Source organism: Clostridium sp. (assembly GCF_032576335.1).
Classification (GTDB): domain Bacteria; phylum Bacillota; class Clostridia; order Oscillospirales; family Acutalibacteraceae; genus Faecalispora.
The window spans coordinates 173,015-288,357 of the sequence record NZ_JAWFXC010000002.1 but is presented as its reverse complement, the minus strand read 5'-3'; the positions used below and the strand labels follow the sequence as shown (position 1 = coordinate 288,357).

Sequence of the window (115,343 nt, the reverse complement as noted above, 5' to 3'; positions counted from 1 at the left end):
TCGATAGAATCAGCGCAGGTAAAATGAAGATAAAATACGTTCGATCATAGAAAAAATAATCCATCGTATCCCTCCGTCAACAACCCATTTTTGCTTCTGGCTGTGCTGGGTGACCACGCAGAAAATCGGTGCCGCCCATGCGTTTACCGCCTTCGTATTGAACTGTAACAAGCTTTAACACGGTATTTTGGCCGCAGCAAACATGAAAGTCCTTCCCTGGAAGCACTTGTCCCGGCTCACCAGCCTCATTTTCACATACCTGTGTTTCATAAATTTTAATCCGTTTTCCCTGATACACTGAGGAAGCAACCGGCCAAGGAGATAGACCGCGTACAAGATTGTGAATCTCTCTTGCTGGGCGGTTCCAGTCAATATCAGATATATCGCGGCTCAACATAGAAGCGTAACAAGTACCCTCTTCCCCTTGCGGCCTACACTTTAATGTACCTGCCTGAAGCTCGCGAAGCGTTTGTATCAATACCTTTGAGCCTAGCACCTGTAAACGGTCAAACAATTCTCCTGATGTTTCATTTTCAAGAATCTTTGTTTCTTCCATCAGTAGTATGTCGCCGGTATCCAACCCTACATCCATCTGCATGGTAGCGACTCCGGTTTTTTCATCCCCGTTTATCACTGCCCACTGTATTGGAGCTGCGCCACGGTACTTTGGCAAAAGAGAAGCATGAACGTTAATGCACCCATGTGGTGCAATTTGCAATATTTCTTTTGGCAGTAATTTGCCGTATGCAACTACAATAATAACCTCAGGCTGAAGAGAAGCCACCAGCTCAGCGGCCTCTGGTGTACGAAGCGTTGTAGGCTGATATACGGGAATATCGTATTTGAGCGCAAGCTCTTTTACCGGTGGCGGTGCAAGCGTGTAGCCTCTGCCCCTTGGTTTATCCGGCTGCGTAAATACGGCGCAAACTTCATGGCCTTCATCAAGCAAAGCCTGCAAACAGGGAACAGCAAAATCTGGTGTTCCCATAAAAACAATCCGCATGGATTCTTCCTCCTGTTTGGGTTATTCCATGTCATCCTCAGAAAGGATGCGACTGGCGCGCTGCTTAAATACAATACCATTTAGATGATCTGTTTCATGGCAAAAGGTTCTTGCCAAGAACTCCGTTCCCTCTATTTCAAAAAAGTTTCCTTTTCTGTCCTGTGCGCGAACTTTTACGTGATTGGGGCGCTTCACCATACCATATTGACCCGGGAACGATAAGCATCCCTCTGCGCCATCCTGTTCGCCATCGCTTTCAAGGATTTCGGGATTAACCAGCTCAATGATGCTGTCATCCTCAATATTCACTACAATGATAGCACGGCGCAGAATCCCCACCTGATTGGCAGCCAGACCGGCTCCATTGGCTGCAAGCACAGTTTCTGTCATATCATCTAAAAGTATTGCCAGCTTCTCATCAAATTTTTCAACCGGACGGCAAGTTTTATTCAAAATAGGGTCGCCGTCCTGCACAATATTACGAATTGCCATTGTACATTCCTCCATTACACGATGAATTAAAAGTAAACAAAGCCCGATATACCCCACCAAAGGCTTTGTTCTGTATATTTCTTTATAAGGCAGACATTGGATTTGTATCTACAAAAGCAGTAACCTGAGAAAAGCGTCGGTCAGCCGAAAATTGAATGATGAGGCGCGATAGCAACTCGCGTAATTTCTTGTCGTTTCTGCACTTAATAAGCAACTGATACCGATATTTGTTGCTAAGCTTGGTTACCAAAGCCGGGGACGGATCAAGCACGCGCATGGGGAGATTTGAATACTCTGCACCTGCTAGATTACGAAGTAAATTCATAAAATACAGGCTGGCATTACACACTTGTTCTTCCCGTAGCCCTACAAAACCGATTAATACAAAATCTGCAAAAGGTGGGTACAGCATTGCCCTACGAAACTGAATCTCTTCCTTATAGAAAGTGGCGTAATCCTGTTCCGCAGCAAGGCGAATCACCCGATTTTCAGGTGTAAACGTTTGAATAATCGCTCGACCGCAACGTTCCCCTCGGCCAGACCTGCCAACCACCTGCGTCAACAAATCAAATGAGCGTTCGGAGCTACGAAAATCATCTCCGTACAGAGATTGATCTGCAGAAAGAACACCAACCAACGTGACATTTGCAAAATCGAGCCCTTTGGCTACCATTTGCGTGCCAACAATCATATCGTAGTCTCCATTTTCAAAACAGCGAAGCTTTTTTTCATAAGAAAAGCGACCCATTGTGCTGTCAGTATCGAGCCGCAAAACGCGTGCCTGAGGGAATAACTGCGATAATTGTTCCTCTGCCCTTTGCGTTCCCGCCCCAGAAAAGCGAACCTCATCCTGCCCACAGGTTGGGCATTTGCGGGTTGCTGGAACAGAGTAACCGCAATAATGGCACATTAAGCGATGGTTTGCTGCGTGGTATGTTAAAGAAATACTGCAATTGGGGCAGCTTACCGCTGTGCCACACGATTTACAGGTCGCAAAAGTGTGGTAGCCACGCCGGTTTAACAGCAAAATGGATTGTTCCCCTTTTGCAAGATTCTCTGTTAGAGCTTCTTTTAACGCCCCGCTGAATACACTCGTATTGCCGGATAAAACCTCTTGGTTCATATCTGCAATGGTCACCTGCGGAAGCTGTGCTGCACCGTACCGACTAGGCAGCGGGTGCATGGAATACCTGCCTATCTGCGCAAAATAAGAAGTTTCTACACTTGGAGTGGCAGAGCAAAGCAGTAAAAGTGCTTTGTGGTGCGCACAGCGGAATTTAGCAACATCTCTTGCGTGATAGCGCGGTGTAGATTCCGATTTATAAGTCGACTCCTGCTCCTCATCCATGACAATGAGTCCCAAATTTTCAAAAGGTGCAAATACCGCCGAACGGGTACCTACAACAATTTTTGCCTGTCCGTTTTTCGCGCGCTTCCATTCGTCAAGTCGTTCTCCCAGTGAAAGTCCGCTGTGAAATACCGCAACCTGTTTGCCGTATCTTTGGTGAAACAAAGCAACCGTCTGTGGTGTTAGCGAGATTTCGGGCACCATTACAATAACGCACCGGCCGTCTGCAATTACATCTTCAATCAAGCGCATATACACTTGTGTTTTTCCGCTGCCAGTAACACCATATAACAATGAAGCCGCCGCACCGGAACGATACCGGCTCAAAAGTCCCTCGTACGCCTGTTGTTGTTCGTCGGAGAGTGAAATCTCCCACCCCTGTTCCGACTTCTGTGCTTTTTCGTACGGGTTGCGATATTGTTCCTCCTCATAATAGGAGGCGAACCCTTTTTTGACCAAGGCATCCGGTACAGACACCGTAACCCCTGCAAAATAGCACAGCTCTTTGACCGAAACACTCCCAATAGATTGCAAAATATCGAAAACCTCTTTCTGTTTTGGGGAAAGGGAATCCGAGATTTCTTTCTCACTGAGGCGAATCATTTTGCGTGTCGCATCGCCTACTCTGCGATTTGCAGCATTTTCTTTACGAATGATTCCTTTCGAACACAAACGCTCTAGAATTGATGTATTTGGGGAATCAACCAATTGTAAAAGTTCATCCTCAACAGCAGGCTTTTGGGAAAGCCGTTTTAAAAGCATATGCTCCGTTTCGGTTAACTCTAGCTCTGCTGCTTTTGATAAGGGTGCATTCAATACATATTGAGTCGAAATTCTAAAATTAATACCCGTGGGAAGAAGAAGTTTGACTGCATCAAAAAAACTGCAAAAATAGCGTTCCTTCAGCCAGCGAACCAAAAGAACCTGCTCTGCGGTAAGCAAGGGTGATTTGTCTAGCACCGCTGTAATAGGCTTTAGCAGCTCAGGCTGCTCACAGGGCTGCAAAGAAAGAACCATACCCTGCCTTCTGCGGTTGCCATTACCAAAAGGCACCATTACCCTGCAGCCTACTTCCGCCTGCATACCTGAGGGCAGAAGATAGGTAAACTCTTTGTCAAAGTGAAATGCCGTATTTTCAACAGCAACGCCTACCGCAGTATTTTGTTCCATCAAGCTAATTCACCTTCCGGAATCACTCCGCCGTAAAAGAATCTGAAGAAGCATCTTCTTTGGGAGCAATGATTTTATATTTGTGTTGTATAAAATCGCGCACAGCCAAATCAACTGGCTTTTCAATAAGAATGTCTCCGGCCTTTTCGGCTTCCTCCGCAATTTCGCGGGCACGTTTGGCAACGGCAACAACTATGGAGTATTGGCTCAAATTTGGTGTAGAAAAAGCTTCATTTGATGGTCTTAGCATAATTCATCATCCTTTCAATGTTAGCATCGGCACGGCTAAAGCGAAGCTTCTCTGCACATAAAATGGAACAGATTTGCTCTACTGCATGGTCAACCGTGTCATTTACAATTAAATAATCATAGTGGTTTGCTTCTAATATTTCACCGCAGGCAGATTCCATTCGTTTTTGAATCACTTCTTCGGAATCAGAAGCACGGTGTCTTAGGCGAGATTCCAAAACCTCCAGCGATGGCGGCAGCAGAAAAACACTCACGCAATCGGGGTTCTTCTCTTGAATTTGGGCGCCGCCCTGCACCTCAATTTCTAAAATAACGTCATACCCTTGTTTCTGCCATTCGCGTACTGGGCCTGCGGGTGTACCATAATAGTTGCCGCAGTACTCGGCATATTCCAGCATCTCCCCTTGCGCAATCATTTCTTGAAAGCGTTCGCGGGTTACAAAGTAATAGTCCTTCCCATCTACCTCACCGGGTCTTGGCGCTCGGGTGGTAGCAGAAACCGACAAACGTACGGAATCGTTTTGGCGGAGCAGCTCATGCAGCACCGTATCCTTTCCTACACCAGACGGTCCCGAAAATACCAGCATTAAGCCGTTAGTCATCCTCTTCCAGCTCCTCATCCGCAATATCTTCATCCCTGTCATTTAGCCGATTGGCTACTGTCTCGGGCTGAACTGCAGACAGAATCACATGATCGCTGTCTGTAACGATTACAGCACGGGTACGCCTGCCATAAGTAGCGTCAATTAAAGTACCGCGCTCCTTGGCGTCTTGTATAATGCGCTTAATCGGTGCGGATTCAGGGCTGACAATTGCCACCAGACGATTGGCGGACACCATATTGCCAAAACCAATATTTATTAGCCTCATGCCGTATTTCCTCCTAAGAATAACTATTCAATATTCTGAATCTGTTCTCGAATCTTTTCAATTTCAGCTTTCATGTTTACCACCATGTAGGCAATTTGAGAATCGGATGCCTTTGAACCGATAGTATTGGTTTCGCGGTTCATCTCCTGTACCAGAAAATCCAATTTTCTGCCGATTGCTTCAGAGGATTCCAGCATTGACTTTAACTGGTCAAAATGACTACGTAGGCGAACCGTTTCTTCCGCCACGGCAATTTTGTCAGCAAAAATAGCGGCCTCAGTTAGAATACGCTGTTCTTCAATGTTAGTATCGTGCAGAACATCCTGTAATCTGTTGAGCAGCTTTTGCTGGTACTCCTGCACAGTAATGGGAGAGCGTTCCTCCACCGCCTGTACCAAAGTTAAAATTGCCTGGGCACGAGCCTGAATATCTTCTCTTAGACGCGTTCCCTCTCGTTCTCTCATTTGAAGAAGTTGATCCAACGCCTGCTGTGCTATTTGAGAAACACATTCCCAAATTTGGTCTTCGTCTTCCGGCGTGCGGTGTACGGTAAAAATATCGCTGTACCGAGCCAGCCCCATCACAGAAATATCATCTCTCAAATCATATTTATCCCGAATTTCTTTGAGTGCATTCAAATATCCCGCAGCCATAGAATGGTTTACAAGAACCTGAGCGTCAGCATCCTCCAAAGTTTCAACCGAAACAAATACGTCTACTTTACCACGAGAAATTCTCTGCTGCAGCAAAGTTTTTAGCTTTTCATCCAGAAAAGAATAGCCTCTGGTTGTTTTTGAATTGAATTCAAAATACCTGTGATTGACTGATTTGATTTCAACTATGATATATCGCCCGTCCAGGGTTCCTTCTGCGCGGCCATACCCCGTCATACTTTTTATCATGGCGTATCATCCCAACGTTAGTAAGTTTAGAAAAGCATTCGCTTTTAAAGTATTATCACTTCATTTTACCAGTTTTAGTACACAATTGCAACCATCGTCATGATGCAGGATTCTACAAAAAGCAATTCAGTGAATCCCTTAAAAGGTTATAGTACGGAAGAACAGTCCCAGCGCCTTTATGGGCCCTGGGACTGTTATTTCATAACCTGTTATTTCATCAAACCGGGTGAACCTGCTTTTCTTCATTGGCAAGCTTGCTGTTAATGCCATATTTGGCATCACGGCGCTTTTTGAAGAAGTCTTCCGCTACCTTCGGGAATTGAGCGTAAGAGAGAACATCCTCTTCCTGCTCTGTCCACTGTGCGGCTTCTTTCCGGAGTGTTTCCAGCTCAGGAGAGAGAAGATCTGCAGGGCGGCAAGTGATTGGGGTTTCATCGCCAATAATCTTTTTCTGGAATGCAGGATCAATTTCTACCGGAGTTTTTCCGTACTTACCGGCAACCATATCCTTAAATTCCTTGGTGCACATTTTGTAGCGCTCGCCCGTGATTACATTGAACACAGCCTGAGTGCCAACAATCTGCGAAGTGGGTGTTACCAGAGGCGGATAACCGGAGTCCTGACGAACACGCGGTACCTCTTTGAGCACTTCTTCCAACTGGTCAGCCTTGCCAGCTTGCTTGAGCTGAGAGAGCAGGTTGGATAGCATTCCGCCGGGAACCTGGTAATGCAGAGCCTTTGTATTGGTAGCCAGCATAGAAGGATCGAGCAAACCGTTTGCGATATACTTATCGCGCAGTACCATGAAGTACTCACGGATTTCGTTAAGCAATACCAAATCCAAACCAGTGTCGTACTCCGTACCCTCAAACGCTGCAACAATGGATTCTGTTGGAGCATGAGAAGTTCCCAGCGCCAGCGGAGACATTGCGGTATCAATCAAATCGACACCTGCTTCTACACCCTTTATCATGCACATAGAGGCAAGACCGGAGGTGTAGTGCGTATGAAGCTGAATCGGCAGATCCACTGCAGATTTGAGTGCCTTTACAAGCTCTTCCGTGCGATAGGGAGTCAGTAACGCAGCCATATCTTTAATGCAGATTGAATCGGCACCTGCCTCCTGAATCCGTTTTGCGTAGTCGATATAATACTCATTGGTAAACACGGGGCCGGTTGTGTAAGAAATACCAACCTGAGCGTGTGCGCCCTCTTTTTTTGCTGCCTTAATGGCACGTTCCAAGTTGCGAAGGTCGTTAAGAGCGTCGAATATACGGATAACATCAATTCCGTTTGCTACACTGCGCTGCACAAAATAATCTACCACATCATCTGCATAATGGCGGTAACCAAGCATGTTTTGGCCGCGGAACAGCATTTGCAGCTTAGTTTTGGGGCAAAGACGGCGAATGGTACGCAGTCTGTCCCAAGGGTCTTCGTTCATAAAGCGCAGGCAAGAGTCAAACGTAGCTCCACCCCAGCACTCTAACGAGTGAAAGCCCACTTCATCCAGCTTTGGTAGTATCGGAATCATCTCATCGGTGGACATTCTGGTAGCAATCAAGGACTGATGCGCATCGCGCAAAACCGTTTCTGTAATTCCAATCTTTTTAACCATAATTCAGCCTCCCCTTACTGGAAGGATACAAGAGCTTCGCCGGGATTAACGACGTCACCCTTTGATACATGAATTCCTGCAACAACACCGTCTTCAGCAGCCATGATTTCATTTTCCATCTTCATCGCTTCCAAAATCATAAGAGGCTGACCTTTTTTAACAGAATCGCCAGCAGAAACAAGAATATTTAAAATAGTGCCGGGCATAGGAGCGCTAACTGTTTTCGCGCCTGCGGCCGGTTTTTCTGCCTTAGGAGCAGGAGCCGGGGCAGGAGCAGCAACAGGAGCCGGAGCTGCTACTACCGGAGCGGGAGCAGGTGCGGCAACAGGAGCCGGGGCAGCCACTACCGGAGCCGGAGCTGCTGCGCCAGTTTCTTCAACCTGAACATTATAAGCTACACCATTAACGGTGACTACAAGATTTCTCATTTTTAAATCTCCTTTTTATTCATGAATATAAAACGATTCTAAATTTACATTGGAATGTTGCTGTGCTTTTTCGGCAAGGTAGAAACACGCTTACCAGCCAGCATTTCCAAGTGAGAAACCAGTTTTTGTCTGGTTTCTTCCGGAAGAATAATATCTTCCACATAACCGTCAGCTGCGGCAGCAAACGGTGAAGCCTGAGTCGTTTTATAGTCTTCAATCAGTTCTTTGCGCTGCTCAATTGGATTCTCAGAACCAACAAGCTCATTGCCAGACTGGAACAAAGCCGCAGCAGCAGGAGAAATGGGAGATACTACGGCACTCGTCCATGCCATTGTAATATCTGCATTTGCGCCTCGACCGGCAGTAGCAATATAGAAAGCGCCTACTGCCTGGCCAGAAATAACTGTGATTTTAATTGTGGTAGCCTCAGAATACGCAGCGGAAAGCTTTGCAGCCTCACGCAGAGAAGCAAACTTGTCTGCATCCACAATCGTGATAAGGGGCAACGAAAACGCATCGCAGAAGCGCACAAAACGTGCAGCCTTTGAGCAGCAGTAAGAGCCAACGATTCCGCGATAAGAAATTACACCAACAGAGGCACCATTAATAAGAGCCAAGCCGGTAATTGCAGAAGTACCATACTCGGGGCTGAACTCCATAAAGCTATCGTCATCCACTACCGCAGTGATAATATCGGTAACTTTTGCGCCTTCCTGCAACTCAGAACCACTGCAAACACCGAGGGTATCTGCTTCGGGGGCAAGAGACAGGTTATTGGAGGGCAGGCGGCTAACCAGCTTGCGGGCGCGCTCAATTGCCTCTTCCTCTGTCTTTTCTACCCAGTGGGCTAGTCCTAGTTTAGCGGCGGCCTTTGCCGAGCCATCTTCATCTGCTGTTTCAACGGTAAAGGTAGCCTTTTCCGCCATAACTACAAAATCAGCACCTGCCGCAATGAGTGCGGAAGTTCCTACGCAGGGACCAACCACAACAGAAATTTGAGGAACCACGCCAGAAAGGTTGTTGCTTTTCAGCAAAATCTCACCATATGCTGCGAGCAGCTCTGCTCCTTCATTTAAATGTCCACCAACGGAATCATAGATTCCTACAACCGGTGTACCGGTTTTCAGCGCCAGATCATACAGTTTACGAATCTTGTATGCTTGCGCTTTGGACATTGCTCCTCCGTCCACTTCGCTGTCTTGAGCAAAAACATAGACGGGCATTCCGCTGACACAGCCAAAGCCTGTTACGACCTCCGCTGCATGGTCTGCAGATTTTGCATAAGCATCCAGTTCCTGAAAGGAGCCTTCGTCTACCAAGAGAGATATACGCTGATATACTTTCTTACTCCCAGCAGCATCGCGAGCGCTTTGTAGCAATTCTTTATTGCCGACAACACTCATGTTTTCGTTCCTCCATTCCTTTGCAATATACTAAATTTTTCACGTTACTGATCATACAGATGACTTTGAACTTCGCCCAAAATCGTTCTTCCCTCTCCGAAAAAGCGAAATTGAATTCACAATCCTGCAATCAATACTTGGTAATTATTATACTGTATTCCCAGGGGAATAACAAGACAAAACACACAAAAAATTCAATTACAATAAGGAAAAAACGGAATGTTCATAGGAAGAACCATTCCGTTTTTATTATTATTTATGAGAAGAATATCTTGGTTTATGCTTAACGGCGGGCTTTACCGAAGTTTTAGAATGCGCAAGCTCTATTTCTGGTGCTTTCTCTTCTTTTGCTGCCGCCAACAACCGTTTTACCTCATCTCCAGTCAGGTTTCTCCACTGTCCCGGCTGAAGCATTCCAAGCTTTACCGGGCCAATCGCAATGCGCTTGAGCCGGGCAACATCCAGCCCTAAGGCTTCACACATTTTGCGAATTTCGCGGTTACGGCCTTCATACAAAACAATTTCAAGAACAACACGGCCGGGCTCTTGCGATACAATGCGAACATTTGCGGGTGCTGTTTTCTGTCCGTCAATCACAATACCAATAGCAATCTGCGTTAACTGGTCTTCTGTTACACTCGGGCGAACCGTAACACGATATGTTTTTGGAACATGCTTTGACGGGTGCGTAATTGCGTTTGCAAATGCACCATCATTCGTCATAAGAAGCAAACCTTCCGACTCTCGGTCGAGTCGGCCTACCGGGTAAACGCGCTCCGGTATTTCACTTACCAGCTCTGCAACACATTTACGCTCCATCTCGTCACTCATTGTTGTAATAAACCCTCTGGGCTTATGGAGCATCACATATAAGTTTTTAGAACGCTTAACGACATTGCGCCCATGTACCGAGACTTTATCTTTGTGTACATCTACCTTATCGCCTATTTTCGCTACCATTCCATTTACACGCACAGCGCCAGCGGCAATCATTTCCTCCGCTTTTCTGCGAGAAGCAATGCCGCTGTCAGCGAGCATTTTTTGTAGTCTTACGTCTTTTGCCATAAATTACTTCCTTCTGAGTTTCCTATTTATTAGAAAATCGATTTGATTCTGTCCCATATTTTTTCCATCTTGGTTTTTTCCGGTTGGTGTATTTCTATCGCCTGCTCTGCTAAGAGCGGAGCTTCGGCTATCACTTTTCCATCCAGTAAATACTTTACGGAGCCGAGCATTTCCCCTTCACGTACTGGAGCATATACAAAGTGAGGCAGTTCAACCCGCTGCTCAATCCTATTTATATCATCTTCCATAACGGAAACATCCTCTACTAGACCGGCAGTGACTAAAACATTTTCTGCCTTACCACCCACAACCGGTATTGTATAACGCAAATCCGTTGTATTCGGTGTAAAGGGTTGCAGTTTTGAAAAGCCATAATCATAGAGCTTGATATGGTCATCCCAATCATTTGGAGCATTGAGTGTAACCGCCACAAGACGCACACTTCCGCGCTGCGCTGCACTGACCAAGCACCGACCAGCTTTTTTGGTAAAGCCAGTCTTTATTCCAATACTGTCTGGGTACAGGCTGAGCAACCGGTTATGGTTGCCATAGCGAATGGTTTGCTCTGGATTCACAAATTTAACTGTCATTTGTTTTTGCGATACAATACTGGCAAAACGACTGTTATTGAGCGCTTCCGCACCCAAAAGAGCCATATCGTACGCCGTAGAATAATGCAGCTCTGAATCCAGACCCGACGGCGTTACAAAATTGGTGTTCTTCATTCCAATTTCTTTCGCACGAGCATTCATAAGCTTTGCAAATTCGGCAGAGGTTCCCGCCATTGCAATTGCCGCTGTGTTCGCCGCATCATTGCCTGAGACCATCATCATGCCAACTGCAAGATCACTCAAATGAATTCGATTGCCGGGCATTAGACCCATTGAAGAGCCTTCCACACGAACCATTTCATCTGTAACGGTTACAACGGAATCTTTTACTTCTGATCGCTCCAAAGTCAGCAAAGCGGTCATGATTTTTGTAGTGCTGGCCATAGGCAGCCGAAGGGAATCCTGCTTTGCATACAATACCTTACCGCTGTCTGCATCAATGAGCACCGCTGCTTTGGCAGAAACCACAGGCATGCCAGTTTTTTGTTCTTGAGTTTCTGCAGATACTAAGGGGAAAACCGAAAGCATGAACACAGAGGCGGTCAGCACCGCAATTACCTTTTTTACCAATCATATCACCCACCTGCTAATCTATAAAGAAAGCCACCAGAAAGAACAAATAAATAAAACCTGTCTGTGGCAATCATATGCAGGTGAGCTACGGTTTAGTAGTTAGATTTGTGGATCGTCCAGTTTAGTTGACGAAGTGGACGACGCAGCCTTTTTCGCTTTTTTCTGGCCTATCATATCGTTCACTTTATCAAACACTTCAGGCACCATACCAATTACACGGTCTATAGAACCATGGTAAGGGTCAACCTGCATCATACGTACAACTCCGCCGCTGATTGTAAGGAAAGCAACCGGCTGAATGGTAATACCCGCAGCGGCACCGCCGCCGAACATATTCTTCTCCCCAACGGTTTTCACCGGAAGGTCGGAGCCGCCGGAGCCAAAGCCATACGAAATTTTAGAGACCGGAATAATGATGGTTCCATCCGGTGCGGTAATCGGGTCGCCAATAATCGAATTTACGTCTACCATTTGCTTAATTTTTTCTAATGTAGTATCCATCATACCTTGAATAGGATGTTCGCTCATTTTATTACACCGCTCTTTCTGTTGTCGTTCTTATTTTTTATAACTTTTCTGCCGCTTTACCGGCAATTTTATTCTGGTTATTTTCTTTCTTTTGGCGGAGAACCATTTTAACATATCGCAACAGTGCATACAACCCTGCGGCAACGATAAATACCAATCGAACGCTGCCATTCATGTGCATTTGTGCCGATAACTCTTCCTCATTAAAATTGGGAGTAATACGCACATCATAGTGCTTGCAGTGAAAAGCGGTAACCAAGGTTCCCGCAGCAGGGTAAACAAGCCCGCTTACCGTGCCGTAGAGCACCGCCGTCTCAGCAGCATCCTCCGCACCAAGTCTTACGTGAATTTTCAGCTCGTTTAAATAGAAGTGAGAAAAGATTCGCTTCGCCACACCAGTGGCAATGGAAGCCAGCTCAGAAAGAAAATGTAGGAAGCCCGCAAATCCTCGTTCCTTTATTATATCCCGCAGAGACTGCTTTTTCTCTGGTTCGTCTTTCTTTTTCTTATCTTTTTTCTTTTTGTCGGCCTCTTGTTCGGGTACTTCTTCTGTTGGAAAGAGATATTGAAAAAATAAATACTTTATTTCTCCTGAAAAACCGTTTTCCATTTCAAAAAGCAAACTGATTTTCACTCGAACCGCAAGTAAGAGCGCCAATACACCAAGAAGACCTAGTATTACCCAAACCCAAGCCATTGGCGCACCCCCTTTTTATGCTTTCATCGTATTTTCAGCGGCTTCTAAATCTTCTTCCGTTTCTTCCTCATTGTTTTGGGGCAAAGGAGGAAGATCACGTAAAGAAGAAAGATTCATACAACGCAAAAAGTTGGAAGTTGTACCATAGAGCAGCGGGCGCCCGGGCAAATCCAGTCTGCCGCGCTCTTCTACCAGCCCTTTTTCACACAGGTTCGAAATAACGCCGGAGCTATCCACTCCGCGTACTTGTTCCACAAACGCTTTGGTAACCGGCTGTTGGTAAGCAATTACCGCTAGCACCTCCATGGCAGCTTGTGAAAGAGGAGCATTTCGCCTTAAATCCAGTGTGCGCCGTACGGTTTCTCCATATTCATCCACACTGCACATTTGGTATTGATTTTCTAGTTGTATTATTTGAATGCCTTTTGCAGACTGATTAAATGTGTCCATTACACTCTTCATTAATTTTGCAGCCGTATTGCGGTCTAGTTCCAACGCTTCTGCTATTCGGTCCAGCGGTACAGCATCGCCGCTAGAAAACAGGATCGCCTCAATTGCTCCCTGTAATTTTTTTATTTCCATCGTTCCCCACCGCCAGTCAAGGTAATCGTCGTTCCGTTTTCTTCCTCCTTCACCTGAACACGGTGGTTTTTCACCAGCTCAAGTACCGCTAAAAAGGTTGCTACTAAATCAGTTTTCTGCCGACTTTCGCTAAGAAGGTCATAAAACGGCATGCTGCGTTTCTTCCACAAGTGGCGCAGCACAAAGATAATCCGTGAAGCAACGGATACCGGCTTACGTGTAACAATCCCCTCAAAGGATTTTGCCGGGGGTGGCAAAAAGCGCTTGCCCCTCCCCGCTGCACTAAGGTATGCTGCAACAAGCTCGTCCGGATTGTGAGAGCGGCTATACGCACGCTCCGGCGGCAAAGGTGCCGGCTCACGCACAAACGAATCGCGGGTAAAGAGCTCCGCTAATTGTAATGCGGTGCGCTTCCATTCCTGGTATTCCATTAATTGCCCGGCAAGTTCTCGCCGCAGCTCTTCTGCCTCTTCATTTTTTGGAAGAAGCGAAACGGTTTTTAAATAGACCAATCTCGCAGCCATCTCTAAAAACTCACTGGAGACTTCCATCTGCTCTTCCTGCATTTGCTCAATTTGCTCCATATACTGGCTGAGAAGCTCAGATATGGAAATATTGCAGATTTCAACCTTATTTTTAGAAATGAGCGCCAAAAGAAGGTCGAGAGGCCCATCAAATACGTCCAGATGATAGGACAGCTTTTCCATGTTTAAAAAAGACCAAGCAATTGGAACGGCAAAGCCGCCAACCACTGAATTGCCGATTGCACAACAGACTGCATGATACCCAGCGGCAAATCAAGCACGCCAAGAAACAAAAGCGCAAACAAAGCAATCATAATAAACTGCTGGTTCTGGTAATAGCGATACGTAGCACGGTCAGACATAAATGCTGTTACAATTCTGGAGCCATCCAGCGGAGGAAGCGGAATCAAATTAAATACCGCCAGCATGACATTAATGGCAATGTAATACTGAAAGAACACCGCAATACCAATCATAAGAGCTTGCGGTATGCTACCAATAAACAAATAGCAAATGTTCAGCAGAATAGCCCCCACCAAAGCGGCAAGAACATTGGAGACTGGCCCCGCCAAAGCGGTGATTGCCATGTCTCTTTTAGGATTTCTAAAATTGCGAGTATCTACCGGCACGGGCTTTGCCCAGCCAAAACCAAACAGCAGTATGGCAAGTGCACCGAGAGGGTCAATGCTTGCTAAGGGGTTAATCGTTAAACGCCCTTGGTAAGCCGCTGTATTGTCTCCAAGCTTTTTTGCCATCCACGCATGGGCATATTCGTGCATTGGTAGCACGCAAAAAATGATGACTAGAACCGCTAAAATCTGCATCACCAGGTTAATCATATTAATTGATTGGCCTCTGGAAATGGATTGAATTACTTGATAAAGCATTGTTACCGCCTTTCGCAGTATGGCAGCTAATTTCACTTTTGTTGTACATTCAGAAATCTGAGTACGAGGCTTTGGAATAAATAACTGAAAAAACGCTTCCAATTTAGAATGCAAAACATAAGCTACTGCCTATACGTAAAAGTGTATGATTTGTTAGCATTATAATACGTTTTCCAATAAAAGACAAGAGAATGTTCCCTTCTGTCATGTGCTGCAAACGCCTAAATAGCCCGTTTTTTGGTTGTTTTTTGCAATTCATGTGGAAATGAGTGAAAAAAAGCTTGCAATTCCCTTGTGGATTTGCTAGAATATTCTTCGTAGTTTAAAGCCCTTTAAAGGAGGTGCAGACACATGGCGAAGTGTGAGGTTTGTGGCAAGGATATTGCTTTCGGTATAAAAGTTTCTCATTCTCACAGACGTGCGAACAGAACTTGGAAGCCCAATGTAAAACGCGTAAAGGCAGTTGTTAACGGCAGTCCGAAGCGTATTTACGCCTGCACCCGTTGTTTACGTTCTAACAAAGTGACTCGTGCAGTTTGATAACGTAAAACCGGAGAAGTTTAGAGGAGCCTAAACCAGGTTCCTTTTTTCTTTTTTTATTACGAATGAATTCAAATTATAACACTCTTCTTTGCTGTATCGCAAGAAGAGTGTTTTCTTTCTATAATAATTAAATACTATATTATTCAATTATACAAAGATAAAAAAACACTCACCTTAATTATTAGGTTTTATTTTTAATAAAACCTAATAATTAATCAGAGTTACACCCGCATGTAAAAACCCACCGGCATAACCGGTGGGTTTTCTGATAACGAAATTATTCAGGAGGTAACGCTTTGCGAGAACGAAGGCTTACCTTCTTTTCTGAACCGTCTAAAATACGTTTTATATTCGCCCGGTGTTTTACAAATATAATACAACCAATAATAAAGGAAGAAATGGTTGCCACTACAACATAAGAAAGCGGCACCGTAGCACTGGAATGGTAATCGTAGAAATAAGTAAGAAAGAAGGTGGCGAAGGGATAAATTCCTGCACCGCACAACGAACCAAGAGAAACCATTTTAGAACAGATTACCGCAATAAAGAACGCTGCCCAAACAATTAAGGATACACGCCAGTCGATAATCATAATCATAGCAATGGAGGTCACTACACCCTTACCGCCACGAAAACCAAAGTACAGTGGGTAAATATGACCCAGAATACACACAATGCCCGCAATATATGCACCTGTTTGCTCTATCACCATTGGGTCAATCGCAGGAATCTGAAAAAAGTAGCTGAAAATAGCTCTGCCCGCAACAACAGCCAAAACACATTTTAGAAAATCACATAGAAAAGTCAATGCTGCTGCAAGTCTGCCCACAGAGCGGAGTACATTTGTTGCACCGGCATTCCCACTGCCCATTTGCCGAATATCGGTCTTTTGACCAAATAAGCGAGTAATTAAAATGGATGAGTTCACACTGCCTAGAAGATAAGCTACAAGTGCGGTTAAAAAAATTGCTAGAAAAATGTTTTGTAGATTCTCCAAAGAAAGCCCTCCCCCTTATTTGTCTCCGCGCTCCCGAACGATCATGCGAATCGGGGTGCCTTCGAGCCCAAAGGTTTCACGAATTCGATTCTCTAAATAGCGCTGATAAGAAAAATGGAATAAGTCAGCAGAATTAACAAAACAAATAAACGTCGGTGGCTTAACAGAAGCCTGGGTAATGTAATAAATCTTAAGGCGTTTACCCTTATCCGTTGGAGGCTGTACACGAGCCGTAGCTTGAGCCAAAATATCGTTCAGCACACCGGTGCTAATACGAAGGGCATTCATACTGGCAACGTGCTGAATCGTCTCAAAAAGTTTATCTACCCTTTGCCCTGTATGAGCTGAAATAAAAATAATTGGCGCATAGGACATAAAGGAAAAATCGTTTTCCAATTGCTTACGGTATTCTGCCATGGTATGGCCATCTTTTTCTACCGCATCCCACTTATTGACCGCAATCACACAGCCCTTGCCCGCTTCATGCGCACGGCCTGCTACCTTAGAATCCTGCTCGGTAAAGCCCACAGTAGCGTCAATCATAATAACGCACACATCGGAACGCTCAATTGCCATTTCGGCTCTTAAAATGCTGTAACGCTCAATGGAGTCCTCCACCTTATTCTGGCGGCGGATACCTGCAGTATCAATTAAAATGAAAGTTCCTGATTCATTTTCAATACGAGTATCAATCGCATCACGCGTGGTACCAGCAATATCGGATACGATACTGCGGTTTTCACCGGATACATAGTTAATTAGAGAAGATTTACCCACATTCGGTTTACCAATAACCGCAACACGGATAACCTCTTCCTCGTCCTCTTCCCCATTATCCTGCGGGAAGAATTCCACTACACGGTCGAGTAGATCACCCGTGCCATGGCCGTGAACGGACGAAACACCAACCGGCTCACCAAGCCCTAAATTATAGAATTCATAAAACTCTGGCGGGGGCTCACCAATTCTGTCGCATTTATTCACACACAGAATAACCGGTCTTCCGCTTTTTTGCAGCATGGCCGCTACCTCCATATCCGTTGCAACCACACCGGACTGAAGATCGGTAACCATTATAATAACATCCGCAGAATCAATCGCAAGCTGTGCCTGTGCACGCATTTGCGATAAGATAATATCCTTCGATTCAGGCTCGATACCGCCCGTATCAACTAGGCTAAATTTATGATTGATCCATTCGCAATCACCAAAGATACGGTCTCTGGTAACGCCGGGAGTATCCTCTACTATAGAAAGGCGCTGGCCAATCAGCTTATTAAATAATGTGGATTTTCCCACATTCGGCCGGCCAACAACCGCCACAATTGGTTTGATCAAATTGCACTTCCTCCTAATGCCGCACAGTGCGGCTCTTATCTGAATAATTCTAAAAACATTATTCTTTTAACACGTTTGATTATGGCATTTAATTGGCGATTCGTCAAGTAATTCTGCCATAAAAACGTGAAAACACTTCCCTTGTTTTGTGTCGTATTACACCCATTTAAAACAGTTTTACCACTGCACTTTTATGGTCATAGCTAGAAATTTTTATTATTACACTTTTATAAATACTACTATACTCAATAAATCATGCACAATACAGGGATTTTCGGCCAGAAAAAAACAGAGAAGGATCTCTCCTTCTCTGTTTTCCGCGAAAATGTAAAAGAAATCAAGCTTCTTTTTTCAAAACTTCTCTGCCGTTATAGGAACCGCAGCTACCGCATACTCTGTGAGACAGTTTGTACTCACCGCATTTGGGACATCTTGCTAGAGCGGGGGCGCTCAGCTTCCAAACATTGGAACGTCTCTTATTCTGTCTTGCGCTAGATAATTTTTTCTTTGGTACCGCCATTACCAGCACCTCCTTATATGTTTAAATTAATCTATCAGTTGTTTCAGAACCGCCAAACGAGGGTCTGTCTGCCGGGAAACACATTGGCACATCCCCTGATTCCAGTTTTGTCCACATTGCGGGCAAAGGCCCTTACAATCGGAAGAACACAAGAATCTGGTGGGCAGCTCCAACAAAATATCCTCCCTCAGCAGCGCATCCAAATCCAAACGATTATCTTCTGCCACAACATATACGTCGTTATCATCATTGGTTAGGGATGACACAATAATATGCGAGAAAGAAATATCATAATGGGTGCGGAACTCTGTTGTACAGCGGTCACAAGGAATTTCAAAATCAAAAACTACCCGGGCATCCAACTTAGCGGCGCCCGCATGACTTTGAACCGTTCCTGTCACCGCAACGGGGGAAGTAAACGGATGACACCCGTTTACAGTGGTAGAGGACAAAGACATTTCGTAAGAAAACGGTAGATTTTCACCGTCACTTAGCATGATCTTTTTCAGCTCAAGAATCATATCAATTACCTCGACACTACAATATGCTATTATATCGACTTGCTTCTCTTTTGTCAACAAGAAATCAGGATAAATCTGCTTTTTTTATCAAAATCAGCGGAGTTAACTCATCTGATTGTCCTGCGGGGTTGTCCTTAATCATTGCGATTAAATCTTCATCCGGCACCGTTGCCAACGTATCTGATTTACCAAAGATAACAACGCTTAAATCATTGGCATCCACCAGTAAGCAGTCTATCCCCAGCTCTTGCTGAATATCGTTACAAACTTTAACGGGTTCTTTGGGGTTCAGCAAGGCCAAATCGTGGTAGAGCTCAAAGGAAGACCCCATGTAGAAGCCATCAATTCCATCTATACCATGCCCTGCAATTTTATAGAACACACCGCGAACTCCAAACAGCTTTGTTACTGCGGAACAAAAAGATGCTAATAGAATGCGTGGCAAGCCCGCCAGGTTAATCGCAAGCTGAAGCTTATAAGGCTCGTCCATTGCAATGCCATGATTATTGGAAGAAGCAAAGCGGGATAATAACCGTGCCCAAAAGCCGATTTTTACATCTTTTTTTTCTACCACGTTGTTCTGGCACATCGAAATAATCTTTTCGCTCAAAGACAAAATATCTCCGGGCTGATATAAGGGCAGAACGTATTTTCTTACCAGCTCCACATAAGACTCGCCGCGCTGTACAAAGTGCGTTTGAATCGCGTAGCGCTGGTATTCCTGACCGTTTACCATAACAGAGTCACGCACGAAATAAGCAATTCCGTTTTCCTCACGTTTGGCTTCCGGCAGATTTCTAAACGACATAACAGATGATCTCCTCGCTGTCTTTTTGCACAAAAGCGCTGCCGGCAGCAAACACTGCCAGCAGCCCTACTTTTACAATACTGACATTTTAAAAAGTAACGGATTCGAACAGATTAAATTTCAGCAATTTCTGCATTAATGCCTTCGGGAAGCTCGTTCTGATTTAAAGATACGGAAAGAAGGATTTTGGTATTGGCCAGTTCAGACAATGCGTTTGCCTTCTCAACCAGAGAAGCCAGAGCCGCAGTATCGGAACCGATGATTTTCAATGTGGAATCAATATAAAGGTCGGTCACATCATAATTTCCTGCACAAATACCGCTAATGAAACCGTACAAGCCATCCATGCCCTGTACTCCATAAGCATCAATGTCAACTAATCTGGCTCTGTGGGAGATATCGTAAGTGAGCTTGAGCCCCTTTTCAATTACTACCACGTTACCGTCGGATTTTTTAACAGCGGCATTTGCCATTTCAATGAGTTTTTTTGTCTTTCCGGAACCTTTTTTACCAATGATGAGAGTGACCATATCAAAACTCCTCCTGCTATTTTTTAGTATTTCCGCAAAGAGCGGATTTCAATCCTGAAAGAAAAGATTCTTTCAATGTTTTAGACGAGCCTCCAACGTAGCCTGTTCAGCCTCATACCCTGGTTTGCCCAATAGAGCAAACATATTTTTCTTATAGCTTTCCACGCCAGGCTGGTCAAATGGATTAACCCCTAGCAGGTAACCTGAAATTGCACATGCTTTTTCAAAGAAATAAATGAGTGCGCCAAGTGATTTCTCTGAAAAATCTGGTACACGAAGCACAATGTTGGGAACACCGCCGTCAACATGAGCCAGAACCGTTCCTTCAAAGGCCTTTTCGTTCACATAAGACATTGTTTTCCCTTGAAGAAAATTCAGTCCATCAACATTTTCCGGGTCGTTGCCAAGTGTGATTTCTTGCTTTGCGTGCTCAAACAGTACCACCGTTTCTAAAAGAAGGCGGCGGCCGTCCTGCACGTATTGACCCATTGAATGCAAATCGGTTGAGAATATAACGGAAGCCGGGAACAAACCTTTTTGATCTTTTCCTTCGCTTTCGCCATAAAGCTGCTTCCACCATTCACACATCATTGCAAAGCACGGCTCGTAGCTTGCAAGTAATTCCACTGTTTTTCCCTTTCGGTAAAACAGGTTGCGAATGGCTGCGTATTGATAACATGAATTTTGTTTTAAATCAGGATTCAAATACTCGTCTCTTGCCTGTAAAGCACCCTGCATCAATTCCGTGAGGTTTGCCCCGCATACCGCGATTGGTAGTAAACCAACAGCGGTAAGCACCGAATACCGGCCACCTACATCGTCAGGCACTACAAAGGTTTCGTACCCTTCCTGATCAGCCAGCTTTTTCAGGGTTCCGCGAGAATGGTCTGTTGTACAGTAAATTCTTTCGCGGGCGCCTTCCTTGCCATACTTTTTCTCCAGCAATTCACGGAATACACGAAACGCGATTGCCGGTTCGGTAGTGGTGCCAGACTTCGAAATCATGTTGATAGAAACGTCTTTCCCTTCGCAAATGGAAAGAAGCTCTGTAAGGGCGCTAGAGCTGATGCTGTTGCCGGCAAAATAAATATCCGGCGTATCTTTTGAAATGGAATTATAGTACGGAGATTTTAAAAATTCGATCGCGGCACGAGCGCCTAAATAGGAACCGCCAATGCCAATTACAACAAAAACATCGGTATTGGAGCGGATTTTCGCTGCCGCTGACTGAATACGTAAAAATTCTTCCTTATCATACTCACTGGGTAAATCTAGCCAACCAAGAAAATCGTTGCCAAGGCCGCTTTTAGAATGAAGCTGCTCGTGCGCAAGCTTTACCTGGGGCTCAATCGCTTCCAGTTCGCCTGAATTCATAAAACCGGACAGATGCTGTGCGTCAAGCTTTACAGACATGAATGCTACCTCCTGTCATTTTCTGAATCCTTTTGTTTATTTTACAATATCTTGGCAGTATTTGCAAGGCGGCGGCCGCAAGAATTTACGAATAATTTACGTTATGAACCTGATTTAAAAGGAGATCATCCCCATACAAAGCTTGCAGAATACCGAAAAGAACGTCATCTTTTCAACTGCAGATTTTGCTCGTATATCGTTCTCCAAAAGAGTTTCATCTCCCAATTTATACGTAATTTTACCTATAACCTGACCGGGCTCCACGGGGGCCTCAAGAGAATCTGATAATAGAATTTGGCTTACTACCTCAGATTCTTTTCCTTTCGGAACCAGCAAAGCAGGGTTATCTGCTGTTTCGGGCTCCACAAAAGACTGCATGCCGTTTGTTACAGGTACCTTTTGTAATTCGGGCTTTTCTGGCTTTGCCATCGACCAGTTTGCGAACCCGTAATCCAGCAGCTTTGCCGCGGATGAGAAACGGTCGTCGGTGGAAGAACTGCCCAAAACAACTGCAATCAGGCTTACCTGACCTCTTGTTGCAGAAGCGCTAATACAGCTGCCGGCTTTCCCGGTTGTTCCTGTTTTCAGGCCCGTAATTCCTTTATAACTTTTAATCAGCTTATTGGTGTTTACAAGCTGCGTTTTACCGTCTCTCACATGGTCAATCCACGTGAGTGTATATTCTTTGATTTTTTCATGCTTCAGCAGTGCGGCAGACATAAGGGCAACATCATTTGCTGAGGTAAGGTGGCCTTCCTCATCTAAACCGTTGCAGTTTTTAAATGTCGTATCCTCCATTCCCAATGCTTTTGCTTTCTCATTCATCATGCGCAAGAAATCATCCTCGGTACCAGCTACATGCTCTGCCAAGGCTACGGCAGCATCATTTGCGCTCATGATGACGGTTGCTTTAATCATGTCGTTAACAGACATGGTTTCCCCTTGTTGCAGCCAAATATCGGACCCACCCATAGAGGCGGCATGCGCACTAGCTGATACCATATCGGTCAATTTGATCTTGCCGGAATCAATTGCCTCCATTACAAGCAGTAAGGTCATTACTTTTGTGATAGAAGCTGCCGGGCGTTTTTCGTGGGAGTTCTTTTCATACAACACCTTGCCGCTATTTGCTTCCACAAGAACTGCCGCAGGAGCCTTTACCTCTGCGTCTGAAATCGCCATTGCAGGAGCCGCGGCGGAAATCAGGACACAGGCAGACAAAAACACAGAGATCGTTTGTTTTTTCCAATTCACCTTTCCTACACCTCCAGCATAGAAAACCGGTATACTCCGGTTTTTTTAGAATAAAAGTTTCACCTGTTCTCTGCAATTCACCTTGGGCAGAGAAACAGAACTTGGTAATTCTTATGCCGTGTCCGTCAAATCTATCCATAAAGCAGTAAATAATCAAGAAAAGAGAAAGGATTCCGTTTTTTCGGAATCCTTTCTCTCTATTTTAAGAACCGCACCAAAAGCAATTCGTTATAACCGAACCGGTATTCCCTTTTTATTGAGGTACTCTTTTAGCTCCGGAATGGTAATTTCTCCAAAATGAAATAATGATGCTGCCAGAACGGCATCTGCTTTTCCATCGGAAAAGGCATCATAAAAATCCTTTAGGCTGCCTGCTCCTCCAGATGCAATTACCGGTACACCAACCTGGCTGGAAATAGAGGCGGTTAGCTCTAGGTCGTATCCATCCTTTGTTCCATCACAATCCATACTTGTTAAGAGGATTTCTCCTGCCCCCAGCGAAACTGCCTGTTTTGCCCATTCAACCGCATTTATCCCTGTATCAATGCGGCCTCCATTCAGGTAGACCGTCCAACCGCCGGAGTTGGATTTTTTCGCATCAATGGCACAAACAACACATTGACTGCCAAACTTTTGCGCAGCTTCACGAATTAACGAAGGGTTTCGTACCGCTGCAGAATTAACGGAAACCTTATCAGCACCAGCACGCAGCATATGCGTAAAATCTTCTACCGAGCGAATACCGCCTCCCACTGTAAATGGGATAAAAATTCGTTCTGCTACCCGCTGTACCAAATCTACCATAGCACCGCGTTCCTGAACAGTCGCCGTAATATCGAGAAAAACCAGTTCATCTGCACCTTGTTTGTCGTACAGCACCGCCGCTTCCACAGGGTCGCCTGCGTCTCGTAAATTAACAAAGTTTGTTCCTTTCACGACACGCCCGTTATTTACATCCAGACAAGGAATAATCCGCTTGGCGTACATTAATATCTCCCCCTCTTTTTCTGGCCGGCTTGAGCAATTTTTGCAAAGTTTTTCAGCATTAGCAAACCCGCTTGACCACTTTTTTCCGGGTGAAATTGAGTGGCAAAAATATTCTCGTATTGCACAGAAGCATCAATCGTTACGCCATATTGCGTATGCGATGATACAATTTCACGTTTGGGGGACTGAAGATAAAAGGAATGGACAAAATAGACGTAAGATTGCTCCGCAACATCGGTAAAAAGACCGTACGGTTGGTCTAACGACAAGGAGTTCCAACCCATATGTGGAATCTTAAGTCCATCACCATTTGGTATACGGCTGATTTTCCCAGGAAATACAGAAAGCCCCTTTACACCGGGTGATTCTTCGCTTTCCTCAAACAAAAGCTGCATTCCTAAGCAAATTCCTAAAAATGGGCGTCCGCTCGCAATAAAATCCAGTAAAGGTTGGCAAAGCTTTGCTTGCTCTAAAGAGGCGGCGGCATCTCCAAAGGAGCCCACACCGGGTAAAACAACCGCTTGCGACTGAATCAGCTTCGCGGCATTATGGGTCACCTCCACCTCTGCACCAATAAAACGAAACGCATTTACAACACTTTTTAAATTTCCTGCTCCGTAATCTAAAATACAGATCATAACCTTCATCCCTCTTTATTTTCCCAATTGTAAACATAAATTGATTAAAATAAATCAAGTTTACTCTTATCTATTTTATCATGTTTTTAGCGTAGTAGCAAACAAAAGTGCGTATTTTTTCAATGTGATGTCGCACAATAAAACAGGAGGTGTACCAGATGCTATTTCACAAAAAAGACAAAGATGAATTTGAAGGTCATAGTTCGCTAAATTCCGCTGCAAAAGTAACGGGCCCCGGGCCGGAACGGGATGACACCGATAAAATAACCATACCCATTACCTACCCGGATAAACGTTACCGCAAAACAAAAGCTGCGATGCCATCTGACCAAAACGTGGAAATCGCAAAAGAATGGGTCGATTTTAACACAAAATAAGAGGAAGTGGAGAGAACAAAATAACTGGTTCTCTCCACTTTTTATATCATTTGGTAATTAAAAAAATGATAATGATGTCGATTCTAATCTAAAAAATATCACACGATTTAAACAATGAAAAACAAAAATGACTACATAATTTTGCTTCGCATTCAATATATTCAATAAAGAGCCCCAACTTATTTTAAAAACCTATTTCAATTGAAGGGAAGCTGCATATGGATTATTTTTCCCTCGTGGGAATTGCCGTTGGTCTTTCAATGGATGCTCTGGCGGCCTCAGTAGCAAACGGAACTGCCGTAAAAAAGGTAACGCCTGCATTCGCATTAAAAGTAGGGTTAACCTTTGGTATCTTTCAGGCATTTATGCCCTGCCTTGGCTGGGCTTTGGGAACTGCAGGAGCGGGTTTACTAATACATATTGAGCACTGGCTTGCCCTTCTGCTGCTAACGTATTTGGGCTCACAGATGGTATGGGAATCTTGTTTTGGGGAACGAGCAGAGGAGGCAAGATTTCACACCGTTGGCAAACGTGCTCTGCTTCTTCAGGCGATTGCAACCAGTATAGATGCTTTGGCAACCGGAATTATTCTTCCCTCGTCTGTGGGTATACACAGCATACCGCAAATGGTGTTTTCTGTGTCTCTAATTGGAATCATCACTCTTGTTCTCTGCTTTGCAGGCGTATACCTTGGAAGAAGATTTGGCAGCTTACTCTCAGGCCGTGCAGAAATTGCTGGCGGAATTATCCTCATTTTGATTGGTGTAAAAATATTTGCAGAGCACTGGTTCTTCTCCATGGGCATGTGAATTATCGGCTGGTTAAAACAACCTTACTCCCGGTAACACTTTTTTGTATGGTGATTTTTTTATCGATTTTCTCTTTAAGCTCTGGTACGTGAGAGATTATACCGACCAGGCGATCGCCGGTAGTGAGTGCCGCAAGTGCCGTGATCGCCTGATCCAAGGATTCGGAATCAAGCGTACCAAAGCCCTCGTCGATAAACATGGTGTCGATTTGCACCCCTCCGGCGTAGCTCTGAATAACATCGGACAACCCTAACGCAAGAGACAGAGACGCTTTAAAGGATTCGCCGCCCGAGAGGGAACGTACAGAGCGAAGCTTACCGGTATAATAATCCATTACATCCAGCTCTAAACCCGATTGACTGCGGTTATCTTCGGGAATTTCTTTGCGTAAAAGTTCAAAGCGCCCATTGGTCATTCGGCTCATGCGTTGATTTGCCTGCGCAATCACCTTTTGAAAATAAGCGGCCTGCACATATTGCTCAAATGCCAGTTTTTGGCGTTCCGGTAGTTCTCCGTTTGCCGTTTTAGAAAGGGAGGAAAGCATTAAATAACGCTGCTCCAGTTTCACTTTCTCTTGAATAGAAGCCTGGATTTTATGAAGAGTTCTATCATTTGCAAAATAACGCTGCGATGTTTGCGATACAATTTCTTCGTAGATTGCTTTCTCCTGTTTTAAAGCTTCCTGCCGCAAAGATAGCTTTTCGGCGTCTACCGGTTCTTTTCCCTTTGTTTCTTCCATCAATCGCCGAATGGTCTCTTGATTAAACCGTTGGTTTTCCAAAAATGCTTGCACCTCTTTGCGCCAGTCTTCAATATGACTCTGGTTCGCAAGTGCTTCCCGGTATTCTTCTTCGCTAAACTGATTTTCGTTTAGGATGCTATAATACTCTTGTTCGGTTTGCCCGAGCTTCTTTTTTTGCTCAGAGAGTTGATTTATATTCTCTTTTATTACGGCTCGCACGTTTTCAATCTCATTCCGGCATTTTGTATACGCAGACTCACTATTTATTAGTCTCTGCTTGCTATCGTGCAATTGCTTCTCAACATCTGCTATCCTTTGTTGCAACTCTTCTTCTGTTTTACATGGCAGTTTTTGCAACAACATCGCTGTTTCGGCTTGCTTTGCACTCACCTGTGAAGAGAGGCGTGATTGTTCTTCCGTTTCTTTTTGCACCAGCTCTTCGTTTTCTTTTGCTCGTACTTGAACTTCTTCAAGTTGCTTACCCCAGTTCTCCCGGTTGGTGCAGAGTAATTTTAGCTCACTGTATTTCGTCTCAAGTGCCTTTTTTCTCTCCGTGTTCTCTTTCCCCAAAATGACAATCTTGTTCTTGAGCGCAGAAAGCTCTTCCGGCATTGCCACACCCGGCAGAACTTGCTGCCATTGTTGGTTTAGAGATTGACTAGCGGATTGAATGCGTACTTCTTTCCCATGGGCATTCGTGCTTGCTTCTCGCAAGCGCGCAGAAGCCTGTTCCTGCTGAGCCCGTATGTGTTGGAGCTCTTGCTCATTCGGCGCTCCTGAGACAATCTGAGCTTTTTGAGGATGCTCTTTTGAGCCGCAAACCGGACAAGGCATTCCAGATTGCAAACTTTCGGCTAATACACCTGCTTGTTGACGAAAATATAGCAGCTCCTTTTCTTCGCAAAAGCGATGTATCGACCGATACTCCTCTTCTTTTGCTACATACGCCTTTTGTGCCAGCTCTTTTTCTTCTTGCAAAGAGGCTAATCCTTTTGCCATTTCATGCAGCTGCAGCAAGCTGGTGCGTAAGGCTTCTGCCGCTTCTTTTTCCTTTTCGCACTTTACAATATCTACCGGTGCTTGAGCGGTTTGATTCAGCTGAGTTTGAAGCTCATTCTGCTTTTGGGTAAAAGCATCTCTTTGCTTTAAAGTTTTCTCTAAGGATATTCTACTTTGCTTGAGAGCACCTTCCAAACTATTTTGCTGCAGTACAAGCACTTTGTAGTGATGATAATCTGGCAATGCAGAGCGAAGCCCCGCAAGCTGTTCTGCTAGTTTTGTTCTCTGCGGCTCTGCCTCTTGCTCTTTTAGAAAGCTTTGCTCAAGAGAAACCAGTTGTTTTTCGAGAAGTAATCCGCGTTCCTTATAAACCTGAATTCCTTTCTCTAATTCAAGCACATTCTCCTTTGAAGAAAGATATATCTTTTCGATTGGTCTTACACGTTCTACTGCTGCACTTGCTCGTTTTGCCAGCGATTCTGTCTGCCGTACCAAGGGTTCCTGTATTGTTATATTTTCTCTGTTTTTTTGTGCTTGCTCCAGTTCACGAAACATTCGATTCAGCTGTTCCGCACGGGTCATTTCTGCAATGAGCAATGCTTCTGACTTAGATAAAACCTCCTGTTGAAGCTTTTGAGCAGAAAGCAAAGCTTCATCTTCCTTTTGCATTTTATTCCAATGGTTGAGCATCTCGTCGAGGCGATGAAGGTTTTTTTCGGCTTTCCACTCTTGCAGCAATGGGCTCTCCGCTTGATCTGTACTGTAAAGTAGATTACCTGTGTACTGTATTATAGCTTTACAGCAATCTTCCCAGACTAACCTAGCAGCCTTTTCTTGTTTCTTTAGTTCGAATTGCACTGCTTCTAACGGAGCGGTACCGAATACACGCCGAAAAATCTCCGCGCGTTCCCGATGGTCTGCCAAAAGGAGCTTTAAAAATTCACCTTGTGCAATCATGGCAATTTGTTTAAATTGTTTATAATCAATCCCAAGCAGTTCTACTATGGCGGCGGTTACCCGCACATTTCCCGTAATCACTTTATCATCCGGGAAAGTAAGCGAGGCATCCCCAGGTTCATCTGTAAAACCCTCCCTGCTCTTTTTGGGACGGCGATATTTTGGGTTTCTACGAACCAAGTATTCTTGCCCACGGTGCAAAAAAAGAAGCTCCACAAAAGTCTTTTCTTCCGGGTTGGCAAAATCACTGCGCAGGCTTTCTACCGGACGAACCGTACCGCTAGATTCTCCAAACAATGCAAACGAAATTGCGTCAAACAGTGTCGTTTTACCGGCACCCGTATCACCCGTGATTAAAAAGAGACCCATGGAACCAAACTTCTCAAAAGGAACTTCCACTCTACCTGCAAAGGGGCCAAATGCACTCACAATTAAATGCTTTGGTTTCATCGTGTTCCCTCCCCTATACTCTGGAACAGTGACCGCATAAATTCAGCCTGTACTTGCGTCATTTCTTTTTGATTCTGTATTTGAAAGAAATCTTCAAACAACTCAAATGTTGTTTTTTTTGAGAGATCCTCTCCCGAAGCGGCATTTTTTTGTCCTCTTTCACTGCTGGAGCGATTTTCAAACTCCAGCCGCATAATATTGGGGTAAAAGCGCCTTAATTTTCCAATGGGATCCATGAGTTCCTCTGTATTGGTTAGGGTAGCGTGAATGTAATCCTCCGCATTTGCAGAAGCGACTACCTGCGGGTCGGTAAGCTGTTCGATTGACCCACGAATCTCTCGCATATCGCGTAAGGGAACCAGTTGTATTTGGCGAATCTGCGTGTTTCCTTTCTCCAGCAGCTCTACAATCGTTACCGATTTTTTCTGGCGGCATTCGGAAAAGGAATATTTTAATGGAGAGCCTGCATATCGAATGGTATCGCGCATCATTTTTTGAGGGCCATGTAGGTGCCCAAGTGCAACATAATCAAAAGCGTGAAATACTCCTGCATCCACTGCATCTGATCCCCCTACATAGGCTGTTTCCGAATCTGATTGCTGGGGCAGTTCTCCCCTATTTGTAATAAACTGATGTGCTACCAGCACTCTTCGGCAAACCGCATCAGGGGAAATTGGCTCTAGCACCTTGCGAACGGCATCTTCTGTCCTTAAAAGCTCTTCTTCCGGGAAAAAAGAAGCAACTAACGCAGGCTTTATAAACGGCAGCAAGTAAAGCTCTACGGTTCCATATGTATCCTCCAGCAAAAATGGCTCAAGCGTACCATTATAGGACGAAGCAATAGTAATTCCCTGCTTGCAAAGAATGCGGCTGCCAAAGCTTAAACGCTCTGCAGAATCGTGATTGCCGCAAATCATATATACCGGTAAATTAAGAAAAGCCAACCCTGTTAAAAAATCATCCAATACCGAAACCGCATCTCCCGGTGGTATGGTTTTATCGTAAACGTCTCCTGCAATTAAAACCGCATCCGGTTTTTCTTCTTTTGCAATCGTTATAATCTGCTTTAATATGGCGCTCTGGTCTTCCAACATACTAAACTCGTTGACCCGCTTTCCAATGTGCAAATCCGCCAAATGCAGCAGTTTCATACAATCCTCCATTTCTGTAAAGAAAACCGGCGCCGGGGCTATATTCAGCCTGCCGCGCCGGTACTAACTCTCTTTTCCACTCATTAGCGGCCCTTTTTCAGGCTGACAATTTGGAGCACGGTAATTGTTACACTAACCAATGTAGAAACGATACCTAATACCAAGCTGGCGATAGTTAAGCTCTTCTGCATTTATTTCACCCCATTCATTTTTATATTTTTAACTATACAGTAAAAATCGAATGATACTTCCATTATTTATTTAGATAGTTCGCTTAGAGCATGTACATCTCTTATAAAAAAGCCCTACTGTTCTTTTGTACATTATACCATTTTCTAGTTCGATGGGAAAGCCTTGTAGGAAAAAATGAGTTTTGTTACATTGGCGAAACTACATACTACTGCATAATATATGGATACCAGCATCTGTACGGAGGTGGAAACATGGAAATTCGCACAAAGATATACGACTGCAAGAATCCCGAACAAAATCCAATACCCCGTTGGATGGGGTACTACGGAAAAACGGAGAAAGGCAGTCTGGAATTAGATCTTGTGCAGCAATTTAAGCAAAATCCAGAAAGCTTTTTCCCAGAGTTTATTCAGAAAAAGTGAGGGCGTTGCGCCTGGTAATACACCGGCGCACGCCGATTTTGCCGCCAGCTGAATCTGCGGCGTTAGAAATGCCCCGGCTTTGCGTGATGCAGGCCGGGGCAAGCTGTTTTTATTTTTTATTAAAGCTATCTTTCAGAGAGACTGAGCGATTGAATATGGGGTACTCCGGCGTACTGTCAAGATCCGGGCAGAAATAACCCTGGCGCATGAATTGGAAGGATGCCGGTGCCGAGGCTTTTGCCACATCCGGCTCTACCTTACAATCCTTAAGAATCTTAAGGGAATCGGGATTTAAAAGCTCTAAGAACTCACCGGATTCTGGGTCGGGTACGGTAAACAGATTATCGTAGACACGAACCTCAGCCGTAACCGCAGATTTTGCATCTACCCAATGAATGGTACCCTTTACCTTTCTCCCATCTGGCGTATTACCGCCACGGGTTGCAGGGTCGTACTCGGCGTACACTTCAATTACATTTCCGTCATCGTCCTTTTTACAGCCGGTGCAACGAACGATGTACGTTGTTTTTAGGCGCACTTCGTTCCCGGGAAATAACCGGAAGTAGCCCTTGGGTGGAGCTTCTGTAAAGTCATCGCGTTCAATATATACCTCACGTGAAAAATCAACTTTACGGGTTCCATCTTCCGGCCGATTTGGATTGTTTTCTACTTCAAATTCTTCTACCTGATTCTCCGGGTAGTTAGTAATAATCAGCTTAATGGGGTCTAGCACACACATTACGCGCTGCGCATTCAGGTTGAGGTCTTCTCTCAGGCAATGCTCTAAGAACGAATACTCTACCGTGCTGTTAACTTTCGAAACACCAAGGCGCTCAATAAAGTTTCGAATGGAAGCCGGTGTATAACCACGACGGCGCAGACCGCACAAGGTGGGCATACGGGGGTCATCCCAACCGGAAACAAACTCTTTTTCTACCAACAAACGCAAGCGGCGCTTGCTCATTACCGTATTATTAATGCCGAGGCGCGCGAACTCAATTTGACGTGGCTTTGAGGGCAAATCCACATTCTGAATGACCCAATCGTAAAGCGGACGGTGGTCTTCAAACTCAAGGGAACACAGTGAGTGCGTAATACCCTCCATCGCATCCTCAATGGGGTGCGCGTAATCGTACATAGGGTAAATACACCACTTGTCACCGGTTCTATGATGGTTCGTATGGCTAATACGATACAACACCGGATCTCTCATATTAAAGTTGCCGGATTCCAAGTCGATTTTGGCACGCAGGGTCATGGTTCCATCCGGGAATTCCCCTGCACGCATCCGATGGAATAAATCAAGGCTTTCTTCCACTGGGCGGTCACGAAATGGGCTGACGGCGGGGCTCTTTAAATCGCCGCGATTCTCTCTCATCTGTTCGGGAGTGAGCTGACAAACATAGGCTAATCCCTTTTCAATCAGCTTTTCTGCAAGCTGATACATGGTCTCAAAATAATCGGAGGCATAATAAAACCGATCTTCCCAATCGTAACCAAGCCACTGAATATCTTCCTTAATGGCATCTACATATTCCGTGTCTTCTTTACTGGGGTTGGTATCGTCCATACGCAGGTTACATATTCCGCCAAATTTTTCTGCGGTTCCAAAGTCAATGCAAATTGCTTTGGCATGGCCGATATGCAGGTAGCCGTTTGGCTCTGGTGGAAAACGAGTGTGTACACGCTCACCCTCAAAACGCCCGCCCGGCGCAATATCCTCTGCCACGAATTCGTGGATAAAATGTCCTGTAATTTCCTGATTCAAAGGTTCCTTGATTTCTTCGCTCATCATTATTTACCCATTACCCTTCACATTTTTTCAAACCAAGCTCCAGTCGGCGCAACGATTCTTCTTGACCCAATATGGCCAGAATCTCCATAGCACCACCCGGTGTAACGGTTTGTCCGGCTGCCGCAATGCGAACCGGCCAGAGCAGTGTTCCGTTCTTTACCTCAAGGCGCTCTGCCAGTTGCAAAAGAACGGCATGAAGGCTAGGTACAGACCACTCAGTTAACTCTTTGAGTACCTCAATAGCTTCTTTTAGCAAAGGAACACAATTCTCAAGAGTTGTTTTACTCTTTTTATTAACAAAGAAATCTGCAGGATACTCCGGCAGTTCTTTTAAGAAAGCAACCATTTCCGGTATTTGAGTCAGTTTTGTTACACGGGGCTGCAAAATGAGTGTAAGAACAGACCAATCAGCTTGTGTATCACCAAATCCCTCACGATAATAAGGCATTGCCAACTCGGTAAATTGTTCTGGTGTCATAGCACGCAGGTATTCCCCATTGAGCCAAGTAAGCTTATCATAATCAAAAATTGCGGGAGACTTGCTAATTCCCTCAATAGTGAAGCGCTCTGTTAGCCCTTGCATGTCCATTTTCTCTTCGTTGTCTTTCGGGCACCAGCCCAAAAGCGCAATGTAGTTAATGATTGCCTCGGGCAAGTAACCCTCCTTAAGCAAATCGGCAAAACCGGTTGAGCCGTGGCGCTTTGAAAGCTTCGAAGCGGTACCATCCGCATTTCTACCCTTAATCAATGGCAAATGCACATAAGTAGGAATCTGCCAGCCAAAGGCCTGATAAAGTAAATTGTATTTTGGGGTAGACGATAAATACTCGCTACCGCGTACTACATGGGTAATTTCCATGAGGTGATCGTCAATTACATTTGCAAAGTTATAGGTTGGAAAGCCATCAGACTTTAAAAGTACCTGGTCCTCAAGCTCTTTATTGTCAACCGAAATATCGCCGTATACAGCATCGTGGAATGTCGTAGAGCCTTCTGTCGGCATTTTCTGGCGAATGACATAAGGCGTACCAGAAGCAAGCAGACGGTCAATTTCTTCTTGCGGCAGGGTACGGCAATGGCGGTCGTACCCGCCAAACGAATTCTCTTCATGCAAAGAGGCAAGGCGCTCCTTTGTGCAGAAGCAAAAGTATGCCTTCCCCTCCTGTACAAGCTGTTCGGCAAATTTTTTATAGGTTCCCATGCGCTCGCTCTGGATATATGGCCCAAAATTGCCGCCGATGTCGGGACCTTCGTCGTGCTGTAAGCCAACTGTTTTCAGGGTGTCGTAAATCACCTCAACAGCGCCCTCAACTTGGCGCTCCTGATCTGTATCTTCAATTCTAAGGATGAAATCTCCACCCTCATGCTTTGCAATCAGGTATTCATACAACGCGGTACGCAAATTGCCCACGTGCATAAATCCGGTGGGACTAGGCGCAAATCTGGTTCTTATTTTTTTCTCTTGCATATCAACACCCCTTCAGGATTCAGTCATTTCTTGCTTTGTATCATTTCCCTGAAAAAGAATAACGGTTGAAGATTTCCCCCGCCGAGGGCGGGGGAAATCTTCGCGTTCCTCTTTCGAAAGTAAAGCCTCTTTTTGTTATTATATCAAAATTTGGGATTTATTCAATTATTTTCTTCTTTTAACGCCAAGTATTTCACGTATTCTTCAAGGCACATCCCGAGTTCTTTCATTTTCATAGCATTTTCTTTCCCTACATATCGGTAATGCCAAGGTTCAAACATAATTTTAGTATTGCTCTCTTCTTCTTTTGGATACCGAAGTATAAAACCGTATTCCGCAGCATGTTGCTGGAGCCATGCGTACCCTTTTTCATGTTCAAAATCGGCGCGAACTCCATTTAAGTCAATCGCTAAACCGGTATTATGCTCGCTATGGCCAGGCTTTGCAACTGCCGCGGCAGCTTTTTCTCGTGCTTCTTCTGAAGACATGCCTTTTTTCTCATTTTCTTTAATTTCTCGTTCAAGCAACTCCTTTTGAAGCTGAGGGGCTCGGTACGCGGAGGAAATCCAAAAGGTGATTCCTTCTTTGGAAGCTGCTTCACTCATTTGGCGGTAAGGCTCTACTAGCCGTTCGTCCATTTCCATATCATACGCCTTTAGCAACTTGGGCGCATACTGTTCGGGAAGTGCATATTCCCAATTCACCAAAATTAAATCGCTGTCTTTCTCCCACACTTTTGAAATTTTTTCAATAGTAATGGAAGACTCAGGGGCAGACTCAGGGGCAGGACTCTTCGATTGCTGTACATAGGATGATGAAGTATTGGTTGAGAACGTTTTTACCCAATGAATCATGGGTTCATTTTGTGCTAAAAATAAAAATAACATGGATGATATTAATATTAAAAGACAAAGCAACAGCAATTTAGCTGTGGATTTCATTTTATTACGTCTGCTCATTGTTTTGCTCCTTTTTCCATTCTTTCCCTTATGTTACCTAATTTTATTTAAAATATGATAAAGACCTAATTTATAGCTAACTAAATTATATGACATTGTCTGACACCATACTTACTTATACTACCACTCATATCGATTTGAAGCAATCTCAAAAATTACACTTCATAAATTGTTCTTTTTTTTACATACTAAAAGAAGCCTTTGAATGAAAGGAGGCGTACTAATGACAAATTCGAATAGCCGCCCTAATCCGTCTATCGGTTGCAGCGTGGAGCAGTGTCGTTTTCATTGCCAGGCTCAGGATTTCTGTTCTTTGGAAAAAATTCAGGTAGGTACTCATGAACAGAACCCTTCTATGGACCAGTGCACTGATTGCCAATCTTTCCAAGTAAAATAATCTTTTATCATCTGCAAAGTCAGGCGTTTTCACCACTGAGCTCTGCTCGGCGGTGAAAGCGTACATAAAAACCTTTGTTGCATAGGATATATTAAAATTCTTGGCCACAAAATTAAATTTGTGCCAAATTCTTCATTTCATCAATTTTTTGTATCCTACAGATAAACGGAGGTAGCGTTAATGCGTATTGTAGACTATAATAGAGCGGCTGCTGTAGAGTATGCCCGCAAATGGGCTTTTCAAAGAAACCCTGCTTATTATAATTTTGAGAACTTAGGTGGAGACTGCACCAATTTTGCCTCCCAATGCCTTTATGCAGGAAGCGGAGTAATGAATTATACTCCTACGTTTGGTTGGTATTACAGGAGCAGCAGCGATAGAAGTCCCTCTTGGGCGGGTGTGGTCTATCTGCATCAGTTTCTTATCAACAACAAGGGCCCCGGTCCATTTGCAACTGAAACAGATTCCTCAGAAATGATGCCCGGAGATATTATTCAATTTGGCGACCAAACCGGTAGATTTTATCATTCCCCGGTTGTGGTTGCAATAAAACCAGATGAAATATATGTAGCTGCACATACCTTTGACGCTTTCATGAGACCACTAAGCTCTTATATGTATGATCAAATACGTTATTTGCATATTGATGGTGTGCGAAAATACTAATATAAGTATATTTTTCTAAATTTTCCTCTCGTTCCCTGAAATTTCTATGAAAATCAGTGCAAAATATACGAGAGGTGAATAACATGGAGAAAAAATACCCAGATTTATATGCTTTAATGAACGATGACCCAAAGGCTAAAAAATACTTTGAATCTCTACCGGAGCACGTTCGTTCCGCTATTAGCCAGCGCCCCGGCGGCGTGAATTCGTTTGAGAGCCTTTGGAGCTATGCTGACAACTTAACGCAGGGGGATCGATAACAATGATTCTACCACAAGATACCCCTTGGAGTCAGCCATTTTTAGAGGAAGAAATCTGCGATGATCCTCTAAAACCTGTTTCGCAAACAACGGAAGAAGCTTCATATACTCCGTTTCCTTTTAAAGACGATTTTTATCGTCCCGACCAAACATGGTAATAAAAAACACTGTACCAAATTCGGTACAGTGTTTTTGCGTTTCAATGAATGATTGATACCCTTATTTAACTACACTGTTTCCAGCATCCTTAAGAACAACGTCGTGCGCACCACCCTCAACAATAGAGGTTGATGATACGAGTGTAATCTTTGCTTTTTTCTGAAGCTCAGAAATGGTTATCGAACCACAGTTACACATGGTGGAACGAATCTTATTTAAAGTCAGGTTTACGTTATCTTTAAGTGCTCCGGCATAAGGCACATACGAATCAACACCTTCTTCAAAAGAAAGTTTGCTTGCACCGCCCAAATCGTAACGCTGCCAGTTTCTAGCACGATTGGAGCCTTCGCCCCAATATTCTTTCATATAGCTGCCACCAATGGCGACCTTGCCTGTGGGGCTCTCATCAAAACGAGCAAAATAGCGACCCATCATTAAGAAATCGGCGCCCATAGCAAGTGCAAGCGTCATGTGGTAATCATAAACCAAACCGCCGTCAGAGCAAATTGGCACATAAACGCCTGTTCTCTCAAAATATTCGTCACGAGCCTTTGCTACATCGATAAGAGCAGTTGCTTGACCACGGCCAATCCCCTTCTGCTCACGGGTAATACAAATGGAACCTCCGCCAATACCAACCTTCACAAAGTCGGCTCCGCTTTCCACCAAATACATAAAGCCTTCTCTGTCTACTACGTTACCTGCGCCAACCTTTACGGTTTCGCCGTAGTTTTCACGAATCCAGCTTATGGTCTTTTTCTGCCATTCCGAAAATCCTTCGGAAGAATCGATGCAAAGCACATCGGCACCTGCTTCAACCAAAGCAGGAACACGCTCTGCAAAATCGCGGGTATTAATACCGGCACCCACCACATAGCGCTTGTGAGAATCCAATAACTCAAGCTTATTCTCTTTATGAGAAGCGTAGTCTTTACGGAATACCAAATAAACCAGCTGCTGGTTTTCATCCACAATCGGAAGAGCATTGAGCTTATGATCCCAAATAATATTGTTTGTTTCTTTGAGAGTAACACCCTTTTCCGCATATACCAGCTTTGAGAACGGAGTCATAAATTCCGAAACCTTCGTGTCCGTCTCCATACGGCTAACACGGTAGTCGCGGCTTGTTACAATTCCCAACAGCTTGCCGGTTGCTGTGCCGTCTTCAGTAACCGCAACGGTAGAGTGGCCGGTTCTCTCTTTCAAATCCAAAATATCCTGCAAGGTCTGGTCCGGCTTTATGTTGGAGTCACTTACCACAAATCCGGCTTTATAGCTTTTTACTCGTTGAATCATTGCGGCTTCTTCTTCAATGGACTGAGAGCCATAAATAAAAGAAATACCGCCCTCTTTCGCTAGGGCGATTGCCATTTTATCATCGGAAACAGACTGCATAATTGCCGATACCATCGGAATGTTCATCGAAAGTGCAGGCTCTTCATCTTTGTTAAATTTGACTACCGGTGTTTTCAGGCTGACATTTGCCGGAACACAATCGGCGGAGGAATACCCCGGAATCAGCAAATATTCGTTAAACGTGCGGGAAGGCTCCTCAAAATAATAAGCCATGGATAAATCGACTCCTTCTTCATTAAGACTTCTATTTGTTCATTTTATATAATTAGATAATATTATAGTCACATTTCACACCGATGTAAACAGGCTTGTCCTACAAATTCCCTAGCATCCTTGCAAAAAACATGGTTATTATGTCAATGAGCCGAAGAAGTTCCCTTTTCCCGCAAATAAGTAGATTCCAAATCTGCCAAATGCAGCTTTACAGCGATGGGGTATTTTTGATAGGCGTGGCTAATTGCAAAGTTACCGGAACGTGCCGTATCGTCAAACCCACCCATATGCCAGCGGATTGCAACGGCCTCAGAGGGTTTTAAACGCAAAAAGCGTTCAATTAAAAAGACTGATTTTTCGCCATGCCCATAAGGGAAGCTGTCTTCCACCATATAAAACGGCTTCTTTTCCCATGCACCGGTTTCTTCGTTCTTTACGTTTTTGGTAGAGGTTTTATAATACTGTGCCTTACAAACGTCGTGCAAAAGCCCACAGATGGCAAAGCTCTCTTCGCTATCTTTCCCCTCTTCAAAGTGTTTTTCACGCATTAATCGGTAAACATTCACACTGTGCTGTACCAGACCGCTCAGGCAAGCACAATGGAACCTTGTGCTTGCAGGCGCTGTAAAAAAATCAGTGGTTGAGAGCCAATCTAACAGCTCTCTGCTACCAGCACGGTTGATATGTGTTGTAAAAATCTCTTCAAACTCTTCTTTTGCGTTCATTTCTCCTACTCCTTTATATCCGCACTACAAAGCACACAATTAATTATTTCTATAATATCCCAAACCATTTTTCATTTTAGATAGGTATTTAAATTTAAAAATATGAATTTAGATTTTATTATATTTCGGGAGCTCAATTGCTTGTTAGAATATTATAACATAAAGCATATTGACAAGCAATTTCACTTTCACATTGTTTACAAAAGTCCCCCTCCGCCGATTAGCGGAGGGGGACTAACACTTTTATATATTGCAAATAGGTGGGCATTCGAGTTGATCAAATGGAATAGGAAAGGTTACAATCCCAGATACATAGGGAGCGATTTCGTATAACTGAAAATAATATGTTACGCTATTTTCAGTAACATAAAAACGGTTGGGATTAAAATAGCGAGTAATCAGCTTCTGGTAATTTTCAAAATAAATACCGGGGCATTTTCTCATATTTTCATCTGCTTGAAATAATATTTCTTGCAGGATGGCTCTCCGATAAACTGTTTTTGGAAGAAAGAAATCACATGCCTGCACAGCCCTGCAAGCGTTCAGCGACCATGTATCAGACCGACGCACGGTATTGCCATGCGCACCACCGGTGAACTCATATGCGTCTCGGTATAAGCTAACATAGCAGGAGTTGCAGGTAGTGACCTGGTACTTCATAACTGCATCATAAGGGTTAAAAGGATAATCCTTTTGATTGTTAGAATTATGTAATGCACAAGATGCCTGACGGTACAGTATGGTAGCGGCATCATGGAAAAAGCATTCCACCTGCCCCCATATACTGCGGTTTATCACGCTCTCCATTCTTCCACAATTGGGAAGTTCAAATTTCGGATATTCAATTTTTACCGTCAATACTTCCGTTCCACCGCTGCTGAAACTCTTTTCCAAGCAGCACATGGTATAGCAGCACGTTTCTGGCACGCCCATTTTCATCCCTCCCACTATTTAATGATATGCCGCCATTTGAACTTTAGAACAACATTAGAATAGAGGCAATTGTTATAAAAAGAGAAAAAAGAAAAACCCCTGTAAATTACAGAGGTTTCTCTTGAAATTATTAGTTGTTTTTATACACAGGTGCATTTTCTTGCTTGGCGTGCTCCATAAACCCGGTTGCTGCTGCCAAACGCTGGCGAACGCGAAGTATTCCGTTCGCACTTACAGCATTGATTCCCGTAGAAGAGAAAATCAAAAGGAAGAGCATCGCTGTCTGTCCCCAAAAAATAGTGACATCGGTAAAGCCGTGCACCATAATCGCACAGGAACAAGCAGCCAATAAAATATTCATATTACCACAAATTCTACTGCGGAAACGAATCAATACAATTTTAGCCTGGCTGTACAAATATCCGGTCATCACCACTGCACCGACTAGACCAAAATTCAATAATGTATCCAGATACAAGTTGTGAGCGTGATATGTTTTATAACCAAAATATTCTTCACAGGCCAAACGGTAAGCTGCCGCACCTTGGCCAAAGATGGGATGATGCGTAATTCCCTTAATGGAAGTCGTCCAAATATTTACACGCTGATCAAAGGTTTGGTCAATTACCTCTACACGAGGGAATAATTCCGGCAATAAAAGACCTACCGCCACCAAAACCAGACCACCAAGGCCGATTATCATAGCTACCTTGCGCTTCCCTTTCAGGAACAAGAACACAAGCACAGCAAGCCCAAGTGAAAAAATAGCGGACATACTGGCAGAAAGATAAAGCCCCAAAAGGTTGCTTGCAATTACGATCAAATAAAAACGGCGATTCTGTGCGTTGGTTATCATACGATACAAAGCAATTAAAACAACAAATTCAATTATCGTTGCATAGTAATTGGCATTTGTAAAAGTGGATATTGGGCGGAACGTAGGGTTTGTAGCGTACGTGGTTATTTTTTGGAAAACTGCCACTACCGCACAAGCCACACTGCTCAAACAGGCCGTATCCATCGCTTGGTCAAAAAGCTGCTTTGTCATAAAACTGCGAATATAAAAGCCACATACTAAAAGTGCTGCGGCAAAAAGTGAATAAGCAGTTCCAATATGGTTATTGTATACTTGCCCGACAAAGCCGGTAAACAGAAAGAATAAAACAATTCCTACCGAATACAAATCTCCAAAAGCCTCTGCTCGTCTTTCATAATTGATTACCGTCATAAATGCAATAATAGAAACGGCTGCCATACTAACATAAAATGGTAAAAATATAGAGATGGTTAAAAAAAGCACCAACATACCGTTTAAATCTTTGCCCGATCTTAAAGAAATAAAATCGAAAGCGTCTTGCTTAAAAATGGTATCAATCTCCTTTCCTTCTGCAGCAGATTTATGCCCTGCACAGAATCGTGAAATTACAACGCATTTTCTGTTCACCTTCACTAGTCATTCATTATACCACAAATAGATTTTGCAACAAGACGCATAATTGTTAAATGAGTTAATGCCTCGCCATTGTTTTTTGGGTATCTATACAAAAATTATGACCTCAATTTTAATTTTCATCTTATTTACCCATTCCTTTTTTCTCTTTAGGGTATACTGTTTAAAAAACATAAGGTAGATGAAGTGCAATGACTGAACCGCCACAATCTTATTTTGAACGCTTTCATCCCGACTATACAACCGGATTGACGCAGGAACAAATTGACCAACGGCGTCAGCAAGGTCTCTGTAATGGAGAATCGGACATAAAAACGAAGTCGGTAAAAGAAATTGTTTTACAAAACATTATAACACCGTTTAATATATTGAACGCTATTTTAGCTTCGTTGATTTTGCTGGTTGGCTCTTATAAAAATTTGCTTTTTATGGGAGTTATTCTCAGCAATTTAGTGATTGGCATTTTTCAGGAGATACGAGCCAAACGGACGATTGACCGCTTGGCGTTAATTGCTGAGCCAAAAGCAAAAGTAATAAGAAATGGCGAACAGCAAACCATTGAGATTCACGATGTTGTTCTCGATGATATTTTATATTTAGAAGCCGGTAATCAAATTTGCACAGATTGCATTGTGTGCAACGGTGAGTGTGAAGTAAACGAGTCTCTTTTAACCGGTGAGTCAGACCCAATTTGCAAAAAAACAGGCGACTCCTTGCTTTCCGGCAGTTTTATTGTGAGTGGAGCATGCCATGCACAAGTTGAACATGTTGGCAAAGACAATTATGCGGCAAAAATTTCGCAGGATGCCAAATACCTGAAAAAGCCCAACTCAGAAATTATGACCTGGATTAATCGTATCATTAAAGTAATTGGTATTGCGATTGTCCCAATTGGCCTTATCTTATTTTATAAGCAGCATTTCGTATTACAAGCATCTTTTACCCGTTCGATTGTAAGTACCGTTGCTGCTTTAGTTGGTATGATTCCCGAAGGCTTGGTGCTTTTAACGAGTGTAGTACTCGCTGTTAGTGTTATACGCCTCGCGTCTCACAAAACACTGGTTCAAGAACTCTATTGCATTGAAACTCTGGCGCGAGTGGATGTTTTGTGTTTGGATAAAACCGGTACCATTACCGAAGGAACTCTACAACTAGATGATCTGATTCTTCTCGGTGATACATCACAAGAGTCGGCGGAACTGGCTCTCAGTGCACTGGCAAGTACTCTTCCCGATACAAACCCTACGATGGATGCCGTACGTAAAAACTTCTGCTGTACTACTAACTGGAATTGCGAAGAGATGATTCCCTTTTCCTCTGCTAACAAATGGAGCGGAGCCTTTTTTGAAAAGGAAGGCTGTTATGTTTTAGGTGCCCCAGAAATTTTACTGTTGGACAAGTCTTCCGAAATTCGCCAAAAAGCGGATTCTTTCGCGGAAAGCGGACAGCGTGTACTTCTTCTTGTGAAAGCCGCGGGGCATTTTCAGGAGAAAGGGCTGCCAAGAGAATTACAGCCGGTGGGGCTATTGCTGTTTAGCGATAAAATAAGACCGGAAGCCCCACAAACCCTTCTCTATTTTGCAGAACAGGGTGTTGACCTGAAAGTAATTTCTGGCGATAACCCAATTACCGTTTCTAATATTGCGAAAAAAGCTGGCATGCAAAATGCAGATAACTATGTGGATGCAACCACTTTGCAAACGGAGGAAGCTCTTGCAGAAGCCGCAGAGCACTACTCTGTTTTTGGGCGTGTTACTCCCCAGCAAAAGCTGCAGCTTGTAAAAATACTCAAACAGAAAAACCACACCGTAGCGATGACAGGAGATGGCGTTAACGACGTTCTTGCTCTGAAAGAAGCCGATTGCAGTATCGCAATGGCTTCAGGAAGCGACGCAGCCAGAACGGTTTCACAACTAGTATTACTGGATTCAAATTTTGCCTCATTGCCAAAAGTAGTGCATGAAGGGCGGCGCTCTATCAATAATTTACAGCGCTCTGCTTGTTTGTTTTTGGTTAAAGCATTTTTCTCTGCAATCATTGCCGTATTCTTTATTTTTGCACCTTACGATTATCCCTTACAGCCAATTCAATTCTCGTTAATAAACTTGTTTGCAATTGGAATTCCGTCGTTTATTTTAGCTATGGAACCAAATAAAGATCGAATTCGCGGTAAATTTATCGTGAACATTCTAACCAAATCTCTCCCCGGAATGCTTGCGATGGCATTAACGATTATCATTCTAATGCCGGTCAGTAGTTATTTTGGTCTTTCCGGAGATGAGATTTCTACGGTAAGCGTTATTTTAATTGGATTTACGGGATTGGTAAACCTTTTAAGTATCTGTTTGCCTTTCAATACCTTAAGAAAAGTGCTGTTTTATACAATGTCTGGAGGATTCGTCGCCGCAATGCTGCTGTATCACGAATTCTTCTCTCTGGTTCGCCTCTCTCCATCTATGCTTCTCGTTACCGCTGTTATGATGATTTTTTCTGCTTGTGTAATTACAATTATTTACCGTACCGTGAAAAGAATTTATCGTGTTAGCAGCCCTCTCACATTTAAATAAAAGCAAAATAAGATTGCTTATAATTATTGTCGAATTTTGAAATAAAGTGTAAGATAATGCTTTTGTAGAAATAAGCGGGAATTCTCTTATATTATAATGATAACCTCCAATAAAAAATATTATATTGAAGGAGTGTTCCTGGATGTTTAGCACCAATGGCGGCAGTACTACGGAAAACGAAGAAAATTTATTTGAGCAGCCCCCTGTCGATGACCAATCCACTTCATTTGTGGAAAACGAAATCGAGCCACAGAAGCCTAAAAAGAAACTGAATCCAGCTATTATTGCAGTTATATCTGTACTTGTATTGGTAGTTGGTATTTTTGCCGTAGGCAAACTATTTTTTAACCGTGATTTTTCGCAGTTACTGGAAGGCAAAACCAAGTATGCACAAAAAATGGAACTGGCAACAGCAAAACAGAGCGCTAACTTTATTGTAACCAGTTTGGATAAGGGACACACTCTTTTGCAAACGTACACAAAACCGAAAACAATTGAATCCAATATGCAGCTCAATTTCAAATTCGAAGATGAGTTTATAAAGAATTCGGGTCTTTCAAAAGAAGATTCTGCAACAATGCAGCAATTGGTAAACTATATTAACAGCCTGAAGGTTGACTCAAAGATATTAATGAATGAAAAAGGGATGCAGTCAAGCTTTGTACTAAAAGATCCTTCGGCATTAAAGCTTTCCATCAACACATTGTCTTATGAAGATGGTAAAATGTACGTTCAATTTCCTGAGCTTTTAGATAAGTACTTAGATCCCGGTAATTCTACCGTCTCCCCTTATTCATTAGCAAAAACGAAATATGACTCTGCAAAACTGAGAGCAAGTCTAAATAAGCTTGCAAACATTTATGCAGGCGCACTCGCTAATGCAGAAGTAACCGCACAAAATGATGCAAGCGTTACGGTAGATGGCGAAACTGTGCAAGGGCAAAAGCTAACTGCGTCTTTAACCGAACAGCAAACTGCGGAATTGGTAAACGCACTTGCCAAAGCGGTAAAAGAAGACGATTACCTATTTACGATGATTTCAGATAACTATAATCTGTACTCCAACTTATTTGGCGATACAAAGTCGAAAACACTTACGAAAGAGCAGTTTGACTCTGAGATAGACAAAATGTTCTTTATTAAAGATCTAGACATAAACAAGCCTGCTTTCTCTGCAACCTCTTACATTGCTCAAAACGGAGCACTTTTGGCACATTCTTACACAATCAAAGAAACAGATGATACTACAAATCTCACTTACTTGATTGCTGAGAAAAAACAGGCGGTTGAGCTTATGGTAAATGAGAAGTCTGCCCTCCGTTTTTCAAACACAATGACAGAGAAAGATACTGGTAGATTACAGCTAAATGCGATAGCCGAGAAAGGTACCAAAACAGCCGGATTAAATGTAGATTACAGTGCTGCCAAAATCGTGCCCTACCTCGATTATGAAGTTCTTACTGGTAAATATACTATCACCTTGAATGATCCCGACAAAGAAATTGAGAATACATTTAAGGGTACGGATATTCCTGCATGGTTTAGGGATTTCCACAAGATGAGCTTAACAGTAGACACTGCACTCAATGGAGATGAATTACAAAGCGCAATCACATTTGCAGTACCAAAACTTATGACAGTAAGCGCTTCGGAGAAATCTAATGGAACTATGGGCGAAAACACAATTCCTGCCCAGCCGGAGGCAAGTAAGGTTGTTGACCTTACAAAGATCGAATCGAACGAAGCTGCAAATGAGCTTTCCATCAATACAATTAAGTACCTAGCTGAGACCATGAAAAAAGACCCAGAACTTACCGCTCTTTTAGCGAACTTCGGCATTACACAAGAGCAAATGGATACGTTAGCGGCATATTATGCAAAGAACTAATTTAGAATTTTGCTATTAATGTGAAAGTGAAGACGTAGTATAGCAGGGAGACACCAATTGGTGCCTCCCTGCTTTTATTGTTTGGTTTTTTTTATTGTTGATCCATATCTTTTTCTTCATATTAAAAAGAGATAACTCAACGTATGAATTGACTGCTTGCATAGCCAATCGTACCATTATAATTTACAACATACCAACCTTGCCACTCGCCCAACACTGTGATAACAGCACCATTTGGCGCCTGACCAATTACAGCTGCATCCAGACTGGGCTTTCTGCGAATATTCAAATTACCGCCTTGTGTAACCACTTTTGCGGAACGAGCCGGCTGGGGATTGTCGATAAACGGGATTCCAAAAATCTCTGTAAGCGATTTAACCAGATTCTTTGCGATGAGTGGCATGTTATTTACCAACCATTCCGCATCTTCCGGGTTATCGTGGTATGCCGTTTCAATCAGCACAGAGGGGGCATTTGTTTTCGTAATTTCGGCTAACGTGGTTGTGGGCATTATTCTTACCTTATCCGGTGTAGGGGAAATCTCTTTAAAATTTTCTGCAATGATTTCTGCCGCTCGTTTGCCAGCAGCACTGTATGGATAATAGTAAACATCGGTACCGCGCAGTTGTCCAGCAAGTTCTGGAGGTGCAGCATTGGAATGTAGAGCCAAATGCAAATCGTAATACCCCTCGTTTGATTCTCGAATTGCTTGACCAAGAGTCATTCCCACCGTATTTCGAGTAAAACGGATTCCGTTAGCTCTCAGGTAAGGCTCCATGTCATCTGCGAGAATATTCATATGGTATTGCTCGCTTCCGCCATTTACGTATTGATTATACGGCTGCAGGGATGGGCTAAGATAGATATTGGGCATATACAGCTTCCTCCTTTTGTTTTATGATATGCAGGAATAATCAAACCGGTAATTAAAAAAGAATTATTTTAGACACCCTGCAAAGAATTTATCACTTGATTTTCCGGGTCCTCGCAAGAATCTCCCTAATTGGTACAGCCTTTCGGGATCACGCGTAATATCATTAATGCGTTCCTCACAGCTTAATGAAGCACGGAACCCCATGTTACGTATTACTGGGATGGATTCTTTGCTAATGATGCCAAAGGGATACGTAAACGCTGTTGGGGTCCAGCCAGTTTTAGTTCGCATTAACTCCTGCATCTCGGTTAAGTCGTTGACCAACAGTTTTTCATAGGCGTCTGCACTTTCCTGCTTATTTTTTTGCGTCCCAAGTCGGCCGGTATCTTTTGTTCCGTGCAAGTGGTAGCTGTGGTTTTGTATTTCTACCATTCCGGAATCAATCATCTCCTTCATTTCTTTCCATGTAATATGCGAGTACAGTTCATTTTCTTCACCAGATTCACTGTACTTTTCCGAGAAAAAGCCTATCGGAGAGATCACGATTTTCATATTATATTTTAAGGACAAGGGATAGGCATACAAATAATTGTTATAGTACCCATCATCAAACGTCAGCATTACCGGTTTTTCCGGTAACGGCTTTCCCTCGTCAACATAATCAATCAGATCTTGTATTACAATTGCGTTGTAGCCGTTATCCTTTAAATACTTCATGTCACTTTCCAAAAGCTGCGGTGAAATCATATAGGTTCCCTGGTGCTTGCTATCTTTTATTACACCATGGTACATGATAATCGTTAGCGGTATTCCCTCAAATTTTTGCTTGCTGTTTATTGCTCCTACGGTTGCTCCGGTCACGCTAGTAATGAGCAGAATCATAACCATTGCAAGTGCAATCAAGCTTTTTTTGCTTCGCATGCTCACAGTAAAAAACATGAAAATTAGGCCCCTTTTCTTTGATTTACTCGATTTGCCAGGATATTTCTGTATTCGTTGTCTCATATTTTATAACAATTCAAGCCCATAATTAGAAATGCTTGCACTCGATTATTTTCTTGTATTTTTTTATGACCCATGATATACTAAAAATAACTATAATACTTCCTGAAAAACCCTATTAATACGATGTGAAGTATTAAAATTCGAACTATTAAGGGAAGTTTTTTGACGTAGTAGGCATTTAGCATTATTATAATAATTTGCTTTTATCTTGAGAGGGATATTTATGAAAGTATTCAGCTTTTCTTATATGAAAACAAGAGTTTGCTGCTCTTTACTTCTAGCAAGCACCTGTATATTAAGTTCTTGCGCTAGTGTTTCTTCTGCAGGATTCGCATCACAAAAGGCAGCATCTGCTGTAATGATATTTGCAAATGCTTTGCCTGCTCAAAATACAAATCACCAATCTACTGAAAGCTCAGCTATTGCTATAAAACAACTCTCTTATGAAACAACACCGCTGCAAACGTTGGCTTCATCTGCTTACTCTCAAAACGGAGTTGTTATCGATACAAGCGCAGCTGCAAATGGTTATGTGCAAATAAAATATACCGGAGCCGAAAAAAAGCTGAAGGTTCAGGTAAAAAAAGACAGCTCAACCTATAATTACGACCTGAATGGTAAAGGAATAACCGAAACATATTCTTTACAAATGGGGAATGGTCAATATTCGATTCGGGTTTTAGAAAATGTTTCTGGTAACTATTATAAAGAATTGTACAGTATACCGCTGGCAGTCACACTTTCCAGCGAAACTGCCCCTTTTTTATGCCCAAACCAATATGTAAGCTATAGTTCCTCCTCTTTGGCTGCTAAAAAAGCGGCTGAATTGAGTGCCGGTGCCAGTACCGATGTTGAGAAATTAAAGCTCATTTACAACTATATGATTAAAAATATTAAATATGATTTCGATAAAGCGGCAAAGGTAACCTCCGGTTATGTACCAAATGTGGATTCCATACTCACTACTCAAAAGGGAATTTGCTTTGATTACTCTTCCCTCATGGCGGCGATGCTCCGTTCACAGGGGGTTCCATCTAAAGTAGTCGTTGGCTCGGTGGATACGCTTGCCGTAACGCATGCCTGGAACGAGGTGTATCTAAAAGGTACGGGATGGATTACCATAAAAATTGAAGTTTCCAATACCGGGTGGAAGCTAATGGACCCCACCTTAGGTGCCTCGAATACAGTTGGTAAGGGATATACGACTGTTCGTATCTATTAAAAGACATCACGGAGGATTTATATGCAACTAAAACAAAGAACCGCATTTACGGCCGCTGAGTTGTCTTACATGTGCTCACAAATTTCTTGGATGTTAGAATCGGCAATTCCTTTGGAAGAAGGAATTGCCGTAATTTGTGAAAACACAGAAAATCCGGAGCAAAAACAGATGCTACAACATGTGTGTGATTTAATTGCACAGAATGGGTCTTTCAGCCAATCTGTGGATGAATCTGGTTATTTCCCGCCTTATATGATACATATGGTTGAAATAGGGAAAAAAACAGGGAAATTAGATGAAGTTATGGTCAGCCTGGCCATTTACTACGAACGTGAGGATCAATTACTGCACCAAGTAAAGGGTGCGCTCACTTACCCGCTTGTGCTAATCTTTATGATTGCTGTTATTCTAGGCGTGCTTACCAATAAAATTCTTCCTGTGTTTTTGCAGGTTTTGGATGGCCTAGGCGATGACTATTCGGCCGTTTCTTTTCATGCAGTAAACCTTGGTATTGCAGCCGGGCATTTTGCAGTGGTTACTATGCTGCTTATAGGGTTAATTATCTTATTCATCCTATTTCTATCTGGGACTCCAAAGGGGCGCGCTTACTCCCTTTCCATCGCGATTCGTCTCCCCTTCCTTACAAAAATTATAAATCTAGCAGATTCAGCTCAATTTGCATCGGCTTTATCCATTTTGCTGAGCAGCGGATACGATATATCGGAAGCACTGCACCTTATGCCAAATATACTGCAAAATCCACGTAACCTGGCAAATGCGCAGAAAGCTGCACTCGCAGTTGAGGGAGGAACCTCTTTAACCACAGCATTGCAGCAAACGGGCCTATTTACTGGAGTGCGTTTTAGCATGCTTCGAGTTGGCGAGAGCACAGGGAATCTTGAAAAAGTGCTCAACAAAATTGCGGATAAAACTAATGATGAGGTAATGGAGCTTATCAGCAGAAAAATTGCCTTTATTGAGCCGTTATTAGTTGGCTTGGTCTCTGTTATTATTGGAACTTTGCTGCTTTCCGTAATGCTCCCGCTTATTGGGATTATGAGCAGTATTGCTTAGAGAGGGTGTTCTTACCGTATGCGTCGTTTATTCTCGTTAGGCTTATTTGCGGCACTTCTCTTTATAATTATCATTGGCTTTACCCGTATTGAACAGGTAAACCACCGGAACTCGAGCAAGCTGCTTCTTCAAAAAATAGACCGTGCTATTGTAAACTGCTATGCAATTGAGGGCACATATCCTCCCAGCTTTGAATACTTGGAAAATAATTACGGCATTCATATAGATAATCAAAAATACTATGTGGATTATCAGATTTTTGCCGCCAATATAAAACCAGAGATTCGTTTAGTAGAGCGCAGGCATTCCGAGGAGGTTAAACCGTGAACTTGAGAACGCACCAATCTACACAAACGCCGTTTGCTTTACTTATTGCCTGTATTTTCACCGGAGTGTCACTATTTTTAGTGCTGCTGGGAGCAGATGCATACCGGAATAGTTTACAAGCGATAACTGTTAACCACCAAATCCGTGCTACACTCTCTTACACTGCAAACCAAATTCGCACTGCAGACCGTGCAGAAAATATTGAGGTAAACACAGTGGATGGTCAGCAGATACTTCGTATCCATTCACAGGAAGAATCCAAAACCGGCAACACTTATCTCTATTTTTACAAAGGATTTTTAATGGAGCTTTTTGCAAGCGATGAAGAACCATTTGTGCCGGAACAAGGTGAAAAAATTACAGAAGTCAAACAGTTCTCTATCAATAAAAACGGAAGATTGTATGCTATCTCTGCAACTGCATTAAATGGTAATCAAATATCCGTCTCTGTATGCCCGAGAGCCTCTTAAAAAACGAGGGGGAAACAAATGAAAAACACCACAAAGATTCACCCTTATTTTATTGAAATACTGTTTGTCATCTTATTTTTAGCGATTTCTTCCATTGCTGTTTTGCAAATTCACCTTGCAACAAAAACTATTTCAAATAAGAATATAGATACACAATATGCAATGGCCACCGCGCAAACGGCCGCGGAAACTTTATATTCTGTAAATACACCGGAAGACGCAAGCCACACTTTTGTGCAAGGCGGTGCTGTTGCGCAGGGAAATGTATTTCGAACCCAATACAATAAAGATTGGACACCTGTTTTATCAGGAGGAATTTACATCGCTGAAAAACGTCTTGAGTTTTCTCCCACTGAAACTGGAACAATGGCAACTTTAAGCATAACCATTCAGAAAGATAATAGTGAACTTTATACTTTGACAGCAAAGCGCTACTTTCCCACTCCTACTAATAACGGGAGGGTAAACGGATGAAACAAAAGAAGCTTCCGTTTTTTTCAGGAGCAGGTCTTACTTCCCTCTTTATGGTATTTGTTATTTTGTGCCTGACTGCTTTCGCGATACTTTCTTTTTCTGCTGTGAAATCGGACTGGAATCTAACCAACAAACACATACAAAGCATCCAAAGCTACTATTCCGCTGACGCAAAAGCGCAATATATACTCAGTGAGATTGATTCGAAAATTCTTCTTCTGCGAAAAGAAAATCCATCTATTACCGATGAAGAGCTGGCAAAAAAGCTGAACGGTTCTGTTATTGATGACATTACTCTAGCGATCGCCGAAGGCACTGCAGACAGCTATTTTACCTTTTCAGTGCCCGTCGGCTCCATTCAAGAAATACAGGTTACTTTGCTGCCCACAAAGGGAGAAAAGCGTTACGAAATTATAAAATATAAACTAGCTGCATCACAAGAATGGGATGGAAACGACCAGCCCCTAACAGTGTGGCAAGGCCCTCATACTTAACCGACCGGAAAGGAAGCACTCTCCTTATGGATATACTTGAAATGCTCCAAACAGCTGTATCAAAAGGTGCCTCAGATATTTTTATTATTTCGGGCTGCCCTGCCTCTTATAAAATACACGATATGATTCAGCCGATGAATGAAGAAAAACTGATGCCGGACACAGCTAGGCATATTATCTCTACCATCTTTGAACTTGCAGGGCAGAGAGATTTTCCAGCCTTTTTAAAAAAAGGGGACGATGACTTTTCTTTTTCGATTCCAAAACTGGGTCGTTTTCGCTGTAATGCGTATTTACAGCGAAATTCATGTGCGGCTGTACTCCGCATATTGGGGTTCGAGCTTCCTGAACCCAATGCACTCCATATCCCTCAAGCGGTAATGGATCTTGCCACTAAAGAGCGAGGGCTGGTTCTCATTACCGGCCCGGCAGGGAGCGGTAAAACCACTACCCTAGCGTGTCTGATTGAACAGATTAATCGAACACGTAACAGCCACATCATTACGATTGAAGACCCGATTGAGTTTCTACATCCTCATAATAAAAGCATTGTAAGTCAACGCGAAATTAAAAACGACACAAAAGGTTACTTACAAGCTCTACGTGCTGCACTACGCCAAGCACCAAACGTAATTCTAATTGGGGAAATGCGCGATTATGAAACCATTTCTACCGCAGTAACGGCAGCGGAGACCGGGCAGCTTATTTTATCTACCCTGCATACCTTGGGGGCTTCGAACGCCATAGACCGTATTATTGATGTATTTCCTGAAAACCAACAATACCAAATTCGTGTTCAGCTTTCTATGGTTTTACAGGCTATTGTTTCGCAGCAGCTTATCCCCTCTCTTGATGGAACTCTTGTACCTGCATTTGAAATTCTTCTTATTAATAATGCCATCCGCAATATGATTCGAGAAGCAAAAACACACCAAATCGATAATGCGATCAGTGCAAATGCTGCAATTGGAATGCTCTCAATGGATAATGATTTACTGCGCTTGTACCGTGGGGGAATCATCTCAAAAGATAGTGCATTAACCTATTGCAGCAATGTAGAATTAATGAGTAAAAAGCTTTCTACCTCAAATTGAATCAAAACGTAAAACAAAGAAAGAAGCCACCGAAGAGGGATAAACCCATCATCGGCGGCTTCTATTCTATTTCGAACCACCCACACAATATCGGTGGTTATTTGAGAAACGGTAAATCAAAGTTTATCTACCACATGGTATATCATAACATATTGCAAAATGCTGCCTGCCAAAACAAATAAATGCCACACTGCATGCAGGTAAGGAATCTTCTTTCCTTTTTGGTAGATAATCGCACCTACTGTGTAGGCAACGCCACCTGCAATCAGTAAAATCAAATCCTGTAAATCCAGTGCTTGAATGAGAGGGCCGAAGGCAAATACAACAATCCAACCCATTGCAATATAGCATACCATCGACACTTTACGGAAGCGCTCCATATCGATAATGTTCAAAAGGATTCCTGCAATTGCAGCTGCCCATACAATTGAAAAAAGAACAAAACCTGTTTGCCCTGCCAAAGCAAGCAGAGTGATTGGGGTATAGGAACCTGCAATTAAAACAAATATGGTGCAATGATCCAGCACCTGAAACACACGCTTCGCTTTACAAACGCCTAACGCATGGTACATAGTTGAAACAAAATACAACAGGAACAGCGTTACTGCATATATGGTTACAACCGCCTGCGGGAAAATCTCGTATGGCGCTGCCGCCTGCAAAGATAATAACGCTGCAATAGCTAAAATTGCCCCTAACCCATGCGTAACCGCATTTGCAATCTCTTCACCCACACTATACGTTGGCAACCCCAATTCATTTCGTCTGCCTTTGCGCCACTCATTTTTATCTTGTTTTTCTTTTTCTCTAGGAGCATATGAATTCATATGCAAAGCTCGTTCGGATTGTTCTGCCAATTCAAGGCACCTCCATTCTACATTATGTAGTTTTTAAAACTAGATGTTATAATTATATTATACCCATTGATAGCATTTGTCAATTCTTTCAAATTATTTTTTTATTATTATGATAAAAGTTTGAGCTGTTTATCTTAAAATATTCCATCTTTAGGATAAAAAAAGGGATAGATTAAAATGCTTAATCCTCCCTCTTGGTTTTATCCCTCAATGCTCCCAAAGGGAGTTTTGTTTTTTACGAATCAAATTTCGGCGCGCCGCCGTTTTCTCTTCACTGACAGTTAAAGCACCGTCGTCACTGATTTCCAGTACATCTCCCTCGTGAACATTCTTTGGCAGTTCCGATAAATCAATGGCAAAAAACTTCTTATCTTCCCCTTCGCAAATAGCGTACACGCCTTCAAAACGATCAATAATCAAATTTTTCATATAATCACCTTTCTGTTTGGTAGATAATCGTTGTTCCATCACTACAATAAAGCAACGTTCCGCTTACATCAGTACGCCCTACGGTAGCAGAATAACGATTGAGGCGATCCATTACCTCACGGTTTGGGAGCTCATATTGGCTGTCTGCAACAGATACTGCAGAATATTTTGGTTTTACCGCCGCTAAAAATGCCGCTGTGCTAGAGGTTTTACTGCCGTGGTGACCTACCTTTAGCACATCTGCATGCAAGTCTTTTTGTGTGGCCAAAATTGCAGACTCTTCCCCGGCTTCTGCATCACCCATCAGCAAAAATCGAGTTTGCCCATATGTGAGCATCAGAACAATTGAATTTTCATTTGTTGAATTTAATATAGACAGGGGTGCCAGAACCTCTATTCTTACATCGCCCAATGTTAGGGTATTGCCCCCGCGCAGATACTCTGGGGAAAGCCCTTTCCTTTTTAAAGACTGAATTGTATTGGTATACACAGAATCAGAGGGCAGCAGGTTTTCTGGCAATTGCGGCATAAAATAGTGGTCTACCTTATATTCCTCAATTACACCGCTTAGCCCACCAACATGGTCACTATCTGGGTGGGTGTTAATAATATAGTCGAGAGCGGTTACCCCTCTGCGGGCTAAGTAACGATTCACTGTTTCGGCCTGATCCGGTGTACCACCATCCACCAAAAGATATTTTCCCTTGCACTCGACTAAAATAGAATCCGCTTTTCCAACGTTGAGTACATGTAACGACATTGGGTAATCTTTCGCTATGGATGAAAAATCAGATAGACCAAACGAAGAATAGACTGCCTGCCACCAAGAGGAATACCCGGAGGGAAACAAAGCAGGCAAAAGACCCAACACAAGTAGCAATACTGCCAGCACAGTGAATACCGCCCTTTTATGGCGAAAGCTTTTCCCGGCGTACTCTTGTTCCATACCGAAAACGTCTCCTTTAAGCTGCGGTAGTGCTTAAGACTGTTCGCTGTTGTCTTGCTGCATGGTCATTTCAAGGTACTGTTGGCGTGATAGCAATACTTGGCGAGGTTTTGAGCCCTCATGCGGGCCAATTACTCCTAACTGCTCCATTTCATCAATCAAACGACCTGCACGGGCATAACCAAGACGAAGTCGCCTTTGCAGTAAGGAAGTGGACGCTTGTCCCGCCTCTATTACACATTTAATGGCTTCATTCATCATCGGGTCCGTAAGCTCGGAATCCTTTGCGTCTCCATTAGAAGAGCTCTTTTCTGCGATTGCATTACGCTCAATCTCTTCGATTACAGATTGGTCATAGCCGGATTCCTGCACCTTTTTCGCGTAAGTAACCACCGACTCAATCTCACTATCGCTTACAAAACAACCCTGAATACGAATCGGCTTTTGCGAACCTACTGGAGAAAAGAGCATGTCGCCGCGGCCTAGCAGCTTTTCGGCACCACCCATGTCTAAAATGGTACGAGAATCAATCTGCGAAGAAACCGCAAATGCAATTCGGCTTGGAATATTTGCCTTAATAATACCTGTAATAACATCTACGGAGGGGCGCTGGGTAGCAATAACCAAGTGCATACCCGCCGCACGAGCCATCTGTGCCAAACGGCAGATGGAATCTTCCACCTCGTTGGGGGCGGCCATCATTAAGTCTGCCAACTCATCAATAATAATGACAATCTGCGGCAAATGCGGCATAGGATTGCCTTCATCATCTTGATTCCCCTTGCTTTTGGCGAGCTTATTATAGGAAGCTAAGTCTCTTACGTTATTTTCCGCAAAGATTTTATAACGCTTTAGCATTTCCGTAACGGCCCACCCCAGTGCACCAGCTGCCTTGCGGGGGTCTGTTACCACCGGTACAAGCAAATGTGGAATCCCGTTATAAATACCAAGCTCAACCACCTTCGGATCAATCATTAAAAATCGAACTTCATCGGGTGTTGACTTGTAAAGCAAGCTCACAATTAAAGAATTAATGCAGACCGATTTACCAGAACCAGTGGAACCCGCAATAAGTAGGTGAGGCATTTTAGCTAAATCGGTTACTGCTACCGCGCCAGCAATATCCCGCCCGAGGGCAACTGTCAGCTTGCTTTTTGCAGAAACAAATGGATTGGATTCCACCAAATCGCGCATGCGAACCACATTTACATTTTTATTGGGAACTTCAATCCCAACAGCGGCCTTGCCGGGAATTGGCGCTTCAATACGAACACCTGCCGCCGCCAGATTCATCGCAATATCGTCACTGAGGTTAGTAATCTTGCTAATCTTAACACCCGGGGCTGGCTGCAGCTCATAGCGAGTAACCGCAGGGCCGCGGCTAATATCTACAATCTTAGTTTGTACCCCAAAGCTTTTCAGAGTACCAACCAGCATATTCCCATTGCTTTGTAGTTCGGCAGTAATATCTTCCTGATTCGCACCAGCGGAATACTCCAGCATTGAAAGCGGCGGAAACAGGTAGCCCTCCGCCTGAGGAGTAGGGTCTGCCGCCCTTACGGCTGTTTCACGCACTGCACTTTGCAGCATAGCGGTTTTCTGAAGAAAAGCAGCTGCGGCTGCTGCAGAACCGGAAGCATCCTGCCCAGCCGGTGTAACCGGCACAGCAGCTGGCGAAGCAACGGAAGCTGTTACAGCACTCGTCGCAGCGGGTGTCACAACTGGAAGAGGAATCGTAACCACCGGTTCTTCTGCCTGCGGTGCCTCCTCAGCTTTTTCCTGCGTGGCGCTTGCTCCTGCTCCGGTAAACTGAAATAGTTTTTCTAACTGTTCGAGCTTTTCGCTCTTTTCAGGCGTATCTGCTGGAGTTCGCTCCGAGCGAACCGGGTGTGCAGGTAGCTCATCCGCATCTAGCGCAATATCAATATTGGGGTCACGCTTTCTGTCTTTCTCGAGTAAGCGGCGCTCGCGTACTGCATCGAGATTTTCTGCAACTAAGTCCACGGGTTTTGTAACGGTTTTAAATAATTGAATCAGACTCGTGCCTGTGAGCAGCATAATCATAACAAAAAGTAATAGTATGATTACAATTTTCGAACCCACCGAGCCAAGTACTGATACAAATAAAACGCCAACCATGCCGCTCACCAAACCAGCTCCGCGCTGTGCAACCCCCTGCATATAAAGCTCTTTTAGGTGATTCATATACCCGCCCGGTTGAATGACGCCTGTTTCTGGCCCAAAAATATAGACGGTGGCGCATACCATAATGATAATACCCGAGATCATTCCAATCCTCAGATTCATGTTATCATTTATGCGCTCTATGGCAGTAATAACTGATATGTAAAGGAATAAAATGGGCCATAAAATTGCACAATTACCGAACAAGCCAAGAAGAACATTATGCGCCCAGTTCCATACATGGTCGCCCTTTACAAGGACTAAAAACGCCATCAGCACCGCCACAGCGAAAATAACCACAGCCGTCATTTGATTGCGATGACGCAAAGCCTCCAATTCCCGTTCGGTTCGGGGCTTCTGTTTTGCCGATGTGGCGGCGGAAGAGCCTTGACGCCGATTCGCAGTTGAAGGTCGCTTTGTTTGTTTTTTTGTTTGAGTTGGTTGCTTTTGAACTGTTTTTTGTTTTGCCACTGCACTCTCACCTTGTTTTTCAATTCATTCGTATTATCAACCTGATTTTTATGCTCTGCCGCAAACGCTGTACTCATTCTTACCTATTAATAAAATCACATTTAAGAAACAAAGAAAGTGATCATTTGCCCTGTTTGGTGTTCGTAAACACCGATAGCAACGGTAATAATACCTAATATAAAGGTATACCACACAAATACTGCCAGCTTATCGGATGCAACCATCCAGCGCAGGAGCTTAATGGCTAAAAAGCCTACAATCGCTGCTGTGATTACACCGGCTAGAATAGGAGCTATGCCAATCGTAATCGGTTGGCTCATCGCGTCTTTCAGTTCTAGCAATGCGGCTGCAACAATAGCCGGAATACCAATGACAAAGGAGTAATCCAAAGCGGTTTGGCGGCTGATTCCTCTCATTAAACCAACCGAAAGCGTAGAACCCGAACGAGATAACCCCGGGAAAACAGCGGCAACGCATTGTGCAAAACCAACTGCTAACGCATCTGGAACATCAAAATTGCGTCTTCCTGAAATTGCTCTGGCTCCCCCACGCCCTTGCTTTCTTTTTGTTGCAAGAATGCCGAGCGTTAAAAGAACGGAAGTAAAAATCAAAGCACAGCCTTCTACCACAATATCGGAATCAGTTGCCCAAAGGTCTGCAAAGTCTTTGATTTTATGACCGGTACCAGGAACGGGGAGAAACAGCAAAAACAATGGTAGCAGACCAATCATCAGCATCATCAGTAAACGCCGATCAGCGCTCATGCGCGACCACTGGAATTTGCCTGTAAACACATCTTTTAGCAAACGGATAAATGCCACAATCAAACGCAGAATTAAATCACGGTAAACAATCAACACGGCTAATAAGGTACCAAGGTGCAGCATAACATCAAATAACAGGCTGTCTACCTTTACTCCCATAAAATGCTGTGCCAAAGAAAGGTGACCACTGCTAGAGACGGGCAAGAACTCTGTGGCACCCTGAATGATTCCCTGAATAATTGCTTGTAGTATACTCAATGTGAACCTCCATAATATGTAATTCGGCGGCAACCGCAATGCGGAGCCGGCCGTAGTTATGCAAGAGTTATTTTATTTTGTTTCTCTTGCAGCTTTTGTCGATTTTTTAGAAGACCGTGGTTTTGTCTTTTTTTCTTTGGCTCGATTCTCGTCTATCATACCTCGCAGGCAATCAATTGCATCCGATAATGTGCCTACCGAATCAATTAAACCTTCCTCCACTGCATCGGACCCAGTGAGTACGGTTCCTACATCCATCACCAATTCTTGCGTGTTCATGGAAAGCTCGTAGAAACGCTCGGGAGACATTTTTGAATTCTGCGTAACAAAACGAGTAATGCGCTCTTGCATCCGCTGAAAATATTCCAGTGTTTGCGGTACGCCAAGCACTAACCCACTCATGCGAACAGGGTGAACGGTCATTGATGCCGACTGTGCAATGAAAGAATGCTTTGCGGCAACTGCCAGAGGAACACCAATGGAGTGTCCTCCACCTAAAACAAGCGAAACGGTTGGCTTTTTCATTCCTGCTACGAGTTCGGCTATTGCCAAACCTGCCTCAACATCGCCGCCAACGGTATTCAAAATCATAAGAAGACCATGAATTTTTGGTTCTTCCTCAATTGCCACTAGCTGTGGAATAACGTGCTCATATTTTGTTGTTTTATTTTGTGATGGCAAAATATAATGACCCTCTACCTGACCAATAATTGTCAAGCAGTGAATCATGTGATCCGGGTCACCTGCCAAAACAGAACCATTTTCCGTAATTTGATCGTTTTGCTTTTCACTACCAACCGGTGCTGGCTCCAATTCTTCATTTTCGTTCTCACGCGTGGACGGGTTTTCTATCTGCTGATAGCGTTGTTTACCCATTTTTTCAGCCACCTCCTACACAATAGTGTTCCGTAAGGAGCGGCTTCTCATACACGATTCATTTTTGAATTTCCCATTTTAATCAAAAATTGTTTATGGTATCAAACAAAGTAAATTTTCCGCACAATTAATTAAAGATAGATAATTACTCTTTACCTCGCATCGTGAGGTAGTTATTCATTATTATAGCATTTTGGCTTCTGTACTTCAACGTGCTTGCAAAGAAAAAGACACGAAAAATCGTTCGACATTCCCTGCGGTTTTATTATCAAGTATTTATATGAAAAGGCTATGAACACTTTCATGTTACATAGCCTTTTTTCATGATTTATTATTATCTCAATTTTTCAGCGCTTTGTTATCCTCTTTTTCTAAAATGGATTCTGCCTGTGCCGCCAAAGCGGCTTTTTGCCGCTTCCAACTGGGGATAAACGTAATCATAGAACCGATTAGAATTAAAATAATACCAGTGATCTTTGTAGAAGTAAGCGGTTCATGTAGGATAATGAATGCAAGTATAGGGGCAAGAGCCGGTTTGATGAAAAACACCAATGAAGTAGTAATTGCCGAAGTTGCCTCCATTGCCATAAAGTAAAATGCAAAACCGAGACCGGTAACACCAACACCAATGTACAAAAGGCTTGGCAAAAGTTCGGGAGTAATGCCTTTGAATATGGGAGTATTTGCAAACAAACCCAAGCCGGCATTGGTTAAAATTCCGCCGAACCACGCAGTTTTTGTAAGCAATACTAAAATAAATAGTTCTGCCGCACCAAAAATAAAGCTAAAACAGGTGGTTACCACACTGCCGTAACGCGCGCCGTGCTTTTTCCCTAAAACACTATACAAAGCAAAGGTAATCGCTGCCAAAATCGTTAATATGGTTCCTGTTGCTGAGCCTTTTGCATGAAAAGGGTCTATTGTAACCGCCATACCTAAAATACTTACAATGATAGAAACAATTGAGTATTTATATACCTTTTCTTTTAAGAGCAACGCCGCCAAAATCATTACGAATACGGGGTTACAACTAAATAGTATTGCAACAATAGACGCATCGGAATAAATGACTGCCATTTGGTACAAGACCATGCTGATAACAACACAGCAAAAACCAGTAAATGCTAAATAACACAAATCTCTCACGTTTAATTGGCAGTTATTTTTCTTTAAATGCCGCAGTGCAAAGGGCGACAAAACCAAAGCGCCAATGGAAAACCGCAGTACCGTAATTTGCAGCGGGTGAAATCCACCTGCCGTAATTTTAAGCATAATCTCCATGGTGCTAAAAAATATGCTGGTAATTAAAATGTACAAATAACCTTTTTTCATATGTATTCTATTCAACCCCTATTCTCTTTTCATGCTGTGCTTTCTCTTAGTCTGGGGAAAACAGTTCAGCCAGACTGGACTCTCTGCCTAAACAGTGTAATGCAGAGCACCACTTTTGTCTATATCATTTGCAGTATTTATTGCAATTTTAAATAGCTTTGTTCTTCTTTGCAAATATCAATCATCTCTGTCATAGCATCCGTAAGATATTTGCCTTTGTGGTATACCGCTTTAAATAATCTGCGGAACTGCATACCTCTCACCTCAACCGCACAGAGCTTCCCCATTTTGCATTCTTCTTTTACGGCTAAGCGAGAAATTACAGAGACCCCAAGCCCTTCTTGCACAGCAAGCTTAATGGTATCTGCATTATTGCAAATCCACCCTTCTCTCCAGGTTAAAGATTTTGCTGCCATTTCATCTTCAAAGGTTTTACGGGTTCCGCTGCCCTTTTCTCGTATAATAAAGGTCTCTTGTTCCATCTCTTGCGGTTCAATTTGTTTTCTGCCAGCAAATGGATGCCCCGGCCCGCAAATTAACACCAACTCATCACTGAGAAACGGTAGAGTAATCAGGTCGGAGGAGGCGGTATCTCCCTCAACTAAAGCAAGGTCTAGCTGGCCTCCCAAGAGCATTGCCTCAATATTTGCCGTGTTATCTTCCACCACAAACACATCTGTTCCCGGCCGATTCTGCTGAAAATGAGATACCAGCTTTGGAAGAATATAAGCGCCTATGGTTACGCTTGCACCAACCCGTATGGAACCATCCTTTTGAAGCGCTTTCATATTATCTTCCGCTTCCATATCCATACGAACAATTTGGTTTGCATAGCGCAGCAGCTTTTTCCCGGCGGTAGTTAAGAATAATTTGCGAGACATCCTTTCAAACAGACGCACCCCATAGTGTTTCTCCATTTCTGCAATTGCTTGGCTTACCGCAGACTGAGAAAGAAAAAGATTTTCAGCCGCTACAGTCATATTCATATATTCGCATACTGCAAGAAAGATTTTATAATGGCGTAGTGTCACACGATTCACTCCCTAACCTCAAATTCTCTATCAATAAGAAAAGTATGTATTTTCTAAAGTTATCATACCGTTTTACTTATGCAAAATCAACTGCACGCATTATATCCTTCCTATTTATATTAAGAAAAGATTGGAAAACACATTTCATTTCGCTATAATGTATTACAATTGATGATATGTGGGGGATTTTGTCGTGGCAGAACGAATTACGCTTTCTTTCTTTTTATTTGGGCTGATTGCCTGTATTCTAAGTGGACTTCCCATTCTATTCGCTCTTACATTCGGGCTAATTTGCTTTTTAGTGTATGGTTTGGTAAAGAAGAATACACTCACGCAAATGGGTGCTATGATGCTGGACGGAATTCGCGGAGCAAAAAATATTCTAATTATCTTTTTATTAATAGGCATGTTAACCTCTGTTTGGCGTACTTCCGGTACAATTCCGTACTTGATTTACCATGCAATTCAAATACTGAACCCTACTTTATTTGTTTTGTACACCTTCTTATTATGTTGTATGATGTCTTTTTTGATGGGTACCTCTTTTGGTACAGCTGCCACCATGGGCGTTGTTTGCATGATGATCTCGCGCTCGCTCCTAGTAGACCCGGTTCTTTGCGGTGGTGCTATTTTAGCCGGCTCTTATTTTGGCGACCGCTGTTCTCCTATGTCTTCGAGTGCATTACTGGTTAGCGAGCTAACCGGAACCAATATTTACGACAATATTCGGCGGATGTTCAAAACCTCCGTTGTTCCATTTGTGCTTTCCTGCCTTTTATATTTTTTTGCAAAAGGAACAACTGCCCAAACCGGTAATCTTGCTTCACTGAATTTGTTCCGCGAGAATTTTAACCTTTCTTTCATTGTAGTTCTGCCTGCCCTTTTGATTATTCTATTATCATTGTTTCGTGTACCGGTAAAAAAAACAATGGTAATCAGCATTTTACTGGCGTGCGTGATTTGCCTTACCGTACAAAAAACACCCATTACTGAACTGTTGCCCAGTCTTTTGCTAGGCTACCAATCCTCAAACACTGAGCTTGGGTCATTGCTTAACGGCGGAGGAGTTCTTTCCATGGCAAAGGTAGCGGGAATCATTTTAATTTCCACCTCCTACTTCGGCATATTCAAAAAAACAGAGCTGCTTACGGAGATTCGAAAGCTAGTGGAAGCATCCTCTTATAAAATTACACCGTTTGGCTCAGTTTTATTTACGTCTGTGGTAATGAGCGCCATTAGCTGCAATCAAACACTGGCTACTATGCTCACGTTTCAAATGTGTGATTCCATTGTGCCAGACCGCAAAAAGCTCGCTCTTATATTAGAGGACACCGTTATTGTAATAGCCCCTCTCATTCCTTGGAGCATTGCGGGTGGAATGCCTTTAATGACAGTTGGGGCACCAACTTCCAGTATCCTATTTGCATTTTATCTTTTTCTTCTCCCCTTATTTCATTTCGGGCTAGAATGGGTGAAAAGTCGAAAAAAGACGGTATCTCTAACGGAAGAAGAACCATATCGCGAAGATTCACAAGATTAGATTACATACCAAAAGAGGAGATGGCTTACGCCATCTCCTCTTTTGGTATGTTGTGAGAGAACTCTTATTATTTTGATAATATGATTATGCTCGAACTTGGCATTTCAGCTGAAAACCAGCCTTAGTAAACATTTCAAAATCCTGTTTTACTGTATTACCAGAAGTGGTAAGCATGTTGCCTGTAATGGAGGCATTTGCACCGGCATGCAACGCCAACCTGCCACAGTCGGTCATGGAATTGCGGCCGCCTGCCAAGCGAATATTTGCCGTAGGATTAATAAAGCGGAACAATGCAATGGTACGCAGTATCTCCTCTTCCGGCAGCAAGGGTTGGTCTTGTAAGGGAGTACCCGGTATTGCCATTAACACATTCACAGGTATGGACTCAACACCTAAGTCGCGCAGCTCAAACGCCATATCTAAGCGGTCACTCATCTCTTCCCCCATTCCGATAATTCCACCGCTGCAAATTTCAAGACCTGCTTTTTGTGCGGCACGAATGGTCTCAATTTTATCATCGTATGTATGGGTCGTGCAAACCTGTGGGAAATAGCGACGGGAAGTTTCTAAATTATTATGGGTACGGGTAATGCCCGCCTCTTTCAGCTTTAAAAATTGTTCGTAATTGATTAACCCGTGAGAGGCACAGAGCTGAATATCGGATTCCTCTCGAATTTTGGAATAAGCGCGGCATAAAATATCAACTTCCGCATCCGATACACGCACACCGGAGGTTACGACCGAAAAACGGTCAACACCCTGCTTAGCGGTTTGCAAGCCCTCTTTCACAATACGGTCTACCGTAAGGAGCGGGTATTCATCAACGCCGGTTTTATGCCCGCGAGCTTGTGAACAGTACTTACAGTTTTCGCTACACAAGCCACTTTTCCCATTTAATATAGAGCAGGTGTCTAGCACATTGCCGTTCAGGTTTTCTCGAATTTGATTCGCCGCCTCACATAACTCCTCCAAGGGTGCTGTGAGCAATTCCTCTGCGCCAGAGCGATTAATTTGCCCTCCGGCAAGAATTTTTTCTTTCCAAATTTGAACGATACTCATTTCAAGATATCCTCCTAATATGTTTCACTTTTCGTTACCCTATTAATAAAAGCGGATACTGCGTTTCCACTCTTTACTCTTTTTAACGTATTTACAAGACCGGCCTAAAACATGTTTGTTTTATTGTATCAGGGAGATTTTGCATTGTCAACCATTTTATTAATAAAAAGTTTACAATAGAGCAATAAGAAATGCCTCCGGAAAAACCGGAGGCATTTCTATGCTATTACAAGAAAAAGTTTAGATGAGTACTATCCCTCAATGGCTTTTTCAAGCACTTGGTCAAATGTTTGAGAACCAAAGAAAGCTTGCTCATTTTCATTTACAATCAGTGCTGGAACACTCATAATTCGATATTTCTCTCGAATATCTGGGAACAGAGCAACATCCAGCATTTCTGCCGTTACGTTACCGCCGCTGGCAATCGCTATGGAATGCGCCGCCGCAACAACATCTGGGCAATAGGGGCACGCCAAGGTTACGCCAACCTTTAAAACCGTGTTGGGTGGAAGCTGACGGATTTTTTCAATCTGCTCCGGGGTTAGCTTGTCTTCCGCTGCCAAATGAAGGATTCCGAGTACAAACGAGTTTATCTCGTGGCCGCCGGGAACTGCACTGAACTTAACACCGCTGAATTGCCCTGCTTCATTTAGAAAAACGGCCACCGGGTAACGTTCAATTCCCAGTTCCTGCTCTAAATTGGGGTTTTCACCCTTTTGATACACTTGCAAGTGAATATGGTCGCTCAGCGGCTCAATCTCACGCAGAAAAACTTCTAGCTCTAGAGACTTTTTATTTGAGGAATCCACCACTGTAACAATCGTCATGTCTTTTTTAAGGCGCTGGAATACTTGAGAAAGCTGACTCTTGAGTTCACCGCTCAAATATTCGCCATTGGGCGCCACAGACTTTGCAGAATTCTCTTTTTGCTGTGGTGCAGGTACGTCTTCTGCGGTTACCCCATCCTCTTCAAACATTGGGATGCCAAGGCGCTCTTTTTCTTTGGTGACATACTTTTCTGCGGAGGTAGCCGCAACCGCGCCATCTGCTACTGCCGTTACAATTTGGCGGAGAAGCTTAGGGCGCAAATCGCCTGCGGCAAAAACACCCGGAATATTGGTGTGCATGGCTTCGTCTGTAAGAATATAGCCATCCTTATCCATATCCACATGGCCTTGAAAGAGTTCGGTAGCTGGGTCATATCCCACAAAAACGAACACACCAAATGTTCCGTTTTCCCCAGCATCGTACACTTCTGTTTCACCGGTTTGCTTGTTTTTAAAGTGGGCGCGGCGAAGAAGCGAATCGCCCTCTACTTTCTCTAGCAAAGTATTGTATTTTACCGTAATTTTGGGGTGTGCGATTGCTTTATCTGCAACTGTTCTTGCGCAACTAAAATCATTGCCACGAATGACAATGGTGACGGATTTTGCAAAGCGGGTCAGGTAAATGGCTTCTTCTGCCGCAGCAAATCCACCGCCAATAACAAAAATATCGAGCCCACTAAAAAATTCACCGTCACAAGTGGCACAATACGCAACTCCATGGCCGCTGTACTGCTCTTCCCCCTCGAATCCGCCTTGGCGGGGAGATGCACCGGTTGCGATGATGACCGAACGGCTTTGATACGTGCCGGATGAAGCGTAGAGTGCTTTAATCTCACCAGAAAAATCCACACGCTCAATTTCTGCCGTTTCAATCTTCACACCGAAATCACGAACATGGTTCTTCATCTCTTCTACAAGCTCGGGGCCTCCCGTTTTGCGGATGCCGGGGTAGTTTACAACCTCGGCAGTATTCCCTACCTGACCGCCCGGGTTACTCTTTTCTAAAATAAGTGTTTTGAGCTTTGCGCGGCCCGCATAAACTCCTGCCGCTAAGCCGGCGCTGCCAGCCCCGATAATTATTAAATCATAAATCGGATTCATGTTGTAATACTCCCCTTTTAAAAAGGACCGCCGCCAATACGGCAGCGGCCCAAATTGTTCTAAATTACAGCTTACCTACCAAGTCCAAGCTAGGAGAAAGAGTCTCCTCACCGGGCTTCCATTTGGCCGGGCAAACCTGATCGCCATGCTTGTCTACAAATTGAGCCGCATGCACCTTACGCAACAGCTCTTCCGCATTACGGCCAATCCCCAAATCGTTTACCTCATAGGCAACGATTTTACCCTGCGGATTTACAATAAAGGTACCACGTAGTGCCAAGCCAGCAGATTCTACATAAATACCTAGCTCTTTTGAGAGAACACCGGCACGGTCTGCCAGCATGGGGTACTTAATTTTTTGAATGGTCTCAGACGCATCTGCCCAAGCTTTATGAACAAACTGGCTGTCGGTAGAAACGGAATAAATCTCTGCGCCAATTTTCTGAAATTCACTATAATAATCTGCAAGGTCGCCTAATTCAGTGGGGCAAACGAAAGAAAAATCAGCGGGGTAGAAAAACAGAATGTTCCACTTACCCTCCATATCCTCACGAGTTACCTCTTTTAGCTCACCCTGATGATACGCCTGCAGTTTAAAATCCGGTAGTTCACGTCCAATTAAGTTTGTCATATTAAATTACCTCCTAATACGTATCATAAATTTTTGTAACCGTATGAAACAGTTACCCTTTACTAACACTTATTATACAGGAAGCTTTTTTAAATTTCAATAGATTTTTAGGAATTATTATCGTTTTTTAAAAAATTTACAAATTAATCCTATTTTCTTCATAAACTACTCGCCCCACTTACTTCTTATAATACTATTACACCTTACTGTTCTATTTTGCGTTTCATTCTAGTGAAGCTGATTCAAAATTTCGTTTGCTAAGCGCTCGCCAAGCTTTGCTGCATCAGCAATTGGTGCATTCATTTGCTTTTTAACGCTATGTTTGCCGTTATTGTAGAATCCAGTTAAAACAATTTCGTCTTCTTCCAATTTTGCAAATGCTGCAATCGGGTTCACGTCAGGATTGTCAAACTGTTTCAAAAACGCCAGTTCCGCCTTTGCACAGCAGCGGCTTGGGAAATCATCCACTCCTGACAGACAGTAGTGTGGTTCCCCTATTCTTGTTACTATGGCAAAAATCCCTTGCCCCACCGCAGGAACAATCTCTTGCTCTGTAAAAATTCGGCCGCTTCGGTTGCGTAAGCCTAAAAGAGACAGTGCGTCACATGGTAAAATCAGAGCAGAATAATCCCCTCTGTCTAATCGTTTAAGTCGACTATGTACATCTCCGCGAATCGGTGCAATGTCGTTACGAGGATAGAATGAGCCCGCTTGAACTCTTCTATGCATTCCGGATACACCAATTGGTCTATCCAATTCCGGCTGTTGAGCTCCAATTGGAAGAACCAAAGTGTGCTTAACATTTAAACGAGTGCAATATGCAGCAATCATTAACCCCGGCGCAACACCTTGATTCAGTTCTACCAAATCATATACTGCTTGGTCGATCCTTTTTTCTAAAAGCGCACGCTGCAATATGCTGATTGGCTTTTGTTCTCCGGCAGGCTCCCCCGTCTGCTCCTGCACCGGTTCCTCTGCCGCAGAGATAGGCATCAAATCGAGCTGGCATGTTGAATCCGCTCTTTTTATATCTTGCATAATGCGTCTTGTGTGAATGATTGCTAGTTTATCTTCGTGGCAACCAATTCGTATTCTTTCCATCTGTAACCTCCCATCTTTGCAGTTTATTTTAAATACCTTTTCATACTTGGCTAATTTTCCTCACCTTAAAACAGTGCTGACATTATCGCTAAAAAAGTAAAGAGACAAAAAACACCCGCAAGGTACTTTCCCGCGAGTCGCATTTTTCCTATGAGGTCTCTCTCAATTTTGTTTTAATCCATCCTCATTATTTGCACGTTTTTATGATAAAAGCAAGACAAATAAAACCCTTTTGGAAGTGGATCACCTTGATTTTGATTGTACTGGAAGCGATTGGAAAAGTCAAGCACAGCATGCACTCAGCATTCTCAAACCCATTTATTTACATAAATTTTTCTTGACTTTTTTATGGAATTGGAATAGGATGAGATTAAAATTTTTTAATTAAATATTTTTAAGTATTTTTCACCAAAGCGCACAGAGAAGAGGTTCAGAATCGTGATTTTTGAAGAAATCCGAGATTTAATCGCAAGTAGAACAACACTAAGCAAAAATGTAATTACCATGCAGGCCTTATTAAAAGACGACCTTAGTCTCGATTCTTTTGACCTTGCAGAACTGGCTATGGAATTAGAAGACACATTTGAAGTAACAATATTAGACGAACAACTAGTCCGCTTTCAAACGGTGAGCGATATTGTTGCATTTATAGAACATCAAACTATACAAAAATGATCAAATGGACATTGTTTTATGGAAAGAAAGGAATATGCCATGAATAACCCTTCCTCACACCCTAAGATGACATTATTTTCAATGCTTCGCCTGCCAACGCAAAAGACCCGCAAGGAGTCTAGCGGCAAAGAGGTGCTGGGCTTTACGGCTTGCCCAAGCTGCAAAAAAGATATTTCACGAGCACAATTGGTAGAACGGCAAATGGTTTGCCCCTTTTGCGGGCATCATCTACCTATTTCCGCACAGGAACGCCTGAATTTGCTTGCTGACCCCGGAACACTGAATTTACTTGACCTTCCCGCCTGCCCGGAGAATCCCTTGAACTTCCCCGGTTACCCGGAAAAGCTCGAAGAAAATCGGCAAAAAACAGGGTTAGCAGACGCCGCTTTGTTTGCTTCGTTAGAGATTCAATCGCAGCCCACTGTTGTAGCAGTACTCGATAGTCGCTTTTTTATGGGAAGCATGGGAGTTCAAGTGGGAGAAATTATTACAAGTGCCGTAGAATATGCACTTGCAAAAAGAGTTCCCTTAGTTATTTTCAGTGCGAGCGGCGGTGCCCGTATGCAGGAGGGAATTCTTTCTTTAATGCAAATGGCAAAAACCAGTGCGGCCTTGGCAAGGTTTGCAAAAGAGGGCGGTTTATATATCTCTTACCTAACACACCCCACAACCGGCGGTGTAAGCGCTAGCTTTGCCGGCCTTGGCGATATTACTCTTGCGGAACCCGGTGCGCTCATCGGTTTTGCCGGTCCACGCGTGATTGAGCAAACCATCCGCCAAAAGCTGCCCGAGGGCTTTCAGCGCGCTGAATTTCAGGAGGAGCACGGCTTTGTAGACCGTATTGTTCCCCGCGGAGAAATGAAGTCTACCTTAGGCTTTCTACTCCAGATTCACAAAAAAGGAGGAATGCCTGCATGATTAAAGAGACGGAATTAAAGCTAGACCAGATTGACCAAGAGCTGGCGGCCCTGCGCGAAAAATCGAAAATCCCTCAGCTTCGCATTTGGCAGCTTGAGGGAGAACGCAAAAAGCTGTTGGAAGCTTACGCTGATCTTACCCCTGCCGATAAGGTTTACCTGGCCCGGCGGCCAAAGCGCCCGGGTATCCGCGATTTTACGGCGGCTTTATTTCAAGATTTCTTTGAGCTAAGGGGCGACCGCCTGAACAAGGACGATAAAAGTATTCTTGGCGGAGTGGCCTTTTACCACGGTATTCCCGTTACGGTAATTGGTCATTGCAAGGGTAAAAATTTAGAGGAAAACATGTACTATAATTTTGGCATGCCCGGCCCGGAAGGATACCGTAAATCCCTGCGACTTATGAAGCAGGCTGAAAAGTTCGGGCGCCCCATTATCACTTTTATTGATACTCCTGGCGCGTTCCCCGGCCTGGAAGCAGAAACAAACGGCCAGAGCGAAGCCATCGCACGCAATTTAGCGGCAATGAGCCAGCTTACAGTTCCCGTAATTGCAATTGTTACCGGTGAGGGCGGAAGCGGCGGCGCTTTGGCACTTGGTGTTGCCAATCGCCTACTCATGCTGGAAAACGCCGTATACTCGGTGCTTTCGCCGGAGGGCTTCGCATCTATTTTGTGGAAGGATTCCACCCGGAGCGCCGAAGCGAGCGGAATGATGAAGCTAACCGCTCAAGATTTACTGCAATTTGGCGTAGCTGATGAAATTATTGCCGAACCTCTCGGCGGCGCACACCGCAACCATAATGCAATTTATTCTGCACTGGATGAAGCCATACTGCGCAATTTAAAAGAGCTTCTACCTCTCAGTGACGAGGATTTGGCCAATCAAAGATACGATAAATTTAGAAAGATCGGAACGACAAAGGAGGCCATATGACTGGAATTCATATATTAGGAACCGGGCGCTGTATCCCGGAAAAAATAGTCACAAATGACGACATCAGCAAGCTGACTGACACAAACGATGAGTGGATTTCCACTCGCACAGGAATTCGCCAAAGGCATTTTGTGCAGGGTGAAAGCAATGCAGATTTAGCAACCGCAGCCGCAAAAAAGGCAATGGAAGAAGCTGGTGCACGCCCAGAAGAAATTGGTGCGTGTGTTGTAGCCACCTTTACCCCAGACCATATGTCCCCCGCTGTTGCAACACAGGTTCAGCGTCGGCTTTCTTTACCGGAGGACTGCCCCTCTTTTGACATTAGTGTGGGATGCACGGGTTTTTTATATGGTCTTACCGTTGTCCGCGGACTTTTGATGCAAAGCGGATATACTCGCGCTTTATTAATTGGAAGCGAGGTTATCTCCCGCGTGCTGGATTTTGAAGATCGAAGCACTTGCGTTCTATTTGGCGACGGTGCAGGTGCAGCAGTCATTGAGCTTTCTGACAAGCATTCGTTTACCAGCGTACTTGGCTGCCGTGGAGATGATACTCTTCTAGGCTGTACAAATGCTCACGGTGCAGAGCGACATCGAATTTTTATGAATGGAAGCGATGTATTCCGCTTTGCCGTTGAAACAGTACCACGCTCCATTGAAGATACGCTTCAAAAAGCGCAGCTTACCGCTGACCAAATAGATTATTTTGTTTGCCATCAAGCAAATCAGCGCATTATATCCAGTGTGATTCGTAAAACACATTTACCAGAAGAAAAGTTTTACTTAAATGTGCATAACTACGGCAATACCTCTGCTGCTAGCATTCCAATTGCTCTGGACGAAATGGCAGAGCAAGGTTTGCTAACCCCAGGAACCCGCACACTATGTGTTGGTTTTGGTGCTGGTCTTACCTGGGGCGGCGCAATTCTGGAATGGTAAAAAGGAGGAATCAACATGAGACTAAACAACTGGCTCGGAATTGAATTTCCGTTTATTCAAGGCGGCATGGCCAATATTGCCACAGGTGCATTTGCCGCAGCGGTTTCCAACTCAGGCGGCCTTGGGTTAATTGGTGCAGGTGGAATGAATCTGGATTCCTTTGCAGAAAATATCCAGATTTGTAAAGAGAGTACCGATAAGCCCTTTGGTGTAAATATTATGCTCATGCACCCGCAGGCCAAAGAAATGGCGGAACTGGCGGCGCAAGAGAGAATTCCTGTTATCACAACTGGTGCAGGAAACCCCAGTGCCTATATTTCCATGTGGAAAAACGCAGGTGCTAAAGTCATTCCGGTCGTACCGGGAGTTGCTCTCGCGAAGCGTGTAGCTGATTACGGCGCAGACGCCGTAATTGCGGAAGGAACCGAAAGCGGTGGCCATGTTGGTGAGCTTACTACTATGGCACTTGTGCCTCAGGTTGCAGACGCGGTAAATATACCTGTGATTGCTGCGGGTGGTATTGCCAGCGGTAGGCAGCTATTAGCTGCCTTTGCCTTAGGCGCGATTGGTGCACAGCTTGGCACCTGCCTGCTTGTGAGCGATGAATGCCCGATTCATGCCAATTATAAAACAGCAATTTTAAAAGCAAAAGACAATGGTACTACCGTTACCGGCCGTTCGGCTGGTGTTCCGGTTCGCCTCCTAAAAAACAAGATGGCACGTGAATACCTGAAAAAGGAAATTGCAGGAGCAGATAAAATGGAGCTCGAGCATTACACTCTTGGCTCACTGCGCCGTGCGGTTTTAGAGGGCGACGTAGACAACGGTTCGCTCATGGCCGGGCAGGTTGCAGGGCAGCTTCATGAGATAAAGCCACTGCGTTATATTTTTGAAGAGCTTTATAATGGGTATCTTGATGCTCTAACAAAGCTGGAACAGGAGCGCTAACTATGGTTCTGGTCAAAGAAAGACCCTTGCTTCTGCCAATTATTCAAGGAGGGATGGGAATTGGTGTTTCCCTTGGAAATTTGGCAGGGCATGTAGCAAAGCACGGTGCAATGGGTGTTATAAGTGCGGCAAACCCAGGCTTTGCCGAGCCGGATTTCTGGAAAAACGCGTTGCAGTGCAACATTTCTGCTTTAAAACAACAAATACAAAAAGCGAAGCAAATCGCACAAGGGAATGGTTGGGTTGCCATCAACGCGATGGTCGCCACCACTCATTATGCAGAAACGATACAGGCTGCTGTAGAAGCAGGTGCAGATGCGGTCATTTCAGGAGCCGGTCTCCCCTCTGATCTTCCTGCCTATGTAAAAGGCAGCAACACGGCTATTGCCCCTATTGTTTCAAGCGGAAGAGCAGCGCATACCATTTGCCGTATGTGGGATAAACGCCATAAGGTTTGCCCGGACTTTATTGTAATCGAAGGGCCAATGGCAGGCGGGCATCTCGGCTTTCATGCAGACGAACTGGAAAACGGAACGGCTCAAACTCCGGAACAGATTTTGCCGGAGGTTCTAGAAGAAATAAAGCCGTATGAAGAGAAATACCAAAAGTGCATTCCGGTGTTTGTTGCAGGCGGTGTTTACACCGCAGACGATATTACTGGCTTTTTAAAGCTAGGTGCCGCAGGCGTTCAAGTCGGAACCCGTTTCATTGCTACCGAGGAATGCGATGCGTCTCTACGCTATAAGGAAATATTAGTAAACGCCAAAAAAGAGGATATTTGCATTATTAAAAGCCCGGTTGGTATGCCGGGACGTGCTCTAAACTCTCCCCTCATTCAGCGTTTGCGTAATGATCTTCGCATTCCTGTACAAAAGTGTGCCGACTGTCTGCACCCCTGTAACCCGGCAACTACGCCATATTGCATTACTAAGGCGCTGGTGGAAGCGGTGCGCGGCAACTGGGAGGAAGGCTTATTTTTCTGCGGCAGCAATGCTTGGAGGCTTGATCGCATCCTGCCTGTACAAAAGCTACTGGAAGAACTGAAACAAGGATGGAGGGATTCCTGATGAAATTGGCTTTTATCTATGCCGGCCAAGGCAGTCAACACGTTGGAATGGGTATGGATTTATACGAACAATACCCGGAGTTCCGTCGTTTTTATGATACGGATGCCGCAGGATTTAACATCAAAGAAATGATGGAAAACGGCCCCGAAGAAGACCTTAATCAAACAAGAAACACGCAGCCCTGCATGGTAGCTTTTTGCACCGGCATTACTGCGCTTTTAGAGCAGGAGGGCATTCACCCGGAGATGGTAGCAGGCTTGAGCCTAGGGGAATATTCCGCTCTTACTGCCGCGGGTGTATTTGACGCCGACACCGCAATTGCTCTCACTGCTTTTCGCGGCAAGGTAATGGAAACTGCCGTAGGTGACCTGCCCTGTGCAATGGCAGCCATTATGAACCTTGACCGAGACGCTCTTAAACAGGTGTGCAGCGAGGCTTCCTCACTTGGTATTGTGGAGATTGCAAACTACAACTGCCCCGGACAAATGGTAATTGCAGGCGAAAAGTCTGCGGTGGAAAAAGCCAGTGAGCTTGCACTTGCAGCTGGTGCGCGCCGCTGTATTCCGCTTCATTTACCCGGCCCGTTCCACAGCTCGCTTATGCACCCTGCGGGTGACGCACTCGCCGAGTACTTTCAAAAAATTACGTTCGGCGAGATGAAAGTCCCTGTGATTTTTAACGTAACCGCAAAGCCGCTTCAACCGGACGAGAGCATTCCTGCATTAATGGAACGCCAAGTGCAGAGCAGTACCTATTTTGAAGATTCCATCCGTTACATGGAGCAGGCAGGTATTGATACACTAGTGGAAATCGGCCCCGGTAAGGTCTTAGCGGGTTTTGTACGCAAAACCACAAAGAATCTGAAAACGTTTTCTGTGGAAGACGTGGAAAGCCTGCGCGCTACAATTGAAGCACTGAAAGGAGCCGCACAATGAACCAGACTATAAGAACCGCCATCGTTACCGGTGGAAGCCGCGGCATTGGCCGCGCCGTATGCAAAAAGTTCGCTTCCGAGGGCAAGAACATTGTCATCAACTACGCCGGTAATCTTCAGGCAGCGGAAGAAACCGCCGCCGAATGCCGTGAGCTTGGTGCAGAAGCAATTCTGGTACAAGCCGATGTTTCTTCTGCCGCAGGCTGCGAAGAAATCTTTGCAAAGGCGCAGGAATCCTTTAAATCGATTGACATACTTGTAAACAATGCTGGTATTACTCGAGACGGCCTCATTCTTCGTATGAGCGAAGAGAATTTTGATGATGTTATCAATACCAATTTAAAGGGTGCATTTCTCTGCATGAAGCTGGCTTCCCGTATTATGATGAAGCAGCGCTGGGGTAGAATTATAAATCTAAGCAGTGTTGCCGGTGTACGCGGTAATGCAGGGCAAATTAATTATTCCGCCAGTAAAGCTGGCCTCATCGGTATGACCAAATCATTGGCGAAAGAGCTTGCCGGGCGCAGTGTTACGGTAAATGCAGTAGCCCCCGGCTTAATTGAAACTGATATGACCGGCGTTCTTCCGGACGCCGTAAAAGAACAGCTTGTTCAGGGTATCCCCATGGCGCGTGCTGGCAAGCCTGAAGAAATTGCAGCGGCAATTGCCTTTTTTGCCAGTGAAGAAGCTGCATACATTACTGGCCAGGTACTTTGTGTAGACGGCGGAATGGCCGTTTAACAATCTTTTATTTTTAGACTCCCGCCAGTGGCGGGCAGTTTCAGGAGGTTACTATGACGGAACGACGTGTTGTTATCACCGGACTTGGTGCATTAACTCCCATTGGAATTACCGCAGACGAAACTTGGCGCTCCGCAAAAGACGGAGTCTGCGGAATTGGAGAAATCACGCTGTATGATACAGCGAATCAAAAGGTTAAAATCGCCGGAGAGGTAAAAAACTTTCAACCGGAAAATTATATCGATAAGCGCGAAGCCAGAAAGCTTGACCGCTTTACACAGTTAGCAATTGCGGCTGCCGACCAAGCGTTTCAGGATAGCGGTCTGGTAATGGAGAAAGAGAACGCTTACCGCTGTGCTGTAATCGTCTCCAGTGGCATTGGCGGCCTTGGCACAATTGAGTCTGAGCATGCTCGTGGTGAACAAAAAGGCTTTGACCGTGTATCCCCTTACTTTATTCCCATGTGCATTGCGAACATGGGTGCAGCGCACATTGCCATTCGCACTGGTTTTCGTGGCATGGTTACCTGCCCGGTTACCGCGTGTGCCGGCGGTACGAATGCAGTAGGCGACGCTATGCGCCTGATTCGTGCCGGCTATGTGGATGTTGCTATCTGCGGTGGTGCAGAGTCTTCTATTACCCCATTGGGCATGGGTGGCTTTACCTCAATGAAAGCACTTTCTGAATCCACAGACCCCAACCGTGCATCTATCCCCTTTGATAAAGAGCGGGATGGCTTTGTAATGGGTGAGGGCGCCGCTATGCTGGTTTTAGAAAGCCTGGAGCATGCAAAAGAGCGCGGTGCAAAAATCTATGGAGAAGTGGTAGGCTATGGTTCTACCTGTGATGCTTACCACATTACTGCGCCTGACCCGGAAGGAACTGCCGCACAGGAATGTATGCGCCAAGCCATTGAAGATGCGAAAATCAACCCGGAAGAGGTTGCATATATTAACGCGCACGGAACCTCTACCCCACTGAACGATAAAAGTGAAACTGCCGCGGTGAAAGCAGTGTTCGGAGAGCATTCCAAAAAGCTGATGATTAGCTCTACAAAATCGATGACCGGTCACCTGCTCGGAGCCAGCGGCGCAGTAGAAGCGCTTTTGACCACGCTTGCGCTAAAAGAAGGCTTTGTCCCCCCCACCGTTAACTACCGTGAACCAGATGAAGATTGCGATTTGGATGTAGTACCGAACACCGGCCGCAAGGCAGATTTGCGCTATGCACTCTCTAATTCCCTTGGCTTTGGTGGACACAACGCAAGCCTTATTCTCAAACGCTGGGAGGAATGATCATGCAGCTTGACTCGAACCAAATACAAGAAATCCTTCCCCACCGCTACCCGTTCCTACTCGTTGATAAAATAATAGATGGCGAACCCGGCAAGTGGGCAAAAGGAATCAAATGTGTTACCGTAAATGAACCGTTTTTTTGCGGGCATTTCCCGCAAAAACATGTAATGCCCGGTGTTCTCATTATTGAGGCACTTGCTCAGGTTGGTGCTGTTGCGATTTTATCCCTTGAAGAAAATCGAGGTAAAATCGGTTTTATGGGTGCCATAAAGAATGCCCGCTTTAGGCAGCAGGTGCTGCCCGGCGACGTACTGGAGCTCACTTGCGAACTCACCCGCCAGCGTGGCCCCGTTGGCTTTGGCACTGCAACCGCTACTGTGAATGGTAATGTAGCGGCTACCGCCGAGCTGACTTTCGCAATTGGAGATTGACCCACTTAAAGAAGAAAAGAGAAAGCGGGCTGCTCTGTGCAGCCCGCATACCCGCAAAGGAGAGCACGAATGCTGGAACAATCCTTATCTGACGTATATACGAAATTTAAACTTCATTTTTATCGTAAGGTGTTTTCACGTATCGATAACCGCGAAGCGAGCCTGACTACTGTGGAAACCTACTGCATTGAAATTATTCATGCACTCGGGAACCCCACGGTCAATGAATTTGCCTCCTTTGCTCAAATTTCACCTCCGAATGCCGCTTATAAAGTGACCAATTTAATCCAAAAGGGTTATTTAAAGAAAAACCGTTCCAAAACGGATAAACGAGAGTACTATTTACAGGTAACCCCAAAGTACTTTGAGTATTATAATCTAAACCACGGCTATATTTTAACCGTGATAGACCGGATTAAAGAGCGCTTTACCGCGGAGGATGTCACTCAGCTTGATTACATTTTAAATGTAATGTACGATGAGCTGATGCCGGAGGTCCCTCTGCCTAGCAGAAACGACGTAAAACCTTTCGAGGAAAACAACTAATTACAATATTTATTTAAGAGAAGCAGCTTTTGCTGCTTCTCTTTTGCTTGTGATTGCCCCTAACGGAATATCATGCTATAATATTTAAATATCTAAAATACTAGAAATCAAATTTGTGAAATCTAACGCAATCAAACCTCATTCTAAAGCAAGCAAGCTTTAGAGAGAAATCTAATTGTTAAAGGCAGAAGAAGATGGAAGAGATCCAAAAGTTAGAGCAAAGTATTCTAAAGAAGTACAAAAAAGAAATTTGGAACCGTATGATAGGCGGAATAAAAGACTATCAGCTCATTCTTCCCGGTGACCGTATTGCGGTTTGTATATCTGGCGGAAAAGACTCGATGCTTCTGGCAAAGTGTTTGCAAATGCTCAAACGCCATACCGAAATCCCGTTTGAGGTGGAGTTTTTATCAATGGACCCCGGATACGACGGGTATAATCGAGAACTCATTGCGCAAAACGCTGAAAAACTTGGAATTCCCCTAACGGTTTTCACTTCCCGTATCTTTGAGATTGTGAGCAATTCGGGAGGAAACCCCTGCTACCTGTGCGCACGAATGCGCCGAGGTCACCTTTATGCGAAAGCAAAAGAGCTTGGCTGCAATAAAATAGCATTGGGGCATCATTTTGACGACGTAATCGAAACTACTATGATGAGCATGCTGTATGGAGCCGAAATTCGCACCATGATGCCGAAACTCCCGAGCACCAACTTCCCCGGAATGGAAATCATCCGTCCACTTTATTTAGTACGTGAGCGCGATATTCTTGCTTGGAGACGTTATAACTCCCTTGAGTTCGTACGCTGCGGGTGCCCCCTCTCGGAGCAAGTGCCTGTATGTACTGAAAAAGAGAATAACGGCTCGAAGCGGGCAATGGTAAAAGAGCTGATTGCAAACCTTCGGAAAGATAACCCTCAGGTAGACATTAATCTGTTCCGCAGTATGCACAACGTGAATTTAGATACCGTTCTTGGCTACCGGCAGGGCGGCCAAACCCACAGCTTCTTAGATTCTTATGGGCAAAATCAAACAGAAGGCTCGCTGGAAGAATAAAAAACTCGGCAATCTCAAATGAAGGAAGGATTTTCACTTGAAGTATATAAAATATTACATGATACATATAATGATGATTTTTACAATGCTAATGTTCGCTTACGCTTTTGCGGAATTCTCTATGGGACGTGACACCTCTATTGGAATGATTATGTTCTACATTGTATTATCTGTTTTTTATGTGTTTTCTTATTTTTTCTTACGTCACCAGATCCGCAAAGACGGCCAATATGCAAAAGATATTTTTCACCTTTTGCAAACCGAAGAAATCTATAATATGCTTCATATTTTTAATGAAAAGGTTGGCCTTGCATTTACAATTGTAATGGGTATTAGCAGTATTCTGGTTTATTTTTTAAAGCATTGAGTAATACACATTTCATATGGAAAGGGAGGATTTTAAAATGAAAAAGCGAGTATTGTTATCAATTGGTGTACTGTGCCTACTTCTCATTGCCATTTTGGCGGCGTTCCCCTCTCCAGTTATCGGATTAACCAAAGGCAGTTTAGAAGCAAATGCCAGAAAAACACTAAACGTAGACGAAAATTGGCACGCTGCCTCTTCCGTGAGCGAAAATGTTGCTGCCGTACTCTTATACAATTCCGATTTAACGGAATACCGCTACTCTGTATACTCTAAAAAACCAGGTTTTTCTTTCGGCTATTTCCCGCGGAGTTCCGGAGCAAAAGAGCTTGCTGAAGGACTAATTAGCTTTGATTTTGATAATGGCACCGCCATCTTGTCATTGAACCAAGAGAATGTTGCCAAAGTGCAAAGAACTTACGATAATAAAGAGCTTTCACCGGAGGTTTATGAAGTTAACTCCAGCGAACCATTTGTAGTTACGCTATCCTCTAACCCCAATAACAAGGAGGATGGAACAATTCATATCTTCGACAAACAAGGCAAAGAATTATCGCTTGAAAGAGCCTATGTGATTTGAGCTATAAAAAGGAACCAAGAGCTAATTCTTGGTTCCTTTTTTGGATTGAATTTTAACAGCAATGTGGACAGGTACTACTTTCTGCGCTATACTAACCTCAATACATCGAAAAGGAGTGACCAACTATGGGATTTGTTCCCACACTGGAACAAGCACAGGCTTTGTTAGAAGAATACAATCAAGATGAGTTTCATCTTCGCCATGCAAAAATTGTATCTGGCGTTATGGGGTATTTTGCAAATGAATATGACCCCGAGAATGTAGAGTTTTGGGAAGTGGTGGGTCTGCTTCATGATTTGGATTTTGAACAATATCCCGAGCAGCACTGCATCAAATGCCAAGAGATTATGAGAGAGCGGGGTTTGGATGAACGGCTGATTCGCGCCGTAGCAAGCCACGGTTACCTTTTACGGGTTGATATTGCACCGGAGCATATGATGGAGAAGATTTTGTATGCTACGGACGAGCTTACCGGTCTGATTGGCGCAGTAGCGCTGATGAGACCATCTAAGAGTGTATCCGATTTAGAGTTGAAATCCGTTAAGAAGAAATTTAAATCCACCAGTTTTGCCGCAGGGTGTTCGCGTGAAGTTATCTCAAGAGGAGCAGATATGTTGGGATGGTCTTTGGATGAGCTGATTGAGCGTACCATTCTTGCGATGCGCAGCCTAATGAATGCAATGGATATTTAGCACTTTTACCTAATTCGTCTTATACTGAAAGCATTAAAAGTCTCTTGTAACAGCACTATAACTGTGGCAGGAGGCTTTTGCAATATTGCGCAAAATGCATTTTGTACTTGTCCTCTCTTGACCTATCGATATTTATATTAAAACTACATGATATAGCAAATAAAGGTAATTCTGCAATAATTCTTTGTTACTATTTTGGCAGTTTAAATATTGTCAATTGATTGAATATTAACAGAAATCATCGTATAATAAACCTATATATTCCCAAAATAATATGGAATAGGGCGCTTTTAGTAATTGATTCTGCGCCCGGGCAGAAGGAGCATGAATATGACAACTTTTGAAGAGCTTTATCGCAGATTGGTCAAAGCATCCGTCGAAAACCACTTGGAGGACGAGCTGGAGCAGGCTCGTCAAGATGGATTTGACCCTCACCATTTAGATTGCTTATTGAATCCCTCTAAATTTGCGCCCGTTATTCGAATTGGCGATTGTGAGTGTACGGACAAATCAGATGCCTCTTGTGCCGGGAAGTGCCTGTTTGATGCACTGTACCGCGATGAGAAAGGTAATATGTCCATTAATAAAGATTTATGTGTCGGTTGTACGGAGTGCGTTACCAATTGCCACGCTAAAAAGCTGACAGAAAGCCGCGATATTCTACCTGCATTGGCCGCTATTCAGGAGGCAAAAAATCCGGTATATGCAATGGTTGCACCTGCATTCATTAACCAGTTCAGCAGCGATGTGACTCCCGGTAAGCTGCGTAGTGCTTTTAAGAAAATTGGGTTCGACGGAATGCTGGAGGTTGCATTATTTGCAGACATTCTTACATTAAAAGAAGCGTTAGAATTTGATAAAAACATTCAAAATGAAGAAGATTATCAGCTGACGAGCTGCTGCTGTCCCATGTGGATTGCTATGATTCGCAAGGTGTACAAGCAGTTAATCCCCCATGTTCCGGGTGCTGTATCTCCTATGGTTGCTTGCGGGCGCTCCATTAAAACGCTTTATCCCGGCGCAATTACTATTTTTATTGGGCCTTGCCTTGCAAAAAAAGCAGAAGCAAAAGAGCCGGATGTATCTGATTCCACAGATTTCGTTCTAACTTTTCAAGAAATTAAAGATGTATTTGATTTTGCCGGAATTGACCTTGCATCCATGCCGGAAGATGAGCGTGATCACTCCTCTCGTGCAGGCAGAATTTATGCAGGTACCGGCGGCGTGAGCGAAGCCGTTCAAAGCACGGTTGCACGCCTCAACCCTGACCGTGAGATTTCTGTTCGTGCGGCACATGCTGATGGCGTTCGTGCTTGCAAAGATATGCTTAGCGAAGCACTGGAAGGCAAGCTCACAGCAAACTTTATAGAAGGCATGGGTTGTATTGGTGGCTGCGTAGGCGGACCAAAGGCTCTTATCCCCAAAGAAGAAGGTCGTAAAAATGTGTTTGAATACGGCGACACAGCAACCTACCCCACTCCCATCGATAACCCTTATGTAATTGAGCTGTTACATCGTTTGGGATTTGATACGGTAGAAGATCTTCTTGAGCGCAGCGATATTTTCACACGCCAGTTTTAATGTTAAAAGGCCACCAGTAAAAACGGTGGCCTTTTAACAAAATAAAACCCTCCACAAATTCAGAGCCGAATTTGTGGAGGGTTTTTTCCGCCATCCGGCGGAATCGTTAGCATGTTTCAAAAGGAGTTTCTGTATGGTAAGCCTTAAAAGGCACTTATAATTTGTCTGCCAGCCTGCGGCCCGGTATTCCGACCAACCGCAGGCGGTTAATGCAGTGTTTTTGTTGATGTATTTTAGTATAGAGGAAAGTTATGTGAAAACTATGAACTGAAATAAAACAAATCAAAAACAAAAAAACAGCTTTTGAATCTTTCAATTCAAAGGCTGTTTAAAACTCTTTATTTGTTGCATTTACCCATATACTGGAGCAACAGATTAAGTAAATCTTTGCAATTCATAGTCATTCTCCTCTAAAATATCGAATGTTTACAAAATCCTAAATTACTTATTGCACTTATTCATATACTGAAGAAGCAGGCTCAATAAATCTTTGCAATTCATAATCAAACTCTCCTTTAATCCGAAATAATCATATCAATAAAAAACATCCCATTATTTGCTGCACTTATTCATATACTGGAGCAACAGGTTCAATAAATCTTTGCAATTCATAGTCCACATCCTCCTTTTAACCAAGTTCATTCAAGTCGGTTTTTGAATGTGGCTAAAGTGTAACACTTTTGTAACCTGTTTTCAAATGCAATTATTTACATGGAAATAAAGAAGTAAAATTATGTTTTATTTGATTTTAAAATCATCTCCGGTTAAGCCTTCGCGAGCCAGCATAACCTCAAGAACAGAGATATCGGAAGAAATGTCCATTGTTGCATCGCCAAATAAACTATCGAGCAGATTTTCAAACGCGGTATTAATGGTATCAAGGCTTTCGCGAATCTGTTTTTTTGCCGAAGTGATGTTTTCACCTTGTACCGGCTGGCAATCAAAGTGGCAGTATGAATGAATCAGCTTTAATGTGGTAGGCAAATAGTATTGATTGAATTTTCGTATTTGCGATTCTTTTTCCGGGTGAGCTTCCACATAACTCAGGATTTTTTCCGTAACATTTTCAATACGTGAAATTTTAAATAGAATCCCGTCATCGGTAATAAAATTCTTTGCCTGAGAAATTTGATTGAGTAAGTCACGGCCTTTTGAGGGCTCACTCGTTTCTTTTGCATCCTCATTTTTATCAGGATTGGTGCGCTCACGGTCTTGCATAGACTGCTGCGCCTGAAGATACTGCTGATATGTTTCTTCTCCAATCATAAGGCAGGTTCTCTGGTCATCCAAATAACCGTCCGGCAGCATGTTGCTTCGAATCATCTTCTCCAAATCTTTTACGACATAGTTAGGTGATTTATTAACTAGCTTTGCCAACTGCTCTATGGAACAGAAATTCGCACTGCCGACTCCATTTAAATAGCGTACAATTCGGTTCAGCCTGCCGCGTAGTTTAAACCCTAGCGTCAGCATCCAAGTGGAAAGGCCACTAGATGGCAGTAATACGACTATAATCGCTAAAATCGTATTCATAGCAGACATGCTTACCGATGCTACAATTAACCCCATCAACATAATTGCTGAAAATACACCTAAAATCCCACCGAATATAAGAAGCAGTATGCTGGACACCTGCTTCCAGGGAAAGCGAGAATCTGAATACCGCAGGGGGCGCGCCTCTGCCGGATAAGACGAATCTGGGTAGGGGATCTTCGGCCGTTTTGGAGGGCGAGCACGGTGGTGCCGCTTACGAGAGCCACCATCACCTACTGCATCTTGTATTGTATCTTTAACTTCTTGTTTTAAGTCGCGGAACTCTTCTGAATGAACCACACCTCGAACGCTATTGCCGATTTCTCTGCCTAGCATTGAAAAAAATCTCTCAAACATTTTAGAATCCTCACTATGTAGTTCTGAATAATTGTATTGCTTTTATTATACCTGAAACCGGATTAAATGACAACTAAACGGGTTCGACGTATTTTTCCATTTTTCATTATAGTAATTATAAAACTGCCATTTTTCCCCTTCCAAACTTTTTCAAAAAAACTAAAATTAATTTAAAAAAACGTATTGACATATGAAGGAAAACCAGATATAATTACTATCGTTGTCCAGCAAATTGTTCCGTGTGATTACACGGCTCGGTAGTTCAGTTGGTTAGAACGCTAGCCTGTCACGCTAGAGGTCGACGGTTCGAACCCGTTCCGAGTCGCCAGTTTGCTGCTATGGCTCAGTTGGCAGAGCACGTCCTTGGTAAGGACGAGGTCACGCGTTCGAATCGCGTTAGCAGCTCCAAATAAAACCGCTTAGTTTATACTAAGTGGTTTTTTTGTTATTTACTCATATTTTTAAATTGTTGATAATTTAGCATAAATAAGAGTCCCCCGCTAAGAATTAATTTCTCTTAGCGGGGGAACTTTTTGATTAACTATTTTTAATTAAGATTAATGCTTCCGAAGAATACATCGGCACCCACTTACATTCCAATTTTACCTTTTGCGTTTCACTTGAGCACAACTTGTCCAGTGTTCTACCTGTGCCAGGTGAGGAAAGATACTGCAGGCTCCATGTTAACTCTGCAGGATCAATTAGTTCCTAGTTATATAACATTACTTGCTTTCGTAAAATTTATTGACAAATAAAGGCAAAATGGTAAAATATTGACAAGAGGCGATAATATGGAACTAAAATATAATTACAATGAGCGTGATTACCTTGACTTTTGCTTGATTGTGGCCAAACAAGAAAATAAAAAAACTCTAACTATAGCAGCATCACTTCTTGCTGTGCTTTTTATCATGATTTTAGTCTCTACTCATTCGCCGATAAAGATTGCAGTTATTTATGCTCTTATTTTTATTTTTGTAATCTTTATCAATTCGAAATTAGAAAATTACATTATTACAAAGCAAGCACAAGCAAAAATTAATAGGCTCGGACATGATTTTTTCACAACTGATAAAACTCTTTGTTTGTCTAACAAAGAAATCATTTCAACATCCAGCATTTCAGTTTCTAAAATTAGTTTTAAAAATATTGCTTACATCCATAAAGACACTAAATTTGCACACATTGAAATAACAGGCGGCAGTGAAATATTCATTCCTTTAAACACACCGGAATTGTCCGAATTCTTAATCGCCTTAAATGATAAATGTCATAAGGATTAGAAAAGCAGGAGAGGCGTAACATCTCTCCTGCTTTTATTATCATTACGTTGGTTGCTATGGAATGCTTTGCGCGATCAAGCAAACTATTGTTTGCAGATTCTGCAATCTTACAACTATTTGCAACGAGGACTTTTTTAATCCTCTAATTGAATTTTCTAACGAATCTAACCGTGAAATGATTCGCTCTGCATATGCTGGACTGCCACCTGCTTTTTATTTTCTTGTGTTTTTTATTAAGATTAAAAAAATCCCACCGGATGAATCGTATGGTCACGCTTTGGGTCAAACCCCGATAGTTGTGGGTCTTGCAGCAATACAGCGGGACGTACTGCATTTGTTCCAAATCGTTTTTTCAGGCCATCCATAGCAATATCTAATTGTTCCATGCGCAGTTGCTCTTTTCCTGCTCCAAACAAATCCAATTGCAGAGGTGTGGAGTCACTTACTAAATCCGAAATGCTAATCCCAAGGCTGCGAACAGACTGCTGCCAATGGTAATGTTTTAAAAACAACTCCAACCCCTCTTGTGCGATTTCTGCCGTACTGTTGGTATAGTGGTTCATCGTGTGCTGGCGAACAAAGCTATCTAGCTGATTGTCTCGCACACTTACGCTAACGGTTCTCCCTTTATAGCCATGCTCACGCAAACGGCGGGCAACGCTGTCTGCCAATACATACAGGATGATTTTCACATCCTCATTATCTACAAGGTCGCGGGGGGTTGTAGTACTATTGCCAATGCTTTTTACTTCTTCATGGTCAACATAGCGGGCTACGGGTGTGTTGTCAAAGCCATTTGCAAAGACATACAGCACACTCCCCCATTTGCCAAACCAACCTTTGAGCGTCTTTTCCGGCGTTAGAGCCAAGTCCCCTATAGTATGCTTGCAATAAGATTGCAGCTTTCTCTGCGTGGCTCTGCCAACATACAATAAATCCCCTACCGGAAGCGGCCAAACAATCTCTTTAAAATTACCGCGGTGTATTTCGGTAACGGCATTTGGCTTTTTATAATCTGACCCCAGCTTTGCAAAGATTTTATTATAAGAAACGCCAATACTTACGGTGATTCCCAGCTCTTTTTGAATACGCACCCGAATTTCTTCTGCAAGCTGCACCCCATTTACTCCCTGAGCGGTTACATCAAGCCAGCACTCATCCAAGCCGAATGGCTCCACCTGATTGCTGTAATCCAAATAAATTTGGTGGCAAAGCTTCGAAAACCGCTTATACAGCTCAAATCTTGGCGGAACAATCACTAAATCGGGACACTTCTGCCGTGCCTGCCATAGGGCTTCTCCCGTTTTAATTCCATATTTTTTTGCCTGTTCATTTTTAGCTAGAATAATCCCATGGCGCTCTTCTACATTCCCTCCTACTGCCACTGGTTTTTCTTGAATTTCAGGTCGATGCAAGCACTCAACACTTGCATAAAAGCTATTACAGTCGGAATGTAGTATCATTCGTTCCAAAAGCCCACCACCAAACATATATTCTCTTTTCAATATTATAGAACATATGTTTTAAAATTTCAAGAGGAAATAATAACTTGATTTATCCTTTACTTAGAAAATAAAGCATCTACAACCCTACACTAAGACACCAGACTTTTAATTGTGATACAATAAAAAGGGTGATGCAAATGAAAACATACAAAACATCTGAAATCGCACGGAATATTGGAATCCACCCGAATACGGTGCGCCTATATGAAGAGCTGAATTTAATCGCCAAACCCGAACGGAGAGCAAATGGGTACCGCGTGTATACTGAGCTACACATGGAGCAATTCCGATTTGCAAGAATGGCATTAAAAGTGGAAGTGATGCAAAACGGGATTCGAAAACAAGCGGTACAGCTAATAAAAATACTTGCGTCACAAGATTATGACCAAGCTATCTCCCTCGCAAAACAATTGATACAACAACTGAAAAGCGAGCAAAAAAATGCAGAGGAAGCCATTGCGATTACCCAAAGCATACTAAATGTGGATTTACCGAATAACTCTCCCCTCCTATTAACAAGGAAAAAAACCGCCGAGCTCCTTCAAATATCAATAGACACATTAAGAAATTGGGAGATGAACGGCCTGCTGACCGTAAAACGCAAGCAAAATGGCTACCGTGTTTACACCGAGGCAGATATTCGGCGCCTAAAAATGATACGCTCTTTGCGCTGTGCAAACTATTCTCTTGCCTCTATTTTGCGTATGCTCAACGCGTTATCGAGTGATTCTGAAGTAAATATAAGAGATATCATTAACAACCCAAACGAAAATGAAGACATTGTTTCGGTATGCGATAAGCTGCTAACCTCGTTACAACATGCTGAAATCAACGCAGAAGAAATGCTGGCTCATATTTACCAAATGAAAAAACAGTTTACATCAATCCCTACACTTTAACACCAGAGTTTTCTCTGGTGTTATTCTTGTTTTAAGATAAAAACAGGAGGGACAAATACACATGGAAACGGTAATTGAGGTTAAAAATCTAAGCAAATCCTTTGAACATATTCACGCCGTTAAAGATGTGAATATTTCTGTTGGGCGCGCCGAGGTATTTGGACTGCTTGGCGCAAATGGAGCCGGCAAAAGCACAACCATAGAGTGTGTGCTGGGAACAAAAAAGCCAGACACAGGAAGCATCTCTATTTTAGGCATGAACCCACAGCACGACCGCAAAAACCTCTTTGAAAAGGTGGGGGTACAATTTCAAGAAACCAACTACCCAGAGAAAATTCGGGTTGCGGAGTTATGCGAAGTTACGACATCACTCTACAAAAAAGCATTAGGATATGAATCTCTGTTAAAAGAATTTGGCCTTTGGGAGAAACGAAAAAGCTACGTAAGTGAGCTTTCTGGCGGACTAAAGCAGCGGTTGTTCATAGTCCTCGCATTAATACCTGACCCAGAGGTTGTCTTTTTAGACGAATTAACCACTGGGCTAGATGCAAGAGCCAGAAGAGATGTGTGGAAAACACTTTCCGAGCTAAAGAAAAAGGGAATCACCATCTTTTTAACCTCTCACTTTATGGATGAAATAGAAGCTCTCTGCGATAAAATACTGATTTTAAAACAGGGAGAAACCATCTTTTATGGTACGGTACCGCAAGCGATGGAGGAAAGCGCCTGCGAAAAATTGGAAGATGCGTACCTTTGGTATACCGACGAGGAGGAAACGAAAAATGAAAGCATTTAAGACCATTCTTATAACCGAGTGCAAGCTCTCGTTGCGCGGAATCGATATGTTTATCTTTGCTATTTGTATGCCGGTGGTTGTCATTCTTCTTTTGGGAGCGATATTTGGCAGCAAAGCGGCTTTCGACGGTGCCCCATACAGCTTTCTGGAGCAATCCTTTGGAGCGGTAGCCACCATTGCCATTTGCGCCGGAGGCGTGATGGGGCTGCCCTTAGTCATCTCTGACTACCGCAGCAAGAAAATATTAAAAAGATACCAAACTACCCCAACCAGCCCCGCTCTATTATTAGCCGTGCAGGTCGTTATTTACGCATTTTATTCCCTTGCCTCTCTCGCGCTCATCTACATGACTGGTGCATTATTTTTTGGTTACAAGCTTCGAGGCTCTTGGCTCCAATTTTTAGCGGCTTACCTGCTTGTGATGCTGTCTATTTTCAGTATTGGTCTTCTTGTTGGCGGGCTTGCCCCCAACACAAAGGTAGCCGGTATTGCGGCTAGTCTTCTCTATTTTCCCATGCTACTATTTTCAGGCGCGACTTTGCCCTATGAAGTAATGCCGCCAGTTCTGCAAAAAGCTGCGGATTTATTGCCACTTACTCAGGGTATTAAGCTATTAAAATCTTCCTCCCTTGGTTTGGCAAGCGAATCCATTCTCTTCCCCGCAATTATAATGATATGTTTGGCAGTAATTTGTACGGGGATCTCCATTCGTTTCTTCCGGTGGGAATAAAAGTCCACCTATAATTACAAAAACACAAGGGTGCCTAAAGAAGCACCCTTTTATTTTATATTAGAGGAATTTATAGCAAGGTTTGAAGTATCTTTTCGGAGGGTCTGGCAATCACCGTAGTGGAGAGGAGAAGCTCTATCTCTGCAGTTGCCGCCGCGACCGCAGTTTTTACAGCCTCTACGTCTCCCGTAAGGAGCACTACCCCCTTACCTCCAATGGCATACCCTATTTTCACTTCGATTAAAGTGACGTTGGCGGCTTTTGCAGCAATATCTGCCGCACGAATACCGGAAGTTACGGAGTAAAATTCCATTACCCCAATTGCCTTTAAAGACTCCACAGGGTTTGTAAGACCAATTGCCGGAATCAATTGGGAGTGGATATTGGGAATGAGGAGACTATCTACATAATACTCCCCTGCGGCCTGCATCCCCTTTTTCATAGAGGTCTCAACGTCGCTTGTGCTGCCGCCAATAATTACAATATATTTGCCGGGGCAAACTGTGGAAGCCTTTACCAATTGTGCATTGCTCACTTTAAGTATTTGATCGCTAACGTCTATTCCACGGGCAATACTGGAAAGCTCAATTACACCAACTGCTTCTCTCATTGCTCTCAAGCCTCCCTAATACGGCGAATCACTGCGCCGTCTGCATTAATCTCAGTTACAACTCCGCTGATACTTGCGTGAATATTGGCAGAAAGCCCTTCCGCAGCCGCTGCCAGCAAATCACCTTTCAGCACGGCCTCCCCCGCCTTTACCACAGGTAAAGCGGGCTTGCCAATATGCTGGTGGAACGAAATATGCACCTGCTGCGGGAAAAGCTCCGTGCAGTCATCCTCCGCATGCTGGTGATAATAGTCAGAAAGCCCAAGACGAGCTACCAAACGGTCGGTAGGTACTTTTCCATACAAAGCACCTTCCCTCGCCTTGGGGGAAAGATTACGCGGAACCTGCATCCCCTGTTCACGCAGTCTGCCCTTTAAGTAAGAATTCACCTTTCGGGGAGAAAGCCCCATGGGGCACGAAAACATTTCGCACACACCACAGTCGCAGCAATTAGCCGCCATACCAAACACCTTTTGGTACTCGTTCGCATCGGAGATGAGATCCTCTCGAAACAAATTACGCATCATAAGGTGTGGCTGTATTTGGTGCCCAATTAAATAGCGAGGACACAAGCTGGTGCACATTTGGCACTGCACACAGGCACTTTTGGCTTGCAGCTTCATTCGTGTGAGTGGAAGCGCTGCTCTTCTCGCCAGATAATGATTCTTTGGCAAAACGATGATATTGCCAGTGGTTTTGGTGATAGTTATACGATCTATTTCAGAGGAGTCTGCTACCACCTTCCCCATCATAGGACCGCCAACAATGACAACATATTCCGAAAGCTTAGGCTTTGCGCTATCGATGCACTCCCGTACCGGCGTTCCAATCGGAACCTTACGCATCACAGGACGTTCGACTTCACCAACAACGGATAAGTACTTCTCGGTGACAGGAATTCCTTGCAGGGCATCATAAACACTGAGCAAAGTGCCTACATTGTCTACCACAACTCCAACATCAAGCGGGATACCACGCTCCGGCACCGAAGAACCGCACACCTGCTGAACCAAGACCTGCTCATCCCCCGCGGGATAAAAGGACGGCATTTCGAACAGCTCAATTTGCTCACCAGATTCTGCAATCGCCTTTTTGAGAGCTGCAATCTCTCTGGTATATTTCTTCTTGAGGGCAATTACGGCTCTTTTGGCACCAACATGGGAAGCTACCGCATGGACTGCCTGAACAATTTGAATTGGAAAAGTACGCATGAAATACTTGTCGGTTTCAATCAGTGGCTCGCATTCCGCTCCATTTACAATAAAGCACTCTGCTTTTGCCGCCAGCTTCACATGGGTGGGGAATCCGGCTCCTCCTGCCCCAACAACGCCTGCGGCTTTCACCGCTTCTATTAAATCCATACCGTCACCATCCTAAATACGGCCATTACTTCCGGTCGCTATATTCGCCTTACCACATCATTCACCTGAAAAAACAGACTCTATGTATTTCTAGAGTACATTTGTGTTGATTTCTTTATCGTCGATAATACCTACCACGGTTGCGTCTACTGGAATATCGGAACGCCCTAGCGCCGTGCGTGCGGAGCTTCCGCTAACAATCAAAACGGTTTCGCCAATTCCCGCTCCAATGCTGTCTACCGCTACGATGGGAGTACCGGGCTTTTCTCCCTCCAGTAAATTGAGTGGGCAAACCACCAAGAATTTGAGTCCCCGCAGGCTTTCTTCCTTACGAGTTGACCAGATATTTCCGATCACTTTTCCTACCAGCATAAAAAGCTCCTCCACTCCCATTGAGGGGGTTATTTTTGTATACAATTCATAGCGATTCCTGTTGGAGTAACCAAAAATGGGTTTGCCGGCTTATAAGTAGGAATACCGGTCTCCTTTTCAAATATGGATTCAATTCCCGCCAAACAGCAGGTTCCTCCACAAAGATAGATGGCACTCACGGAGTCTTTGCTTACATATTTCATTACGATAGAAGCCATCTTCTCAATAACTGCTTTTACAACCGGGAAAATTTCTGTGTGTCGTGAAGAATCGAGCTTAATGGCCTCTGCCTCTGCAATGGGTATTTGATAGCTTCCCGCCAGTACAAGCGTTACATGTGTGCCGCCGGTAGGCTCATCTTCAATTTGAACTACCTTGCCGTCTTTTAATATGGCAAGACCCGTAGTTCCTCCACCAATATCAACCACCACGCCCTCGGAAACACAGTAAATGGTATTGGCGGCGGTTGGTTCATCAAGAACATGAATTACCTGCATTCCTGCGCTCTCAGCTACATAGATGTGTGTTTTCAGGCTGCTGTCGGTTCCGGCAGGCATGGCAATCGCACATTCCTCCAATTGCTGACCTAACCGCTCCTCCAGTTTTTCTTTGAGCTCCCTTACTATACGGCAAGCACCTACGTAATCTACAACTACACCGTCACGCAGCACACTTGCCGCTCGCTTTTCACATGCCACCGGGTTATTTTCCGCATCTAGCACAACAAGTACAATATACGCCGTGCCAAGATCCAACCCAACCTTCAGCTTGCCAGGGCATGGCTCAAAGGTTTCTTTTTCTGAGCGCTCTACCTGCGCAATATATTCATTGATTCGTTCCAATTCCAACAAGTACGCCGCCTCCGTTTCTTTTAATACTCCTTAGCGGATATGAAATGCGTCTGACATAACACAGCGGCGCTTTCTGCAGAAGGAGCGTGCGGTTGTTAGACCCTCTCCGGTTGGCCCTGCAATGGTAAAGGTCGTACAACCTTCCCCGCCAACGCCAATTCCGGCATAGGATGGTGCATTCTTTACAAAGATGGTGGTTTGCAGAAGCTTTGCCATTTTGGTAAGCTTATCTACATTCTTAGAGTGCATGATGGCAGTATGGCGATTGCCTCTCTCCGCTACTAATGCAATTTCAATTGCCTCATCTACATCCTTTGCCCGAACAATGGGGAGAATCGGCATCATCAGTTCTTCCATTACGAAGTGATGGTCTTTCTTCGTCTCCATAATAATCACGCGTGCGTTCTCGCAACCGCTGATACCAAGCTTATTTAAAATATAGGGGGCGCTTTTCCCTACAAACTCTACCTTAGGGCCGCCCTTTTCATTCGTAACCATTTGCAGCAATCGGTTAATTGTGCTCTCCTCTTTGATTTCGCAAGCACTGGCATTTTTCATGTGCCAGATCAAACTATCTGCAATACTATCAACTACGATGACCTCTTTTTCAGCAATACAAGGGAGGTTATTATCGAAGCTGCAACCGTTAATGATGTCTTTGGCGGCTTTTTCGGCATCTGCAGTTTCATCTACAACTACGGGAGGATTGCCCGCGCCCGCACCGATTGCCTTCTTGCCGGTGGACATTACCATTTTCACGATGCCCGGGCCTCCGGTAGCAACTAAAACCCGAACTTTGGGATGCTGAATCATCAGGTTGGTGTTTTCAACGGAGGGCTCGCGTACGGTTACAATCAAATTTGCAGGAGCACCCGCTTCTTGCAGTGCCTGATTCAAAGCAGTTACCAGCACATGAGTTACATTTTTTGCTCTGGGGTGAGGGCTGAATACCACGGTATTTCCTCCCGCAAGCATTGCGATGGAATTGCAAATAATGGTTTCGGTTGGGTTTGTTGCAGGTGTGACTGCGCCAATCACGCCAAAGGGGCAATATTCTACGAGCGTTAAGCCCTTGTCTCCTGTAATTGCCTCGGTTACAAGGTCTTCCGTACCCGGGGATTTTTCTGCCGCTACACGGTTTTTAATGAGTTTATGTTCATAGTTACCCATTCCAGTTTCTTCCACTGCCAAACGAGAAATCTTTTCGAGCATTTCTGGCACTAGCACCGTTTTGCGAATGGTATCTACATATTTTTGGCGATCCTCCATGGAAGAAAACAACAATTTTCTTTGTGCTTCTTCACTGGCGTTTACCGCGTCATCCATAGAATTAAAAATCCCGCAGTTACCGCAGCTACTCTTTTGTTCGCAGCCCTCAGCAGCTCCACTCTTCATTTCTTCCAATACCAACCGAGTAACCTGTTCAATTAACTTATCATCTAATGTCATAGCTTTCAGCTCCTTAAAATAAAAGAAATTGAATTTATTGAAAAACTCTTACGTTTCAAATAAACCAATATTGTTTTCAAATTAGCGACATTTGCGAACTAACACATAATCGTTATTTTTTAATCCGCACGCATTTGCTTCGTCGGTATCAACATGTATCTCCAGAGCAAATTGATCTGAAACACGAACCAACACATTTCCCAATACACAGCGCCTTTCGCCGCAGGTTTCTACCTCAACGATTTCTTTATCACAAATTCCCATACGCTCCGCAATTTCTGGAGTAGCATGAATATGGCGCAGTGCTACAATGGCACCGCAAGGCAGCTCCAGTGTTCCAACTGGGCCGCAAAGTTGTAGGCCGGGCGTATTCTCCAGCTGACCCGATTCTCGAATAGGTGCTTTTACCCCCAAACGAAAACTGTCTGAAAGAGAAATTTCTACCTGACTGTTACTGCGAACCGGCCCCAGAATACGAACATTTTCAAAGCTGCCTTTTGGCCCGCGAATGGTAACCGTCTCTTTGGCGGCGAATTGGCCGGGCTGGCCAAGGTCTTTGATGGGGGTAAGCTGATAACCGGGACCGTATAATACTTCTAAATCTGCCTGACTAACATGGATGTGGCGGTTCGATACTCCAACCGGAACCATATAGTTTTGCATTTCATGCAGCCGCTCCACAACAAGCTTTGCAATGGTTTCTACCGTTTGATCTATGTGCTTCAACCCTTGCACACCTCCCTATTTTCGATTTTGGCCCGCCGCTAATGTGCGGTCGGGCCGTTTCGTCCTTGCCGTAGGTTACGGCAATATTTTCTCTGTGTCTGAATGTGGTCTCGGAATTACATGGCGGGAAACAACCTCTCCCACAGCGGTTGCCGCTGCTACACCGGCATCTACGGATGCCTTTACCGCGCCTACGTCTCCGCGCACCATAACGGTTACCAAACCAGAGCCGATTTTCTCGTACCCGATTAATACAACATTCGCTGCTTTTACCATGGCATCGGCAGCTTCAATTGCTCCAACAAGTCCTTTCGTTTCAATCATACCTAATGCTTCGTTTGACATATTGCTTTCCTCCTACAAATAAGGTCTTTTTTCAAAACGGATTAATTATGCAAATAGTCCGTTGACTAGAAACATGCTAATAAAAATAGTAAAGGCTGGTGGGTCAATGTGAGTATCACAATGGCTATTAAAGGTTTTGGCCAGTGTGTCTCCCAATACAGTGCAGAAAATTGCCACGAGAACACCAATCCACACATTCCCGCTCATTACCGCTGCGGATGCCGCCGGTAAGGTAATATGGTGAGTTGCAGGTGCGGCAAATCCCGTTTGAACAAAGATAAGGCTGACGGCACTCAGACCAAAGCAGGCAATTGGGAACATTGCCATCGCCTCTTTGGAAGCACCTGAAGACAAGAGTGAAACTGCGACACCGCTAACGGCCACACCAATTCCTAATCCAAGCAAAATGTTATACACAAGCGGGCTACCTGTAGGCACCCAGGCTCTTTTCTCTTCTCCTTCGTATTTACCAAATAGTCCGGTGCTGCCAAATACCAAGCGTGTAATAATTGCGAGGGTAATTACCGTGATGGCAGGCAAATCGGTTTTTAGGTGCAGAATATCTCCATATAAAAACTTAATGAGATAACCCATTACACCAAACATACCGCCTACACAAATCACTGCGGAATTACCGGTACCATTTAGGGAATACAAAATATCTGCTCCATTGGGAATGAGCTTTTTTTTACCGGCAAAGGCTGCCGCAGCAACACCACCGGCAAACGCAATATGCGGCCCCAGCATAGAGCCAAATGTGATACTGCCGATGGACAATTCGGCGATTCCTGCCATTCCCATTAACCCACCAACAACTGCAAACACGCCTGTTAAAATAAATACCGGCAGTGCCCCTAGAATTGCACCCAAAACTCCGCCGCCAAAAGCCGCCACTAACGCAAATAAATCCATACCCTTCAACCCTTCCTTTTTTGACTAACGAAACATACCACTAATACAATTCACCGCTTTATTTTGCAAGGCTTCCTTTTTGTCGGTTTCTTCCCACCGGAAGCCTTGATTCTCCCGACCAAAATGGCCGTATACCGCTGTTTTTAAAAACTGAGGTCGACGAAGCTCCAGTTGTTCCAGAATGCTGGAAACCGAGAACGAAAACTCTTCTTTTACAATACGATTTAGATCAACTAGAGGAATACGCTGTGTACCAAAGGGATTCACCGTTACTGCTTCCGGCTCAGGCAGACCAATGGCATATGCCAAAGAGACCTCACAGCGCTCCGCTAAGCCCGCCGCCACAATATTCTTTGCCACATAGCGAGCCATGTACGCCGCAGAACGGTCTACCTTTGTAGGGTCTTTCCCTGAAAATGCACCTCCGCCATGCCGCCCGGTACCGCCGTAGGTATCTACCATGATTTTTCTTCCCGTAAGGCCTACATCCGCCGCCGGACCTCCGGTAACAAAGCGCCCTGTTGGGTTAATATGTATTTTGGTATGGTAGCTAAGGAGGCTGGAATCAATTGCCGCATGAATTACTTCATTTAAAATAGCGTCTTGCAGGTACTCGTATCCAATTACCTCATCGTGTTGGGCAGAAACAACGATACTGGTAATTTCGAGCGGCCTACCATCCTGAGAATACCGCATTGTGATTTGGGATTTCCCATCCGGATACAGCCAAGGCAAAAGCTCCTGGTGCCTTACATCCGCCAGCCGTTTGGTCAGCTTATGTGCCAGCTCTGCCGTAAGCGGCATACACGAGGGTGTTTCATTACACGCGTAGCCGTACATAATGCCCTGATCACCAGCTCCAAGGCAGCTACCGGTGCCAACCGGTTGGTTTTCTCCGTCTACCCCTCTGGCAATATCTTTTGACTGGGTATTTAAATTGGTAATCACCATGCAAGTGCGGTAATCCATCCCTTTTTTCACTTCGGTATAGCCTACGCTCTGTAAAACTCTGCGAGCTACATCTTCTGCATTGACTTTTTCACAGGAGGTTACTTCTCCGGCAATCATCACTACACCGGGGGATACCATCGTTTCTACCGCTACTCTGGCATGCGGGTCTTTTGTTAGGTAAGCATCCAAAATCGCATCCGAAATTTGGTCGCATACCTTATCGGGATGCCCCTCTGTAACGGATTCGGAAGTCACTAAATAATCACACATCGTTATCACCTGCCCTTGAGAGCTACCGCTCAGAGGTTGCTCCGGCGGCTTTCTTATATTGGTACACCGTTTTATTTTCGTACTTTTTAAATACCTTGCTAAAATAACCGCTTTCGTTATACCCCAGCCGGAATGCAACGTCTGCAATACTCAGGTCTGTGTATTGGAAGAACTCTTTCGCGAGCATCAGCTTTTTTAGATGCAGGTATTCCATCACACTTACATTCAGGCAGTTTTTGAAAATACGGCTGAGATACCCTTGGCTCACCGCACAGTTTTCAATGATCTGTGTTAGGCCAATTTCCTCCTGAATGTGTGCATTCATATACGCGAATACATTTTGCAGTAGTTCATACTTGCGAATACTCTCTTGCTGCAAAGCATAATCCAAAATCCGGAAGAGCCAAATTTCCATTCCTGCGGAAGAAACAAGGAACGCTTCGCTGAGCGGGAACAACTCTGCACAACTCACCGGCCTAGCTGAAATAAGCCCAACATGATTTAATATGTTTTGCCCAAGTTGTTCTGCGGCGGTAGTTACCTGCTCACGTTTTGTGCCACAGCTACGGAACAGCTCCTGCACAATCTCGGGAACCTGATAATACATTTGCTTAAAGTCTTTTTCTTTGAGAACTTTAAGAGCCATATTCCAGCAGATTAGCTCTGGCTGTGTATTATGGCTGTGCTTTTCAAGCAAAGTACGTATTGTTTCGCAAGATACCGGTTTGGAAATGTACTCCTTTACCTTTGCTCGCAGTGCTTCAATTGCAAAATCAAAATGGTTGTACGAAGACAATATGTAAATTGTGATTTCAGGGTTATTGGCGTAGATTCGTTTGCTGGCCTCAATTCCTGACATGCCTGGCATCATAATATCCATAAAAACAATGTCTGGCTTTTCCTTACGGCACAGCTCAACGGCGTCTTCCCCGTTGCTAGCGGAAAACGCAACCTCAAACCCGGATACCTTTTCAATCATGATCCGCAAAGCGTCCCGCATGAGCTGTTCATCATCTGCAATTAATATCTTATACATTTCAATTAGCCTTTTCATCAAAGTTTTTTGGATAACGAACCATACTGGTAGTTCCGACTCCATCCACACTTTTAATTACTGCATCGTACTCACTGCCAAAGGAGCTTATTAGCCTTTGACGCGAAAAAGCAATGCTTGCTTCAATGGAAGTTCCCTCGTAAGAACCTTTATACTGCTTAAACAGCTGAGCGATTTTTCTGTCGCTAAAGCCCGGGCCGTCATCTTCCATTTGGAATACGACATCGTCTCCTTGGTACTGTGCTGTGATTCGCAGTGTACCAGATTCTTTCTTCTGGCCTATGCCATAAAAAACGGCCCGCTCTACAAATGGGAGCAATATGCGGCTCGGGATTTTCTGCATGTTTAAATCTTCCGCTATGTTAAGAACATATTGCAGTTGGTCACCCATACGCTCCTTCTGAATTTTTAAATAACGCTCCAGATTTTCTATTTCTTCACTTACGAAAACGTTATCCCTTGTTTCAGAAAAATTAAACTTCATGAATTCTGCAAACAAATTGATGGCACGATTGGTACGCGGAGCATCTTCTATTACAGAAAGATTCGAAATCGCATTCAAACTCTTAAACAGAAAATAAGGATTCATCTGTGTTTTAAGTGCGGCAAGCTCGGCCTCTTTCTCTTTTTTCTGCTCGTTAAGTACTTCCAACTCTTTATCGAGATCTTCCTTTAGGACCAAGCGGGATAGTTCCTTTTCCGCAAGCTGATTGACAATTAAAGAAACCAAATTGGCTATGTGAAAGAACTTCTCATACGGGTAAATTGCAACAGAATGAAACAGAGCTTCCATTTTCGGGTCTTCTCTATAGTCGCGGTCGTGGTGAAGAACATTCTCTAATCGGCAAATGTCCTTTGGAGCATCCTCACAGCGAATTTGACCACCAATGAAACCGCCAAGATAATGCCCGCGAACAATAATTGGAATGGCAATTTCAATCAGCCCGCAAGGGCAAAAATAGACATAGGTTTTCTGCGTTACCGCTGCCTGAATCGCCCCGAAAGCATCTGACGACATACAGATTCGTTTCGCGTTTTCTTCTTTGCGAACATGCTGGCAAAATGGTGTAAATGAAGTCATTTCTGTAATAGGCTCACCCCGATAGTCTACCGTTACAAAGGCAAGGCCAGTTGCTTTCGCAATTTTATCTTGAATATTCTCTAAAACCTTGACGCCAAAGAGACGTGCGATACTGAAATTGCTCATGGAGCTATCTTCATCAGGAACCGCTTGGAAGCCGGGTTGAAGTTTTGGTTTATCTATATTTTCCATAGGTAACATCCCTTCCTTCAAGAATATAGTAATGAAGCTTTAGCTTCATTATATATACCCTTGTTTAATAAGGAAAGACTAATATATCGAATTTAATAATTTGACAACATCTTCCGGCTCGGTTCTTGTCGGATTTGACGACATGCACCAATCTTTTAATGTGTTTATTGCCAAAATAGGCATTGCCTCGTTATACTCTCTCCGAGAGATACCGCAGTCTCTAACAGTGCCGGGCATTTTCATTCGGAATTTAAAATCTTCAATACAGCGAACCAAATCCAACACTGCTTCTTCCTCATTTTTACTTACAGATGAAATGCCGGTATGACGAGCCAGCTTTGCATATTTACTGCGTACTTCCGGATTTTTACTGTTGTGCAACACCACATCCTTTAACACCAGGGCATTGGCTAACCCGTGAGGAATATGAAAAACACCACCCAATTGATGTGCCAGACTGTGCGAAAGCCCCAGTCCCGCTTTATCAAAGGCGATACCGGCAAAGGTTGAAGCCTCGTGCATTTGCCCTCTCGCCTGTAGATTGCCTCCCTTGCTGTAACAAGTAAAGAGAGAAGAACGTACGAATTCTACGGCCTTTTCAGCCATTGCATCCGAAAAAGGATTTGACCCTGTTGCCACGTAAGCCTCCAGTGCATGGGTTAATACGTCCATACCAGTGTTGGCGGTAATCTGCGGCGGTACGGAAAGTACTAGGCGGGCATCCAAAATCGCTTCATCTGGCATAATGCTTTCATCTACCACCATGTGCTTCCTTTTGGAATGCGTATCTGTAAGCACGGTAACAGAGGTTACTTCTGACCCGGTTCCGCTTGTAGTAGGTACTGCAATGAGCTTTACGGGAACATTGCCGGGCATTTGCCTTGAAAAATACAGCACGCCCTTTGCGGTATCGATGGCAGAACCACCGCCTAAAGCAACCATTACCTGTGGAGCAAAGCGCTGAAATTGTGCCAAAGCTTTTGCCACTATATCTAATGGTGGGTCGGGCACAACCTCATGAAATATTTTCACCTCGCAGGTGGAATCAATTGCTTCTAAAAGCGGATTGACACCCCCATTCTTCAATAAAAACCCATCACATACAATAAATATTTTTTGCTTTTTATATTCAGATAGAACCCGTAAAGAACCGATTCCGCTATGTATCTTTGTTTTTAAGTAGATGCTGTGCAAGGGTGTTCCTCCTGTTCTATCAACGAATCGAAAATGCGTTGGCTAATGTACACCTTCTTCTTCGGCAGAAATCACGAGCCGTAGTTGTTCCCTCACCGGTGGCGGTGGCGATGGTAAAGCTGGTGTCTCCTTCGCCATCAAATCCAATGCCAGCAAGTGCAGAGCTATTTTTTACAAACACCGCTGTTTGCAGCTTTTGAGCGGCGTAATTAAGGCGTTCAATCATCTGCGAATGAATGGTTGCCGTATGGCGCATCCCTTGTTCTATTTCGCAAGCAAACTCAACCGCCTGCTCAAAATCCTTTGCACGTACCAGCGGAACCAGAGGCATCCTCATTTCCTCTGTTACAAAGGGATGCTGGCGAACTGTATCTACGACAATCAGCTTTACGCTTTTATCGCATTGTAACCCTGCGGCAGAAAGAATTTCAGTAGCGTATTTTCCTTCCATGGCTTTATTGGGTGCCATTTCCGATGTTATGGTTGCAAGTGTAAGCTGCAACATTTCTTGCTCATCTTTGATACAACAAGCATGTTGCTTTTTTAGCTCTTGCAAAAACTTGTCTGCAACCGAATCTACAATTACAATGCTTTTTTCAGTAATACAGGTTAAGTTGTTATCAAATGAGCAACTAAAAACTAAATCACGCGCTGTGTTTTCTAGATTTGCCGTTTCATCAATAATGGCAACCGGGTTAGCGGGTCCCGCTCCAATTACCTTTTTTCCACAGGACATTGCCTGCCGTAGCATTCCCGCTCCACCAGTGGCAATCACCAAAGGAATATCCGGGTGACTCATTAATTCGCGGGTAACTGCCATAGAGGTTTCAGTAAGAGTGGAAACCAAATTATCGATTCCACAGGTGCGGCTAATGGTTTGGCTGATCCGCTCCGTTACATATTGAGATACAAGGAGCGCCCTTGGGTGAGGAACATGAATAACTGCATTGCCAGCCGCAAGAAGACCAATGGTATTACAAATCAGCGTTTCGCAGGGATTGGTACAAGGCTGCACTGCACAAGCCACTCCATAGGAAGAAAGCTCATACAACGTCATCCCGCAGTCTCCGGTTTTCACCTCTGTAATTAAATCTTCAGTTCCCGGAGTTTTTTCAAGTACAAGAAGAAGCTTTTTTTTCTTATCTTCTGCATTCCCCATTCCGGTTTCTTCTACTGTCATTTCTGCCAGTTTCTCAACGAGCGGCAATAAATCTGCTTTAACAGCATCAATAATTTGCTGGCGCTGGTTTAAGGTGAGCAGAGAATACTGCCGATATGCACTGGAAGCAACCGCAACCGCATCATCCACGGAGCAAAAAACTCCACTTCTCAGCGTTTCTTCACTTAAGTGCTCCTGATAAATTTGATTGACTAAGGCTTCTATCTGTTCTTTATTCATCTACTACCCTCCTCTGAATGCGGAAGATTATCATCCTGTTTTTTCTTGCTTTTTGATGGACGCCCCGGCGATTTTGCCGACCTGCCTTTTTTCGCGTGTGTTGTGACTTCTGGTTCAATAGCAGATTTTTTCTTCTCTACTGCCTGCTCTTGTAATTCTTCCTGCACTTCGTTAATTAAATGCCGGTTTTCTGTTCCTATCACATGTTCTATTGGGGGATTATCTTCCGTTGTTTGGCTTTTCTCAAGTTCTATCGGCGCAGCGTCGTTTTGAATTTCAAACTCCTGCTGCAAGTAAATATCATCTTTTTCTGGCGATTCGTGCTTCTCAATTTCTTCTATTCTTTCCGTTTCCGCCATTACCGCTATGGATTCCGATTGCAAATCTGGCTCTGACAAACTATGCGATGGCGAAGTCGGCTCTGGGTTTTCAGGAGGCGGTTCCTGCATAACTTTACAGAACACCTCACCAATGCTTTTTGCCGGCCTTGGAATCACTTTATAAGATACAAGCTGGCCATTTTGCTCTGCCACAGCTCTGCCTGTTTGCACCGAAGCCGTAACGGCGCCTACATCGCCACATATTTTAATCGTTATCCAACCAAAGCCTTTTGCTTTTTCAATGCCGATGAGACCCACATTTGCGGTTTTTACCATTGCATCCGCTACGGCGATTGCCCCGGCAAGCCCTTTGATTTCAACCAGACCCAATGCGTCGTTCATTTGGCCACCTCGTTTCCTTGTTCTTTATGCTTAAACCCTGTTAATTTGGATACCCAACTCACTTGCTTTTTCCTTTGCCAACATGGTAATAATATCGCCCTCTTGCAAAGTTAACCTGCCGTCCTTTTGGCAGGTGATGAGGTCTGCTTCTGTAATGACTCGTTTTTTCTGCTGAGCTTTGATTATTGTTTTGGTCTTTTCCGGCACTAATTTTGGTTGTTCCGGTAAAATAAATGGATTATTCAATTCTATCTCAAATTCCGATAAGGTTCGGATATAATGTTCTAGTTTCATTCGGTATGCTTTCGGCTCTTTCCCACTCAATGGCTTCATACCGCTTTGCAGCATTACTACCTTTATTCCTTGAGAAAAGCAATGGCCAATCCACCTTGTTTCAAAGGAATCCTCCATGCAAAGTGCGGTTTTAGCCACCAATTCCCTACTAGGGAAAGGAAAAATAGTAAGGGATTCTTCCCACTGTTCTTTAAACGCCCTCTCCTGCTCTATTACTTGGCAGGCAGGGAAAAGTTCTTTTAGCTTTTGTATGTAATAATCGTTGTAGCGTAGTTTCGGTAGTACAAAAATCGCCTGATAATCACAGGGAACCGAAAGGGCGCCTAGCCTTGCAAAGTAATCTTCTTGCCAGCTCTCCGGTAAAATGAAGTAACAGGCTTTCTGCTTTGTTGGCGGAAGAAGGTGTTCTTCTTCCAACTGCTGGATTACCTTTAAAACCATTTGCTTGAGAAGCTCATGATCCAGCAAAGATTACAACCCCTTTCCGCATTAAAATATAGTATTAAATTGGATTATGAACCCGGCAATGGGTGCGGGTAAAACAAATATGGGGTAAACTTTACCCGCACTTGCCGGAACAATCAACTCGCTATTACTTAGAAGCTGCTGTAGGGATAATTTTTTCCGTATCGGAATGCGGACGCGGAATAACGTGGATGGAAACAACCTCGCCAACCTGTCTGGCGGCAGCAGCACCCGCATCTGTTGCGGCTTTTACTGCTCCAACGTCGCCACGAACCATCACGGTTACCAAACCGGAACCGATTTTTTCGTACCCAACCAAAGAAACGTTAGCGGCCTTTACCATGGCATCGGCAGCTTCAATCGCTCCTACCAGACCTTTGGTTTCAATCATGCCCAATGCATCTGAATTCATATGGATCCTCCTTTGTTATCATCCGGCAATTTTGCCGGCGCTTACTTTAAATGTATGGCTGTGTGCTCGATTTTGCTTCACCACCCAAAGCGCCCAACAGCTTTTTGCCCACCTCAATAGCCGAACGAACTGCCTGACGCACTGCGCCGGAATCGCCGGTAAAGGTGAGGATTACTTCGTTTGAATAGCTGGTGCCATGAGAGGGTGAGCTGTAGCTTACAATCTCAACGTTTGCGGCTTTTACGGCAACATCGGCCAAAACTGTGGCGATTGCCGCAGGACCGGCGCATACCATGCCAAATGCTCTGCCAAGCGGGGTGCCGAATGCTTTTTCAAGGCAGTAGCTGGCTCTTGCTGTATACTGGAATTCAAGGTGTCCGGCTTCGTTTCCATATACATCGCCAAAATACTTATCCAAACTGCCAAGTGCAATTTCTACCGCTCTTCTTGCGTCTGAAACATCATCCGCACCAATGTAAATTAAACTGCCGTGACCGGCGCCACCTTTGGTGTCTCTTGCAAGCTCAATGGAGATAACCTCCGTATTGGTTGCCTTTACGGCATCATCAACGGCCATAATCTGCGGGCCTGCACCCACTCTTCCGCCAATAATTCCGATGGAACGGTATTTGCCCAAATTCAGTTTTTCAACCAGCATTGGGTCTACACTTGCAATTACAAGACCAATCGTATCGCCAATTGCGGTACCAACATACTCCGTCACCCCCAAAGCTCCACAGCAGGCAGGAGTGGAATTTGCAGAAGCTTCCTCCGGCTTTTGCTTGAGCTCCTCAGCGACCTGATTAATCACTTTCTCAATTAATTGCTGATCCATTGTCTATCCTCCGTTTCTCTTAAATTTGCTATCCACCGATAACACAGTTTAACCCGTAGCTCTCTACAATCTTTTTTAGATGCGCAACGTCTTCTTCTGAAAGCGACAATTTCTCCTCCATTAAGTACTCTCTGCCCAACAGCTCATATTTATTTTCTCCATACGTATGGTAGGGCAGCAAATGGAGGGTTTTCACTTGATGCAGTGTGAGTACAAATTCGCAGATAGCGCCAATCCCTTCGGGGCTGGCATTTACTCCTGGAATGGTAGGCACTCGCACTACGGTCTCCGTCAGTTCTGAAATCCGCCTAGCATTCTTTAAAATAATTTCATTAGAAACTCCGGTAACCTTTTTATGTATTTCATTATTTAGCGATTTGATGTCAAGTAGAGCTAAATCGATAAAAGGAAATACAGTTTCAATCGCTTCGGCAGAAGCATATGCAGTAGTTTCAATGGCTGTATTCCACCCTTTTGCGTGGCAAGCCTTTAGCAGTTCAACTGCAAAACCGCTCTGCAGCAAGGGTTCCCCACCGGAAAGTGTAATTCCACCGCCAGATCTGCGATAATTAATCTCATCGCGCTTTAACTCCTGTATTACCTGCTCCACGGTCAGGCGCTGGCCTTTCATGGTCAGCGCACCGGCCGGGCACACATTTACGCATTCCCCGCAGGCAACGCATTTTGTGTGGTTTACTAGCTCTGTATTTTGGGGGTCTATCGCCCCAAATTTACAAGCCTTAATACATTTACCACAGTGTATACAAAGAGAGGCTTGGTACATTACTTCCGGCTTCGGGTTCTGCGATTCAGGATTGCAGCACCAAAGGCAAGACAGCGGGCAGCCTTTTAAAAATACGATTGTACGAATCCCCGGTCCGTCATGGATGGAGTATCGCTGCATATTGAACACGGTACCGGTGGCGCTATAATCGATTGGTGAAGGCATTCTCACAACTCCTTCGGTTTCTATTTCACTTGAGTGATGCTTTCCCGCGCAGCGCTTCTTTCAATAAACCCGACTGCTGCCGTTTAGAACGTATGCGCCGTGCGGTTGATGATGTCATCCTGTACTTCTTTTGCCAGAACAACAAACTGTGCACTGTACCCGGCTACACGAACAACAAGGTCCCTGTAAGAATCGGGGTCTTTCTGTGCGGCGAGCAAGGTTTCTTTATCAATAACGTTAAACTGTACGTGCATTCCCTTATGGTCAAAATAGCTTCTGACTACGGAAGCAAAGTTCTTCAGGCCGTTATCTCCTGCAACAGCGGAGGGCAGGAACTTCTGGTTGTACAGTGTGCCGTTAGAAGCAACAAAGTGATCGAGCTTCGCAACGGAATTAGCTGCGGCAGTCGGGCCCTTGGAGTCTTTGCCCGAACGGGGAGATACACCATCTGCCAAAGGCTGCTTTGCCAATCTGCCGTCCGGCAGAGCTGCAACATCTTTACCGAAGAGCACGTTAGCAGAAACCGGGTAAACACCCGCTTGGAACTGGCCACCACGGGGATTGCGGTACTTTTCTACTTCAAAGCAGTAAATCTGCGCGCACTTACGGGCAACCATATCTACGTTGTCATCGTCATTGCCGAAGCTCGGTGTAGCATCCAGCATGCGGCGAAGGTGATCGTATTTACCGGGGTCACCGGCGGACTCAGAGAAATCCATAGCAGAAATCTTCTTTTGAATATCTGCAAGATTAATGGAGCTGGAGTTGCCCAAAATCTTTTTCACTGCTTCGTATACCTTAAGCTCGGTTTCCTGACTGGCGTTGCCAGAGGGAGCATTTGCACAGGAAGCATTCACTGGGTATCCAAAGTTAGCGTCAAGAGCTTCTTTCAGCTGATCCATTGTAATGCTTTTCTCTTCAAAGACATGTTTCTGAATGGCATATACAGAGTCGCCAGTATCTGCCACGCCAAATGCCTGCGGACCGGTAAAGTTGTAAATTGCTCCACCCTCCTGCAAGGATTTGCCACGGCCGATGCAATCATCCACCAATGCGGAAAGGAACGGCAGCGGAGCTCTCTCTCGGTGAGCAATATCTACGCAGTTATCGGCTTCTGCTAAGTAATGGACAAAGTATTCCATTTGCTTTTTAAAAGCAGCAAAGAAATCGTCTATGCTCTTCCAGTTGGTCATTTCACCAGTAACCGGCCCTAGCTGCTTACCGCCAGCCTTGCCGTTATTGAGCGTAATCTCGAGCACCTTCGCAACATTAAAGAATGCAGCATCATGCCAGCCTTCTGTCTTATGCGGGCACTGAGGCTCTACGCAGCCAATAATGCAGTAATTTCTCGCGTCACGCAGGGTAACACCACGGTTTACCAGTGCGGGGATAATTACTTCATCGTTGTACATTGCAGGAACACCCATGCCAAGACGAGCAAGCTCGCACGCTCTGTACAAGAATTCATCTGGTGCGCCTTGCCAAACACGAATGGAGAAAGAAGGAGCAGGCAAACGAACGTGTGCACAGGCTTCCATTGCCATATAAGAAAGCTCATTGGTAGCATCGAGACCTTCTTCATTTTGGCCACCAACGCAGAGATTCTGGAATACAGCGTAGCCGGCAAATGCCTGAGCTGAAACTTCATCGCGTGTTTTATTCACGTCATTGAGTTTAATCCAGATGCAATCAATCAATTCTTGTGCGTATTCGGGGGTTATGTCTTTATCTGCCTTATAGAAAGGATACATGTATTGGTCAAAACGGCCGGGAGAAATGGAGTGGCCGCTCGATTCGATTTGCAACATCATCTGCACAAACCAGAACGCTTGGCAAGCCTCATAAAAATTGGAGGCGCCGTATTCCGGAACACGTTCACAGTTCTTTGCAATTTGCAAAAGCTCTGCTTTTCTGTTTGCATTTGCTTCGGTTGCTGCAAGCTCCCTAGCCTTTTCTGCGTAACGGTGGGCAAAACGGATTGCCGCATTGTACGAGATAATGACCGCTTTATAAAACTGCTCTTTACGCACATATTCCGGATCTGTGTGGTCAATTTTCTCCATGGCTTCTACTACTTCTGTAATAATGCCACGGAATCCGATTTGCATAACCTTACCGTAGTCAACACAAACGTGTCCTACACCACCGTAAAAATAGTTACCAACCGTAAATACGCCAGCTGAAATAGCGGCTTTGGTTTCTGGTGACATATACGAGTCTGCCAATGCACTGGTGGTTTTCCCCTCCCAGTATTGGAACGCTTCGTGTAGCTCGGCAGCAGTTTCCTTTGGAATTTGGAATGGATCGGCAATACGACTACCCATCGATTCAAATTCCTTCTCCACCCAATCAAAAGAGAACTCGGGGCAAATTTCAGTAGACCGGGGATTCTTTGTGATGGCACCGACAATGAGCTCATCATCCCGAATGGTAATTGGCAGCTGGTTAAAAATCTTCTCAACCGCCTTCGCTCTTCTGAGAATAACCGGAAGACCTTCTGTCTCTTTGAAAGACTCGGTGACAAGCATTGCTCTTTCTGACTCCACATAAGGTGTCGCGTCCAGAATCATTCTTTTCAGCTTCTCTACCCTTTGTGTGGGCTGTGAAAAACCTTTTGCTAACATTTTACAACCTCCCTTATAATCGTTGAATCACGCATAACGTGGATATTGATGCTGTTTTGTTTCGCTCTCATTATAAGGGATATTTCCTTCAGCACACTAACACAATCCAGACATAAAATTGTAAAATACAAACTAGAAATCGAGCACGTACAGAACTAATTTTGTTTTTTTATTGAAGAATAACAAAAAAGGGATAGCAGGCTTACTTTTGGCCTACTATCCCTTCATATTGTATTTTGTTTCTTGGTTACAAAACCCTAGCTTTAAAAGCTCGTAACTCCCATCGCCTTTAAAAAAGTACGTAAAATAGCCGGATGTGCCGGCCACGCCGGAGCGGTAATTAGATTGCCATCACGATACGCCTGATTTGCTTCCATTGGAAGATAAACGCCTCCTGCTGCTTCAATCTCCGGCTCTATTGCAGGGTATGCAGTCAATTGAAGCCCCGTTACCACCTTGGCGGCCGTTAGTATTTGTATTCCGTGGCAAATGGCAGCCACTGGTTTTCCGTGCTGAAAAAACTCCCTTACTATTGCAAGAACTCTTGCGTTCAAGCGCAGGTATTCCGGGCACCTGCCTCCAGTAAGATACAGCCCATCGTACTCAGCTACATTACAGGAATCAAAGCTGGCATTCAGTAAAAATCGATGCCCAGGCTTTTCTGTATAGCTTTGGTCACCCTCAAAATCATGAACGGCTGTTTTTATGTATTCTCCGGCTTTCTTTCCCGGTGTAACTGCATCCACTGTTACACCAAACGTTTGCAATATCTGAAAAGGAACCATAATTTCATAATCTTCAGTAAAATCGCCCGTTAGTAATAACACTTTGGTATTTCTCGACAAGTAAAACCGCTCCTTTCCGTTTAAATCTCCGGTGAATTTCAATCCTTCACAGGTAAAATTCAGACATTTTCATCACTTGCAGAGTTAGCATCCAAATAGGTGAGCAATTCCTCTATTCCATCACCTGTAAACGCACTTACATGAAATACCATTTTGCAACCAGCCAAACGCAGCCAGGCCTCCGCACGGTCTGGTCTGGCATTTTCCTGATCGATTTGAGTTACGATTCCAATGACCGGGCGTGTTGCACCCGCAGCTATATTGGGGCTAAAAAGAGAATAGTCCTCTGTAGCACTGAGCATTAAGGCAATCACATCTGCCTCATAAGAGTACAAAATGAGAGCTCTTGCAAGCTCCCGATTTTCAGCATATTCACCGGGAGTGTCTATCACTACGTCGTGTCGATTCACCGCCTGTGTTTTATGGTATTGTAATTTATGGCCTCGCAGTGCTTGAGTTAACGTTGTTTTGCCGCATTCTGCTCTACCAATTAAAATGATTCTTTTCAAAGTTAACACCTATGCCTTTGTCAAATTACACACGGTAAAGCCCATCACCGTTTCGGTATACTCCAGTACCGATTCCAATGCAACAATAACATCTGCCATTCTACCGGTTATTATTAGCGTTCCACTGAAGCGGTCAATAAAGCCGATTTCAATTGCCGATTTTTTCATGCAGATATCTGCTGCAATAATTGCGGTTTCACTCGGGGAAAGGGTAATAATCCCTACCGCCGCATGTTCATAATCCACCCTTGGGTCAAGCCCAAGCTTCTGATAAATAACGGGGTCAGGGCTGCATATTACGTGCGCCATGGTGATTTGTTTGCCAGGAACAATCTCCTGAACAATTCGTGTAAGGCCTTCGCCGCCCGGTGCTTTCAGTTCCTCCAGCTTCACGCCAGCTCCCCCTTATATGTAAATAAGCAAAAAAATGGCTGCAAGAATAGAAAGTTGCAGCCTTTTCTGATTTTCAGCGATTTTTACCGTCTGCTTCCGTTTCTTCTGTCTGATAAAAACACTGTGCACATTCTTTGCTCAGTTTTTTCTTCTCGCTCTCTTCCGCCTGCGGGTAATAGCAGTCAGGGCAATCCTCCGCCTGCTCCTTTTTTACTTCTTCGTCTGGCTGCTTGTAGAAATTCTCGAGCTCCAAGTACCGTAATTCTTCCAATTTTTGTGGTGACGCAGCTTCGTTTTTCATTTTATCTTTCATGAGAACGTCTCCTCCTTAATTGCGGACTTACCGTTACCTTATCATAACACTATTCGCTTGATTTCTGGTAACGAAATTCAGACTAAATTCATGTAAAATCAAGATATCTTACACCCTCAAAAGTTGCTTTATTCTAGCTTTCCTCATATCTTAAAGAATAATTATCTGTAAGCATTTATCTTGTTATCTCACGTACGTTTCATCTATTAAAAAGGCCGGAAAGAGGTTTCACACTCTTACCAGCCATTTTAATTAATGTATTATTTGTCGCCTTTGAATATGGAGAGGAAACTGCCCCACAAGCCTTTTATGCCTTTTAGGCGTTTTAGTGCCTTTACGGCATCATCATCGTCTCCAAGTTCAATTGCTTTATGATAATATTCCTTCGCCTTTTCCATATCCTTTTGAACACCCAAACCCTTTTCATAGAAAAGGCCGAGCTGGCAGCAGGATTGGGATTCACCTAGCTCCACAGCTTTACGATACCATTCCGCGGCCTTACCATAATCCCGCGGCACACCAAGTCCGTCCTCATATATCTGACCAATGCTGAACATTGCAGTCTCATCATTTCGCTCTGCTCCAAGCCGGAATAAACGCATAGCCTCAACGTAATCCTGTTCAACGCCTTCACCGTCTTTATAGCAGTCTGCCAAATTACCATAAGAAACGTCATTCTCTTTTTCTACCGCCTGCCGAAAGAGAGAAACTGCCTTTTCATAATCTTTTTCTATTCCATCACCATAGCGATACATGCGGCCAAGAGACACCAACGCACCAACGTGCCCTGCCTTAATCGCCCTATTAAAGAACTCAACTGCTTTTTTGCTATCCTTCTGTACATCTTTTCCATCTCGATAGCGGAATCCAAGAGCATTTAAAGCTAAACTATCATTTTGCTCGGCACCTTTGTTGTACCACTCCAAGGCTTTTTCAATATTCTTTTCGGTGCCGTAGCCATTTGCACAGCATGCGCCCATCCAATACAGCGCGCGAGGATGATTCTGTTCGGCAGCTTTTGAGAACCAGTAAAAAGCCTGGTCATTATCTTCCTCTACTCCATCACCGTAGTAGTAGCTGTTACCTAAATTAGACTGAGCACGGGGGTAACCCTGTTCCGCCGAAAGGCGATACAGCTCCACTGCCTTCGCTTCATCCTTTTCTACGCCAACACCGCTTGCATAGCACCAACCAAGGTCACACTGGGCTACGGCATGATTTTTATCAGCTGCGATTTGATAAAGCTCTACCGCTCGCTCCGGATTGCGCTCTACGCCCCAGCCATGTTCATAGCAAACACCCAAAAGATGCTGTGCTCGGGTAAAGCCTTGTTCCGCCGATTTGGCAAACCAATAAGCGGCTTTGTCATTATCTTCGTCTACAAAAATACCATGGTAGTAGAAAAAGCCTATATTGCACTGTGCACGCGCATTTCCCTGTTCTGCGGAAAGGCGGTACAGCTCCATTGCCTTTTCCTTATCTTCCTCAACGCCATCTCCAAGCTCATAGCAAAGGCCAAGGTCGCACTGCGCATCGGAGTCATTTTTGTCGGCTGCGATGCGGTAATAATCCACTGCCTTTGCTAGGTCTCTCTCCACACCGTAACCATATTCATAGCACACACCTAGCATACGCTGAGAGCGGGAATGGTCAAACTCGGCAGCTTTGCTATATAACTCAAATGCCTTTGCAGGATCTTTTTCCACAGAATAACCGTAGTAATACAAGTTTGCTAAAGAATAGAGTGCAGGCGGGTAATTTTGCTCGGCAGACTTTTCATATAGCTCTTTTGCAGCCTCAATATTTCGTTCTACACCGTAACCATTTTCATAGCATTCACCCAATAAATTCTGTGCGCGGGGGTAACCTTTTTCTGCCGCAAGAGAAAACAGTCGGAATGCTTCTGTGTTATCTTCTTCAATGCCAATACCAAGATAGTAGCATAAACCTAAATTGCATTGTGACGGAATATACCCTTGATTTGCAGACAGAGTATAGTATTCTACTGCCTTTGCTTTATCGACTTCTACATCAAATCCATTTTCGTAGAATTCACCAAGCAGGCACTGTGCACGGGGGAAGTTTTGCTCTGCTGCTTTATTAAACCAGACAAGAGACTGCTTTTTATCTTCTTCAACACCAATTCCATTTAAATAGCAGAACGCTAGATTGCACTGCGCAGGGGCGTATCCCTTTTCAGCGGAAGCGCGATACAATTCAACCGCTTTTTCCTTGTCTTCTTCTACACCGTTGCCATACTCGTATAAAACACCAAGTGCGCATTGAGCCTCCATGTATTCATTTTCAGAAGCAGAACGATACAACTCTGCTGCACGGACTTGGTCTTTCTCAACTCCATAACCGTTTTCATAGCAAATGCCAAGAAAATACTGCGCACGGGGGTAATTTCGCTCTGCCGCTTTGGCAAACCAGCGAACAGCCTCTTCATTATTCTCTTCCACTCCGGAGCCAACGTAATATAAGTAACCCAAGTTGCACTGGGCAGGAACATACCCTGCTTCTGCGGAAACACGGTACAGCTCTGCTGCCTTTTCTTTGTCCTCTTCAATACCAAAGCCATTCTCATAGCACAAGCCAAGCAGGCATTGAGCACGAATATTATTATTTTCTACCGCCATTTTAAACCAACGAACCGCTTCCACATTATCTTCTTCTACACCGGCTCCGGTATAATATAAGTAGCCCAAATTACATTGCGCGGGAGAATACTCTTGAGCTGCGGAAAGGCGATACAACTCAATTGCCTTTTCCATATTTTCTTCAGTACCCCAGCCATTTTCATAGCATTCACCCAAAAGGCACTGTGCCTGCGCGTACTCACTATCTGACGCTCTTGTGAACCACTCAAATGCTTTGTCTTCGTCAACCTCTACATTGATTCCATTTAGGTAAATCATACCCAAACGTGTTTGTGCAGGAAGATAATCGTCCTCAGCTGCAACCGCATACAATTTGAGTGCTTTCTCAATATCCACATCAACGCCATAGCCGTTTTCATAGCATTCTGCAAGCAAAAACTGTGCACGAGGGTACCCTTGCTCTGCGGATTTTTCAAACAGTTCCACAGCCTGGTAATTATCCTCTTCCACAGCGATGCCATGGTAATAGAAAAAGCCAAGATTGCATTGTGCCGGAGCGTACTCTAAATCTGCAGATATTTGGTAAAGCTCCAGTGCTTTTTCTTTATCTACTTCAACTCCAATGCCTACTTCGTAGCAAAGTGCTAAAGCACATTTTGCAGACGGTAAGCCTTCATCCGATGCTTCCGTGTAAAGCTCGAACGCTTTTTTTTCGTCTTTTTCTACGCCAATACCATTCTCATAGCAAGCGCCCATATAGTATATAGCAGAAATATCGCCTTGCTCTGCGGCTTTCTGGAACCAGTAAAAGGCTTTGCCGCCGTCTTTTTCAGCGCCGCTAACCCCTCTATAATAGCATTGAGCAAGCTGCATTCTTGCTTCTATGTCATCCTCTTCTTCCGCTCTAACAATCAGCTCCTGCAAGTCTTCCTGCTGTTGCTTCACAGTTGCTGCCGCACTACGAATCAAATTCGGATCTATAAATACGAATTCATACGGGTCCTTCGGCTCAGTTTCGCTGTTATGCTGTTGATTTTTCTCATCTTGCATAAAATAACTCCTTTTCTTTCTGGCTTTATTTTATTTTGAGTGGAATTTCTTCACAATTAAAAAAGTTCTGTTAACCACTCAATATACTTTTCTTAATAATTAGTATAGCATAATTGTCGCAATTTGTCATCAATAGAGTCATAAATTCACGGCCCAACGAAGTCGTTTGCCTTATTATGAGACTGTATATTTATTTCTTTCTTCCCAAATACAAAGCAGTGTAATTACTAAAACAATAAAAGGCACACGTAATCACAACGTGTGCCTTTCTTCTTAGATTATATACGAAAAGATATTAGGGCTGTACAACCGACTCTGCCAGACAACGCCCCTGGTAATACACAAATAATACCATTTCAATGCAAGAGCGAATCGCAAAATACAGTTCTGTATCAAAATCTTGCCTGAGGCTGTATTTTTGCTGTACGCGCTCGTGCATATGTTCATAAATTTCATCTGCGGTCATAGGAACTTCTATTTCAGGCACGAAGTCTATGCCCTTAAAATACTCCATGTGATCGCCCATGTAAAATAACAAATTCTGTTCATACTGAATATGCTCCGCTAACGTTCCACTGTAATTGGAGCTGTGAGCCAAACAGAAAAAGTCCGAATAGTAATGGCACAACACCCCTAGTTTTTTGGAAAGTCGGCGGTTTTCATCCTCCCACTCCAAGCGGCAGGTACGGCCTAATTTACGTTTGACCATATCTTTGCAATAACGCATGCGGTGTGGCCTGAGGAAAGAAAGAGAATGATCCGGGCAGGTATTTCCTTTTAAGAAACTCGCTTTGTTGAGCGGAACACCATATTTTGCAGAAACATATTCATATACAATCATCCCAATTAGTACATGATTCGGGCTATTCATCCCGGGGAATTCACTCCTTTTTTTATAAATCAGGAACACTGTCACTCACTATACCATATTTTTTTCAAAAGTAAAATATTTTTTTCGATATTCCAAAACTTACTTTACATAATTTTGATAAATAAGTTATTTTTTAGTCACACATTTCTTCCCTTGACTTCTTTTATGTTGCCGATATAATGGAATTAGATATAAAATCAGGGGGATAATTCATGCAAAAATCGCACATATTGCGCAAAGAACACCTAGAAATGCTTCCGAACTTCTTTTTCTCCATATTGGGAGGAATCATCTGCGCTGCAAACCTGAACACCATTATCGTTCCTCTTAAATTGTATAATGGTGGCTTTGTTGGTATTTCTCAAGTACTCTCTGACCTTGCTATTAATGTATTGCACCTGAATATTCCGCAAACCTTTAATCTGGCCGGCGTAATGATGTTAATATTGAATATTCCGCTGATGCTAGTTGCTTATCGTGAGATAAGCCGTACGTTCTTTTTAAAGACAGTGCTTACGGTAGCATCCCAGTCTATGGCGATGACCATTATTCCGGTGCCGACGACTCCGCTCATTGAAGATTACTTAACTGCCTGTATCTTGGGCGGTCTGATTGCCGGCTCTGGCATTGGCCTTACACTTCGATCGGGCGGTTCGGGCGGTGGAACTGACATTATTGGAGTTTATTTATCGAAAAAATACCCCAACATGAGTGTTGGCAAGCTTGGTATTTCCGTTAGCAGTATCGTATTCATATACTGCCTATTCCGTTTTGAAGTAGCAATAGTGGTATACTCCGTTATTTTTTCTGCCGCAACCTCTCTCGTGGTAGACAGAACCCATTACCAGAATATCAAATCGAGTGCTATGATTTTTACCAAGCACCCCGAGGTTGCAGACACAATCGTTCAGCTTCTGCACCGTGGTGTTACTTGCTGGCAGGGCTATGGTGCCTATACCCATGAGCAGTCGTATATTTTTATGACGGTGGTTTCTAAATTCGAGATTAATCGCATT

General features: G+C 44.0%; 117 protein-coding genes and 2 tRNA genes (2 of these 119 running past the window's edge). 41 read left to right on the top strand and 78 right to left on the bottom strand.

What is annotated here, in order from left to right; genetic code table 11:
- From E7L17_RS03475 to E7L17_RS03390, 18 genes are all read right to left on the bottom strand, one after another.
- Positions 1–64, bottom strand: partial view of a zinc metallopeptidase gene (locus tag E7L17_RS03475; protein ID WP_316321871.1) — the start only. 635 nt of this gene lie to the left of the window's left edge; 64 of the gene's 699 nt are visible here — the first part of the coding sequence; the start codon lies at positions 62–64; its stop codon lies beyond the left edge, outside the window.
- 12 nt (positions 65–76) lie between these two features.
- A complete protein-coding gene (fmt, locus tag E7L17_RS03470) occupies positions 77–1,003 on the bottom strand; it encodes a methionyl-tRNA formyltransferase (protein ID WP_316321870.1) in 927 nt (308 codons plus the stop codon).
- A 21-nt stretch (positions 1,004–1,024) separates the two neighbouring features.
- Positions 1,025–1,495 (bottom strand): peptide deformylase, encoded by a 471-nt coding sequence (gene def, locus E7L17_RS03465; RefSeq protein ID WP_316321869.1) that lies wholly within the window; start codon positions 1,493–1,495, stop codon positions 1,025–1,027.
- Between the two features lie 82 nt (positions 1,496–1,577).
- Positions 1,578–4,013, bottom strand: coding sequence for a primosomal protein N' (priA, locus tag E7L17_RS03460; protein ID WP_316321868.1), 2,436 nt, complete (start codon positions 4,011–4,013; stop codon positions 1,578–1,580).
- 22 nt (positions 4,014–4,035) lie between these two features.
- Complete coding sequence (locus tag E7L17_RS03455) at positions 4,036–4,263, bottom strand: DNA-directed RNA polymerase subunit omega (RefSeq protein ID WP_316321867.1); 228 nt, start codon at positions 4,261–4,263, stop codon at positions 4,036–4,038.
- Positions 4,244–4,864: a guanylate kinase gene (gene gmk, locus E7L17_RS03450; protein WP_316321866.1), complete on the bottom strand. Its 621-nt coding sequence runs from the start codon at positions 4,862–4,864 to the stop codon at positions 4,244–4,246. Before gmk ends, E7L17_RS03455 begins: the two co-directional genes overlap by 20 nt.
- Complete coding sequence (gene remA / locus E7L17_RS03445; protein WP_085833415.1) at positions 4,857–5,132, bottom strand: extracellular matrix/biofilm regulator RemA; 276 nt, start codon at positions 5,130–5,132, stop codon at positions 4,857–4,859. The genes gmk and remA overlap by 8 nt, the downstream gene beginning before the upstream one ends.
- A 23-nt stretch (positions 5,133–5,155) precedes the next feature.
- Complete coding sequence (locus tag E7L17_RS03440; RefSeq protein ID WP_316321865.1) at positions 5,156–6,034, bottom strand: YicC/YloC family endoribonuclease; 879 nt, start codon at positions 6,032–6,034, stop codon at positions 5,156–5,158.
- 217 nt (positions 6,035–6,251) lie between these two features.
- Positions 6,252–7,652, bottom strand: coding sequence for an oxaloacetate decarboxylase subunit alpha (locus E7L17_RS03435; RefSeq protein WP_316321864.1), 1,401 nt, complete (start codon positions 7,650–7,652; stop codon positions 6,252–6,254).
- Between the two features lie 14 nt (positions 7,653–7,666).
- Positions 7,667–8,080: a biotin/lipoyl-containing protein gene (locus E7L17_RS03430; RefSeq protein WP_316321863.1), complete on the bottom strand. Its 414-nt coding sequence runs from the start codon at positions 8,078–8,080 to the stop codon at positions 7,667–7,669.
- Positions 8,081–8,124: 44 nt separating this feature from the next.
- A complete protein-coding gene (locus E7L17_RS03425; protein WP_316321862.1) occupies positions 8,125–9,483 on the bottom strand; it encodes a carboxyl transferase domain-containing protein in 1,359 nt (452 codons plus the stop codon).
- 252 nt (positions 9,484–9,735) lie between these two features.
- Positions 9,736–10,548: a pseudouridine synthase gene (locus E7L17_RS03420; RefSeq protein WP_316321861.1), complete on the bottom strand. Its 813-nt coding sequence runs from the start codon at positions 10,546–10,548 to the stop codon at positions 9,736–9,738.
- Between the two features lie 29 nt (positions 10,549–10,577).
- Positions 10,578–11,729 carry a D-alanyl-D-alanine carboxypeptidase family protein gene (locus E7L17_RS03415; protein WP_316321860.1) on the bottom strand — a complete coding sequence of 384 codons (1,152 nt, stop codon included), beginning with the start codon at positions 11,727–11,729 and terminating at the stop codon, positions 10,578–10,580.
- Positions 11,730–11,831: 102 nt separating this feature from the next.
- The gene (ytfJ, locus tag E7L17_RS03410; RefSeq protein WP_316321859.1) at positions 11,832–12,260 is read right to left on the bottom strand and encodes a GerW family sporulation protein; all 429 of its coding nucleotides are present in this window, start codon (positions 12,258–12,260) and stop codon (positions 11,832–11,834) included.
- Between the two features lie 37 nt (positions 12,261–12,297).
- Entirely contained in the window at positions 12,298–12,957 is a 660-nt protein-coding gene (locus tag E7L17_RS03405; protein ID WP_316321858.1) for a DUF2953 domain-containing protein, read from the bottom strand.
- A 15-nt stretch (positions 12,958–12,972) separates the two neighbouring features.
- Positions 12,973–13,539: an SMC-Scp complex subunit ScpB gene (gene scpB / locus E7L17_RS03400; protein WP_316321857.1), complete on the bottom strand. Its 567-nt coding sequence runs from the start codon at positions 13,537–13,539 to the stop codon at positions 12,973–12,975.
- Entirely contained in the window at positions 13,530–14,246 is a 717-nt protein-coding gene (locus tag E7L17_RS03395) for a segregation and condensation protein A (protein WP_316321856.1), read from the bottom strand. The genes scpB and E7L17_RS03395 overlap by 10 nt, the downstream gene beginning before the upstream one ends.
- Before the next feature lie 2 nt (positions 14,247–14,248).
- Positions 14,249–14,950, bottom strand: a complete 702-nt coding sequence (locus tag E7L17_RS03390; RefSeq protein WP_316321855.1) for a site-2 protease family protein — start codon at positions 14,948–14,950, stop codon at positions 14,249–14,251.
- Positions 14,951–15,301: 351 nt separating this feature from the next.
- On the opposite strand from E7L17_RS03390, the gene rpmB reads away from it, so the two are divergent.
- Positions 15,302–15,490: a 50S ribosomal protein L28 gene (gene rpmB, locus E7L17_RS03385; RefSeq protein ID WP_074432602.1), complete on the top strand. Its 189-nt coding sequence runs from the start codon at positions 15,302–15,304 to the stop codon at positions 15,488–15,490.
- A gap of 280 nt (positions 15,491–15,770) precedes the next feature.
- Here the strand turns inward: rpmB and plsY are convergent, their stop codons facing one another.
- The 10 genes from plsY to hisH form a co-directional block, all read right to left on the bottom strand.
- Positions 15,771–16,490: a glycerol-3-phosphate 1-O-acyltransferase PlsY gene (gene plsY / locus E7L17_RS03380; RefSeq protein ID WP_316321854.1), complete on the bottom strand. Its 720-nt coding sequence runs from the start codon at positions 16,488–16,490 to the stop codon at positions 15,771–15,773.
- Between the two features lie 15 nt (positions 16,491–16,505).
- Positions 16,506–17,828 carry a ribosome biogenesis GTPase Der gene (gene der / locus E7L17_RS03375; protein ID WP_085833426.1) on the bottom strand — a complete coding sequence of 441 codons (1,323 nt, stop codon included), beginning with the start codon at positions 17,826–17,828 and terminating at the stop codon, positions 16,506–16,508.
- A 337-nt stretch (positions 17,829–18,165) separates the two neighbouring features.
- Positions 18,166–18,348 carry a 50S ribosomal protein L32 gene (gene rpmF / locus E7L17_RS03370; RefSeq protein ID WP_085833427.1) on the bottom strand — a complete coding sequence of 61 codons (183 nt, stop codon included), beginning with the start codon at positions 18,346–18,348 and terminating at the stop codon, positions 18,166–18,168.
- 26 nt (positions 18,349–18,374) lie between these two features.
- The gene (locus E7L17_RS03365; protein WP_316321853.1) at positions 18,375–18,869 is read right to left on the bottom strand and encodes a DUF177 domain-containing protein; all 495 of its coding nucleotides are present in this window, start codon (positions 18,867–18,869) and stop codon (positions 18,375–18,377) included.
- A 64-nt stretch (positions 18,870–18,933) separates the two neighbouring features.
- Positions 18,934–19,677, bottom strand: a complete 744-nt coding sequence (locus tag E7L17_RS03360; protein WP_316321852.1) for a F420-0--gamma-glutamyl ligase — start codon at positions 19,675–19,677, stop codon at positions 18,934–18,936.
- A 113-nt stretch (positions 19,678–19,790) separates the two neighbouring features.
- Positions 19,791–20,207, bottom strand: a complete 417-nt coding sequence (locus E7L17_RS03355; RefSeq protein WP_316321851.1) for a hypothetical protein — start codon at positions 20,205–20,207, stop codon at positions 19,791–19,793.
- Positions 20,208–20,279: 72 nt separating this feature from the next.
- Positions 20,280–21,620 (bottom strand): glucose-6-phosphate isomerase, encoded by a 1,341-nt coding sequence (locus E7L17_RS03350; protein ID WP_316321850.1) that lies wholly within the window; start codon positions 21,618–21,620, stop codon positions 20,280–20,282.
- A 114-nt stretch (positions 21,621–21,734) separates the two neighbouring features.
- On the bottom strand, positions 21,735–22,874 hold the full coding sequence (locus E7L17_RS03345; protein WP_316321849.1) for a D-alanyl-D-alanine carboxypeptidase family protein: 1,140 nt from the start codon (positions 22,872–22,874) through the stop codon (positions 21,735–21,737).
- Positions 22,875–23,102: 228 nt separating this feature from the next.
- Entirely contained in the window at positions 23,103–23,861 is a 759-nt protein-coding gene (gene hisF / locus E7L17_RS03340; RefSeq protein WP_316321848.1) for an imidazole glycerol phosphate synthase subunit HisF, read from the bottom strand.
- A complete protein-coding gene (hisH, locus tag E7L17_RS03335; RefSeq protein WP_316321847.1) occupies positions 23,861–24,499 on the bottom strand; it encodes an imidazole glycerol phosphate synthase subunit HisH in 639 nt (212 codons plus the stop codon). The genes hisF and hisH overlap by 1 nt, the downstream gene beginning before the upstream one ends.
- Before the next feature lie 158 nt (positions 24,500–24,657).
- On the opposite strand from hisH, the gene E7L17_RS03330 reads away from it, so the two are divergent.
- Positions 24,658–24,876 carry a CDIF630_02480 family spore surface protein gene (locus E7L17_RS03330; protein ID WP_316321846.1) on the top strand — a complete coding sequence of 73 codons (219 nt, stop codon included), beginning with the start codon at positions 24,658–24,660 and terminating at the stop codon, positions 24,874–24,876.
- A gap of 218 nt (positions 24,877–25,094) precedes the next feature.
- Positions 25,095–25,685, top strand: a complete 591-nt coding sequence (locus tag E7L17_RS03325) for a manganese efflux pump MntP family protein (protein WP_316321845.1) — start codon at positions 25,095–25,097, stop codon at positions 25,683–25,685.
- A 1-nt stretch (position 25,686) separates the two neighbouring features.
- Here E7L17_RS03325 and E7L17_RS03320 read toward each other — a convergent pair whose 3' ends face one another.
- Both E7L17_RS03320 and E7L17_RS03315 read right to left on the bottom strand, forming a co-directional pair.
- Entirely contained in the window at positions 25,687–28,833 is a 3,147-nt protein-coding gene (locus tag E7L17_RS03320) for an SMC family ATPase (RefSeq protein WP_316321844.1), read from the bottom strand.
- On the bottom strand, positions 28,830–29,984 hold the full coding sequence (locus E7L17_RS03315; RefSeq protein ID WP_316321843.1) for an exonuclease SbcCD subunit D: 1,155 nt from the start codon (positions 29,982–29,984) through the stop codon (positions 28,830–28,832). Before E7L17_RS03315 ends, E7L17_RS03320 begins: the two co-directional genes overlap by 4 nt.
- A gap of 443 nt (positions 29,985–30,427) precedes the next feature.
- Between E7L17_RS03315 and E7L17_RS03310 the strand changes: the two genes are divergently transcribed.
- Entirely contained in the window at positions 30,428–30,598 is a 171-nt protein-coding gene (locus E7L17_RS03310) for a hypothetical protein (RefSeq protein WP_316321842.1), read from the top strand.
- A gap of 109 nt (positions 30,599–30,707) precedes the next feature.
- Here E7L17_RS03310 and E7L17_RS03305 read toward each other — a convergent pair whose 3' ends face one another.
- The 3 genes from E7L17_RS03305 to E7L17_RS03295 form a co-directional block, all read right to left on the bottom strand.
- Positions 30,708–32,390, bottom strand: coding sequence for a glutamine--tRNA ligase/YqeY domain fusion protein (locus E7L17_RS03305; protein ID WP_316321954.1), 1,683 nt, complete (start codon positions 32,388–32,390; stop codon positions 30,708–30,710).
- A 13-nt stretch (positions 32,391–32,403) separates the two neighbouring features.
- Positions 32,404–33,861 (bottom strand): glutamate--tRNA ligase, encoded by a 1,458-nt coding sequence (gene gltX / locus E7L17_RS03300; RefSeq protein WP_316321841.1) that lies wholly within the window; start codon positions 33,859–33,861, stop codon positions 32,404–32,406.
- A gap of 161 nt (positions 33,862–34,022) precedes the next feature.
- A complete protein-coding gene (locus E7L17_RS03295; RefSeq protein WP_316321840.1) occupies positions 34,023–34,820 on the bottom strand; it encodes a M15 family metallopeptidase in 798 nt (265 codons plus the stop codon).
- Between the two features lie 223 nt (positions 34,821–35,043).
- Here E7L17_RS03295 and E7L17_RS03290 point away from each other — a divergent pair, with 223 nt between their 5' ends.
- From E7L17_RS03290 to E7L17_RS03275, 4 genes are all read left to right on the top strand, one after another.
- Positions 35,044–35,217: a DUF1540 domain-containing protein gene (locus tag E7L17_RS03290; RefSeq protein WP_316321839.1), complete on the top strand. Its 174-nt coding sequence runs from the start codon at positions 35,044–35,046 to the stop codon at positions 35,215–35,217.
- 180 nt (positions 35,218–35,397) lie between these two features.
- Entirely contained in the window at positions 35,398–35,883 is a 486-nt protein-coding gene (locus tag E7L17_RS03285) for an amidase domain-containing protein (RefSeq protein WP_316321838.1), read from the top strand.
- 83 nt (positions 35,884–35,966) lie between these two features.
- A complete protein-coding gene (locus E7L17_RS03280; RefSeq protein ID WP_316321837.1) occupies positions 35,967–36,143 on the top strand; it encodes a hypothetical protein in 177 nt (58 codons plus the stop codon).
- 2 nt (positions 36,144–36,145) lie between these two features.
- Positions 36,146–36,301: a hypothetical protein gene (locus E7L17_RS03275; RefSeq protein WP_316321836.1), complete on the top strand. Its 156-nt coding sequence runs from the start codon at positions 36,146–36,148 to the stop codon at positions 36,299–36,301.
- 61 nt (positions 36,302–36,362) lie between these two features.
- Here the strand turns inward: E7L17_RS03275 and E7L17_RS03270 are convergent, their stop codons facing one another.
- The 4 genes from E7L17_RS03270 to E7L17_RS03255 all read right to left on the bottom strand — a co-directional run bounded on the left by E7L17_RS03270 (position 36,363) and on the right by E7L17_RS03255 (position 40,973).
- Positions 36,363–37,871 (bottom strand): IMP dehydrogenase, encoded by a 1,509-nt coding sequence (locus tag E7L17_RS03270; protein WP_316321835.1) that lies wholly within the window; start codon positions 37,869–37,871, stop codon positions 36,363–36,365.
- Positions 37,872–38,014: 143 nt separating this feature from the next.
- Positions 38,015–38,596 carry a hydrolase gene (locus E7L17_RS03265; protein WP_316321834.1) on the bottom strand — a complete coding sequence of 194 codons (582 nt, stop codon included), beginning with the start codon at positions 38,594–38,596 and terminating at the stop codon, positions 38,015–38,017.
- 243 nt (positions 38,597–38,839) lie between these two features.
- Positions 38,840–39,529, bottom strand: coding sequence for a DUF3298 and DUF4163 domain-containing protein (locus E7L17_RS03260; RefSeq protein ID WP_316321833.1), 690 nt, complete (start codon positions 39,527–39,529; stop codon positions 38,840–38,842).
- A gap of 130 nt (positions 39,530–39,659) precedes the next feature.
- A complete protein-coding gene (locus E7L17_RS03255; RefSeq protein WP_316321832.1) occupies positions 39,660–40,973 on the bottom strand; it encodes an O-antigen ligase family protein in 1,314 nt (437 codons plus the stop codon).
- Positions 40,974–41,170: 197 nt separating this feature from the next.
- Here E7L17_RS03255 and E7L17_RS03250 point away from each other — a divergent pair, with 197 nt between their 5' ends.
- Positions 41,171–43,546, top strand: coding sequence for a cation-translocating P-type ATPase (locus E7L17_RS03250; RefSeq protein WP_316321831.1), 2,376 nt, complete (start codon positions 41,171–41,173; stop codon positions 43,544–43,546).
- 142 nt (positions 43,547–43,688) lie between these two features.
- Positions 43,689–45,434 (top strand): hypothetical protein, encoded by a 1,746-nt coding sequence (locus tag E7L17_RS03245; protein WP_316321830.1) that lies wholly within the window; start codon positions 43,689–43,691, stop codon positions 45,432–45,434.
- Positions 45,435–45,570: 136 nt separating this feature from the next.
- Here the strand turns inward: E7L17_RS03245 and E7L17_RS03240 are convergent, their stop codons facing one another.
- Together E7L17_RS03240 and E7L17_RS03235 are read right to left on the bottom strand one after the other, a co-directional pair.
- On the bottom strand, positions 45,571–46,308 hold the full coding sequence (locus E7L17_RS03240) for an SH3 domain-containing protein (RefSeq protein WP_316321829.1): 738 nt from the start codon (positions 46,306–46,308) through the stop codon (positions 45,571–45,573).
- A gap of 63 nt (positions 46,309–46,371) precedes the next feature.
- A complete protein-coding gene (locus tag E7L17_RS03235; protein WP_316321828.1) occupies positions 46,372–47,247 on the bottom strand; it encodes a polysaccharide deacetylase family protein in 876 nt (291 codons plus the stop codon).
- A 289-nt stretch (positions 47,248–47,536) separates the two neighbouring features.
- Between E7L17_RS03235 and E7L17_RS03230 the strand changes: the two genes are divergently transcribed.
- The 7 genes from E7L17_RS03230 to E7L17_RS03200 are packed head-to-tail and all read left to right on the top strand — an operon-like array spanning position 47,537 to position 52,468.
- Positions 47,537–48,535, top strand: coding sequence for a transglutaminase-like domain-containing protein (locus tag E7L17_RS03230; RefSeq protein ID WP_316321827.1), 999 nt, complete (start codon positions 47,537–47,539; stop codon positions 48,533–48,535).
- Between the two features lie 21 nt (positions 48,536–48,556).
- On the top strand, positions 48,557–49,609 hold the full coding sequence (locus E7L17_RS03225; RefSeq protein WP_316321826.1) for a type II secretion system F family protein: 1,053 nt from the start codon (positions 48,557–48,559) through the stop codon (positions 49,607–49,609).
- Positions 49,610–49,627: 18 nt separating this feature from the next.
- Positions 49,628–49,936 carry a hypothetical protein gene (locus E7L17_RS03220; protein WP_316321825.1) on the top strand — a complete coding sequence of 103 codons (309 nt, stop codon included), beginning with the start codon at positions 49,628–49,630 and terminating at the stop codon, positions 49,934–49,936.
- On the top strand, positions 49,933–50,406 hold the full coding sequence (locus E7L17_RS03215) for a DUF4860 domain-containing protein (protein ID WP_316321824.1): 474 nt from the start codon (positions 49,933–49,935) through the stop codon (positions 50,404–50,406). Before E7L17_RS03220 ends, E7L17_RS03215 begins: the two co-directional genes overlap by 4 nt.
- Positions 50,407–50,424: 18 nt before the next feature.
- The gene (locus E7L17_RS03210) at positions 50,425–50,880 is read left to right on the top strand and encodes a hypothetical protein (RefSeq protein ID WP_316321823.1); all 456 of its coding nucleotides are present in this window, start codon (positions 50,425–50,427) and stop codon (positions 50,878–50,880) included.
- The gene (locus tag E7L17_RS03205) at positions 50,877–51,374 is read left to right on the top strand and encodes a hypothetical protein (RefSeq protein ID WP_316321822.1); all 498 of its coding nucleotides are present in this window, start codon (positions 50,877–50,879) and stop codon (positions 51,372–51,374) included. Before E7L17_RS03210 ends, E7L17_RS03205 begins: the two co-directional genes overlap by 4 nt.
- A 26-nt stretch (positions 51,375–51,400) precedes the next feature.
- Positions 51,401–52,468, top strand: a complete 1,068-nt coding sequence (locus tag E7L17_RS03200; protein WP_316321821.1) for a PilT/PilU family type 4a pilus ATPase — start codon at positions 51,401–51,403, stop codon at positions 52,466–52,468.
- A gap of 116 nt (positions 52,469–52,584) precedes the next feature.
- On the opposite strand, the gene trhA is transcribed toward E7L17_RS03200, so the two are convergent.
- The 8 genes from trhA to E7L17_RS03160 all read right to left on the bottom strand — a co-directional run bounded on the left by trhA (position 52,585) and on the right by E7L17_RS03160 (position 61,616).
- The gene (trhA, locus tag E7L17_RS03195) at positions 52,585–53,325 is read right to left on the bottom strand and encodes a PAQR family membrane homeostasis protein TrhA (protein WP_316321820.1); all 741 of its coding nucleotides are present in this window, start codon (positions 53,323–53,325) and stop codon (positions 52,585–52,587) included.
- Positions 53,326–53,532: 207 nt separating this feature from the next.
- On the bottom strand, positions 53,533–53,754 hold the full coding sequence (locus E7L17_RS03190) for a DUF3006 domain-containing protein (RefSeq protein ID WP_316321819.1): 222 nt from the start codon (positions 53,752–53,754) through the stop codon (positions 53,533–53,535).
- Between the two features lie 4 nt (positions 53,755–53,758).
- Positions 53,759–54,700 carry a ComEC/Rec2 family competence protein gene (locus E7L17_RS03185; RefSeq protein WP_316321818.1) on the bottom strand — a complete coding sequence of 314 codons (942 nt, stop codon included), beginning with the start codon at positions 54,698–54,700 and terminating at the stop codon, positions 53,759–53,761.
- A 33-nt stretch (positions 54,701–54,733) separates the two neighbouring features.
- Positions 54,734–57,355, bottom strand: coding sequence for a DNA translocase FtsK (locus E7L17_RS03180; RefSeq protein ID WP_316321817.1), 2,622 nt, complete (start codon positions 57,353–57,355; stop codon positions 54,734–54,736).
- 101 nt (positions 57,356–57,456) lie between these two features.
- On the bottom strand, positions 57,457–58,377 hold the full coding sequence (locus E7L17_RS03175) for an undecaprenyl-diphosphate phosphatase (RefSeq protein WP_316321816.1): 921 nt from the start codon (positions 58,375–58,377) through the stop codon (positions 57,457–57,459).
- Between the two features lie 72 nt (positions 58,378–58,449).
- Positions 58,450–59,253, bottom strand: coding sequence for a ClpP family protease (locus E7L17_RS03170; protein WP_316321815.1), 804 nt, complete (start codon positions 59,251–59,253; stop codon positions 58,450–58,452).
- A 339-nt stretch (positions 59,254–59,592) separates the two neighbouring features.
- Positions 59,593–60,585, bottom strand: coding sequence for a DMT family transporter (locus tag E7L17_RS03165; protein ID WP_316321814.1), 993 nt, complete (start codon positions 60,583–60,585; stop codon positions 59,593–59,595).
- 137 nt (positions 60,586–60,722) lie between these two features.
- Complete coding sequence (locus tag E7L17_RS03160) at positions 60,723–61,616, bottom strand: LysR family transcriptional regulator (protein WP_316321953.1); 894 nt, start codon at positions 61,614–61,616, stop codon at positions 60,723–60,725.
- A 193-nt stretch (positions 61,617–61,809) separates the two neighbouring features.
- Between E7L17_RS03160 and E7L17_RS03155 the strand changes: the two genes are divergently transcribed.
- Positions 61,810–63,156: a Na+/H+ antiporter NhaC family protein gene (locus E7L17_RS03155; RefSeq protein WP_316321813.1), complete on the top strand. Its 1,347-nt coding sequence runs from the start codon at positions 61,810–61,812 to the stop codon at positions 63,154–63,156.
- A gap of 84 nt (positions 63,157–63,240) precedes the next feature.
- Here the strand turns inward: E7L17_RS03155 and bioB are convergent, their stop codons facing one another.
- The 4 genes from bioB to E7L17_RS03135 form a co-directional block, all read right to left on the bottom strand.
- The gene (gene bioB, locus E7L17_RS03150) at positions 63,241–64,215 is read right to left on the bottom strand and encodes a biotin synthase BioB (protein ID WP_316321812.1); all 975 of its coding nucleotides are present in this window, start codon (positions 64,213–64,215) and stop codon (positions 63,241–63,243) included.
- 251 nt (positions 64,216–64,466) lie between these two features.
- Positions 64,467–66,143: an FAD-dependent oxidoreductase gene (locus E7L17_RS03145; protein ID WP_316321811.1), complete on the bottom strand. Its 1,677-nt coding sequence runs from the start codon at positions 66,141–66,143 to the stop codon at positions 64,467–64,469.
- Between the two features lie 64 nt (positions 66,144–66,207).
- A complete protein-coding gene (ahpC, locus tag E7L17_RS03140) occupies positions 66,208–66,774 on the bottom strand; it encodes an alkyl hydroperoxide reductase subunit C (protein ID WP_316321810.1) in 567 nt (188 codons plus the stop codon).
- A 228-nt stretch (positions 66,775–67,002) separates the two neighbouring features.
- On the bottom strand, positions 67,003–67,875 hold the full coding sequence (locus E7L17_RS03135; protein ID WP_316321809.1) for a hydroxymethylbilane synthase: 873 nt from the start codon (positions 67,873–67,875) through the stop codon (positions 67,003–67,005).
- A gap of 438 nt (positions 67,876–68,313) precedes the next feature.
- Here E7L17_RS03135 and E7L17_RS03130 point away from each other — a divergent pair, with 438 nt between their 5' ends.
- The 16 genes from E7L17_RS03130 (at position 68,314) to E7L17_RS03055 (ending at position 81,575) form a co-directional block, all read left to right on the top strand.
- Complete coding sequence (locus E7L17_RS03130) at positions 68,314–68,550, top strand: acyl carrier protein (protein ID WP_316321808.1); 237 nt, start codon at positions 68,314–68,316, stop codon at positions 68,548–68,550.
- A gap of 81 nt (positions 68,551–68,631) precedes the next feature.
- Positions 68,632–69,468, top strand: a complete 837-nt coding sequence (gene accD / locus E7L17_RS03125) for an acetyl-CoA carboxylase, carboxyltransferase subunit beta (protein WP_410470642.1) — start codon at positions 68,632–68,634, stop codon at positions 69,466–69,468.
- The gene (locus tag E7L17_RS03120) at positions 69,465–70,403 is read left to right on the top strand and encodes an acetyl-CoA carboxylase carboxyltransferase subunit alpha (RefSeq protein ID WP_316321807.1); all 939 of its coding nucleotides are present in this window, start codon (positions 69,465–69,467) and stop codon (positions 70,401–70,403) included. Before accD ends, E7L17_RS03120 begins: the two co-directional genes overlap by 4 nt.
- On the top strand, positions 70,400–71,341 hold the full coding sequence (locus E7L17_RS03115; protein WP_316321806.1) for a beta-ketoacyl-ACP synthase III: 942 nt from the start codon (positions 70,400–70,402) through the stop codon (positions 71,339–71,341). Before E7L17_RS03120 ends, E7L17_RS03115 begins: the two co-directional genes overlap by 4 nt.
- A 15-nt stretch (positions 71,342–71,356) precedes the next feature.
- On the top strand, positions 71,357–72,289 hold the full coding sequence (locus tag E7L17_RS03110) for a nitronate monooxygenase (protein ID WP_316321805.1): 933 nt from the start codon (positions 71,357–71,359) through the stop codon (positions 72,287–72,289).
- A gap of 2 nt (positions 72,290–72,291) precedes the next feature.
- Positions 72,292–73,356, top strand: coding sequence for a nitronate monooxygenase family protein (locus tag E7L17_RS03105; protein WP_316321804.1), 1,065 nt, complete (start codon positions 72,292–72,294; stop codon positions 73,354–73,356).
- Entirely contained in the window at positions 73,356–74,291 is a 936-nt protein-coding gene (fabD, locus tag E7L17_RS03100; RefSeq protein WP_316321803.1) for an ACP S-malonyltransferase, read from the top strand. Before E7L17_RS03105 ends, fabD begins: the two co-directional genes overlap by 1 nt.
- Positions 74,288–75,031: a 3-oxoacyl-[acyl-carrier-protein] reductase gene (gene fabG / locus E7L17_RS03095; RefSeq protein WP_316321802.1), complete on the top strand. Its 744-nt coding sequence runs from the start codon at positions 74,288–74,290 to the stop codon at positions 75,029–75,031. Before fabD ends, fabG begins: the two co-directional genes overlap by 4 nt.
- A 53-nt stretch (positions 75,032–75,084) precedes the next feature.
- Positions 75,085–76,326, top strand: a complete 1,242-nt coding sequence (fabF, locus tag E7L17_RS03090) for a beta-ketoacyl-ACP synthase II (protein WP_316321801.1) — start codon at positions 75,085–75,087, stop codon at positions 76,324–76,326.
- Positions 76,327–76,328: 2 nt separating this feature from the next.
- Positions 76,329–76,757: a 3-hydroxyacyl-ACP dehydratase FabZ gene (gene fabZ, locus E7L17_RS03085; protein ID WP_316321800.1), complete on the top strand. Its 429-nt coding sequence runs from the start codon at positions 76,329–76,331 to the stop codon at positions 76,755–76,757.
- A gap of 69 nt (positions 76,758–76,826) precedes the next feature.
- A complete protein-coding gene (locus tag E7L17_RS03080; RefSeq protein ID WP_316321799.1) occupies positions 76,827–77,303 on the top strand; it encodes a MarR family transcriptional regulator in 477 nt (158 codons plus the stop codon).
- A gap of 194 nt (positions 77,304–77,497) precedes the next feature.
- Positions 77,498–78,358 carry a tRNA 2-thiocytidine biosynthesis TtcA family protein gene (locus E7L17_RS03075; RefSeq protein ID WP_316321798.1) on the top strand — a complete coding sequence of 287 codons (861 nt, stop codon included), beginning with the start codon at positions 77,498–77,500 and terminating at the stop codon, positions 78,356–78,358.
- 37 nt (positions 78,359–78,395) lie between these two features.
- A complete protein-coding gene (locus E7L17_RS03070) occupies positions 78,396–78,725 on the top strand; it encodes a hypothetical protein (RefSeq protein ID WP_316321797.1) in 330 nt (109 codons plus the stop codon).
- Positions 78,726–78,762: 37 nt separating this feature from the next.
- Positions 78,763–79,302 carry a hypothetical protein gene (locus E7L17_RS03065; RefSeq protein ID WP_316321796.1) on the top strand — a complete coding sequence of 180 codons (540 nt, stop codon included), beginning with the start codon at positions 78,763–78,765 and terminating at the stop codon, positions 79,300–79,302.
- A 125-nt stretch (positions 79,303–79,427) separates the two neighbouring features.
- Entirely contained in the window at positions 79,428–79,994 is a 567-nt protein-coding gene (locus tag E7L17_RS03060; protein ID WP_316321795.1) for an HDIG domain-containing metalloprotein, read from the top strand.
- Positions 79,995–80,324: 330 nt separating this feature from the next.
- The gene (locus E7L17_RS03055; RefSeq protein WP_316321794.1) at positions 80,325–81,575 is read left to right on the top strand and encodes a [Fe-Fe] hydrogenase large subunit C-terminal domain-containing protein; all 1,251 of its coding nucleotides are present in this window, start codon (positions 80,325–80,327) and stop codon (positions 81,573–81,575) included.
- Positions 81,576–82,313: 738 nt separating this feature from the next.
- Here E7L17_RS03055 and E7L17_RS03050 read toward each other — a convergent pair.
- On the bottom strand, positions 82,314–83,465 hold the full coding sequence (locus tag E7L17_RS03050) for a 5-bromo-4-chloroindolyl phosphate hydrolysis family protein (RefSeq protein WP_316321793.1): 1,152 nt from the start codon (positions 83,463–83,465) through the stop codon (positions 82,314–82,316).
- Positions 83,466–83,716: 251 nt separating this feature from the next.
- Between E7L17_RS03050 and E7L17_RS03045 the strand changes: the two genes are divergently transcribed.
- The 3 genes from E7L17_RS03045 to E7L17_RS03035 all read left to right on the top strand — a co-directional run bounded on the left by E7L17_RS03045 (position 83,717) and on the right by E7L17_RS03035 (position 84,748).
- A tRNA-Asp gene (locus E7L17_RS03045) sits at positions 83,717–83,793 on the top strand.
- A 4-nt stretch (positions 83,794–83,797) separates the two neighbouring features.
- Positions 83,798–83,873: transfer RNA gene (locus E7L17_RS03040), tRNA-Thr, on the top strand.
- Positions 83,874–84,256: 383 nt separating this feature from the next.
- On the top strand, positions 84,257–84,748 hold the full coding sequence (locus tag E7L17_RS03035; protein WP_316321792.1) for a hypothetical protein: 492 nt from the start codon (positions 84,257–84,259) through the stop codon (positions 84,746–84,748).
- 239 nt (positions 84,749–84,987) lie between these two features.
- On the opposite strand, the gene dinB is transcribed toward E7L17_RS03035, so the two are convergent.
- Positions 84,988–86,220, bottom strand: a complete 1,233-nt coding sequence (gene dinB, locus E7L17_RS03030) for a DNA polymerase IV (RefSeq protein WP_316321791.1) — start codon at positions 86,218–86,220, stop codon at positions 84,988–84,990.
- Between the two features lie 170 nt (positions 86,221–86,390).
- Here dinB and E7L17_RS03025 point away from each other — a divergent pair, with 170 nt between their 5' ends.
- From E7L17_RS03025 to E7L17_RS03015, 3 genes are all read left to right on the top strand, one after another.
- Positions 86,391–87,152, top strand: a complete 762-nt coding sequence (locus tag E7L17_RS03025) for a MerR family transcriptional regulator (RefSeq protein WP_316321790.1) — start codon at positions 86,391–86,393, stop codon at positions 87,150–87,152.
- Positions 87,153–87,213: 61 nt separating this feature from the next.
- The gene (locus E7L17_RS03020; protein ID WP_316321789.1) at positions 87,214–87,948 is read left to right on the top strand and encodes an ABC transporter ATP-binding protein; all 735 of its coding nucleotides are present in this window, start codon (positions 87,214–87,216) and stop codon (positions 87,946–87,948) included.
- Positions 87,935–88,678 (top strand): ABC transporter permease, encoded by a 744-nt coding sequence (locus E7L17_RS03015; RefSeq protein ID WP_316321788.1) that lies wholly within the window; start codon positions 87,935–87,937, stop codon positions 88,676–88,678. The genes E7L17_RS03020 and E7L17_RS03015 overlap by 14 nt, the downstream gene beginning before the upstream one ends.
- Before the next feature lie 70 nt (positions 88,679–88,748).
- Here the strand turns inward: E7L17_RS03015 and E7L17_RS03010 are convergent, their stop codons facing one another.
- The 25 genes from E7L17_RS03010 to E7L17_RS02890 form a co-directional block, all read right to left on the bottom strand.
- A complete protein-coding gene (locus E7L17_RS03010; protein ID WP_316321787.1) occupies positions 88,749–89,288 on the bottom strand; it encodes a BMC domain-containing protein in 540 nt (179 codons plus the stop codon).
- Between the two features lie 5 nt (positions 89,289–89,293).
- Positions 89,294–90,649, bottom strand: a complete 1,356-nt coding sequence (locus tag E7L17_RS03005) for a 4Fe-4S dicluster domain-containing protein (protein ID WP_316321786.1) — start codon at positions 90,647–90,649, stop codon at positions 89,294–89,296.
- A 90-nt stretch (positions 90,650–90,739) separates the two neighbouring features.
- On the bottom strand, positions 90,740–91,021 hold the full coding sequence (locus E7L17_RS03000; protein WP_085833542.1) for a EutN/CcmL family microcompartment protein: 282 nt from the start codon (positions 91,019–91,021) through the stop codon (positions 90,740–90,742).
- A 29-nt stretch (positions 91,022–91,050) separates the two neighbouring features.
- Positions 91,051–91,872, bottom strand: a complete 822-nt coding sequence (gene eutJ, locus E7L17_RS02995; protein ID WP_316321785.1) for an ethanolamine utilization protein EutJ — start codon at positions 91,870–91,872, stop codon at positions 91,051–91,053.
- A 30-nt stretch (positions 91,873–91,902) separates the two neighbouring features.
- Complete coding sequence (locus E7L17_RS02990; protein ID WP_316321784.1) at positions 91,903–93,321, bottom strand: aldehyde dehydrogenase family protein; 1,419 nt, start codon at positions 93,319–93,321, stop codon at positions 91,903–91,905.
- Positions 93,322–93,402: 81 nt separating this feature from the next.
- Positions 93,403–94,047, bottom strand: a complete 645-nt coding sequence (locus E7L17_RS02985) for a phosphate propanoyltransferase (RefSeq protein ID WP_316321783.1) — start codon at positions 94,045–94,047, stop codon at positions 93,403–93,405.
- Positions 94,048–94,122: 75 nt separating this feature from the next.
- Entirely contained in the window at positions 94,123–94,392 is a 270-nt protein-coding gene (locus E7L17_RS02980; RefSeq protein ID WP_316321782.1) for a BMC domain-containing protein, read from the bottom strand.
- 45 nt (positions 94,393–94,437) lie between these two features.
- Entirely contained in the window at positions 94,438–95,304 is an 867-nt protein-coding gene (locus E7L17_RS02975; RefSeq protein WP_316321781.1) for a hypothetical protein, read from the bottom strand.
- 24 nt (positions 95,305–95,328) lie between these two features.
- On the bottom strand, positions 95,329–96,525 hold the full coding sequence (gene metK, locus E7L17_RS02970) for a methionine adenosyltransferase (RefSeq protein ID WP_316321780.1): 1,197 nt from the start codon (positions 96,523–96,525) through the stop codon (positions 95,329–95,331).
- 22 nt (positions 96,526–96,547) lie between these two features.
- Positions 96,548–97,561, bottom strand: coding sequence for a response regulator (locus E7L17_RS02965; protein ID WP_316321779.1), 1,014 nt, complete (start codon positions 97,559–97,561; stop codon positions 96,548–96,550).
- Position 97,562: 1 nt separating this feature from the next.
- Positions 97,563–98,852, bottom strand: a complete 1,290-nt coding sequence (locus E7L17_RS02960) for a PocR ligand-binding domain-containing protein (RefSeq protein WP_316321778.1) — start codon at positions 98,850–98,852, stop codon at positions 97,563–97,565.
- 78 nt (positions 98,853–98,930) lie between these two features.
- Positions 98,931–100,046, bottom strand: a complete 1,116-nt coding sequence (locus E7L17_RS02955; RefSeq protein ID WP_316321777.1) for a 1-propanol dehydrogenase PduQ — start codon at positions 100,044–100,046, stop codon at positions 98,931–98,933.
- A gap of 19 nt (positions 100,047–100,065) precedes the next feature.
- Entirely contained in the window at positions 100,066–101,445 is a 1,380-nt protein-coding gene (locus tag E7L17_RS02950; protein ID WP_316321776.1) for an aldehyde dehydrogenase, read from the bottom strand.
- Positions 101,442–102,167 carry a BMC domain-containing protein gene (locus E7L17_RS02945; RefSeq protein WP_316321775.1) on the bottom strand — a complete coding sequence of 242 codons (726 nt, stop codon included), beginning with the start codon at positions 102,165–102,167 and terminating at the stop codon, positions 101,442–101,444. The genes E7L17_RS02950 and E7L17_RS02945 overlap by 4 nt, the downstream gene beginning before the upstream one ends.
- 30 nt (positions 102,168–102,197) lie before the next feature.
- Positions 102,198–102,929 carry a hypothetical protein gene (locus tag E7L17_RS02940; protein WP_316321774.1) on the bottom strand — a complete coding sequence of 244 codons (732 nt, stop codon included), beginning with the start codon at positions 102,927–102,929 and terminating at the stop codon, positions 102,198–102,200.
- A gap of 124 nt (positions 102,930–103,053) precedes the next feature.
- A complete protein-coding gene (locus tag E7L17_RS02935) occupies positions 103,054–103,338 on the bottom strand; it encodes a BMC domain-containing protein (RefSeq protein WP_085833554.1) in 285 nt (94 codons plus the stop codon).
- A gap of 46 nt (positions 103,339–103,384) precedes the next feature.
- Positions 103,385–104,173 carry a propanediol utilization microcompartment protein PduB gene (gene pduB / locus E7L17_RS02930; RefSeq protein WP_316321773.1) on the bottom strand — a complete coding sequence of 263 codons (789 nt, stop codon included), beginning with the start codon at positions 104,171–104,173 and terminating at the stop codon, positions 103,385–103,387.
- Positions 104,174–104,201: 28 nt separating this feature from the next.
- A complete protein-coding gene (locus tag E7L17_RS02925) occupies positions 104,202–105,122 on the bottom strand; it encodes a glycyl-radical enzyme activating protein (RefSeq protein WP_316321772.1) in 921 nt (306 codons plus the stop codon).
- A gap of 83 nt (positions 105,123–105,205) precedes the next feature.
- On the bottom strand, positions 105,206–107,746 hold the full coding sequence (locus E7L17_RS02920; protein ID WP_316321771.1) for a glycyl radical protein: 2,541 nt from the start codon (positions 107,744–107,746) through the stop codon (positions 105,206–105,208).
- A gap of 263 nt (positions 107,747–108,009) precedes the next feature.
- Positions 108,010–108,591, bottom strand: a complete 582-nt coding sequence (locus E7L17_RS02915; protein ID WP_316321770.1) for a DJ-1/PfpI family protein — start codon at positions 108,589–108,591, stop codon at positions 108,010–108,012.
- A 59-nt stretch (positions 108,592–108,650) separates the two neighbouring features.
- Positions 108,651–109,100, bottom strand: coding sequence for a EutP/PduV family microcompartment system protein (locus E7L17_RS02910; protein ID WP_316321769.1), 450 nt, complete (start codon positions 109,098–109,100; stop codon positions 108,651–108,653).
- Between the two features lie 9 nt (positions 109,101–109,109).
- Positions 109,110–109,493 carry a BMC domain-containing protein gene (locus E7L17_RS02905; RefSeq protein WP_316321768.1) on the bottom strand — a complete coding sequence of 128 codons (384 nt, stop codon included), beginning with the start codon at positions 109,491–109,493 and terminating at the stop codon, positions 109,110–109,112.
- Positions 109,494–109,566: 73 nt separating this feature from the next.
- Complete coding sequence (locus E7L17_RS02900; protein ID WP_316321767.1) at positions 109,567–109,806, bottom strand: hypothetical protein; 240 nt, start codon at positions 109,804–109,806, stop codon at positions 109,567–109,569.
- A 260-nt stretch (positions 109,807–110,066) separates the two neighbouring features.
- Positions 110,067–113,456: a tetratricopeptide repeat protein gene (locus E7L17_RS02895; protein WP_316321766.1), complete on the bottom strand. Its 3,390-nt coding sequence runs from the start codon at positions 113,454–113,456 to the stop codon at positions 110,067–110,069.
- Between the two features lie 295 nt (positions 113,457–113,751).
- Positions 113,752–114,327, bottom strand: a complete 576-nt coding sequence (locus E7L17_RS02890; protein WP_316321765.1) for a zinc dependent phospholipase C family protein — start codon at positions 114,325–114,327, stop codon at positions 113,752–113,754.
- A 212-nt stretch (positions 114,328–114,539) separates the two neighbouring features.
- Between E7L17_RS02890 and E7L17_RS02885 the strand changes: the two genes are divergently transcribed.
- Positions 114,540–115,343, top strand: partial view of a YitT family protein gene (locus E7L17_RS02885; protein ID WP_316321764.1) — the 5' portion only. It continues 90 nt past the right edge of the window; only the first 804 of its 894 coding nucleotides appear in the window; it begins with the start codon at positions 114,540–114,542; its stop codon lies beyond the right edge, outside the window.

Excerpts from the sequence above, each read along its gene's own strand:
- E7L17_RS02945 (WP_316321775.1), bottom strand. The coding sequence starts at position 102,167 with ATGAACGACGCATTGGGTCTGGTTGAAATCAAAGGGCTTGCCGGGGCA.
- E7L17_RS02895 (WP_316321766.1), bottom strand. The coding sequence starts at position 113,456 with ATGCAAGATGAGAAAAATCAACAGCATAACAGCGAAACTGAGCCGAAG.
- E7L17_RS03350 (WP_316321850.1), bottom strand. The coding sequence starts at position 21,620 with ATGTCTGTAAAGCTTGACGCACAGCATCTGTCCGGTTTTATGAATTCA.
- hisF (WP_316321848.1), bottom strand. The coding sequence starts at position 23,861 with ATGTACGCCAAGCGGATTATTCCTTGTCTGGATGTAAATAACGGGCGT.
- E7L17_RS03260 (WP_316321833.1), bottom strand. The coding sequence starts at position 39,529 with ATGGGCGTGCCAGAAACGTGCTGCTATACCATGTGCTGCTTGGAAAAG.
- E7L17_RS03290 (WP_316321839.1), top strand. The coding sequence starts at position 35,044 with ATGACAAATTCGAATAGCCGCCCTAATCCGTCTATCGGTTGCAGCGTG.
- E7L17_RS03435 (WP_316321864.1), bottom strand. The coding sequence starts at position 7,652 with ATGGTTAAAAAGATTGGAATTACAGAAACGGTTTTGCGCGATGCGCAT.
- E7L17_RS03430 (WP_316321863.1), bottom strand. The coding sequence starts at position 8,080 with ATGAGAAATCTTGTAGTCACCGTTAATGGTGTAGCTTATAATGTTCAG.
- E7L17_RS03455 (WP_316321867.1), bottom strand. The coding sequence starts at position 4,263 with ATGCTAAGACCATCAAATGAAGCTTTTTCTACACCAAATTTGAGCCAA.
- E7L17_RS03035 (WP_316321792.1), top strand. The coding sequence starts at position 84,257 with ATGGAACTAAAATATAATTACAATGAGCGTGATTACCTTGACTTTTGC.
- E7L17_RS03265 (WP_316321834.1), bottom strand. The coding sequence starts at position 38,596 with ATGAACGCAAAAGAAGAGTTTGAAGAGATTTTTACAACACATATCAAC.
- bioB (WP_316321812.1), bottom strand. The coding sequence starts at position 64,215 with ATGAGTATCGTTCAAATTTGGAAAGAAAAAATTCTTGCCGGAGGGCAA.
- def (WP_316321869.1), bottom strand. The coding sequence starts at position 1,495 with ATGGCAATTCGTAATATTGTGCAGGACGGCGACCCTATTTTGAATAAA.
- E7L17_RS03000 (WP_085833542.1), bottom strand. The coding sequence starts at position 91,021 with ATGCTGGTAGGAAAAGTGATCGGAAATATCTGGTCAACTCGTAAGGAA.
- ytfJ (WP_316321859.1), bottom strand. The coding sequence starts at position 12,260 with ATGAGCGAACATCCTATTCAAGGTATGATGGATACTACATTAGAAAAA.
- E7L17_RS03190 (WP_316321819.1), bottom strand. The coding sequence starts at position 53,754 with ATGAAAAATTTGATTATTGATCGTTTTGAAGGCGTGTACGCTATTTGC.
- E7L17_RS03285 (WP_316321838.1), top strand. The coding sequence starts at position 35,398 with ATGCGTATTGTAGACTATAATAGAGCGGCTGCTGTAGAGTATGCCCGC.
- accD (WP_410470642.1), top strand. The coding sequence starts at position 68,632 with ATGCTTCGCCTGCCAACGCAAAAGACCCGCAAGGAGTCTAGCGGCAAA.
- E7L17_RS03020 (WP_316321789.1), top strand. The coding sequence starts at position 87,214 with ATGGAAACGGTAATTGAGGTTAAAAATCTAAGCAAATCCTTTGAACAT.
- E7L17_RS03025 (WP_316321790.1), top strand. The coding sequence starts at position 86,391 with ATGAAAACATACAAAACATCTGAAATCGCACGGAATATTGGAATCCAC.
- gltX (WP_316321841.1), bottom strand. The coding sequence starts at position 33,861 with ATGCAAGAGAAAAAAATAAGAACCAGATTTGCGCCTAGTCCCACCGGA.
- E7L17_RS03060 (WP_316321795.1), top strand. The coding sequence starts at position 79,428 with ATGGGATTTGTTCCCACACTGGAACAAGCACAGGCTTTGTTAGAAGAA.
- hisH (WP_316321847.1), bottom strand. The coding sequence starts at position 24,499 with ATGATCTGTATTTTAGATTACGGAGCAGGAAATTTAAAAAGTGTTGTA.
- E7L17_RS03320 (WP_316321844.1), bottom strand. The coding sequence starts at position 28,833 with ATGAAACCAAAGCATTTAATTGTGAGTGCATTTGGCCCCTTTGCAGGT.
- E7L17_RS03120 (WP_316321807.1), top strand. The coding sequence starts at position 69,465 with ATGATTAAAGAGACGGAATTAAAGCTAGACCAGATTGACCAAGAGCTG.
- E7L17_RS03110 (WP_316321805.1), top strand. The coding sequence starts at position 71,357 with ATGAGACTAAACAACTGGCTCGGAATTGAATTTCCGTTTATTCAAGGC.
- E7L17_RS02960 (WP_316321778.1), bottom strand. The coding sequence starts at position 98,852 with ATGGAAAATATAGATAAACCAAAACTTCAACCCGGCTTCCAAGCGGTT.
- E7L17_RS03310 (WP_316321842.1), top strand. The coding sequence starts at position 30,428 with ATGGAAATTCGCACAAAGATATACGACTGCAAGAATCCCGAACAAAAT.
- E7L17_RS02925 (WP_316321772.1), bottom strand. The coding sequence starts at position 105,122 with ATGCCTTCACCAATCGATTATAGCGCCACCGGTACCGTGTTCAATATG.
- fmt (WP_316321870.1), bottom strand. The coding sequence starts at position 1,003 with ATGCGGATTGTTTTTATGGGAACACCAGATTTTGCTGTTCCCTGTTTG.
- E7L17_RS03280 (WP_316321837.1), top strand. The coding sequence starts at position 35,967 with ATGGAGAAAAAATACCCAGATTTATATGCTTTAATGAACGATGACCCA.
- E7L17_RS02950 (WP_316321776.1), bottom strand. The coding sequence starts at position 101,445 with ATGAATAAAGAACAGATAGAAGCCTTAGTCAATCAAATTTATCAGGAG.
- E7L17_RS03200 (WP_316321821.1), top strand. The coding sequence starts at position 51,401 with ATGGATATACTTGAAATGCTCCAAACAGCTGTATCAAAAGGTGCCTCA.
- rpmB (WP_074432602.1), top strand. The coding sequence starts at position 15,302 with ATGGCGAAGTGTGAGGTTTGTGGCAAGGATATTGCTTTCGGTATAAAA.
- E7L17_RS03405 (WP_316321858.1), bottom strand. The coding sequence starts at position 12,957 with ATGGCTTGGGTTTGGGTAATACTAGGTCTTCTTGGTGTATTGGCGCTC.
- E7L17_RS03330 (WP_316321846.1), top strand. The coding sequence starts at position 24,658 with ATGCTATTTCACAAAAAAGACAAAGATGAATTTGAAGGTCATAGTTCG.
- ahpC (WP_316321810.1), bottom strand. The coding sequence starts at position 66,774 with ATGACAAACTTAATTGGACGTGAACTACCGGATTTTAAACTGCAGGCG.
- E7L17_RS03210 (WP_316321823.1), top strand. The coding sequence starts at position 50,425 with ATGAAAAACACCACAAAGATTCACCCTTATTTTATTGAAATACTGTTT.
- E7L17_RS03225 (WP_316321826.1), top strand. The coding sequence starts at position 48,557 with ATGCAACTAAAACAAAGAACCGCATTTACGGCCGCTGAGTTGTCTTAC.
- E7L17_RS03425 (WP_316321862.1), bottom strand. The coding sequence starts at position 9,483 with ATGAGTGTTGTCGGCAATAAAGAATTGCTACAAAGCGCTCGCGATGCT.
- E7L17_RS03305 (WP_316321954.1), bottom strand. The coding sequence starts at position 32,390 with ATGAGCGAAGAAATCAAGGAACCTTTGAATCAGGAAATTACAGGACAT.
- E7L17_RS03010 (WP_316321787.1), bottom strand. The coding sequence starts at position 89,288 with ATGAGAGAAGCAGTTGGTGTAATTGAGCTTTCCAGTATTGCCCGTGGA.
- E7L17_RS03005 (WP_316321786.1), bottom strand. The coding sequence starts at position 90,649 with ATGGATTTAATAGAAGCGGTGAAAGCCGCAGGCGTTGTTGGGGCAGGA.
- E7L17_RS03065 (WP_316321796.1), top strand. The coding sequence starts at position 78,763 with ATGAAAAAGCGAGTATTGTTATCAATTGGTGTACTGTGCCTACTTCTC.
- E7L17_RS03390 (WP_316321855.1), bottom strand. The coding sequence starts at position 14,950 with ATGCTTTATCAAGTAATTCAATCCATTTCCAGAGGCCAATCAATTAAT.
- E7L17_RS03230 (WP_316321827.1), top strand. The coding sequence starts at position 47,537 with ATGAAAGTATTCAGCTTTTCTTATATGAAAACAAGAGTTTGCTGCTCT.
- metK (WP_316321780.1), bottom strand. The coding sequence starts at position 96,525 with ATGTGTGATTATTTAGTGACTTCCGAATCCGTTACAGAGGGGCATCCC.
- pduB (WP_316321773.1), bottom strand. The coding sequence starts at position 104,173 with ATGGATCAGCAATTAATTGAGAAAGTGATTAATCAGGTCGCTGAGGAG.
- E7L17_RS03235 (WP_316321828.1), bottom strand. The coding sequence starts at position 47,247 with ATGTTTTTTACTGTGAGCATGCGAAGCAAAAAAAGCTTGATTGCACTT.
- E7L17_RS03115 (WP_316321806.1), top strand. The coding sequence starts at position 70,400 with ATGACTGGAATTCATATATTAGGAACCGGGCGCTGTATCCCGGAAAAA.
- E7L17_RS02980 (WP_316321782.1), bottom strand. The coding sequence starts at position 94,392 with ATGTCAAACGAAGCATTAGGTATGATTGAAACGAAAGGACTTGTTGGA.
- E7L17_RS03250 (WP_316321831.1), top strand. The coding sequence starts at position 41,171 with ATGACTGAACCGCCACAATCTTATTTTGAACGCTTTCATCCCGACTAT.
- E7L17_RS03135 (WP_316321809.1), bottom strand. The coding sequence starts at position 67,875 with ATGGAAAGAATACGAATTGGTTGCCACGAAGATAAACTAGCAATCATT.
- E7L17_RS03055 (WP_316321794.1), top strand. The coding sequence starts at position 80,325 with ATGACAACTTTTGAAGAGCTTTATCGCAGATTGGTCAAAGCATCCGTC.
- fabG (WP_316321802.1), top strand. The coding sequence starts at position 74,288 with ATGAACCAGACTATAAGAACCGCCATCGTTACCGGTGGAAGCCGCGGC.
- gmk (WP_316321866.1), bottom strand. The coding sequence starts at position 4,864 with ATGACTAACGGCTTAATGCTGGTATTTTCGGGACCGTCTGGTGTAGGA.
- E7L17_RS03075 (WP_316321798.1), top strand. The coding sequence starts at position 77,498 with ATGGAAGAGATCCAAAAGTTAGAGCAAAGTATTCTAAAGAAGTACAAA.
- E7L17_RS03420 (WP_316321861.1), bottom strand. The coding sequence starts at position 10,548 with ATGGCAAAAGACGTAAGACTACAAAAAATGCTCGCTGACAGCGGCATT.
- E7L17_RS03275 (WP_316321836.1), top strand. The coding sequence starts at position 36,146 with ATGATTCTACCACAAGATACCCCTTGGAGTCAGCCATTTTTAGAGGAA.
- E7L17_RS02975 (WP_316321781.1), bottom strand. The coding sequence starts at position 95,304 with ATGGATTTATTTGCGTTAGTGGCGGCTTTTGGCGGCGGAGTTTTGGGT.
- E7L17_RS02935 (WP_085833554.1), bottom strand. The coding sequence starts at position 103,338 with ATGAATTCAGATGCATTGGGCATGATTGAAACCAAAGGTCTGGTAGGA.
- priA (WP_316321868.1), bottom strand. The coding sequence starts at position 4,013 with ATGGAACAAAATACTGCGGTAGGCGTTGCTGTTGAAAATACGGCATTT.
- E7L17_RS03240 (WP_316321829.1), bottom strand. The coding sequence starts at position 46,308 with ATGCCCAATATCTATCTTAGCCCATCCCTGCAGCCGTATAATCAATAC.
- E7L17_RS03360 (WP_316321852.1), bottom strand. The coding sequence starts at position 19,677 with ATGTCGTTTAGAAATCTGCCGGAAGCCAAACGTGAGGAAAACGGAATT.
- E7L17_RS03205 (WP_316321822.1), top strand. The coding sequence starts at position 50,877 with ATGAAACAAAAGAAGCTTCCGTTTTTTTCAGGAGCAGGTCTTACTTCC.
- E7L17_RS03145 (WP_316321811.1), bottom strand. The coding sequence starts at position 66,143 with ATGAATCCGATTTATGATTTAATAATTATCGGGGCTGGCAGCGCCGGC.
- fabZ (WP_316321800.1), top strand. The coding sequence starts at position 76,329 with ATGCAGCTTGACTCGAACCAAATACAAGAAATCCTTCCCCACCGCTAC.
- E7L17_RS03395 (WP_316321856.1), bottom strand. The coding sequence starts at position 14,246 with ATGGAAAAGCTGTCCTATCATCTGGACGTATTTGATGGGCCTCTCGAC.
- fabF (WP_316321801.1), top strand. The coding sequence starts at position 75,085 with ATGACGGAACGACGTGTTGTTATCACCGGACTTGGTGCATTAACTCCC.
- E7L17_RS03270 (WP_316321835.1), bottom strand. The coding sequence starts at position 37,871 with ATGGCTTATTATTTTGAGGAGCCTTCCCGCACGTTTAACGAATATTTG.
- E7L17_RS03080 (WP_316321799.1), top strand. The coding sequence starts at position 76,827 with ATGCTGGAACAATCCTTATCTGACGTATATACGAAATTTAAACTTCAT.
- E7L17_RS03245 (WP_316321830.1), top strand. The coding sequence starts at position 43,689 with ATGTTTAGCACCAATGGCGGCAGTACTACGGAAAACGAAGAAAATTTA.
- E7L17_RS03220 (WP_316321825.1), top strand. The coding sequence starts at position 49,628 with ATGCGTCGTTTATTCTCGTTAGGCTTATTTGCGGCACTTCTCTTTATA.
- E7L17_RS03050 (WP_316321793.1), bottom strand. The coding sequence starts at position 83,465 with ATGTTTGAGAGATTTTTTTCAATGCTAGGCAGAGAAATCGGCAATAGC.
- E7L17_RS02890 (WP_316321765.1), bottom strand. The coding sequence starts at position 114,327 with ATGAATAGCCCGAATCATGTACTAATTGGGATGATTGTATATGAATAT.
- E7L17_RS02965 (WP_316321779.1), bottom strand. The coding sequence starts at position 97,561 with ATGTATAAGATATTAATTGCAGATGATGAACAGCTCATGCGGGACGCT.
- E7L17_RS03325 (WP_316321845.1), top strand. The coding sequence starts at position 25,095 with ATGGATTATTTTTCCCTCGTGGGAATTGCCGTTGGTCTTTCAATGGAT.
- E7L17_RS03365 (WP_316321853.1), bottom strand. The coding sequence starts at position 18,869 with ATGATTCTTGAGCTGAAAAAGATCATGCTAAGTGACGGTGAAAATCTA.
- fabD (WP_316321803.1), top strand. The coding sequence starts at position 73,356 with ATGAAATTGGCTTTTATCTATGCCGGCCAAGGCAGTCAACACGTTGGA.
- E7L17_RS03170 (WP_316321815.1), bottom strand. The coding sequence starts at position 59,253 with ATGGGTAAACAACGCTATCAGCAGATAGAAAACCCGTCCACGCGTGAG.
- remA (WP_085833415.1), bottom strand. The coding sequence starts at position 5,132 with ATGAGGCTAATAAATATTGGTTTTGGCAATATGGTGTCCGCCAATCGT.
- E7L17_RS02900 (WP_316321767.1), bottom strand. The coding sequence starts at position 109,806 with ATGAAAGATAAAATGAAAAACGAAGCTGCGTCACCACAAAAATTGGAA.
- E7L17_RS02990 (WP_316321784.1), bottom strand. The coding sequence starts at position 93,321 with ATGACATTAGATGATAAGTTAATTGAACAGGTTACTCGGTTGGTATTG.
- E7L17_RS03315 (WP_316321843.1), bottom strand. The coding sequence starts at position 29,984 with ATGAAACTGCTGCATTTGGCGGATTTGCACATTGGAAAGCGGGTCAAC.
- rpmF (WP_085833427.1), bottom strand. The coding sequence starts at position 18,348 with ATGGCGGTACCAAAGAAAAAATTATCTAGCGCAAGACAGAATAAGAGA.
- E7L17_RS03440 (WP_316321865.1), bottom strand. The coding sequence starts at position 6,034 with ATGATAAAAAGTATGACGGGGTATGGCCGCGCAGAAGGAACCCTGGAC.
- scpB (WP_316321857.1), bottom strand. The coding sequence starts at position 13,539 with ATGGAAATAAAAAAATTACAGGGAGCAATTGAGGCGATCCTGTTTTCT.
- E7L17_RS03185 (WP_316321818.1), bottom strand. The coding sequence starts at position 54,700 with ATGGAACAAGAGTACGCCGGGAAAAGCTTTCGCCATAAAAGGGCGGTA.
- E7L17_RS03165 (WP_316321814.1), bottom strand. The coding sequence starts at position 60,585 with ATGAAAAAAGGTTATTTGTACATTTTAATTACCAGCATATTTTTTAGC.
- E7L17_RS03105 (WP_316321804.1), top strand. The coding sequence starts at position 72,292 with ATGGTTCTGGTCAAAGAAAGACCCTTGCTTCTGCCAATTATTCAAGGA.
- E7L17_RS03355 (WP_316321851.1), bottom strand. The coding sequence starts at position 20,207 with ATGGTCACTCTCATCATTGGTAAAAAAGGTTCCGGAAAGACAAAAAAA.
- E7L17_RS03295 (WP_316321840.1), bottom strand. The coding sequence starts at position 34,820 with ATGAGCAGACGTAATAAAATGAAATCCACAGCTAAATTGCTGTTGCTT.
- E7L17_RS03015 (WP_316321788.1), top strand. The coding sequence starts at position 87,935 with ATGAAAGCATTTAAGACCATTCTTATAACCGAGTGCAAGCTCTCGTTG.
- E7L17_RS02920 (WP_316321771.1), bottom strand. The coding sequence starts at position 107,746 with ATGTTAGCAAAAGGTTTTTCACAGCCCACACAAAGGGTAGAGAAGCTG.